The organism is Burkholderia sp. YIM B11467 (assembly GCF_052952715.1).
In genome coordinates, this window is sequence record NZ_JBQVSQ010000008.1 from 1 (window position 1) to 112338 (window position 112338).

A 112338-nucleotide genomic window follows, 5' to 3' on the forward strand; every position below is an offset into this window, starting at 1 on the left:
GCCCCTCGGCCAGATGCTCTTGGACAATTTGTCGTCGAAGCTCATCGCTGTACTTCGTCATGAAAAACACCCCAAAGGTCGGATCAAAATCCAACTTTTGGGGTGCAGTTCAGTTCGGGGCTTTTTTCGCGGAGCGGCAAGCAGCCGCGCCACCCGCGTCAGACCACGGTGATCGCAAGCGCGCTTTCGCGGTAGTGCTTCGCGGCCTTGTCGGTTTCGCCGAGATGCTCGAACAGACGCGCGAGCGCGCGGTGCGCACGCACCTTCAGCGCCTCGTTGTCGGCCAGCTTCAGCGCCGATTCGAGGAACGACTGCGCCTTGCCCCACAATTGCTGCTGCTGGCAGAGGCGGCCGAGCGCGAACAGCAGGTCGGCATCTTCCGGGTGATCCTTCTTCCACCCTTCGGCCTTCTGGATCAGCGGCAGCGCATCGGCGCCGGCCGTGTCCGGGTAACGACGCAGCAGGCGCGCGTCCCAGTTGTGCGCGAGCGCTTCCTCGACGATGCGGCGCGCTTCGTTGCGACGCTCGAGCGGCACCAGCAGGTCGGCCGCAAGATCGGCAAGACGCGGCGACTGGCGCTCGACCGGCGACAGCGACTGCCACACCTCGAGCAGCGCGTCCGGATCGTGCCGGCGTTCGCGCAGCAGGTTTTCCGCGGCCTGCTGGCGCAGCCGCACGGCCGCGGCCGGATGCAGCGCCTCACGTTTCTCCAGCGCCTTCGCGAGCTTCAGCACTTCGGCCCAGTTCTTCAACTGCTGCTGTGCGCGCAGCGCAACCTGCTGCGCATGGATGCGTTTGCCACCCGCCTGCAAGTCAGCCAGCGCGGCGAGCGCGCCGTCGGCATCGCGTGCGTCCGCGCGCATGTCGGCCGCAGCGAGCAGCCGCGCATCCTGCCACTCGGGCGCGTCGACCTTCGACAGCCAGTCGTCGCGGCGCGTGTACTCGTGCATCCGGTGCGCGGCGGTGGCCGCGACGAGGCTCGCCGCGCCCAGATTCGCGTCGACCGACAGCGCCTCACGCGCGGCCTTTTCCGCGCGCGAGAAACGGCCCGCATACAGGTTCGCGATTGCATCGCGCAACGACGCCTGCGCCTTCTCGTTGCGCGAACGCGCGCGATACGCGGCGACCCGCTGCGGCATGCGCCAGATGTTGCGCACGATGCGCAGCAGCGCATACACGACGATGAACAGCACGACGATGGCGATCACGAACAGGTTCAGCGACACGTCGACCCGGTACGGCGGATAGACGAGCAGCACCTGCCCCGCGTCGAAATGCCCGACGGTGGCGAGCGCCGCGGCGATCGCGAACAGGACCGCGAGCCAGACGATTCCTCGAAGCGTCATCGTTACCCCCGGCTCTTGAACTGCTGAACGGCGTTCAGGCTCGTGTTCAGGTTCGGCACCGCGACCGTCAGCGATGCGCCGTCAACCTGCTTGAGCAGATCCTCGACGGTCTGCGTGTCCTTCGATGCCTGATCGAAATACTTCCCGAGCGACGCCTGCGCGGCGTGCAGGTCGGCCTTCATCGCGCTGTCGTTGCGTGCGAGCAGCGACAGCCGCGCGGTGAGCAGGCGCAGCTTCACGTTCTCGCGCACGAAGTAGCCCTGGTCGGGCGACGCGAGCATCGCGTCCGCGTTGTCGATCCGGCGCACCTGCACGAGGCCCTTCAGCTGCTGGCCGAGGCCGGCCGAGAAGTCGTGCCACCACACCTTCCAGCGCGGCTCGCCGGCCACGGCCGACGCCGCGGCGTCGACCGGCGCGGCCTTCGGCGCCTCGTGCGGCACGATCGCCTCGCCGGACAGCGGCAGCGCGTCGATCTTGCCGATCGCATCGTCGAGCTTGATCGCGAGGCCGGTGAGATCAGCCGCCGGCGCGGCCTTCAGCTTCTCGATGTCCAGCGCGAGCGCCTTGCGCACCGTGACGGCCTGCGCGCTCTGCGACGTCGCGAGACGCGCGTCGGCGTTCTGCAGCGCGATCAGCGCGAGTTGCGTGTTGCCGGTCAGCTGAAGCTGCTGGCTCGCGCTCGACAGCATCTGGTCGACTTCCTCGAGCATCCACGCATCGCGGTTGCGCGACAGGTCCTGGTATTGCTGCTGCAGCGCCTGCTGCGCGCTCTGCGCGTCGGCGAGCTTGCCGTCGAGCTGCGCGAGCTGCGTATCGACCTGATGCGTGCTCGCGAGCGCCTGCTCGGTCTTCATGCGCGTTTCGGCCGTCTGCGCGTCGAGCGCCTTCTGGCGCGTGACGAACGAGCCGTCGAGCCGGTCGATCTTGCGGTTCAGCGCATAGCCGCCGACACCCGCCGCGCAGCCGAGCACGACGACGACGAACCACAGCAGCGCGCTGCCGCCGCGGCGCGCGGGCGGTTCGGACGCCATGTACGGGGGTCGAGACGGCGGTGCGGATGCAGCGGCCGGCTGGGAAGCGACGCTTTTGGAATCGTTGGTATCTGTCATGCGTTTAGTCACCGGTGCGGCTGTCGCCGGTTGGACGGCCTCGGCGGCCATCGTTCGAAACGCGCGGACGATGCGCTCATCGCCCGCGCCGGTCAGCGTAATCCTATCAAAACCCAATGTACGCGCGGTCTGCTCGATGCGCGGGTGCGGCGTCACGAGCGGCGCATGCTTCAGCGCATCGATCTCGGCATCGTTCAGGTGCGCCCGCGCGAGTTCGTGCAGGTTGCGCACGCCTTCCGAGCTCGTGACGAGCCACGCATGCGGTGCGCCGTCGAGCAGCGCATGCACGCGCTCCCATGCGCCGACGCGCGGCTCGGGCACGACGCGCCGGTACGCGGCAACGAGCGTGACGTCCGCGCCGGCCTCGCGCAGCCGGTCGGCGAGCCATTCGCGCCCGCCGTCGCCGCGCACGATCAGCACGCGCTTGCCCGCCAGTGCCTCGGCGCCGCCGAATGCGACCTCGATGCACGCGAACAGGCTTTCCGAATCGTAATGGGGCACGCCGCCGTCAGCCGGCGCCTGCGGCGCGATCACGCGATGTGCGGGCGCCGCGATGCCGTGACGCTCAAGCGCCGCGACGCTGCCGGGCCCGACCACGCCGACCGGCAGCGCGTTCGGCCAGATCGCGCCGTACTGCGCGAGCGCGCGGTCGATCGCGTTCGGCGACACGAAAATCACGAGCGCGTAGTCGGCAAGCGCCGCGAACGCGGCGTCGAGCGGCGCCGGATCGTCGACCGGCGCGATGTCGATCAGCGGGAATTCGAGCACGTCGCAACCGGCGTCGGCCAGTTGCCCGGCGAGCGCGTCCGACTGGCCGTCCGGGCGCGTCAGGACGGCGGTGAACGCGCGCGCGCCGCCCGCCATCAGGCGTCGCCCTTGCCGGCCGGCGAGCCGGCGGCGAGCAGTGCGCGGACGATGTCGAGCGCACCTTGCTCCTCGAGATCGTCGGACACGGCGCGGCCGAGCGCGAGCGCATCGGCGACAGTCACGACCGCACCGCACTCCTCGGCCGTCAGCACGCGCTTGCCGTCGGTCGTCGACACACGGCCCGTCAGGTACAGTTCGCCCGCGCGCCACACCGCGTGCGCGGCGAGCGGCACCTCGCAGCTGCCGCCGAGCGCGCGCGACACCATCCGCTCGGCCTCGACCGCGAGCGCGGTCTGCCGGTCGTGCAGCGGCGCGAGCCAGCCGGCGACGTCGTCGCGGTGCGCCGCGATCTCGATGCCGAGCGCGCCTTGGCCGGCCGCGGGCGGGCTCGCCTCGACGTCGAGCAGCGCGCGGATCCGCGCTTCGAGGCCGAGGCGCTTCAGGCCGGCGGCCGCAAGGATGATCGCCGCGTAGTCGCCGCGGTCGAGTTTCGAGAGGCGTGTGTCGAGGTTGCCGCGCAGCGGCAGCACGTCGAGGTGCGGATAGCGCGAGCGCAGCATCGCCTCGCGACGCAGGCTCGACGTGCCGACGACCGCGCCGGCCGGCAGCGCGTCGAGCGACGCGTAGTCGTTCGACACGAACGCGTCGCGCGGATCCTCGCGCTCCATGATCGCGGCAAGCGAGAAGCCGTCGGGCAGCGCCATCGGCACGTCCTTCAGCGAATGCACGGCGAGATCGGCGCGGCCGTCGGCCAGCGCGCTCTCCAGTTCCTTCACGAACAGGCCCTTGCCGCCGACCTTCGACAGCGTGCGATCGAGAATCTGATCGCCCCGGGTCGTCATCCCGAGGATTTTCACGTCACAAGCTGGATATAATTTGCGCAGCGCATCACGCACATGTTCGGCTTGCCACATCGCCAGGCGGCTCTCGCGCGAAGCAATCGTCAACGTCGCGGGCGGCTGTGCCTGTTGCGGCCCGGCCGCAAGGGTCTCGGAATTCATTGCTGGAACATCGAAGGACGGGATTGAAGATCGAACAATGGTAGCACGCACGCCCCGGCCCGCCCGGGCCCGGAGCCTGCGCCCGACCGGCCCCTGCGCGGGTCGCGGCGCCGATGTGCGGATGTGCCGCACGTAGCTGGTTGCTTGACCGCAGTTCCCGCAGTTTTCGCAGTTCCTTTTGACTCGAGCTTTCCCAAGGAAACCCATCGTGAAGTCTTCCGGATCGGCGCGTACGGCGCGCCGCAATGCTGCCCTGTCCTCCTCCGACGCCTCGACGGACACCGTCGCCACCGCCGCGAACGGCCGTGCGAAAACGGCAACGAAACCGAAAGACCCGATACGTCAGACAAAACGCGTGACGAAAACCGCCGGCCCCGCTGCCCGCACGGCCGGCGCGCCGAAGTCCGGCACGCGCACGCGCGAGGACAAGGACGGCCCGCTGTTCGAGGACATCCGCTTCCTCGGCCGCCTGCTCGGCGACGTCGTGCGCGAGCAGGAAGGCGACACCGTGTTCGACGTCGTCGAGACGATCCGCCAGACCGCGGTCAAGTTCCGCCGCGAGGACGACAGCGAAGCCGCGCAGACGCTCGAGAAGAAACTGCGCAAGCTGACGCCGGAGCAGACGGTGAGCGTCGTGCGCGCGTTCAGCTATTTCTCGCATCTCGCGAACATCGCGGAAGACCGCCACCACAACCGCCGCCGCCGCATCCACGCGCTGGCCGGCTCCGCGCCGCAGCCCGGCACGGTCGCATACGCGCTCGAACAGCTGAAGACCACCGGCAACGCGTCGAAGCGCCTGCTGCAGCGCTTCTTCGACGATGCGCTGATCGTGCCGGTGCTGACCGCACACCCGACCGAAGTGCAGCGCAAGAGCATCCTCGACGCGCAGCACGACATCGCGCGCCTGCTCGCCGAACGCGACCAGGAGCTGACCGCGCGCGAGCGCCAGTACAACGAATCGATGCTGCGCGCGCGCGTGACCGCGCTGTGGCAAACACGCATGCTGCGCGACTCACGCCTGACGGTCGGCGACGAGATCGAGAACGCGCTGTCGTACTACCGCGCGACCTTCCTCGACGAGCTGCCGGCGCTGTACGGCGACATCGAGGCCGCGCTCGCCGAGCACGGCCTGTCCGCGCGCGTACCCGCGTTCTTCCAGATGGGCAGCTGGATCGGCGGCGATCGCGACGGCAACCCGAACGTGACCGCGCCAACGCTCGACGAGGCGATCAACCGCCAGGCCGCGGTGATCCTCGAACACTATCTGGAACAGGTGCACAAGCTGGGCGCCGAGCTGTCGGTGTCGAACCTGCTCGTCGGCGCGAACGACGCCGTGAAGGCGCTCGCGGCGGCATCGCCCGACCAGTCGCCGCACCGCGTCGACGAACCGTACCGCCGCGCGCTAATCGGCATCTACACGCGGCTCGCCGCGAGCGCGCGCGTGCGCGTCGGCGAAGGCACGGTGCCCGTGCGCAGCGCGGGCCGCGGCGCGCCGCCCGTGCGCGCGATCCCGTATGCGGATTCCGAAGCGTTCGTCGCCGACCTGAAGGTGCTGACCGCATCGCTCGACGAACACCACGGCACGTCGCTCGCCGCGCCGCGCCTCGCGCCGCTCGTGCGCGCGGCCGAAGTGTTCGGCTTCCATCTCGCGAGCATCGACCTGCGCCAGAGCTCCGACATCCATGAAGCCGTGGTCGCCGAGCTGTTCGCGCGCGCGGGCGTCGAGGCCGACTACGCGGCGCTCGCCGAGGAAGACAAGCTGCGCGTGCTGCTCGCCGCGCTCGCCGATCCGCGCCCGCTGCGCTCGCCGTACATCGAATACTCGGCGCTCGCGCAAAGCGAGCTCGGCGTGTTCGAAAAGGCGCGCGACGTGCGCGCGCAATTCGGCGCACGCGCCGTGCGCAACTACATCATTTCGCATACGGAAACCGTCAGCGACCTCGTCGAGGTGCTGCTGCTGCAGAAGGAGACGGGGCTGCTCGAAGGCACGCTCGGCGTACCCGGCAGCCATGCGAAGAACAGCCTGATGGTGATCCCGCTGTTCGAGACGATCCCCGACCTGCGCGACGCGTCGCGCATCATGCGCGAATACTTCGCGCTGCCGGGCATCGATGCGCTGATCGCGCACCAGGGCGCCGAGCAGGAAGTGATGCTCGGCTACTCGGACAGCAACAAGGACGGCGGTTTCCTCACGTCGAACTGGGAGCTGTACCGTGCGGAACTCGCGCTCGTCGACCTGTTCCGCGACCGCAAGATCACGCTGCGGCTGTTCCACGGCCGCGGCGGCACGGTCGGCCGCGGCGGCGGCCCGACCTACCAGGCGATCCTGTCGCAACCGCCGGGCACCGTGAACGGCCAGATCCGCCTGACCGAACAGGGTGAGGTGATCGCGAGCAAGTTCGCGAACCCCGAGATCGGCCGGCGCAACCTCGAGACGGTCGTCGCCGCGACGCTCGAGGCGTCGCTGCTGCCGCAATCGAACGCCCCCGCGCAACTGCCCGCGTTCGAGGCGGCGATGCAGACGCTGTCCGACTCGGCGATGGCCGCGTACCGCGCGCTCGTCTACGAAACGCCGGGCTTCACCGACTACTTCTTCTCGTCGACGCCGATCACCGAGATCGCCGAGCTGAACATCGGCAGCCGCCCGGCCTCGCGCAAGCTGCAGGATCCGAAGCAGCGCAAGATCGAGGATCTGCGCGCGATTCCGTGGGGCTTCTCGTGGGGCCAGTGCCGGCTGCTGCTGACGGGCTGGTACGGCTTCGGCAGCGCGGTGAGCGCGTATCTCGACGGCGCGCCGGACGACGCCGAGCGCACCAAGCGCGTCGCGCTGCTGAAGAAGATGAACAAGACCTGGCCGTTCTTCGCGAACCTGCTGTCGAACATGGACATGGTGCTCGCGAAGACCGATCTCGCGGTCGCGTCGCGCTACGCGCAACTCGTCGCCGACCGCAAGCTGCGCAAGCACGTGTTCGAGCGGATCGTCGCGGAATGGGAGCGCACGTCGCAGGCCCTGGCGGAAATCACGGGACACGAAGGCCGTCTCGCGACCAACCCGCTGCTCGCGCGCTCGATCACGAACCGCTTCCCGTATCTCGATCCGCTGAATCACCTGCAGGTCGAGCTGATCAAGCGTCACCGCGCGGGCGACACCAACGCGCGGCTGCGCCGCGGGATTCACCTGACGATCAACGGGATCGCGGCCGGCCTGCGCAACACGGGCTGATCCGCATCCGGCGCGGGGCCGCTCCGCGCCGGCCGGCATCGCGAAAGCCGCGATACGCCACCGTGCCCACGGTGCGTATCGCGGCTTTTTTCATCGGGCGGTGAAACGCGCCGGCGAGCCGCGCGGCCCGGTCAGCGCGCGTCGATCAGCAGCGCGTCGTGCTCGAACGAACCGTCGGGCTGCACCGCGTAATAACCGCGCGCCTCGTCGGGCGCATGCGCCCACAGCGCGCGAATGCCGGCGACGCTGTCGGCCGGCGTGCGGATGCGCTCGACCCACGTGTCGAAATCGATCGGCAACCGCCAGCGGCTGTGCACCTGTGCGTCGAAGCCCGCGTCGCGGAACATCGCGAGCCACTCGTCGGCGCGGTAATCGCGCACGTGCGATGCGTCGCGCAGCACTTCCGCAGCCTGCAGGTACGTGTCGAGCAACGGATGATCGTTGCCCGCGATGTCGATCATCAGCACGCGGCCGCCCGGTTTCAGCACGCGGCGCACCTCGGCGAGCGCCGCGCGCATGTCGTGCCAGTGGTGCGCGCTCATCCGGCTCACGACCCAGTCGAACGTCGCGGTGTCGAACGGCAGCCGTTCGGCCGGGCCCTGCTGCGTGCGAATGTTCGCGAGCCCGCGCTCGCGCGCGGCCGCGTCGACGGTCGCGAGCATCGGCGCGGCGAGATCGTACGCGACCACGTCGCGCACGTGCGGCGCGACCGCGAAGCTCGCGTGACCGGCACCGCAGCCGAGGTCGAGCACCGCGGCGTCGGGCGTCGCACGCACTGCGTCGGCGAGCGTCTGCAGATCGGCACCCGTCGCGTGGACCGTGCTCGTCAGATAGGCGGCGGTCGTCGTGCCGAATGCGTCGGCGACCTGGTCGTGGTGTTTCATCGTTCGCTCCTTTGTGCGGTCGACCGGAGTGAGCGCTTCAGCGCCGCTCCAGCCCCATGCACGCGTTTTGTGGGACGCCCGCTGCCTGTCAGCGCGCGAGCCGCTACAATAGGCCTGCGTTTGTACCAGTACAAGTTAAGCAGTTATTCTGGTATTCGATACACCTGTCTGATTTTTGCCGCGTCCTCGCCTCCACTTCGCCGTTTCCGCATGAACCACCCGTCCTCCGCCCCCGTCCCGCCGCTCGACGCCACGCCCGCCCGCGCGCTCGGCGAATTCATCCGCGCCCATCGCGAGCGGCTGTCGCCGCAGGCCGTCGGCCTGCCGCCCGGCCCGCGCCGCCGCACGCCGGGGCTGCGGCGCGAGGAAGTCGCGCAACTGTGCGGCGTCAGCCCGACCTGGTACACGTGGATCGAACAGGGCCGCCCCGTGTCGGCGTCGGCCGACGCGCTCGCGCGGATCGCCGTCGCGCTGCAACTGTCGAAGGCCGAGCGCGCGTACCTGTTCGAGCTGGCCGCGCAGCGCGATCCGGCCGAGCCCGACGTCGCGGGCGGCGATCTGCCGCCGACGCTCGCCGCGACCGTCGCGGCGATCGCGACGCCCGCGTACGTGCTCGACCGGCAATGGAACGCACTCGCGTGGAACGCGCCGGCCGCCGCGTTGTTTTCCGGCTGGCTCGACGGCGAGCACGACCGCAACCTGCTGCGCTTCACGTTCATGTCGCCGGCCGCGCGCACGCTGATCGTCGACTGGGAAACCCGCGCGCGGCGGCTCGCGGCCGAATTCCGCGCCGATTCGATCCGCCACCTGGCCGACGCGCCGACGCGCGCGCTGATCGACGCGCTGACCGCCGGCAGCGACGCGTTCGCGCAGTACTGGGCGTCGCAGGACGTGTTCGAGCGCGAAGGCGGCCTGCGCGAATTCGACCATCCGGCCGACGGCCGCCTCGTGTACCAGCAGATCACGCTGAAGCCCGCGCACCGCGAGGACCTGAAGCTGGTCGTGCTTGTGCGCGACTGAACGGGCCGGGCCACGCCGGGGCAACGGCCGGCGGGCCGCCGCGAACGGCTGCGCGCGTCGGCGGGCAGGCCCGCGAATGTTAGAATCGCGGGATTCCCTCGGCGGCGCACGCCGCCCAACTCCCCTTCGAAGAATCGCCATGACGTCCCAACTGCACAAAAAGGGCGAGGCCTGGTCGGCCCGCTTCTCGGAACCGATGTCGGAGCTGGTCAAGCGCTACACGTCGTCGGTGTTTTTCGACAAGCGCCTTGCGCTCGTCGACATCGCCGGCTCGCTCGCGCACGCGAACATGCTCGCCGCGCAGAAGATCATCAGCGCCGACGACCTGGCGGCGATCGAACGCGGGATGGCGCAGATCAAGGGCGAGATCGAGCGCGGCGAATTCGAATGGCAGCTCGACCTCGAAGACGTCCACCTGAACATCGAGGCGCGCCTGACCGCGCTGATCGGCGATGCCGGCAAGCGCCTGCACACGGGCCGCTCGCGCAACGACCAGGTCGCGACCGACATCCGCCTGTGGCTGCGCGGCGAGATCGACCGCATCGGCGGCCTGCTGAACGACCTGCGCGGCGCGCTGCTCGACCTCGCGGAACAGAATGCCGACACGATCATGCCGGGCTTCACGCACCTGCAGGTCGCGCAGCCCGTCACGTTCGGCCACCACCTGCTCGCGTACGTCGAGATGTTCTCGCGCGACGCCGAGCGCATGCGCGACTGCCGGACCCGCGTGAACCGCCTGCCGCTCGGCGCGGCCGCGCTCGCGGGCACCAGCTACCCGATCGACCGTCACGCGGTCGCGAAGACGCTCGGCTTCGACGGCATCTGCGCGAACTCGCTCGACGCGGTATCCGATCGCGACTTCGCGATCGAATTCACCGCGGCATCCGCGCTCGTGATGACGCACGTGTCGCGCTTCTCCGAAGAGCTCGTGCTGTGGATGAGCCCGCGCGTCGGCTTCATCGACATCGCCGACCGCTTCTGCACCGGCAGCTCGATCATGCCGCAGAAGAAGAACCCGGACGTACCCGAGCTCGCGCGCGGCAAGACGGGCCGCGTGAACGGCCACCTGATGGCGCTCCTCACGCTGATGAAGGGCCAGCCGCTCGCGTACAACAAGGACAACCAGGAAGACAAGGAACCGCTGTTCGACACGGTCGACACGGTCGCCGACACGCTGCGGATCTTCGCCGAAATGGTCGCGGGCATCACCGTGAAGCCGGACGCGATGCGCGCGGCCGCGCTGCAGGGCTTCTCGACCGCCACCGACCTCGCCGACTACCTCGTGAAGCGCGGCCTGCCGTTCCGCGACGCGCACGAAGCCGTCGCGCACGCGGTGAAGATCTGCGACGACCGCGGCATCGACCTGGCCGACCTGACGCTCGACGAGATGAAGCAGGAACTGCCGAACGTCGCGCACCTGATCGGCGACGACGTGTTCGGCTACCTGACGCTCGAGGGTTCGGTCGCCAGCCGCAACCACCCGGGCGGCACCGCACCCGACCAGGTGCGCGCGGCGGTCAAGGCGGCCCGCGCCGCGCTCGGCCAGTAAGCCCGCTGTGCCGGACGGACGCCTTCGGCGTCCGTTTTTCATTCGGGCGGCCGACGTGCCGCCCCTCGCCTTCCCCGCTTCCCGGATGCCGCCGATGACCTTTTCCGCCGCGCTCTTCGACATGGACGGCCTGCTCGTCGATTCCGAGCGGACCATCATGAACACGTGGATCGACGTGTCGAATGCGCACGGTGTCGTGCTGACCGCCGCCGACTACCTGCAGATCGTCGGCCGCTCGTTCGCCGAAGGCCAGGTCATCCTGGCGCGGCTGATCGGCAACCCCGATACGTTCGACGCAGTGCGCACCCGCGTGCGCGAACAGCTCGCGGCGCCCGAACCGCATCCGAAGTTTCCGCTGAAGCCCGGCGCGTTCGCGCTGCTCGACACGCTCGCGCAGGCGGGCATTCCGTGCGCGGTCGCGTCGTCGTCCGCGTGCGACGTGATCCGCACGCGGCTCGACGCGGTCGGCGTGCTGCCGTTCTTTCGCGCGATCGCGGGCGGCGACGAAGTCGCGCGCGGCAAGCCGGACCCGGCCGTCTACCGGCTCGCGGCCGAGCGCCTCGGCGTGCCGGCGCACGCTTGCGTCGCGTTCGAGGACAGCGACTTCGGCGCGCAGTCGGCCGCCGGCGCCGGCGCGTCGGTCGTCACCGTGCCCGACTTGAAAGCACCGACGCCCGAAATCGTCGCGCTGAGCCTGCACGTGCTCGCCTCGCTCGACGATGCGGTCGCGCTCGTGCCGTCGTGGTTCGGCCGGCACGGCACGCAACAGCCTGCGTAGGCCACACGCCGCCAAGCCAAATGCAAACGGGCACCCGAGGGTGCCCGTTTCGTTGTCGCCCACCGACCGGCGTCGCGATGGCGCTTATTTGTTGCCGGCCGTCTCCGACAGCCGCTTCATCGTCGCGATGCGCGCGCCGATCAGGTCGACGCGCCCGTCCTCACCGACGAGCGGTGCGGTCGCATCGCGGAACGCGATCCACGCGCGCTGCGCGCGCACGAGCGTCGCGGCCGAATGCGCGGGCATCTTGCGGCGCAGCTTCTGGTAATAGCGGTTCAGGTCGAACAGCGCGTGTTCGCACGCGGCATCCTGTTCGCACGGCCGCACGCGGCGCACGGCCGGGTCGCGCGGCGCATTCGCCGGCTTGCCGTTCGGCTTGGCCGCACCCTGGGGCGCATCCTGGACCGCGCTCGCGCCGCCCTGCACGCCGCTCGTGGCCGCGACCGGTACGGCGGCGGGCGGCGGCGCATAGCGATCGGCCGCGCCGCGCAGCGCAAGCGCACGGTCGCGCACGGGCTGCAGCTGCAGGTCGGCGCTCGACATCGCGTACGCGGTGCCGCGCGTCGTGTCGTACACCGCCTTCAGCAGATGCACTTCATCCTTGCGCCACGTAAGCCAATGACGCTGGCTGTCCTGCCAGCCGCGCTTCGCGTCGGCCGGCGCATCCTTCAACAGGCGCTGGTAGGCGCCGTCCATCACTGCCTGCCACTGCTGCTGCGCTTCGCCCATGCACTGGATCTGGCCGGCCGTCGACGAACGGTCGCGCCGCGCGAGGCATTGCCGCATCGCGACGTCGATCGGGTCGGCCGCGGCGACTTCCGCATGCGCGACACCCGGCCCAGCCGACCCTGCCGCCCAGACGACGAGCGCGGCCAGCGCCGCGCGCATCGCCCGGAATCGTCCGTGCGTCGCCATCAGTCGCGCACGCAGTCGACGAAGTACTCGACGCGGCCGTTCACCTCTTCCGCGACGAGGCCGTGGATGTCGGTGTGGAAGCCCGGGAAACGCTCGTTGAAGTCGCGCGCGAACCGCAGGTAGTTCACGATCGTCTTGTTGAAGCGCTCGCCCGGAATCAGCAGCGGGATGCCCGGCGGGTACGGCGTCAGCAGGATGCTCGTCACGCGGCCTTCGAGCTCGTCGAGCGGCACGCGGTCGATCTTGCGGTGCGCGAGCTTCGCGAACGCGTCCGACGGCTTCATCGCCGGTTCCATGTCCGACAGGTACATCTCCGTCGTCAGGCGCGCGATGTCGTTCGCGCGGTACACGTCGTGGATCTGCGTGCACAGGTCGCGCAGGCCGACCCGCTCGTAGCGCGGATGCTGCGCGACGAATTCCGGCAGCACGCGCCACAGCGGCTGGTTGTTGTCGTAGTCGTCCTTGAACTGCTGCAGCTCGGTCACCATCGAGTTCCAGCGGCCCTTCGTGATGCCGATCGTGAACATGATGAAGAACGAGTAAAGGCCGGTCTTCTCGACGATGATCCCGTGCTCGGCCAGGTACTTCGTGACGATCGCGGCCGGAATGCCCGTCTCGCCGAATTCGCCGTCGACGTCGAGCCCCGGCGTGATGATCGTCGCCTTGATCGGGTCGAGCATGTTGAAGCCTTCCGCGAGCGGGCCGAAGCCGTGCCAGTGGTCGTTCGGCTTCAGCATCCAGTCTTCGCGCGAACCGATGCCCTCTTCCGACAGGTTGTCCGGGCCCCACACGCTGAAGAACCAGTCGTCGCCGTATTCGGCGTCGACCTTGCGCATCGCGCGACGGAAATCGATCGCCTCGGCGATCGATTCCTCGACGAGCGCGGTGCCGCCCGGCGGCTCCATCATCGCGGCCGCGACGTCGCACGACGCGATGATCGCGTACTGCGGGCTCGTCGACGTGTGCATCAGGTACGCCTCGTTGAAGCGGTGCTTGTCGAACGTGCGGTTCTCCGAATCCTGCACGACGATCTGCGACGCCTGCGAGATACCGGCGAGCAGCTTGTGCGTCGAGTGCGTCGCGAACACGAGCGCGCCCGTGCGCGGACGGCCGTCGCCGATCGCGTGCATGTCGCGGTAGAAGTCGTGGAACGTCGCATGCGGCAGCCACGCTTCGTCGAAGTGCAGCGTATCCAGCAGGTCGCCGAGCAGGTCCTTGATCATCTCGACGTTGTAGACGACGCCGTCGTACGTGCTCTGCGTGATCGTCAGGATCCGCGGCTTCATGTCCGGGTTCTCGCGCAGCGCCTCGCGCGCGAACGGGTTCGCCTCGATCTTCTTGCGGATGTTTTCCGGCTTGAATTCGTCGCGCGGGATCGGCCCGATGATGCCGAAATGGTTGCGCGTCGGCGTGAGGAACACGGGAATCGCGCCCGTCATCGTGATCGCATGCAGGATCGACTTGTGGCAGTTGCGGTCGACCAGCACGATGTCGCCCGGCGCGACTGTCGCGTGCCAGACGATCTTGTTCGACGTCGACGTGCCGTTGGTCACGAAGAACAGGTGGTCGGCGCTGAAGATGCGCGCCGCATTACGCTCGGACGCGGCAACCGGGCCCGTGTGGTCGAGCAGCTGGCCGAGTTCGTCCACCGCGTTGCAGACGTCCGCGCGCAGCATGTTCTCGCCGAAGAACTGGTGGAACATCTGGCCGAGCGGGTTCTTCAGGAACGCGACGCCGCCCGAGTGGCCCGGGCAGTGCCACGAGTACGAGCCTTCGTCCGCGTACTTGACGAGTTCCTTGAAGAACGGCGGCGCGAGCGAGTCGAGATAGACCTTCGCCTCGCGGATGATGTGGCGCGCGACGAACTCCGGCGTGTCCTCGAACATGTGGATGAAGCCGTGCAGTTCGCGCAGGATGTCGTTCGGCAGATGGCGCGACGTGCGCGTCTCGCCGTACAGGAAGATCGGGATGTCCGCGTTGCGGCGGCGCACTTCGGTGACGAACGCGCGCAGCTCGATGATCGCGGTCGCGAGCTCCGGCAGTTCGCCGTCCGGGCCGGTCTCGCCGAGCATGAGTTCGTCGTCGTCGATCGACAGGATGAAGCACGACGCGCGGCTCGACTGCTGCGCGAACGACGTCAGATCGCCGTAGCTCGTGAGGCCGAGGACTTCGACGCCCTCCTTCTCGATCGCTTCGGCCAACGCCCGGATGCCGGAGCCCGAGATGTTCTCGGAGCGGAAATCTTCGTCGATGATGACGACGGGAAAACGAAACTTCATGGGCGATTCTCCAAAAAGAACGACCGCGGCGCGTCACGCGCAGCGGTCACCCGGAAACTGGTGAGACGTTATGCAACCAGATCAGGTTTTCGGCAGCGTGACACCGCGCTGACCCTGATACTTGCCGCCGCGATCGGCATACGACACGTCGCACACTTCGTCGCTCTCGAAGAAGAGCACCTGGGCGACGCCTTCGTTCGCGTAGATCTTCGCGGGCAACGGCGTGGTATTCGAGAATTCCAGCGTGACGTAGCCTTCCCACTCGGGTTCGAACGGCGTCACGTTGACGATGATCCCGCAGCGCGCATAGGTCGACTTGCCGAGACAGACGGTCAGCACGGTGCGCGGGATGCGGAAATATTCGACGGTGCGGGCCAGCGCGAACGAGTTCGGCGGGATGATGCACACGTCGCCCTTGAAATCGACAAACGAACCCTCGTCGAAGTTCTTCGGATCGACGATCGTCGAGTTGATGTTCGTGAAGATCTTGAATTCGTCCGCGCAGCGGATGTCGTAGCCGTAGCTCGACGTGCCGTAGCTGACGATCCGGCGGCCGTCCGCGGACTCGCGAACCTGATCGGGCATGAACGGCTCGATCATCTTGTGCTCTTCGGCCATGCGCCGAATCCATTTGTCGGACTTGATACTCATATCGGGGCGCCAGGAAACGCTGCGTGACGGGAAACGAAGGCCGCCGGTTCAAGCTGGCGGCCGGGAAAGGCGGACATTTTACGCGATCATCGCGCGGCGCACGCGGCAGCCGTCAACGGATCACGCCGCAAGCGAGCGCGGGCCCCGCGCCATGCTGCGGAAACGCAGGATCGCTCGAGTCGCGGTGCACCAGCGCCGCGCGGTTCATCGCCGATCGCACGCCATCGAGGGCCAGATCGGGAGCGACGATGAAGCCGGCCGCGACGCCGTTCGCATCCGCATGGATGTTGCCGAGATCGCCGGCAACGCGGGCGCCCGCGCGCAGGCGGTCGGCGGCCGGCGCGAACACCGGGCCGGCGCTCGAGCCGTCGCCCGCGTTGCAGTCGCCGCGCTCGTGCACCTGCAGCGCGTGATCGCTGTTCGGCGGCAGGCCGACCAGGTTGTAGGTGACCTGGACGCCGTCCGGACGCTCGACGAACGTCACCGCGCCGCGCGCCTGCGAGCCGACCGTCGGCTGCAGTTGTGCGTCGGCCCGTTTTTCGTGCGACGAGGAAAAGGAGGTACAGCCGGCCAGCAGGCCCAGCGCGGCGGCGGCCAGCAGCGCGCGCCGCGCGCGGCCGGCGCGCACGCCGTGATGTCGTTGTTTCATTCGATCCTCATGCCGGCTGACGGCCGTTTGATACGACGGCCGCGCCGGGCGGGTAAAGGGACCCGGGCAAAGTCGCCATGATACCGCGCCTCGCGGCGCCGTAAACAGCCTGAGGCCCCGCCCCGCAAGGGTTTTACGTATTTTGAACAACGATCGTCGGGAACTTCGACGTCATGTCGCGCGCGCGCTCGGCAATCGCCAGCGCGACCCCGCGCGCGATATCGCGGTAACGACGTGCCAGCGCGCCGTCCGGCTCGGCCGCGACCGTCGGCGTGCCGCTGTCGGCCCGCTCGCGGATCGCGATGTCGAGCGGCAGGCTGCCGAGCACGGTCACATCGTAGTCCTTCGCCATCCGCTCGGCTCCGCCGGCGCCGAAGATGTGCTCCTCGTGACCGCAGTTCGAGCAGATGTGGATGCTCATGTTCTCGACGATGCCGAGGATCGGAATCCCGACCTTCTCGAACATCTTCAAGCCCTTCTTCGCGTCGAGCAGCGCGATGTCCTGCGGCGTCGTGACGATCACCGCGCCGGTGACGGGCACGCGCTGCGCGAGCGTGAGCTGGATGTCGCCCGTGCCGGGCGGCATGTCGACGATCAGGTAGTCGAGCTCGTGCCAGTTGGTCTGGCGCAGCAGCTGCTCGAGCGCGGAGGTCGCCATCGGGCCGCGCCACACCATCGGGTTGTCTTCCTCGATCAGGAAGCCGATCGAGTTCGCCTGCAGCCCGTGGCCGACGAGCGGGTTCATCGACTGGTTGTCGGGCGACTCGGGGCGCTGGCCGTGAATGCCGAGCATCGTCGGCAGCGACGGGCCGTAGATGTCGGCGTCGAGGATGCCGACCGACGCGCCTTCCGCGGCGAGCGCGAGCGCGAGGTTCACGGCCGTCGTGCTCTTGCCGACGCCGCCCTTGCCCGACGCGACCGCGACGATGTTCTTCACGTTCGGCAGCAGCTTCACGCCGCGCTGCACCGTGTGCGCGACGATCTCCTGCGACACGGCGACGCGCGCGTCGCGTACGCCGGGCACGGCCTGAAGCGCCGCGACGATGCGCGCGCGCACGTCGTCGTGCTGGCTGCGCGCCGGGTAGCCGAGCACCACGTCGAGCGCCACGACGTCGCCGTCGATCGCGACGTTGCGCACGCCCTTGCTCGCCGCATACGGGCGGCCGGTATTGGGGTCGACGACTGCCGCCAGCGCGGCGTCGACTTGTGCCCGGTCAATGCTCATCGAAACTCCATGAAAACGTTTTTCTCGCGCGCAAACGTCAAAAAATATCAAATTACGCTGCGAAAATCGGGAAAAGTGAAAGAATCTGTTGCACGCCATTGCGCGAACGCGCGACCCGGCGCAATCTTCGCCTGCGGCATGCTATGGGGCCAAATCGGCCACTAACCGCCTATATTGTAGAGGCTGACGCGTCACGCTGTCCGAACAGCCACGCTGACGGACAGGGCAAGCGGCCGCCTCGGCGGCTGCCGCGAGCGCGGGCCGGCCCGCCTTTTCCGGGCGGCCCGCGCGGGGAGCCGTAACTGTTGTTGTCGTTGTCGACTCGTTCAACCAAGAGAGGAATCCAAGATGAACATGAAAATCGCGACTCGCCTGTCCGTCTTCGCTCTGGCCGGTGCAGTGCTGGCCGGCTGCGCATCGCCGCAAGGCACCAACACGGCCGTCGGTACCGGCACGGGTGCGGCGCTGGGCGCAGGCATCGGCGCGCTGGCGGGCGGCGGCAAGGGCGCGGCGATCGGCGCGGGCGTCGGCGCACTGGTCGGCGGCGTGACGGGCTACAACTGGCAAGCGATCAAGAACAAGCTCGCGCCGTCGGCGGCCCAGACGGGCACGCAGGTGACCGAGCAGCCGGACGGCTCGCTGAAGCTGAACGTGCCGAGCGCGGTGACGTTCGCGACGAACCAGTACGCGATCACGCCGGCCTTCACGCCGCTGCTGAACGACCTGGCGACGACGCTGAACCAGAACCCGCAAGTGACGGCATCGATCGTCGGCTACACGGACAGCACGGGCTCGGCACAGCTGAACCAGACGCTGTCGCAGAACCGCGCGCAAAGCGTCGTGAACGCACTCGCGCAGCGCGGCGTCAACGGCGGCCGTCTGTCGGCGCAAGGCATGGGCGCATCGAACCCGATCGCGGACAACGCGACCGAAGCCGGCCGCGCACAGAACCGTCGCGTCGAAATCTACCTGCGCGCAGCGCAGGCGCAGTAAGCGCACGGCGAGGAGAACGCGCGGGCACGCCGCTCGCGCAGCCCCGCCGGACAAGGCGTCCGCCGGGGCCGGTAACAAATCGAAAAAAATTTCGAACTTCCGTCGCAGCCCGTGGTCAGTATTTACGGTACGCGGCTGGTGTTGCCGGCGCGTCACCATTCTCCTCTTGTCGTTGTTGCTCCGGGGCCGTATCCGCCCCGGTTTTTTTTGCCCGCGAAATTTGTGTTGCGCCGCAACATATCACCCTCGGGCAAGCCGTTCAAGCGGCCCCCTCCCTTCCGGCGCCCGGTCGCGGCGCCTGCCGGCCTCGCTGGCCCGCGCCCCTGCTAGAATCGCACTTTCCCGTGGTTTTTCCGCTGTTCCTCTACAGACCCTATGTCCGCATCCGACCTCACTTCCGTGCAGGCTGCGGCGCCGCAAGGCAGCCGCCAGATCCTCGTTACGTCCGCACTGCCCTATGCCAACGGGCAGATCCACATCGGCCACCTGGTCGAGTACATCCAGACCGACATCTGGGTGCGGGCACTGCGAATGCACGGCCATGAGGTCTACTACATCGGCGCCGACGATACGCACGGCACGCCGATCATGCTGCGCGCGGAGAAGGAAGGCCTGACGCCGAAGCAGCTGATCGACCGCGTGTGGACCGAGCACAAGCGCGACTTCGACAGCTTCGGCGTGTCGTTCGACAACTTCTACTCGACCGATTCGGACGAGAACCGCGTGCTGAGCGAGAAGATCTACCTGGCGCTGCAGGAAGCCGGCCTGATCGCCGAACGCGAAATCGAGCAGGCGTACGACCCGGTTAAGGAAATGTTCCTGCCGGATCGCTTCATCAAGGGCGAGTGCCCGAAGTGCCACGCGAAGGACCAGTACGGCGACAACTGCGAAGTGTGCGGCTCGACCTACCTGCCGACCGAACTGCTGAACCCGTATTCGGTCGTGTCGGGCGCGACGCCGGTGCGCAAGAAGTCGAAGCACTACTTCTTCCGCCTGTCCGACCCGCGCTGCGAGTCGTTCCTGCGCGAATGGGTCAGCGGCCTCGCGCAGCCCGAAGCGACCAACAAGATGCGCGAATGGCTCGGCGACGCCGGCGAGGCCAAGCTCGCCGACTGGGACATCTCGCGTGACGCGCCGTATTTCGGCTTCGAGATCCCGGGCGCGCCCGGCAAGTATTTCTACGTGTGGCTCGACGCGCCGGTCGGCTATTACGCGAGCTTCAAGAACCTGTGCGACCGCAACGGCATCGACTTCGATGCATGGATCCGCCCGGGCTCGAAGACCGAGCAGTATCACTTCATCGGCAAGGACATCCTGTACTTCCACACGCTGTTCTGGCCTGCGATGCTCGAGTTCTCGGGCCACCGCACGCCGACCAACGTGTTCGCGCACGGCTTCCTGACGGTCGACGGCGCGAAGATGTCGAAGTCGCGCGGCACGTTCATCACCGCGCAGAGCTACATCGACACGGGCCTGAACCCCGAATGGCTGCGCTACTACTTCGCCGCGAAGCTGAACGCGACGATGGAAGATCTCGACCTGAACCTCGACGACTTCCAGGCGCGCGTGAACAGCGACCTCGTCGGCAAGTACGTAAACATCGCGAGCCGCGCGGCGGGCTTCCTGATCAAGCGCTTCGACGGCCGCGTGCAGGACAGCGCGATGAACCATCCGCTCGTCGCGAAGCTGCGCGATGCCATTCCGCAAATCGCCGCGAACTACGAAGCGCGCGAATACGGCCGCGCGCTGCGCCACACGATGGAGCTCGCGGACGAAGTGAATGCGTACGTCGACGGCGCGAAGCCGTGGGATCTCGCGAAGGATCCGGCCAATGCGGTCGCGCTGCACGAAACCTGCAGCGTGAGCCTCGAGGCGTTCCGCCTGCTGTCGCTCGCGCTGAAGCCGGTGATGCCGCGTGTCGCCGAATCGGTCGAGGCGTTCTTCGGGATCGCGCCGCTCGTGTGGGCCGATGCGGCGAAACCGCTGTCGTCGGAACAGCCGATCAAGGCGTACCAGCACCTGATGACGCGCGTCGACGCGAAGCAGATCGAAGCGCTGCTCGCCGCGAACCGCGATTCGCTGCAGGCCGAGGCAACCGGTGCGGCCGCTGCGAGCGCGAACGCCGCGAAGGACGCGAAAAACGCCAAGGCAAACGCGAAGCCGGCCGTCGTGAACGGCGCCGACGACGCCCCCATCTCGATCGACGATTTCGCGAAGATCGACCTGCGCATCGCGAAGATCGTCGCGTGCCAGGCCGTCGAAGGCTCGGACAAGCTGCTGCAGCTCACGCTCGACGTCGGCGAGGAAAAGACCCGCAACGTGTTCTCGGGCATCAAGTCCGCGTACCAGCCCGAGCAGCTCGTCGGCAAGCTGACGGTGATGGTCGCGAACCTCGCGCCGCGCAAGATGAAGTTCGGCCTGTCGGAAGGGATGGTGCTCGCCGCATCGGCCACCGACGAGAAGGCCGAGCCGGGCCTCTACATCCTCGAGCCGCACAGCGGCGCGAAGCCCGGCATGCGCGTGAAGTAACGCGAGCGCACCGCCGCCTGCGCAAAGCCCCGCACGATACGTGCGGGGCTTTTTTATGCGCGCGGCCTCTCGCACATCGTCACGGCTTCAGGCCCGTGACGAGGCTGTGATCGCCGAAACTCGGCACGGTCTCGATCGACACGAAACCCGCATCCGCGAGCAGCGCTTCGAGTTCGCGCGCCGAGTACTGCTCGCCCTGTGTCCACCCGAGCATCATCAGGCTGTATGCGGGCGCGGCGAGCGGCCCGCTCTTGTCGTCGCGATAGAGCACTTCGTGCAGCACGATGCGCCCGCCCGGCGGCATGGCGTCGAAACTCTTGCGCGCGAGAAACGCATTACGCTCGGCCGGCCAGTCGTGAAAGATGTTCGAATAGAAATTCAGGTCGGCGTCGGGAAACGGATCGCGCCACATGTCGCCCGCATGCAGCGCGACACGCCCCTGCCACTGCGGCCCGCCAACGAACTGCGCGGCCAGTTCGCACCCCGTCGGCAGATCGAACAGCGTCGCGCGCAACGCGGGCCACGCGGCCAGCGCGCCCTTGATGTGCGCGCCGGAACCGCCGCCGATGTCGAGCATGTGCCGATGCGCGCCGAGATCGATACGCGTCGGCCAGACGGGCGCATGCGATGCGCTCAGGCTCTCCATCGCGCGCATGAAGCGCATGCCGAGTTCGGTTTGCTGCTCATGGGAGCGGAAGATGTCCGCGTCGCCATACGCGCGCGGCGCGTCGCGCCGCAACGCGGCCTCGAGCCCCGCCACCGAGAACGTATCAGCGTTGTCGTACATCAGATCCCAGAACGCGCCGAAGTACGTCGGACTCCGTTCGAGCAGCAGGTCCTCGCCCAGCGACGTCAGCGCATAACGATCGGCTTCGCGCCGCACGAAGCCGAGCGCGACCGCGAGATTCGCCAGCGCCTCGGTCGGCCGGCGCGCGAGCCCGAGCGCGTCGCCGAGTGCCGCAACGGTCGCCGGCCCGTCACCGAGACGACGAAAGAGGCCGAGCCGATGCGCGATCAGCATCGCGGGCCCGACGAACAGACCGCGCGCGATATCGTACGCGGCGCGGTCGTCGTGACGCGGCGGCACGGCGCTCATGACATGCTCCGCACGGCCTGCACCGCATCGGGCCTGGCGGCGGCCACATCGATCTGCCGCGCGGCTTCGTACGTCCACGCGGTGAAGGCGCGAAACACGCGATCGACGAGCGCGATGCAGCGCGCGCGGCGGTCGCTGCCCAGCGCGATCGATAAGAGTTCCGCGTGCTCGCCGTTCTGCAGATGGCCCGACTCGAGCGCGAAATGAAACGCACCGAGGTAACGCAGCTCGCGTCCCGTCTGCGCGCGTACCTGCCCGGCCACGCGCGTCGTGAGCGCGAACAGCACGTTGCCGGTCTCCTCGATCGCTTCGACGACGGCAAGACGCTCGACACCGTCCGCGTCGGCGACGATCGCGCACAGCTCGTACATCAGCAGGCGGCTGCGACAGGTTCGTTCGCTCCACAGCATGCGCAGCGCATCGGTCGTCGTCGTCGCGTCGTTCCAGCCGAGCGTCTCGACATCCTCGAGAAACCACGGCCAGTGATGGTCATCCTCGCGCGTATGCGCGTTCACGCGCGCCTGGTGCACATCGGCCGGCGGTTCCACGCGCAGCACGTAGCGATTCAGGTCGCCGAACGCCATCACGAAGAACGCAAAGCCGCGCATGAATTCGAGCCGCACGAGTGGCGGCAGGCGATCGTTTCGCAACCGGTCGAACAACGGAAGATTCTCGTAGTCGCGCCTGTTCCGCCTCACGTGGGCCAGTACCGCTTCCATCGGCGTGCTCCTGCGTGACGCAACGGGCGGGGGCTGCCGCGCCCGCCGATCGTATCGCCCCGTGCCCATCGCGTATCGTTGACGAAATCGAAACGCCGACCCGAATTGCATCGAGAGCCGGCTCCGCGCAGGTCGCGCGAACGAGATCAATCTAGAAGGAATTGATCGAATGTCAAGAAAGCGCGCTCAAACCGCACGCAGCTGAAACAATCGGCGCGGGAACGGCATGGGCGCCGCCCGCGCCCGCCGTCACCGTTGCCCGAACCAGCGGTCGAAGCGCCGCGTGTAGTTCAGGTCGACGCCCTGGAACGTGCCGCCGTACGCGGACACCGACCAGAAACGCGACAGGTTGATCGTCGCCTTGAACGCGTTGCTCGCCGACTGCAGGCCCTGCTCGAAGCCGAGCACGAAACGCTCGTTGATCGCCTTCGACACCAGCACGACCTGCGGATCGGTCAGGCCAACTTCGCTGCGGCCGATCGATACTTCGTCGAGACCAAAGGTCTGCGCGACGCGCTTGCCGGTCACGCTGCCGAGCAGCCCGAGCGCCGCTGTCATCGCACCCTGCTGGCCGACGTTGTTGCCCTGGTCGGTGCCGTGCCCGAACAGCAGCCACGACAGCTTTTCGTTGTCCGTGACGTTCGGCTCCGACACCAGCTTGACCGTCAGCGACTGGATCGTGCCCGTCACCTGCACGCCGGCCTCGACCTCCTGGTTACGCCGCATCGCAAGGATGTTGACGCCCGGGTTCGACACCGGGCCGTTGAACGTGAAGAAGCCGTTCTCGATCGCGAGCTTGCGGCCGAACGACGTGTACGTCGATCCTTCGGTCACGCGCACATTGCCGACCGCGCGCAGCGGCACGCCCGGCGCGCTCATCACGGTGATCGTGCCGCGCAACCCGAGATCCGCGCCATGGCCCTTGAAGCGGAAGTCGTTGCCGAGGCCGATGTCGATGTTCGCGCGCGGCGCGAGCGACGGCGCCGGCTTGTCCGCGGCCGCCTGCGGCTTCGCGACCGCGGTGCCCGTCGGCGTGTCGCCGCGCACCGTGCCGTCCGGCTGCACGATCACGACATCGTCGGACAGGCGCGGCGCAGAGTCCTCCGGCAGGTCGAACAGCGCGCGGTCGACGACGAACTTGCCGTCGATCGACAGCGCGCCGCGCGGCCCGTCGTTCGCGACCGTCGCCTTGCCCGACAGCGACAGCTTGCGATCCGGCGCCGCGAACAGTTCGAGCTTGTCCGCGACGATGCTCGCGGTCAGGTCGGGCGCCTCGCCGTCGAGGCGCACGCGGCCGAGCACGCGCAGCGTGCCGTCGCCGCCGTGGAACTCGACCTGCTGGAATTCGACGAGGTTCTCCGCGAGCTTCACGCGCACGATGCCGTCCTTCAGCTGGACGCCCTGGTCGACGAGCGTCGCGGACAGGTCGTCGCCCGTCAGCATCCCCGACAGGTTCGGCTTCGCCGGCGTGCCGGCGACCGTCAGTTTCAGCGCCGCGCGCCCGCCGAGCAGGTAACTCGGCCCGAACAGGTTGCCGGTCGTCTTCAGCGCCGGGATGTCGGCGTCGATGCGGCCCGCCAGCGGACCATCGTCGACGACGCCGAACACGCCGTCGCGCAGCGCGAACGGCACCGTGACATTGGCATCGAGCGTGCCGATCCGGTTCGCCTTCGCGAGCGCCGTCACGTTGAGCCGGTTGCCGGGCGCGAAGCTCGCGCGCGCGGACAGGTCGGTCAGCCCGAGCGATGCGATGCCGCGCCCGCTCTCGATCGTCACGTCGCCGCCGCGGCGCTTCACCTGCACGTAGCCCGTCGCGTTCGCGCCGAGCGAGAAATCCCAGTCGGCATCGAGCACGACGTCGGTCCGCAGCGGCGGCCGCTGGCCCGTCAGTTCCTGGCGGACCTCGAGGAAACGCGCGACCGACGCGCCGCTCACGGAACCCGCCGAGCGCATCTGGCCGTGATCGAACACGAACGACTTCAGGTCGATCGCCGCGCCTTCGAGCGTGAGCCGCGTCGCGCCGAGCGTCACGCGGCCGGCGCCGGCCGACACGGTAAGCGGCGCCTGCAGCGCGATGGCTGGCGTGCCGCGGTTCGCGAGACGCGTGACGGTGCCGTCCCAGCGCATGCCGTCGCGGTTCTCGACCACGCCGCCGTTTGCCGCGAGCGTCACGTCGATCACGCGCCCGCCGGCCATCCCGAGCGCCGATGCGTCGAGCGTATGTTTCGCACGCGTGCCGTCGAGGTTCGCGCGCAGCGATTTCAGCTTCAGCGAGCCGAGCACGATGTCGGTCGCGTCGGCCGTGAACACGAGCGCGCCGTGCGCACCGTCGCGGATATCCGCGCGGCCCTGCGCGGCGCCGATCCGGTTCGATCCGACGACGACGTGCTCTGCCTTGTAGGTGCCCGTCACGTTCGGATGCGCGAAGCTGCCGGTCAGGTCGCCCTGCGCCTGCACGAGCCCTTCCACGCCGAAGCCGAGCCGGTCGAGCTGCGGCGCGTCGACGACGAAGCGCAGCCGGTCGCCGGGCGCGCCGAAGCTGCCGCGCAGGTCGACGTGGTTGCCCGCGATCGACAGGTTCGCGTTGCTCGGCAGGATCCGCGAGCCGGCGACCTGCACGACGCCGGCGCCGGTCAGCGGCACGCCGTCGTACAGGCTGTCGCCGAGCTTGAAGGTCGCCTTCGTCGACACCTGCGGCGCAAACGCGCCCGATGCCGTCAGCGTGCCCGACACGCGCGTCTCGCCGCGCGTGGCCGGCGCCTTGGCCGTCTTGCCGCCGGCCTTCGGCGCGCTCATCGCGGCGAGCAGCAGCGGATCGAATGCGGTCAGCGTCGCCTTCGCGTCGTAGCTCGAATGCGCGTCGTGGCGGAACACGCCGGTCAGGTCGATACGGCCCTTGCCCGCCGTCACGCGCGCGTCGGTCAGCACGGTCTGCTGCGGCGTCAGCGCGACCTTCGCGCGCGCGCCGAGCGCGAGCTTCGGGTCGTTCAGGTTGAAATCGACGGTCGTCACGTCACCCGCGAGCGTCACGCCGAGCGGGCCGCCCAGGCGCATCGGCCGCAGCTCGGCGACGAATGCGTTCAGGTCGAGGTTCGCGGTCTTCAGGTCGAAGCGGCCCTTGCCGCCCGTCAGCGTGCCGCTGCCGGTCACGCTGCCGTCGCGGATCAGTTTCAGCGCGAGATCGTCGATCCGCTGCGCGTGCGCGTCGAGATGCACGGTCGCGCGCGCGTCGATCACCGGCAGCAGGTGGTCGCCGAGCGTGCCGGGCTTCGCGTTGACGATCGACACCGGGCCCGTCACCGCGAACCCCTTCGCGGGCGCGGTGCCGGCCGGTGCCGTGACGGGCGCGAGTTCCGCGCGCACCGCGAGATCGGCGGCCGGCGCGCCGGGCGCGAGCGCCTGCGGGTTCACGTGATCGAACGCGAGCGACGCGCGCGTGAGCGGCACCGTGCCGAACGGTGCGGCCTCGACGTGCGCGCGCCCGTTCAGCTTCATCCCGCTCGCATCGACGTCGGCGACGAGCGCCTCGAGCGAGCCCGACACGCGGGCGCGCGCATCGACCGGCTCGTCGGACAGCTTGCCCGCGTAGGTCGCTTCGCCGGTCAGCGCGAACGGCTTCACGCCGTCGAGCTTCGCTCGGGCGGTCAGCGCGCCGAACGGCGTATCGACGCCGTCGAGCACGAGTTCATGGTAACGGCCGTCGCTGCGGCCGTTCAGCGCGAGGTGGTCGAGCTGCGTCGTCGAACCGCCGTCGTGAATCGCGAGGTGATCGACACGCAGGTCGTCGATCCGCAGCTGCAGCGGCAGGCTCAGGTCCTGCGGCGTCGTGCTCGGCGTCGACGGCCCCGGCGCGATCCGCACGTCGATCGTGCCGGCACGCAGATAGGCGACCGACAGCCGCCACGGCGCGCGGGTCAGTGCCCAGCGGCCGTCGAGCCGGTCGATGCGGATTTCGATGCCGGTGCCGTCGGGGCTCGTCCACGCGAACCCGCGCAACCGCACGCCGGTCGCAAGCGAGCCGCCTTCGAGCGTGCCCGCGAGCCGCGCACCGAGCACGCGCTCGGCCGCTTGCCACGCGAGCCGCGTGCCGCGCTCGGTCGTCACCGCGGCCAGCACGAGCCCGGCCGCCAGCACGACGAGCAGCACGACCGTCGCGAACGTCCACGCGACGACGCGCACCGCGCGCCCGCGGCGCGGCGCACGCGGCGGCGTGTCGGGCGCGCCGTCGGGCGAGTCCGGATCGTGAGGCGGCGGCGTGTCGTTCGGGTCCTTCGTCATGCGGTTGGTCGTCGATGAAGCGGTACGGTCAGAAAGCGATGCCGAGCGTCAGGTACGGGCGCACGCTATGGTTGCGCAACCCGTATGCGACGTCGACGTTGATCGGGCCGACGGGGCTGCGCCAGCGCGCGCCGATGCCGACACCCGGGTAGAACACCTTCTCGCCCCACGCATCGGTCGCGGTGCCGATGTCGAAGAACGTCGCGGCGCCCCAGTCGCGGTTGAACCAGTGCTGGTATTCGGCGGTGCCCGTCACCAGGTACTTGGTCGGCAGCACGGAGCCGTCGACGCTGTTGCCGATGCTCTGGTAACCGTAGCCGCGCACCGAGTTCGAGCCGCCCGCGCGAAACAGCAGCGACGCCGGCACGCCGGACGAGCTGCCGCTCGTGAACACGCCGCCGAGTTCCGCGCGGAACACGAACAGGTCGCGCTTGCCGATCGGCAGGTATTGCTGGCCGCGCGCGTAACCGCGGATGAAGGTCTGGTCGGTCAACGCGCCCTTGACCGCGAAGCCGGCCTCCGCGTGGATCAGGTTGCCCGAACGCGGAAACAGCGGATCGTCGACGTTGCGGCGCGTCCATGCCCACTGCGGCACGAGCGCGTGGCTCGTGGTCGGCCCCGCGCCGTTCTGGTCGAGCCGGTCCTGATAGAACATCAGCGAATACGAATAGTCGATGAACTGCCCGGTGCGCGTGCGCTGCGCGCCAACCCGCGCGCTGTAGATGCGCGTGTCCGACACATTGGTATTCGTATAGGACGCGAGCACGCTGTTGGTCCAGCCCTTCTCGCCCGGCGGCATCGACAGCTGGACCTGACCGTATTGCTGGATCTGGTCGAGCCGGCCCGACACGGTCAGCGGCCACGCGGCGCCGAACGTGTCGAGATACGTATAGGAGCCCTGCACATGCGGCCCGGTATCGGTTGCGAAGCCGACACCGCCGCGGATGTTGTTGTACGGGAACTCGCTGACCTTCACGTGCACGGGCGTGAGCGCGGGCTTCGCCGTATCGTCGCCGACGTCGATCGCGACGCTCGCGTAGTACGGCGTGTTCTGCAACTGCCGCTGCAGTTCGGTGATTCGCTGCACGTCGTAGATCTCGCCTTCCGACAGCGGATTGACGTTCGTGACGATCTTCTCCGGATAACGGCGCACGCCGTCGACGTCGACCTTGCCGATCGTAAACGTCGGGCCGCTGTCGAACGTGACCGCGAGCGTCGCGCGCCGCGTGCGCGGGTCGATGCGCGCCTCGGACGACGCGATCTTCGCGCCGAGATAACGGCGCGACTGCAGTTGCTTGAGCGCCGCGCCCTTCGCGCCGTCCCAGTCGGACTGCGTGAACGGGTCGCCGGGCTTCATCGAGAACGCGAAACGGGTCGCGGCCTCCTGCTTCGGATCCTCGGTGTCGATGGGCCCCTTGAACGTCAGGTCGACCGTCGACACGACGGTCTGCGGCCCCGGATCGACCGCGATGCGCACGTCTCGCTTGCCGTTGCGCGTGCGCACGTCGGTGCGCACGACCGGCGAGAAATAACCGGCCGTCGCGGTCAGGTCGCGCACCTGTTGCGGCGTGGCGGTCACGAGGAAGTCGAACTGGTCGTCGCTGATGTCGTCGCGCTTCGCGAAGCGCGCGATATCGAGATGCGACTTGAGCAGCTTGCGGACCGAGCGCGGCGCGTCGATGTCGACGTCGTACTTCGCGAGGGCCGGCAGCGCGAAGAACGCGGCGACGCAGCCCGCGAAGGTTACCCGCGCGACGCGGGCCGCGGCGCCGGCGCGGTTGCGTTCCGTGCGCGCGCCGGTGTCATGTGCCGTGTGTGCTTGCTGGTTCGACTGCCCCGCCAAATATGACCTCGCCCTCGGTTGTCACGGTTTCGTGGAAACCCCGTATTTGACCACAGGGCAGCAGCCATGCCCGCACGGGCGCCGCTTTGACGCTTGCGCGCAACGGCGTGCGCACGGCCCGCCCGCCGCACCGCAAGCGCCGGCCCGCGGATTCGACGCGCGATTGGCGCCGGCTGTTCCCCGCGATGCGGTAAAATCCCGCCATTGCGAATCCGGCGCATCGTGCGCCGCCTGAAACGGAAAATCCAACCATGCCGTACCAGTCCGACGTCACGCAGTTCCTGAACCAGCTCAAGCAGCAGAAGCCGACGCTCGAGGAAGAGCAGCGCCAGGGCCGTTCCCTGCTGTGGGACAAGCAGCCGATCGACCTCGAAGAGCGCGCCGACCAGCAGGAATCGGGCGTGAAGCAAACGTCGTACGTCTACTACCAGAACTTCTGACGACGTGAGCGCCGCCGACGAGGCCAGCGCCGCCCGGCAGGACGACGCGGTCGCCGCGCCCACGGGCGCCGATTCGACGCCCGACACGGTCGACGGCGTCGCGGCGTTCGCTCGCCTGTACGGCGAGCCGCTCTTCAAGCTGCCGCAGGATCTCTACATCCCGCCCGATGCGCTCGAGATCTTCCTCGAGACGTTCGAAGGCCCGCTCGACCTGCTGCTCTACCTGATCCGCAAGCAGAACTTCAACGTGCTCGACATCCCGATGGCGCAGGTCACCGCGCAATATCTGGGTTATGTCGACCAGATCCGCACGACGAACCTCGAACTGGCGGCCGAGTACCTGCTGATGGCCGCGATGCTGATCGAGATCAAGTCGCGGATGCTGCTGCCGGTCAAGAAGGCCGACAGCGGCGAGGAAGCCGAGGATCCGCGCGCCGAACTCGTGCGCCGCCTGCTCGAATACGAGCAGATGAAGCTCGCCGCGCAGCGTCTCGACCAGTTGCCGCAGCTCGGCCGCGATTTCCTGCGCGCCGAGGTCTACATCGAGCAGAGCGTCACGCCGCGCTTCCCCGACGTGAATTCGGACGACCTGCGCGGCGCGTGGGCCGATGTGCTCAAGCGCGCGAAGCTCGTCCAGCACCACAAGATCTCCCGCGAGGAGCTGTCGGTGCGCGAACACATGAGCCTGATCCTGCGCCGGCTGCAGAATGCGCGCTTCATGGAGTTCGCCGACCTGTTCGACACGTCGCGCGGCGTGCCGGTCGTCGTCGTGAATTTCATCGCGATGCTCGAACTCGCGCGCGAATCGCTCCTCGAGATCACCCAGGCCGAGCCGTTCGCGCCGATCTACGTGCGCCTCGCGTACCTGCCCGCGTAAGGCCCGCACCCGCCCTTCCCGTTTTCCCGATGCATGCCGCCACCCGCCGCTTCGCCGCGGCGGGTGGCCGTGCGCCCGGTTCCGGCACGCCCGATTAAAAAGTGAACGATCGTACTTTTTTCGGTGCGTTTGGCGGCCAAATCCTCTACAATCCGCCGACGCCCGATGCGCCGCCCGCGCGCCGGCGTTCTCCGCTTCGACCCCGACGCCGCTGCCGCGGCGCCAACGCGCGCATGCGCGAGGAACCCGCTACCCGATCATGAAAGTCATCAGCTCGATCCAGGAACTGCGCGACCAGCTGCGCGGACAGAACCGCACGGCGTTCGTGCCGACGATGGGCAACCTGCACGAAGGTCACCTGTCGCTGATGCGCCTCGCGCGCCAGCACGGCGACCCGGTCGTGGCGAGCATCTTCGTCAACCGGCTGCAATTCGGCCCGAACGAGGATTTCGACAAGTATCCGCGCACGCTCCAGGACGATATCGAGAAGCTGCAGAAGGAAAACGTCTACGTGCTGTTCGCGCCGACCGAGCGCGACATGTACCCGGAACCGCAGGAATACCGCGTGCTGCCGCCTGACGATCTCGGCGGGATCCTCGAAGGTGAATTCCGGCCCGGCTTCTTCACCGGCGTGTGCACGGTCGTGTCGAAACTGATGGCCTGCGTGCAGCCGCGCGTCGCCGTGTTCGGCAAGAAGGACTACCAGCAGCTGATGATCGTGCGCCGCATGTGCCAGCAGCTCGCGCTGCCGGTCGACATCATCGCCGCCGAAACCGTGCGCGACGAGGATGGCCTCGCGCTGTCGTCGCGCAACCGCTACCTGTCGGCCGACGAGCGCCAGGAGGCGCCGGAGCTCGCGAAGACGCTGCAGCGCATGCGCGAAAGCCTGCTCGCCGGCGAGCGCGACCTCGGCAAGCTCGAACAACAGGCACGCACGCACCTGGCCGATCGCGGCTGGGCGCCCGACTACCTGTCGATCCGCCGCCGCGCGAACCTGATCGCGCCAAGCGCCGCCGAACTCGAAGCCGGCGAGCCGCTCGTCGTGGTCGCGGCCGCGAAGCTGGGCGCGACGCGCCTCATCGACAACCTCGAAATCTGACGGGCCGCCCGCCCGCGCCTCTCACGACGCATCACGGAGACACCATGCAGCGCCACATGCTCAAATCGAAGATCCACCGCGCGGCAGTCACGCACTGCGAGCTGCACTACGAAGGCTCGTGCGCGATCGACGAAGACCTGCTCGAAGCATCGAACATCGTCGAAAACGAACGGATCGACATCTGGAACATCAACAACGGCGAGCGCTTCTCGACGTACGCGATCAAGGGCGAGCGCGGCAGCGGGATGATCTCGCTGAACGGCTCGGCCGCGCGCCGCGCGCAGCTCGGCGACCTCGTGATCATCGCGGCGTTCGCGATGGTCGACGAAGCCGAACTGCAGGCCGGCTGGAAGCCGAAGCTCGTGTTCATCGACGACGGCAACAAGATCAAGGGCCACCGCGATCACGTGCCGACGCAGAACTGGACGTAACGCGATGGGCCGCCTGCGTGCCATCGCGCGCAGGCGGGAGCGGCTGCGCCGCTTGCAGTCGAAGGGCCTGATCCCGTGTCGCACAGGATCAGGCCCTTTCTCATTGGGTCGCACCGGCCCGACGGCCGCGCGTTCAGGAAGCCTTGGCGGCCTTGGTAGCCTTCTCGGCCTTCGGCGCGCGGCGTTCTGCCCATTCGACGATCGGCCGCCACTGTTCGAGATCCTTGTCGACGCGGCTCTTTGCGACGTCCCACAGCGTGAGGCCGTGCGCGGCGATCTGCACGTAGTTCTGCGTGTCGCGCACGTAGCCGAGCACCGGCAGGCCGAGCCCTTCGACGAACCGGTGCAGCTGGTCGGACGAGCGCGTGCGCGCATCGACCCGCATCCCGACGATTCCGACCTCGACGCTGCCCTTGCGCACGGCCTTCTCTTCGGCGAGGCGCTCCAGAAACTGCTGGGTCGCGAGAATATCGAACATCGACGGCTGCAGCGGCACGATCACCTTGTCGGCCAGTTGCAGCGCGACGTTGAGCCGGTTGCCGTGCAGGCCGGCCGGCGTATCGATCACCGCATATTCGAGGCCGCGCGGCGGCTTCGACGGCGCGTCCGGATCGAGGTCCCACGCCTCGATCGCCGGCAAGCCGGCCGGCCGCAGGTCGAGCCACGCATGCGCGGACTGCTGCCGGTCCAGATCGGCGAGCGCGACCCACGCGCCCTGCGCCGCGAAATAGCCGGCAAGATTGGTGGACAGCGTGCTCTTCCCCACGCCGCCCTTCGGATTCGCCACCACGATCACCGTCATGAATTCCCCCGAAAAAGCCACGCGGCGCCCGCCGCATGGCAGGCGCCGCTCGATTGCGGATACAGGGAGCGATGATATCGGCAAACAGGGGGTCACCGGAACGGGTTGCGCCGCAGCGCGCCGCTTACGCGCGCCGAGCCGCGGCTTCTTGCGCGCCGATCGCGAACGCGCCGCCGCCCAGCAGCGCCTGCACGGCAAGCGTGACGGCCCAGAACGCCGGATATTCCCAGCCGCCGTGCGGCGACGAAAAGCCCCAGCCGTTCGGCAGATGCGCGGCGGTCGCGCCGAGCATGAACGGCAGCAGCACGAGCGCGGCGACGCGCACGCGGAACCCGGCGAGCAGCGCCAGGCCGCCCGCCAGTTCGACGAAGGTCGTCAGGTACGCGAGCCAGCCCGGCAGGCCGATCGACGCGAAAAACTGCGCGGTGCCGGGCAGCGTGAAGACGAACACCTTCTGCGCGACGTGCGCGAGGTACAGCACGCCGAGCGCGACACGCAGCAGCGTCGCGCCGAAATCGTTCAGGCGATTGGGGTTCATGGCGGATTCCTTCGTGAGTGGATGAGAATGGATCGCACTCTATTCGAATCGATTTCGCCGATAAACACGCCAATCCGCTTTAACTGATTCTCAAATGGAACGAATCAGGCCATAAAAAAGGGCATGACCGATCATGCCCCGATGCGAACCTCAATAACCGCTTTTGCCTTGAGACGAATCAGCACCGGACGGGCTGCCGCCCGCGCCGTACGAATCGCACGCGTGCGCATAGGCCGACGCGCCCAGCAGCGCCGCCAGCAGCACGCTCCACCACCACCGAACCTTCATCGCCGCACTCCTCCGGACGAACCACCGCCCACCTGTGTTGTACGCGATCCGGCGGAAAATGCGAGGCCTGTTCATCCGGCCCCGACTGGCGCGTCAGCGGAATTCCGCGTACAGCGCGTCGAGATCGAGATGTTCGGCGAACGTATCGGCAAGCCGCTCGAGCGACGCCTCGCGCAGCGCCGGGTAGTCGATGCGTTCCGCACCGTCGAGCCCGGCCCACGCGAGCAGCGCCGCGCACGCGTCGGGCGAGTCGAACAGCCCGTGCACGTAGGTCGCGAGGATCTGGCCGTCGGCAGAAACCGCGCCGTCCGGGCGCGTGCCGCCCGGTGCGCCGGCGGTTGCCAGCGCCAGCGCGGGCGCCGCCAGCGCTGGCCCGTGCGTGTCGCCCATGTGGATCTCGTAGCCGCGCACGGCGGCCCCGCCCGGCAGCGCGAGATGCCCCGTCACGTTCTTCAGCGTCTTGTGGGGCTGCAGCGTCGTCTCGAAATCGAACAGCCCGAGCCCCGGCACGCTGCCGGGCGCGCCTTCGAGGCCAAGCGGATCGTCGAGCGTGCGGCCGAGCATCTGCATCCCGCCGCAGATGCCGATCACCTTGCCGCCGTAGCGCAGGTGGCGACGGATCAGCGCGTCCCAGCCCGCGTCGCGCAGCCATGCGAGGTCGCGCTGCACGCTCTTCGACCCGGGCAGGATCAGCAGGTCGGCGTCCGGCACGGGGCCGCTCTTCCAGTACGTGAACTCGACCTGCGGATGCGCGCGCAGCGGATCGAAATCGGTGTGGTTGCTGATGCGCGGCAGCGCGGGCACGACGACGCGCAGCACGCCCGCGTCGCCGCGCGCGGCGGCGCTGCGCGCCTGCGCGGGCAGCATGTCCTCGGCGTCGAGCTGCAACCCGTGCAGGTACGGCAGCACGCCGAACACGGGCTTGCCCGTTTGCGCGCGCAGCCAGTCGAGCCCCGGTTCGAGCAGCTTGAAGTCGCCGCGAAAGCGGTTGATCACGAAGCCGCGCACGCGTGCGCGCTCGCTGTCCGACAGGCACGCGAGCGTGCCGACCAGGTGCGCGAACACGCCGCCGCGGTCGATGTCGGCGACGAGCACGACCGGGCAGTCGACGCGTTCGGCAAAACCCATGTTCGCGATGTCGCCGTCGCGCAGGTTGATCTCGGCCGGGCTGCCGGCGCCTTCGACGATCACCGTGTCGTAACCGGCGCGCAGGCGCGCATACGATTCGAGCACCGCGTCGAACGCGACCGGCTTGTAGTCGTGATACGCACGCGCGTTGAGGTTCACGCGCGCCTTGCCGTGAATGATCACCTGCGCGCCCCGGTCGCTCGTCGGTTTCAGCAGCACGGGGTTGAAATCCGTATGCGGCTCGACGCCGGCGGCCAGTGCCTGCAGCGCCTGCGCGCGGCCGATCTCGCCGCCGTCGGCCGTCACCGCGCTGTTGAGCGCCATGTTCTGCGGCTTGAACGGCGCCACGCGCGCGCCGGCGCGGCGCGCCAGCCGGCACAGGCCCGCGACGAGCGTGCTCTTGCCCGCGTCGGACGTCGTGCCCTGGATCATCAGCGTACCGCGCGGCCGCGGCTCGGGTGCATTCATCGTGTAAAGGTCGTCGCGAAGCAAAGGCCGCATTATCGCCCGCGCCGGTACGCCCGCGCCGTTACAATCACGCGATGATTCCGCACGACCTCACCTTCGTCCTCGGCGGCGCGCGCTCGGGCAAGAGCGCGCATGCCGAGCGGCTCGCGGCCGACAGCGGCCGCCCCGTCACCTACATCGCGACCGCGCTCGCCGCCGACGCCGAATTCGCGCAGCGCATCGCGCACCATCGTGCGCGCCGGCCGGCCGACTGGGGTTTCGCCGAGGCACCCGTCGACCTCGCCGGCACGCTCGCACGGCTCGACGATCCGCGCGCGTGCCTGCTCGTCGACTGCCTGACGCTGTGGCTCACCAACCTGCTGTGCCCGGCCGACGGCGAACCGCTCGACGATGCGCAGTACGCGACGCAGGTCGACCGGCTCGAGCACGCGTTGCGCGGCGCGCGCGCACAGGTGATCGTCGTCAGCAACGAAATCGGGCTCGGCGTCGTGCCGCTCGGGTCGGTCACGCGCCGCTACGTCGACGAACTCGGGCGCCTGAACCAGCGCATCGCCGCGCTCGCAACGCGCGTGACGCTGCTCGTCGCCGGACTGCCGCTCGACCTCAAGACGGGGGCGTCGTCATGCTGATGCTGTCGCTGCCCGTCGTCGCGATGCTCGCGGTCGCGGCCGCGATCGTCGACCGCGCGATCGGCGAACCCGCCGGCTGGCATCCGCTCGTCGCGTTCGGCCGGCTCGCCGCGCGCATCGAAGGCGCGCTGAACACGGGTCGACGCGGCCGTGTGGTCGGTGTCGCCGCGTGGGCCGCGGCCGTGGTGCCGCCGGTGGCCGTCGCGGCATGGCTCGTGACCGCGCTGCCGTGGCCGCTCGCCGCCGCGCTGCACGTCGCGCTGCTGTGGTTCGCGCTCGGCGCGAAGAGCCTCGCCGACCATGTCGCGCCGATCGCGGCAGCCCTCCTGCGGCGCGACCTCGATGCGGCCCGCACGCTGACCGCGCGCATCGTGTCGCGCGATACGAGCGACGCGGACGAAGGCGCGTTGTCGCGCGCGGCCGTCGAATCGGCGCTCGAGAACGGCAACGATGCGATCTTCGGCGCGCTGTTCTGGTTCGTCGTCGCGGGCGGCCCCGGCGCGCTGCTGTTCCGGCTCGCGAACACGCTCGATGCGATGTGGGGCTACCGCACGCCGCGCTTCCTGACCTTCGGCTGGGCCGCCGCGCGCCTCGACGATGCACTGAACTGGATTCCCGCGCGCCTCACGGCCGCGAGCTACGCACTGCTCGGCGATACGGCCACCGCATGGCGCTGCTGGCGCACGCAGGCGCGCCACTGGGACAGCCCGAACGCGGGCCCCGTGATGGCCGCGGGAGCCGGCAGCCTGAACGTGCAGCTCGGCGGCCCGGCCGTCTATCACGGCGAAATCGAGGATCGCCCGGTGCTCGGCACCGGCGCAACGGCAACCGCCATCCACGTCGTCGCCGCGCTGTCGCTCGTCACGCGCACGCTCGCACTGTGGCTCGCGCTGCTGGTCGCGAGCGGCGCACTCGTCATGGCCACCCATCATGTCTGATACACGCATCGTGCACGGCGGCAATCTGCATGAAGCCGCACGCCGCCACTGCATTCCGTACGACGCGTGGCTCGACCTGTCGACCGGTATCAATCCGGTCGGTTATCCGGTGCCGCCCGTCCCGGCCGACGCATGGCGCCGGCTGCCCGACGATGGCGACGGCCTCGCGGCCTGCGCCGCGCGGTATTACCACGCGCCGGATCCCGCGCACGTGTTGCCGGTCGCCGGCAGCCAGGCCGCGATCCGCGCATTGCCTGCGTTGCTGCCGACCGGCGACGCCGGCGTCGCGGCACTCGCGTACGGCGAATACGCCCCTGCATTCGCGCGTCACGGCCATCGCGTCGTCCCGCTCGACATCGACACCGACACGCTGCCCGCGACGCTGCGTCACGTCATCGTCGGGAATCCGAACAATCCAACCGCCGAATTCGTGCCGGCCGAGCGCCTGCTGGGCTGGCATGCGCAGCTGGCGGCGCGCGGCGGCACGCTGATCGTCGACGAGGCGTTCGCCGATACGGGCGCGACGCAATCGCTCGCGCCGCAGGTCGATCGCGCGGGGCTCGTCGTGCTGCGCTCGGTCGGCAAGTTCTTCGGTCTCGCCGGCATCCGCGCGGGTTTCGTGCTCGCGTGTCCCGAACGGATCGTCGCGCTGCGCGACATGCTTGGCGCGTGGACGGTCAGCGGACCCGCGCGCCACGCGGTCGCCGCGGCGTTCGCCGATCGCGCCTGGCAGGCAGCCGCCCGCGAACGGCTCGCGGCCGACGGCGAGCGGCTGGCCGCGCTGCTGCGCGCGCACGGCTTCGCGGTTCGCGCGACGCCGCTCTTCTGCTGGACCGACGACCCGCGCGCCGCGGCGCTGCATGCGGCACTCGCGGCGCGCGGGATCTGGACGCGGCACTTCGCGACTCCGTCGAGCGTGCGCGTCGGCCTGCCGGGCAGCGAAGCCGAATGGCAGCGCCTCGGCGACACGCTTGCGCACTGCGTGCCGACGCTGCAGCAGGAATCCGCATGAACCCGCGCCAGTTCCGCCGGCTGGCGCCGCTCGCGACGCTGGCCGCGCTCGCTCACGCACCGCTCGTCCACGCCGACGTCACGACGCGCGACGACGCCGGCAATACCGTCACGTTGCCCGCGCCCGCGCAGCGCGTGATCAGCCTCGCGCCGCACGCAACCGAGCTGGTCTACGCAGCCGGCGGCGGAGCGAAACTCGTCGGCACCGTCACCTACAGCGACTATCCACCCGCCGCGCAAGCCGTGCCGCGCGTCGGCGACAACAAGGCGCTCGATCTCGAGCGTATCGCCGCGCTGAAGCCCGACCTGATCGTCGTCTGGCGGCACGGCAACGCCGAACGGCAGACCGACGCGCTGCGCGCGCTGCACATCCCGTTGTTCTTCAGTGAACCGAAGCATCTCGACGACGTATCGTCGTCGCTGCACCGGCTCGGCATGCTGCTCGGCACGCAGCCGACAGCCGATGCGGCCGCGGCCGGCTTTGCGCGCGACATCGCCGCGCTGCGCGCACGCTATGCGGCACGAGCGCCCGTCACGATGTTCTTCCAGGTCTGGGACCGGCCGCTGATGACGCTCAACGGCGCGCACCTGATCAACGACGTGATCGCGCTGTGCGGTGGCCGCAACGTGTTCGCGTCGCTCAAGCCGCTCGCGCCAACGGTTACCGACGAGGCCGTGCTCGCGGCGAATCCGGAAGCGATCGTGACGACGAGCGCCGGTGCGACGCGCTCGGACGAACCGCTGCCGAGCCTGGCGCGCTGGCGCGCGTGGCCCGCGCTGACGGCCGTGGCGCGCAACAACCTGTTCGCGATCGACGGCGATCTGCTGACGCGGCCGTCGCCGCGGATCGCGCAGGGTGCGGCCGCGCTGTGCGAGGATCTCGACGCCGCGCGTGCGCGGCGGCCGGCGAACTGATTTCAGGCCATACGTGTGCGGTGTTCCGGCGCACGGGAGACACTAGCGGCCGGATGCCGTTCACATGCCGACCTGGGGACGCCTATTCGTCCCAGTGCACGACTTCCCACGCGCATGCCGCGTCGTCCCTGCGCAGCCAGACGACACCACCCGTCGGCACCGGCTGCGACAGCAGCGTCGCGAGCGGCACACGCAACACATGCGACGCGAATGCGCGGATCACGCCCGCATGCGTGACCGCCCATTGCGGCCCGTCGAGTTGCACAACCGCATCGGCCCGTCGTGCGACACGCGCGGCGAACCGCGCGACGCTTTCGCCGCCATGTGCGCATGCATGCATCAGGTCGGCCGCCCACGCATCGAGCGCCGCGCGGTCGATATCGTCCCAGCGCTGCATTTCCCACGCGCCGAAATCCATTTCCTGCCAACCCGCGTCGCTCGACACCGGCACGTCGAATCGCTGCGCGAGCTGCTCGGCGACCGACACGCATCGCGTCAGCGGGCTCGTCCAGATCCGTTCGGGCGACGGCGCGCCGAGCGCGGACAGATGCGCGAGCACGGCGTGCGCGCCGGCGTCGGCCGGCGCGGCGAGCGGCACGTCGCTGCGGCCGTAGCAGACGCCTGGCTCGACGCCGACGGCCGGATGACGGATCAGGACGACGTCCATCCGAGCACCACCAGATAGATCGCCAGTTCGCTCAGTTGCTGCGCGAAGCCGAGACAGTCGCCCGTATAACCGCCGATCTGCTTCACGAAGTAGCGGGCGGCCCATGCGCGTACGAGCACGAGCGCGACGCCTGCCGCGATGCCGGCACGCCAGTCGGGCCAGAACAGCCAGGGCAACCCGAACACTGCCGCGATGCACGCCGCGCGTACGCCCATCCGTTGCGCGACCGGTTTCGCCTTGCCTTCGGGCCGCACATAGTCGAGCGACATCAGCAGGCTCACGGCCGCCGCGCGGCTCGCCGCATGCGCGGCGATCATCGTCCAGGCGGCACGCAGCGGCGGCATGGCCGCGAGCGCCTGCCATTTCAGGCCGAGCGCGATCACGAGCGCGACCGCGCCGAACGTGCCGATCCGCGAGTCGTGCATGATGCGCAGCACGTCGTCGCGCGTGTAACCCCCACCGAACGCATCGCAACTGTCGGCGAGGCCGTCTTCGTGGAAGGCGCCGGTCGCGAGCAGCGTCGCGGCCATCGACAGCCCGACCGCGATCGACGCGGGCAGCACGCGCAGCGCGGCGAGATAAACGAGCGCGCCCCACGCGCCGACGCACGCGCCGACGAGCGGGAAATAGCGTGCGGCCTGGTCGAGATCGCCCGCCGCATAACCAATCGCGCGCGGCACGGGCACACGCGTGAAATAGCCGAGCGCGACCAAGAAGTAGCGCAGTTCGGCACGCACGCCGCGCGCGCGCTCAGGCGTCACGATTGTCGACGCCGGCGGACTCGAAGCTCGCCATTTCACTGAGGAACGCCGCCGCCGCGCGCACGAGCGGCAGCGCGAGCGCCGCACCCGTGCCCTCACCGAGCCGCAGGTCGAGCGCGAGCAGCGGCTTCGCGCCGAAATGCTCGAGCATGCGCCGGTGCCCGGCCTCGTGCGACGTATGCGAGAACACGCAGTAATCGCGCACGCCGGGCACGATACGCTCGGCGACGAGCAGCGCGGCCGTCGCGATGAAGCCATCGACGAGAATCGTCATCCGCTCGCTCGCGGCCGCGAGATACGCGCCCGTCATCATCGCGATCTCGAAGCCGCCGAACGTCGCGAGCACGTCGAGCGGCGCGATCGCGTGCGAGTGCTTGACGAGCGCGCGGCCCAGCACCGCGCGCTTGTGCGCGAGGCCCTGGTCGTCGAGGCCCGTGCCGCGCCCGACGCATGCGTCGATCGGCACGCTGAGCAGGCGGCTCATCAGGCACGCGGCCGACGATGTGTTGGCGATCCCCATCTCGCCGAAGCCGATCACGTTCGTGCCGAGCGATGCATGCAGGCGCACCCGCGCCGCACCGGCCACGAGCGCCGTCATCGCCTCGTCGTGCGTCATCGCCGGCTCCGCCGCGAAGTTGCGCGTGCCGCGCGCGACCGGCAGCGACACCAGCCGGTCGGACAGCGGCAGCGGCGACGCCACGCCCGCATCGACGATCTCGAGCGTGCTCTGCGCGACGCCCGAAAACGCGTTGATCGCCGCACCGCCGGCCAGGAAGTTCGCGACCATCTGCGCGGTCACCGCTTGCGGATAAGGACTGACGCCCTCGGCCGCGATCCCGTGATCGCCGGCGAACACGATCATCACGGGGCGCTGCACGACCGGCCGCTCGGTGCGCTGGATCAGGCCGATCTGCAGCGCGATCGCCTCGAGCTGGCCAAGGCTGCCGGGCGGCTTGGTCTTGTGATCGATCACATGCTGCAGGCGCTTGCGCAGCGTTTCGTCGAGCGGCGCGATCGCGGGCGGGAAGTGGGTCGAATTCGTCATCGAAGAGCCGTGTCGTGGGTGCGGCCTGCGCCGCGCATCGGGAAAGGAAACGTCATTGTCGCTCGGGCCACGCCGGCAGCAGCGCGTCGCGGCCGTTCTCGCGGATCAGCACGAGCGGATAACCGAACGCGTCGCTCGCGCGTTCGGGCGTCAGCACATCGTGCACGGGGCCGGCCCACGCGTGGCCGCGGCCGTCGAGCAGCAGCGCATGCGTCGCGAAACGCCGCGCGAGATTCAGGTCGTGGCACGAGAACAGCACAGTGCGTGGGCCTGCGTCGAGCCATGCGGCCAGCGCGGTCAGGCAATCGATCTGGTGATGCAGGTCGAGATGCGCAAGCGGCTCGTCGAGCAGCATCAGTGGCGCATCCTGGCACAGCGTCGCGGCCAGCGCGACCCGCTGCCGCTCGCCGCCCGACAGCGACAGCACGTCGCGCGACGCAAGCGCGGTCAGGTCGAACGTCGCGAGCGCCTCGCGCGCGGCCGCGCGGTCGCCGTCGCGCTCCCAGCCCCAGCCGCCGAGATACGGAAAGCGGTTGAGCAGCACCGTGTCGAACACGGTCGCGCTGAACGCGTCGTGCAATTGCTGCGACATCAGCGCGCGGCGCTGCGCGAGTTGCGCGGGCGGCCACGCGGCCAGCGGCCGGCCGTCGATCTCGACATGCCCGCCGGCCGGCGGCTGCAGCCCCGCGAGCGTCGCAAGCAGCGTCGTCTTGCCCGCACCGTTCGGCCCCGCGACGCACCAGATCTCGCCGGGGCGGAACGCCTGCGCGAGTCCGTCGAGCAGCGTGCGCGCGCCGGCCTTCAGCGTCAGGTCGACGGTCGCGCAGGTCAGGTCGCCGCCGCCGGCGTGCAATGCGGCATGCGTCATCGCATCGGTCTCCTCAGCAACATCCACAGGAACACCGGCACGCCGATCAACGCGGTCATCACGCCGACCGGCAGTTGCGCGGGCGCGATCGCGGTGCGCGCGAGCAGGTCGGCCGCCATCACGCCGCCGCCGCCCGCGAGCATCGCGGCCGGCAGCAGCATCCGCTGGTCGTTGCCGAACGCGAGCCGCAGCGCGTGCGGCACGACGAGGCCGACGAAGCCGATCGTGCCGGCCGTCGTCACCGCGGCCGCAGCGGCCAGCGACGCGACAAGATAGATCCGCACGCGCAGACGCGCGACGGGCACGCCGAGCGCAAGCGCGGTCGCGTCGCCGCGCAGCAGCACGTTCAGTTGCGGCGCGGCCGGCAGCGCGACGCATGCGCTCAGCAGCAGCGCGCCCCACGCGAACCACGGCGCCGTCACGCCGTTCAGGTCGCCCGTCAGCCAGAAGATGATGCCGCGCAGCCGCGCATCGGGCGCGAGCGACAGCAGCAACGTGACGAGCGCGCCCCACCCCGCCGCGATCACGACGCCCGTGAGCAGCAGCCGCGGCGACGCGTCGCGCGAATCGCCGCGCCACAGTTCGCGGCGCGCGAGACCGAGCACGAGCGCGACCGACACGAGCGAGCCGGCGAACGCCGATGCATCGACGAGCCACCACGCGCCGCCCGCGATCATCGCGACGAGCGCGAAACCGGCCGCGCCGCCGGACACGCCGAGCACGTACGGTTCCGCAAGCGGATTGCGCAGCAGCACCTGCAGCAGCGCACCGGCAAGCGCGAGCAGCGCGCCGCACGCGAAGCCCGCGAGCGCACGCGGCAGGCGCAGCGTGCGGACGATATCGGCGAACAGCGCATCGCCGCCATGCGGCACGAGCGACGCGAGCGCCTGCCATGGCGACATCGGCACGCTGCCGATCGACAGCGACGCGATGAACAGCAACGCGACCACGGCGGCCAGCGTTGCCCAGATCGCGGCAGCGCGTGCGGCGCTCATGCCGCGTAAGGCCGCGCGCATGACACGCGGCGCATCCGCCGGCGGCTGCCGGCCGGGCATGACAGAAGCGTCGCGCAGACGATTGGGGTCAGCATCGAAGAGAATTCCGTGAAGCGTTGCGCACCCCGCTTCCCCGCGGGCCGCGCGTCACGAAGCCCGTGCGGGCTTCCCGTCTCGGCCGGTATCCGGGCTGGCGGCGTACCGGCTCGCCTTCCCGCGCGATGACGCGCAGTGGCCCGCGCCCGTGCGCGAAACCTTCACGCGGAACGCGCCCGAGCCGGCCTGCGTCACCGGACGCGGCCGCTTACCGTTGCGGGGGCAGCGCAGGTTGGCGGCTTCCTGGCGGAGCCCGCGCCCTGCTTCCCGTTTAACCGCGCGTTCACGCGCGAGCACCGAGGCGGCGCCAGTTTAGGAGCGGGTCGCGCGAGCGTCAAGGAAGCGTCCGGGAATGCAAAAAGACGCACCTATTCGCGGCAAGAAGCAGGGGTGTTACGACTGGAAACGTTACAGATGTCGGATTGCGCGTTATTCCGCGCTAAAATGCTGGGTCTTTAGAGGACGCAGCAAATGCTCAACGAACTCGAAACCTTATCTCAAAATATTGGCCGTCTGATCTCGCTGAACAAGCGCTATCACTCGGAACGGCTCGCGCTCGAGGAGCAGGTCGCGCAATTGCGCGCGGAAGCGGACACGGTCCGCGCGGAACTCGCGCAACTGCGCGACGAACGCAATGCGCTCGCAGCCGAGCGCGACACGTTGTCGGCAAAGATCGACGACGCCCAGGTGAAACTGAACGCGATTCTCGAAAAGCTGCCGCGCTCGAAAAACGCGGAGCAAGCCGACAACCAGCTCGACCTGCTGGATGCGCAGGCGCGTACGGAAGGCGATGACGCGGCCAGCCACGGAGAACATGCATGAGCACCAAGCAGATCGAAGTCTCGATTCTCGGTCAGCCCTATCGGCTCGCCTGTTCGGCCGAGACCGAAGCGGCGCTGCTCGAGGCAGTCGCGCGCGTCGACGCCGAAATGTCGAAAATCCGCTCGAACAGCTCGGTGCGCGGCACCGATCGCATCGCCGTCATGGCCGCGCTGTCGCTCGCATCGGAATTGCTGCGGCTGCAAACGAGCGTGCGGCACGGTGAAGCATTTCCGGCGGAGGAAATCCGTCGTACAATGCACCAGATGAACGAACAGCTCGGCGCGGTGCTTGCACAGCACGAGACGCAGTAAGGTTTGATCGATACGTCGATTCCCCTTGATCTCGGCGATCAACGGTGGTCAAATTGGCGCATCGAAATACAGTTCAGTCAGCTTCCCTGCCTGGTTCGCCAAGGTCATATATTCCTTGAACCAATGCCATGTGCACGGTTGCGGAAATTTGTAGCACGGGCGCGCGCGTCACTCTGTCTGATGTACCCGAAGTGCTGCTAACTGCGACCAATTCTGAACCTCAGGTTCAGGATGCCGGCCTAGCGGCCAAGGCGGGGGCCTATCCAACGGCATCGGGCACGTCCCGGTGCCGTTTCCTTTTGTAGCAGCCTTTTTCTGCGTCGATCACGATCCATGCAATACTGGCTGATGAAGTCCGAACCGGACGAAGCAAGCATCGACGATCTCGCTCACGCACCGCAGCGCTCGCTGCCGTGGACTGGCGTGCGCAACTATCAGGCGCGCAATTTCATGCGCGACACGATGAAGATCGGCGATGGTGTGCTGTTCTATCACTCGAGCTGCCCCGAGCCGGGCATCGCGGGCCTCGCCGAAGTATCGTCGACGCCCTACCCCGATCCCACGCAGTTCGATCCGAAAAGCCCCTATTACGACCCGAAGTCGACGCAGGAAGCACCACGCTGGCTGCTCGTCGACGTGCGCTACGTGAAAAAGTCGGCGCTCGTGCCGCTCGCCGCGCTGCGCGAACACGACGAGCTCGCCGACATGCGCGTGCTCGCCCGCGGCAACCGGCTGTCGATCACGCCCGTCACGCGCGCCGAATGGCGGTTCATCACCGAAAAGCTGATGAAGTAGGCGCACGCAGTAGGCGCGCGCCAAACGTCAAATCTGGTCAGTACACGTCGCCGCAACGGAACTCGCGCTGGTTTCGCGCGGCCTAAGCAACCGCTGTCGGCCGATCGGGCCGGCTGTTGTTTTTTTTGTCGCGCGGTACGCCCGCGTCGCGCACGCGTCATCCGCCTGCGCGCCCTCGCACAAGGAGTCCAACAATGACCAAGAAATCCGCACTCGCGCTGTCGCTCGTCCTCGCCGCCGCCGTTCCCGTCGCGCTGACGCTCGCGTCGCCCGCCGCGCACGCGCAAACGGCGAACCCGCACTTTCCGGAGCCGGCAGGCGTGCTGTCGCTTTCGTCGCAGGCCAGTGCCGACGTGCCGCAGGACATCATCCACATCACGCTGTTCTACGAGCAGCAGGCAAAGGACCCGGGTAGCCTGACGTCCGCGCTGAACCAGCGCGCCGACGCGGCACTGTCGCAGGCGAAGGGCGTATCGGGCGTCACCGCGCACACGGGTGCATTCTCCGTGTATCCGAGCACCGATCGCGACGGGAAGATTTCCGCATGGCGCGGCCGTACCGAGGTCGCGCTCGAATCGCGCGATTTCGCTGCGGCGTCGAAGCTTGCGGGCCAGCTGTCGAACCTGATGCAGGTCGCGAACGTCGAGTTCTCGTTGTCGCCCGAAGCGCAGCGCACGGCCGAGCAGAAGCTCACGACCGAAGCGATCAAGTCGTTCCGCGCCCGCGCGGACGAAGCCGCGAAGGCATTCGGCTACAGCAGCTATACGATTCGCGACGTGAACGTCGGCAGCGGCCGCAACGTGCAGCCGTACCCGCGCATGATGGCGATGGCCGCGGCGCCGATGGACAGCGCGAAGATGAGCGCGCCGATCGCAGTCGAAGGCGGCAAGGCCACCGTGTCGGTCACCGTCAACGGCTCCGTGCAGATGAAGTAACGCGCACCGCGCAGTTGCTGGATACGAAAACGCCGGCCCTCGGGCCGGCGTTTTTCATTGGCATGCGGCATGGTGCCGATGCACGCGCCGCTCGCGCGTGCATCGATACGCATCACGCAGCGGCATGCGCCGCGCGACGGCGATACGCCCAGACCATCAGCGCAACGCCCGCGAGGATCATCGGCAGCGACAGCCACTGCCCCATCGACAGGCCGAGCGCAAGCAGGCCGAGGAAGTCGTCGGGCTCGCGCGCGAACTCGACCGTGAAGCGTGCGAGGCCATAGCCGATCAGGAACAGCGCGGACACGGCGCCCATCGGCCGCGACTTGCGCGAGAAGAAGAACAGCGCGAAGAACAGCACGATGCCTTCGAGCGCGATTTCGTAGAGCTGCGAAGGATGGCGCGGCAGCATCTGGTATTGCATGAACACGTCGGCGAGATGCCACTTCTCGACGAGTGCGGGATGCTTCGGCAGCCATGCCGCATCGTCGCGCATCGCGCCCGGGAACAGCATCGCCCACGGCGCCGTCGGATCGGTCACGCGCCCCCACAGCTCGCCGTTGATGAAGTTGCCGAGCCGCCCGGCCGCGAGCCCCGTCGGCACCATCGGCGCGACGAAATCGGTGACCTGCAGCCAGTGGCGCTTGCGTTGCCACGCGAACAGCACCATCGCGAGCGTCACGCCGAGGAAGCCGCCATGGAACGACATGCCGCCTTCCCACACCTTGAATACGTCGAGCGGATGCGAGAAGTAGAAATCGGCCTTGTAGAACAGCACATAACCGAGCCGGCCGCCGAGCACGGTGCCGAGCACGCCGTAGAACATCATGTCGTCGATGTCCTTCGCGGTCCAGCCCTGCGCCGCGACGTGCGGCAGCTTCAGGCGGACCCGGCCGACGACGATCGCCGCGATGAAGCCGACGAGATACATGAGGCCGTACCAGCGCACGGCCAGCGGCCCGAGATGGATCGCAACGGGGTCGAAATTCGGGTGAATGATCATGGGTTAGCGAAGAAGTTTTCGAATACGGTACGGCTGTCGCGAACGCGCGGCACCGCGCTTTGGACGGCACCGGCGCATCATCGTTCACGTCACGCGGCAAGACCCTGCGCGCGCACGACGTCGATGAAGGCGGCGAGCACGGGACTCACGTCACCGGTGCGCCACACGAGGCCCGTCTCGACGACCGGCGCGAGACCGGCGAGCGGCCGATAGACCACGCCGGTGCGCCGCAGGTTACGCAGCGATTGCGGCACCAGTGCGACGCCCATGCCGGCCGACACGAGGCTGACGATCGTCTGCATCTGGATCGCCTCCTGGCCGATGCGTGGGGTTTCGCCCGCCGCGCCGTAGCAGCCCGTAATGATGTCATAAAAGCCGGGCGCCAAACGACGCGGAAAGATCACGAGCGGCAACGCGGCGACATCGGCGAGATTCACGGGTTCGTCTTCCGGCGCATCGGACGCCGCGGCCGGCATCGCGACCACCAGCGGCTCGCGCACGACGGGCAGGTACGACAGCCCGGCCGCGTGACGCGGCGGCACGGGCGGAATGACGAGCCCCGCGTCGATGCGGCCGGCGACGAGTTCGTCGATCTGCACGTCGCTCGTCGCCTCGGCGAGATGCAGGCGCACCTGCGGATAGCGCGCGCCGAACGCGCGCAGCAGCGACGGCAGCAGCCCGTAATCGGCGGTCGACACGAATGCGAGCGACAGCGAGCCGGCCTCGCCGCGCGCGAGCCGCCGCGCGAGCGGCGGCAGCGCATCGGCCGACGCCAGCAGCCGGCGCACATCGGGCAGTAGCGCCGCGCCGACCGCCGTCAGCGCCACCGACCGCTTGGTGCGGACGAACAGCGCGACGCCGAGCGCGTCCTCGAGCGCCCGGATCGCTTGCGACAGCGGCGGTTGCGTCATCGACAGGCGCTCGGCCGCGCGGCCGAAATGGCGCTCGTCGGCGACGGTCATGAAGTAGCGCCACTGGCGCAGGTCGGGTGTCGGATCGGCCATGCGTGACTCATTCGCGGAACGACTTAATAAGCGACAAATAATATATTGGACATCCCAATCCGGAAACTCCATTCTTGTTTCATCCGAACCGGCACGCCGCTCCCGGGCGTCGCCCAGACAACGATGGAGTCCCCCATGCCGTACAACCGTCGCTCGAAGCACATCACGCAAGGCGTGGCCCGTTCGCCGAACCGCTCGATGTATTACGCACTCGGCTACCAGAAGGACGATTTCGACAAGCCGATGGTCGGCATCGCGAACGGCCACTCGACCATCACGCCATGCAATTCCGGCCTGCAGCGCCTGTCGGACGCGGCCGTCGCGGCCGTGAAGGCGTCCGACGCGAACCCGCAGATCTTCGGCACGCCGACGATTTCGGACGGCATGTCGATGGGCACCGAAGGCATGAAGTACTCGCTCGTGTCGCGCGAGGTGATCGCCGACTGCATCGAGACCTGCGTGCAGGGGCAATGGATGGACGGCGTGGTCGTCGTCGGTGGCTGCGACAAGAACATGCCGGGCGGCATGATCGCGCTCGCGCGCCTGAACGTGCCGGGCATCTACGTGTACGGCGGCACGATCCGCCCCGGCCACTGGAAAGGCCAGGACCTGACGATCGTGTCGTCGTTCGAGGCCGTCGGCGAATTCACCGCGGGCCGGATGTCACAGGAGGATTTCGAAGGCGTCGAGCAGAACGCGTGCCCGACCTCGGGTTCGTGCGGCGGCATGTACACCGCGAACACGATGAGTTCGTCGTTCGAGGCGCTCGGGATGTCGCTGCTGTACTCGTCGACGATGGCGAACCCCGACCAGGAGAAAGTCGACTCGGCCGCCGAATCGGCGCGCGTGCTCGTCGAAGCGGTGAAGCGCGACCTGAAGCCGCGCGACATCATCACGAAGGCGTCGATCGAGAACGCGGTGTCGGTGATCATGGCGACCGGCGGCTCGACCAACGCGGTGCTGCACTATCTCGCGATTGCGCACGCGGCCGAGGTCGACTGGACGATCGACGATTTCGAGCGCATCCGCAAGCGCGTGCCCGTGATCTGCGACCTGAAGCCGTCGGGCCGGTACGTCGCGACCGACCTGCACCAGGCCGGCGGGATTCCGCAGGTGCTGAAGATCCTGCTCGATGCGGGGCTGCTGCACGGCGACTGCATGACGATCACCGGCCGCACGATCGCCGACGAACTGAAGGACGTGCCGAGCGTGCCGCGCGCCGACCAGGACGTGATCTTCCCGATCGACCGCGCGCTGTACAAGGAAGGTCACCTTGCGATCCTGAAAGGCAATCTCGCGGAAGACGGCGCGGTCGCGAAGATCTCCGGCCTGAAGAACCCGGTGATCACGGGCCCGGCACGCGTGTTCGACGACGAGCAGAGCGCGATGGACGCGATCCTCGGCGACCGGATCCGCGCGGGCGACATACTCGTGCTGCGCTACCTCGGCCCGCAAGGCGGCCCCGGTATGCCGGAAATGCTCGCGCCGACGTCCGCGATCATCGGCAAGGGGCTCGGCGAATCGGTCGGCTTCATCACGGACGGCCGCTTCTCGGGCGGCACCTGGGGCATGGTGGTCGGCCACGTCGCGCCCGAGGCATTCGTCGGCGGCACGATCGCGCTCGTACAGGAAGGCGACTCGATCACGATCGATGCGCACCGGCTGCTGCTGCAGGTGAACGTCGACGATGCGGAGCTCGCGCGCCGCCGCGCCGCGTGGCGACAACCGGCGCCACGCTACACGCGCGGCGTGCTCGCGAAATTCGCGGCCCTCGCCCGGCCGGCGAACAAGGGCGCCGTCACGGGTTGACGCGAGTTCGCCGCAACATGCGACCCCAATAAACAGGGCCGCCGGGGGAACGCCCAAAACGTGCGTTCCCTTTGCTTTTATAATGCGCGGACCATGAAGCCGGCCGTCCCCGCCGGCGGAGAACCGCATGAAACAGACGATATTGCGCGCCCTGCTCGTGACGCTGCTGACCGGCAGCGCGGCAGCGGCGCGCGCCGACCAGGCCGACGGGCTCGCGCTGGCACAGCGCAAGAACTGCATGGCTTGCCACGCGGTCGACAAGCCGCTGATGGGCCCGTCGTTCCGCGACATCGCCGGCAAGTATGCGGCGCGCGGCGACGCCGTCGATTACCTGGCCCAATCGATCGTGAAAGGCAGCGTCGGCGTCTGGGGCAGCGTACCGATGCCCGCCAATACACAGCTGACGAACGCGGAAGCCCATACGCTCGCGCAATGGGTGCTGTCGCTGCGCTGAACCGGATGCCCCGAACGGGGATAACCGCCGCCTCGGGCTCCGCGGACGCAAACAGGCGGGCCCGCACCGGCTGACCGGCTCCTCACCGGCAGCCTCGCCGGCACTTGCCGGAACCGCACCCTATTTTTCGTCGGAACGGCCGCGCGTTCAGCCGGAATGACCGGCGCGACGGCGCGCGATCTCTTCATCGACCGCGTCGCGCACCCAGTCCATGACCTCGGTTTCCAGCGCCAGCGCCACCTCGCGCGTGATCTGGCCGACGAGCCAGGCCGAATGCTCATGCAGCGCGTCGCGACAGCGAGCCTCGATGGCGTCGCGCCCTGCGCCGGTCAGATAGTTCGTCAGGCGATTGCGCAGGCGCTCGGCGATATGCTGCGCATCTTCCGGCGTCAGCCCCGCGCCTGCGTGCACGTCCGGCTGCATCGCTACGGCCGGTACGACTGCGTGCGGCATGGCCGTTTCAGGCACCAGCCCGGCCGCTTCGCGCGCAACCGCGGCGAACGCGTGCTGCGGCACCTCGTCGCCGGCCAGCGACGACCGCAGCGGCGCGCTCATCACCGCCGCTTCTTCAGCGACCACATGCTCCGCGGCGCCGGGTTCGGCCGGCGCATCGGTCTCGCCCGCGGCAGCCGCACCCTCGACCACATCACCCGGCAGCTCGACCGTCGGCACGTACAGTGTCGGCACGGGTTCGATCACGACGAATTCGGGGTCGGCTTCAGTTTTCGCTGAATCGGCCGACGCCGCGCCCGCGGTGCCCGGCGCGATCACGTCGGTCAGCATCGGAATCGCCGCGCTGTCGGGCGGTTGCGGCACGTCAGGCGCGGGCGAGCGCGCCGGCACCGGCTTGCCCGGCACCAGCACGTCGGTGAGTGTCGGGATTGAAGATGAATCGGCTTGTGTCACGGGAACACTCCGTCGACGGTTGCGGCTAGCTGCCCTGCTTGTAGTTGTTCAGCGCGTATCCGCGGTCGCGGTAGAACCGGTAGCGGTCGCGGCCCGCGGCGAGCTCGTCCGGCGCGTTGCCGACCACTTCGAGCAGGCGCTCGAAGCGGGCAAACTGCGCGGGCACGGCCGCGCCGAGGTTCAGCAGCACGTGATGATGCGGCGCTTTGTCGAGATCGGCGGCCAGCACGATCGGCGTACCGGCCGCATGCTCGCTGTCGACGCCGCAATGCGGGATGAAATCGAGCGGCGAGAACGTCCAGAGCCGCTCGTCGAGCGCGCGCAGGCGCGCTGGCTCGGCGAGCACGACGACCGGCTGCCCGGCCTGGTAGGCCTTGCGCAGCAGCCGGCACGCGTACGCGAGCGAATCGCCGACGTTCGAGTGGAAATCGATCCGCGTCATTGCCCGCGTACCCGCATCGTCGTTCGCTCAGCCATCACTGGCCGGCGCGGTCGATCAGGAACTGCGCGAGCAGCGGCACCGGACGGCCCGTCGCACCCTTCGCGGCACCACCCTTCCACGCGGTGCCCGCGATGTCGAGGTGAGCCCACGGATAGCTGTCGGTGAAGCGCGACAGGAAGCACGCGGCCGTCACGGCGCCCGCCGGGCGCCCGCCGATGTTCGCGATGTCCGCGAAGTTCGACTTCAGCTGGTCCTGATACTCGTCGTCGAGCGGCATGCGCCACGCCGGGTCGTTCGCCTCGCGCGACGCGTCGAGCAGTTCACCCGCGAGTGCGTCGTCCTTCGAGAACAGGCCGCTGTTGTGGCCGCCGAGCGCGATCACGCATGCGCCCGTCAGCGTCGCGACGTCGATCACGGCGGCCGGCTTGAAGCGCTCGGCATACGTGAGCGCGTCGCACAGGATCAGGCGGCCTTCGGCGTCGGTGTTCAGCACTTCGATCGTCAGGCCCTTCATGCTGGTGACGACGTCGCCCGGCTTCGTCGCGTTGCCGCCCGGCATGTTCTCGCAGGTCGGCACGATCGCGACGACGTTGATCTTCAGGCCCATCTCGGCGACCGCACGGATCGTGCCGAGCACGGAACCGGCGCCGCACATGTCGTACTTCATCTCGTCCATGCCCTCGCCCGGCTTCAGCGAGATGCCGCCCGTATCGAACGTGATGCCCTTGCCGACCAGCACGACCGGCGCGGCCTTCGCGGCGGCGCCCTGGTAGTGCAGCACGATGAACTGCGGCGGCTCGACCGACGCGCGCGCGACCGACAGGAACGAGCCCATCTTCAGCGCCTGGATCTGCTTGAGGCCGAGGACTTCCGCCTTCAGGCCCCAATCCTTCGCGATCTTCTTCGCGGTGTTGCCGAGATAGGTCGGCGTGCAGACGTTGCCGGGCAGGTTGCCGAGGTCGCGGGTGAGATCCATCCCGTTCGCGAGCGCGACGGCCTGCTTGACCGCGACCTTCGCGGCCTTTTCGTCGGACGGATCGACGCTGAACACGACGCGCTTGAGCGTGTGCGACACCGGCTCCGGCTTGCTCTTCATCTGCGTGAAGCGATAGGTCTCGTTACGCAGCGCCAGAATCGCCGCGCGCACGCCCCAGTCGGAGCTGCGCTCGTCGACCGGCAGTTGCGCGAGCGTGAACGTGACCTGGACGACCTTGGTCGCCAGCAGCGCGCGCCAGGCGGCCGTGACCGCGTCGTTATAGGCTTTCTGGTTGAACGCATCCTGCTTGCCGAGACCAACGAGCAGCACGCGCGACGCGCCGATGCCCGATACTTCGTGCAGGAACAGCGTCTTGCCGCGCTTGCCGTCCATGTCGCCGGCTTTCACCACGCGCGAGATCAGCCCCTTGGTGGCCGTGTCGATGTCGAGCGCCGCGCCGGAAAGCGTTTGCGCCTCGAAGATGCCGAGCACGATGCAGTCGGATTTCCCGGTCAGGAACCCCTTGGCCTCGCCTTTGCTCCAATCACAGCCTTTTATGCTAAAGTCCATCGCGCTTGTCCTCGGATAAAATCTGGGCTAAGGATGAAAGCCGCAATTATCCGCTATTTTTCCCGTGGCGGCGCGAGCGCTCCACCACGCGTGCGCAGCCTCCCGCCCTCTTCTCATCAAGAATGATCTTCGAACGCTCCCTCCAGCGCGAGCTTGCGTATACGGCTGGCGCCGTGTTCATGGTGCTGCTCACGATCATGCTCACGACGATGATGATCCGCATCGTCGGCTATGCCGCGTCCGGTGAAATCGATCCGCGGGACGTGCTCGTGCTGATCGGCCTGACCGTGATCGGCTACCTCGCCGTGATGCTCGTCGTCACGTTGTTCGTGTCGATCCTGTTCGTGCTGACCCGGTGGTACCGGGACTCCGAAATGGTGGTGTGGCTCGCGTCGGGCGTGAGCCTCACGCGCCTCATCAAGCCGATCGGCGTGTTCGCCACGCCGATCATCCTGCTGATCGCCTTCTTCGCATTCGTCGGCTGGCCGTGGTCGAACCAGCAGAGCAAGATGATCAAGGCACGCTTCCAGCAGCGCGACGAGATCTCGCTGCTCGCGCCGGGCCAGTTCCGCGAGTCGGCCACGAACCACCGCGTGTTCTTCATCGAGAAGATGACGCCCGACCAGAGCAAGGTGCAGAACGTGTTCGTCACGTCGACCGAGAACGGCAAGGTCAACGTCGTCGTGTCGCAGACGGGTCACACGGAAACGCGTGACGGCAACCGTTTCGTCGTCCTGGAAAACGGCCGCCGTTACGACGGCACGCCCGGCCAGCCGAACTTCAAGATCATGGAGTTCGAGCGCTACGGCGTGAAGATCACCAGCACGCCCGTCGTCAACGTACCGACCACCAACAGCACGCCGACGCTCGACCTGCTGCGCAACCCGACACGCGACAACCTCGCGGAATTCGCGTGGCGCGCGGGGCTGCCGCTGATCGCGCTCAACCTGCTGGTGCTCGGCATCCCGCTCGCATACCAGAACCCGCGCCGCAGCCGCACGATCAACCTCGTGATGGCCGTGCTGATCTACCTCACGTACTCGAACCTGCTGAACGTCGTGCAGGCGCAGATCGAGCAGGGCAAGATGTCGTTCGGCGTCGGCCTGATCGGCCTGCACGCGCTCGTCGCGGTGCTCGTCGCCGTCATCTTCTGGTTGCGCGTGCGCAATCGTCCGCTGTTTACACGCGCGCTGTTCGGCCGCTCGGGAGCATGATCGATGCGGCTCTATGAAAAATACTTCGCGCGACAGATCTACGTCACGTTCGTCTTCATCCTGTTCGCGTTCTCGGGCCTGTTCTTCTTCTTCGACCTGATCAGCGAACTGAACTCGGTCGGGCACGGCAACTACAAGTTCGGTTACGCGGTGCTGCGCGTCGCGCTGCAGACCCCGTCGCGCTTCTACGAGATCATCCCGGTCGCCGCGCTGATCAGCGCGATCTACGTGTTCGCGCAAATGGCCGCGAACTCGGAATTCACGATCTTCCGCGTGTCGGGCCTCGCGACCAACCAGGCGTTGCGCTCGCTGCTGAAGATCGGCATACCGCTCGTGATCATCACCTACCTGATCGGCGAATTCGTCGGCCCGTACGCCGACCAGCTGTCCGAACGCGTGCGGCTGCAGGCGCTCGGCGCGTCGGTGTCGTCGAACTTCCAGTCGGGCGTGTGGGTGAAGGACACGCTCGCGGCCCGCGAAAACGGTGAGCAGGTCACGCGCTTCGTCAACGTCGGCAGCCTGTCGCCCGATTCGACGATCAGCAATGTGCGCATCTACGAGTTCGATTCGAAATTCCAGCTGCAGAACGTGCGGATCGCGAAGACGGGCCGCTACGAGCCGCCCGGCCACTGGCTGCTGACGGGCGTCACCGAGACCGAACTGACGCCGATCAAGCCGATCAGCGGCCAGCCGCCCGACGCACTGAACCCCGTCTACCGGTCGCAGCAGGTTTCGCTGCCCGAATACCGGCTGCGTTCGGACCTGACGCCGCAGATCCTGTCGGTGCTGCTCGTGTCGCCGGAGCGCATGTCGATCATCAACCTGTTCCGCTACATCCAGCACTTGCGTGAAAACCAGCAGGACACGCAGCGCTACGACATCGCGTTGTGGCGCAAGCTGCTGTATCCGTTCGCGGTGTTCGTGATGCTCGTGCTGTCGCTGCCGTTCGCGTACCTGCACACGCGTGCGGGCGTGGTCGGCGTGAAGGTGTTCGGCGGCATCATGCTCGGCATGAGCTTCCAGCTGCTCAATACGCTGTTCTCGCACATCGGCACGCTGAACACGTGGCCCGCGCCGCTGACGGCCGCGACACCGGGCCTCATCTATCTCGCGCTCGGCCTGTTCGCGCTCAAGTGGGTCGACCGGCACTGAGTGCCGCGTCATGACGGAGGCTTCGACATGAGTTCGCACGGCATCGTCCTGTTCGGCCACGGCGCCCGCGACCCGCGCTGGGCCGAGCCGTTCGAGCGGCTCGCCGCGCGGCTGCGCGCGGCCGGCTCCCCTGCCGCGCATGTGTCGCTCGCGTTTCTCGAACTGATGACGCCGTCGCTCAGCGAGGCCGTCGCCGCGCAGGTCGCGGCCGGCTGCACGCACATCACCGTGGTGCCCGTGTTCTTCGGCCAGGGCGGCCATGTCCGCCGCGACCTGCCGCAGCTCGTCGATGCATGCCGCGCCGCGCATCCGGGCGTCGAGATCCGCTGTGCAACGGCCGTCGGCGAAGACGACGGTGTGCTCGACGCGATCGCACGTTATTGCGTCGACCAGATCGGCGGCGACGCGTAAGCAACGCGTTCAACGCACACAAAGAAAAAGCGCTGGCTTCCGCCAGCGCTTTTTTCATTTCGGACTGCGGCGGAATCCCGCTCAGGCAGCATCCCGCAACGGATCGCCCGTGTTCGCCTGCCGTGCGCGCTCGGCGAACGCGTCGCCGATCATCAGCAGGCTCGGTTCCGCGGGATCGAGCCACGCCTGCGCGTCGCCGGCCGCCATCTGCGCGAGCGTCAGCGTCAGCGAGCGCTCGCGCGCGGTGCTGCACGCCTCGACGATCGCCACGGGCGTGGCCGGCGCACGGCCGGCGTCGATCAGTTCCTGCGCGATGCCGGGCGCGCTGTCGCGGCCCATGTAGTAGACGATCGAATCGGCACGCGCGGCTTCGCGGATCTCGTCGCTGCCCGGCGCACGGCTGTGGGTCGCGAACGCGACGCTGCGCGACACGCCGCGCAACGTCAGCGAGCGCTTCAGTGTCGCCGCGCCAGCCAGCGCCGCGGTGATGCCCGGCACGACCTCGTAGTCGATGCCGGCCGCCTCGAGCGCGCGCATTTCCTCTTCCGCGCGGCCGAACAGCATCGGGTCGCCGCCCTTCAGGCGCACGACGCACGCGTGCTCGCGCGCCGCGTCGACGATCTGCTTGTTGATGAAGTGCTGCGCGGTCGAACGCTGCCCGCAGCGCTTGCCGACCGCGATCCGGCGCGCGTTCGGCGCGTAGTCGAGCATCGCGGGCTCGACGAGCGCGTCATGCAGCACGACATCGGCCTGCGCGAGCAGCCGCGCGCCGCGCACCGTGATGAGGTCGGCCGCGCCCGGCCCTGCTCCGATCAGATACACCTTGCCCATGATTGTCACTTCGCTTGTCCTGCGAACGGCGGCGGCCAGCCCGCGCCGCCGTGGGGCGGCGCGGTGCGCCGCGCGGTTTGCCGATTACGCCGAAAACGCCCGGATCATGCCGGCGGCGACCGTGTGGTGCGTCGCCTCGTCGATCAGCACGAACGCGCCCGTGCCCGGATGCGCATCGTACGTATCGCAGACGATCGGCTTCTGCAGCGTCAGCGCGACGCGGCCGATGTCGTTCATCTTCAGCTCGTGACGGTCGGTCGCATGCGACAGCGTATGCACGTCGAGCACCTGCTTGACCGCGCCGATCTTCGCGAACACCGTGCTGGTGGTCTGCTTCAGCAGGTACTTGCGCTGCGGCGACAGCGGCGTTTCGTCGAACCAGCACAGGTCGGCCTCGAGCTTCTTGGCCGGCTCGACGGGTTCGGCGGTCGTGACGAACATGTCGCCGCGCGACACGTCGACATCTTCCTCGAGACGGATCGTCACCGTCTGGCCCGCGAACGCGTGCGCGACGGACGCGGTGCCGCCCGGCACCGGCGCGACGATCTCGGCGACCGTTGCGGTGCGGTTCGACGGCAGCACGATGATCTCGTCGCCGACCTTCACTTCGCCCGACTCGATACGGCCCATGTAGCCGCGGAAATCGTCGGCCGAGCTGCCGTCCTGGCGCGCGACCCACTGCACCGGGAAGCGCAGCGCGTCATGCGCCTGCGTCTCGACCGGCAGCGACTCGAGCACGTCGAGGAGCGGCTCGCCCGCGTACCACGGCATGCGCTCGCTCGCGCCGACGATGTTGTCGCCCTTCAGCGCCGACACCGGCACGAAGCGCACGTCGGTGAGGTTGAGCTGCTTCGCGAGCGCGACGTACGCGTCGCGGATCTCGTTGAAGCGCGCTTCGCTGTAGTCGACGAGGTCCATCTTGTTGATCGCGACGATCACGTGCTGCAGGCCGAGCAGCTTCACGATCGCGCTGTGGCGCTTGGTTTGCGGCAGCAGTTGCACGACGCCGTTCTCGACCGTGATGCGCGTCGCATCGATCAGGACGATCGCCGCGTGCGCGGTCGACGCGCCCGTCACCATGTTGCGCGTGTACTGCTCGTGGCCCGGCGTGTCGGCGATGATGAACTTGCGTTTCGCGGTCGCGAAGTAGCGGTACGCGACGTCGATCGTGATGCCCTGCTCGCGCTCGGCCTCGAGGCCGTCGGTCAGCAGCGCAAGGTCGAGCTCGTCGCCGACCGTGCGCTTGTTCTTCGCGCGCGACAGCGCGGACAGCTGGTCGGACAGCACGGCCTTGCTGTCGTACAGCAGGCGGCCGATCAGCGTGCTCTTGCCGTCGTCGACGCTGCCCGCGGTGATGAAGCGCAACACGCCGAGGTCTTCGGTATTTTCGATGATGCTCATGATGTGAATGTCCTCGTGTGCTTCAGAAATAACCTTGCTTCTTGCGCGTTTCCATCGCGGCTTCCGACGCCTGGTCGTCCATCCGGGTCGCGCCGCGCTCGGTGATCTCGGTCACCGCCGTCTCGGCGATGATCTTCTCGAGGTCATCCGCGTCGCTCTCGACCGGGCACGTGCAGCTGATGTCGCCGACCGTGCGGAAGCGCACCTGCGCAAGCTCGCTCGTCTCGCCCTCGCGCATCGGCGTGAGCGGCGTGACGGGCACCAGCAGCCCGTTGCGGCGCACGATCTCGCGCTCGTGTGCGTAATAGATCGACGGCAGTTCGAGGTTCTCGCGCGCGATGTACTGCCACACGTCGAGTTCCGTCCAGTTCGAGATCGGGAACACGCGCAGGTGCTCGCCCTTGTGCAGGCGTGCGTTGTACAGGCTCCACAGCTCCGGGCGCTGCGCCTTCGGGTCCCACTGGCCGAATTCGTCACGGAACGAGAAGATGCGTTCCTTGGCACGCGCCTTCTCTTCGTCGCGGCGTGCGCCGCCGATCATCGCGGTGTAGCCGTATTGCTCGATCGTCTCGAGCAGCGTGACGGCCTGCGCGGCGTTGCGCGAATCGGTCTCGCGGCGCAGCACGACGGTGCCGCGCTTGATCGAATCCTCGACGTGGCCGACCACCAGCTCGGCGCCGAGCTCTTGCGCGCGGCGGTCGCGGAAGTCGATCACTTCGTCGTAGTTGTGACCCGTGTCGATGTGCACGAGCGGGAACGGCAGCGTCGTCTTGCGGTTCGCGCCGAGGCCGAATGCCTTCAGTGCGAGGTGCAGCACGACGACCGAATCCTTGCCGCCCGAGAACAACAGCGCCGGCTTGCTGCATTCGGCGACCAGTTCGCGCAGGATGTGGATCGACTCGGCTTCGAGCCAGTCGAGGTGGCCCATGCGGCTGTCGGCACCGGTGGGCGGGGCAAAGGCGGATTGCTCGAGCGTCGTGCTCATGATTTCAGTCCTTCTCTTCTGGGTTCGTGCCGCCCGCTGTCGCGGGCGGCCCAAGATTCAGCTTTTTGTAAGGTATTCAGTGCGCGGCGCCGGCTTCGGCGGTCGCGGGAATCGGCGTGATCGTGATGTGCAGGCCGCATTCCTTCGTGTCGCGCGATTCCCACCACCAGCGGCCCGCGCGGCTGTCCTCGCCGGGGCGGATCGCGCGTGTACACGGCTCGCAGCCGATGCTCGGGTAGCCGCGCGCATGCAGCGGGTTCACCGGCACGTCAAACGCGCCAAGGTACGCCCAGACGTCGGCTTCGGTCCAGTCGGCGAGCGGATTGTACTTCGCGATCCCGCGCGCTTCGTCCTGCTCTTCCTCGTGCAGTTCCGCACGCGTGACCGACTGCTCGCGACGCTGGCCCGTGACCCACGCGTCGACCTCGGCCAGCGCACGGTTCAGCGGCTCGACCTTGCGGATGTGGCAGCACGACTTGCGCAGCTCGACGCTCTCGTAGAACGCGTTCAGGCCGTGCTCGGCGACGTACTGATCGACCGCATCCTGCTGCGGATGGAATTGCTCGATCTCGTAGCCGTAGCGTTCGCGCACGCGGTCGATCATGCCCAGCGTTTCCGCGTGCAGCCGGCCCGTGTTCAGCGAGAAGATGCCGATCGACACGCCCTTCGACAGGATCGCGTGCGTGAGCAGCATGTCTTCCGCCGCGAGGCTGCTCGCGAACTTCACCTTCTCGTGACGTGCGCCGATCTGCGCGAGCAGCGCGTCGAGGCGCTCGACCTTCGCGGCGAGTTCCGGCGTCAGCGCGGTGGCGGTCGCGGTGCTCATGCGCCCACCTTGGCGTCGGCCGCGGCGGCGCGGCGGCGGAACAGCGGCACCGGCTCGTCGAACGCACCCTGGTAACGCTGCGTGAATTCCGTGAATGCATTCAGCGCGTCGTGGATATCCTTGTCGGCGCGCACCGCGAACGCGTCGAAACCGCAACGCGACATGTACAGCAGCTGGTCGCGCAGCACGTCGCCGATCGAACGCAGCTCGCCCTTCCAGCCGTAGCGCTCGCGCAGCAGGCGGCCGATGCTGTAGCCGCGGCCGTCCGCGAAGCGCGGGAAATCGACGGCGATCAGCGAAATCGCACCGAAATCGGCCACGAGATCGGCCGGCTCGCTGTCCGGCGCGAGCCACACGCCGAGTTCGTCCTGCGCCTTCGCGGCGACGAGCGCCGCGCGCTCGGCCTGCCACAACGCGAACGGCACCAGCACCTTGCCGGCCGGCAATGCGTCGACCGCGGGCAGCGCACCGTCTTCCGCCGCGCGCACGACCTGCCATGCATCGTCGATCACTGCGCGGTTCTTGATAATCGAAGCCATCTGCAAATTCCTTCTACCCGGTTGGTTAGGCGTTCACTGCCTGGCGCGCCGCATACACGCGCTCCTTGAACGGTGCGATGCCGATGCGGTCGTACGTGTCGACGAAGCGCTCGCCGTCGATGCGCGCATCGACGAACGTGTCGATCAGCTTCGCGATCACGTCCGGCACTTCTTCCGCCGAGAACGACGGCCCGATCACGCGGCCGAGGCGCGCGCCGTTGCGGCCCGTGCCCTGCTCGCCGCCGAGCGACACCTGGTACCACTCGGCGCCGTCCTTGTCGACGCCGAGGATGCCGATGTTGCCGACGTGATGGTGACCGCACGAGTTCATGCAACCGGAAATATTCAGCGACAGGTCGCCGAGGTCGTACACATAGTCGAGATCGTCGAAACGCTGCTGGATCGCCAGCGCGATCGGGATCGACTTCGCGTTCGCGAGCGAGCAGAAATCGCCGCCCGGGCACGCGATGATGTCGGTCAGCAGGCCGATGTTCGGCGTCGCGAAACTGGCCGCCTTCGCCTTTTCCCACACCGCGAACAGGTCGCGCTTCTTCACGTTCGCGAGAATCAGGTTCTGCTCGTGCGACACGCGCAGTTCGCCGAACGAATAAGCGTCGGCCCAGTCGGCGACCAGCTCCATCTGCTGGTCGGTCGCGTCGCCCGGCGCCACGCGGTGATCCTTCAGCGACAGCGTGACGGCTGCATAGCCGGGCACCTTGTGCGGCGCGACGTTGCGCTCGACCCAGCGCGCGAACGCCTTGCTCTCGAGCAGGTGCTGTTCGAACGATGCGTCGGTGTCGGCCAGCTTCTCGTAGACGGGCGGCTTGAAATACTGCGACACGCGGTCGACTTCCGCCTGCGTGAGCGTCGACGGGCCGTCCTTCAGGTGCTGCCACTCTTCCTCGACCTGCTGCGCGAACTTCGCGGGCGACAGCGCCTTCACGAGGATCTTGATGCGCGCCTTATACAGGTTGTCGCGGCGGCCGAAGCGGTTGTACACGCGCAGCACGGCTTCGCAGTAGGTGAGCAGGTGCTGCCACGGCAGGTCTTCCTTGATCACCGCGCCGACGATCGGCGTACGGCCGAGGCCGCCGCCCGCGAGGATGCTCGCGACCACTTCGCCCTGCGCGTTCTTCTTCAGGTACACGCCGAGGTCGTGGATCTGCACGGCCGCGCGGTCGTCCTTCGAGCCCGACACCGCGATCTTGAACTTGCGCGGCAGCCATGCGAATTCGGGATGGAACGTCGACCACTGGCGCAGGATTTCCGACCACGGACGCGGATCGATCTCCTCGTCCTGCGCAACGCCGGCGAACTGGTCGGCCGTGATGTTGCGGATGCAGTTGCCCGAGGTCTGGATGCCGTGCATCTGCACCGACGCGAGCTTCGCGAGGATCTCCGGCGTGTCTTCGAGTTCGATCCAGTTGAACTGGATGTTCGAGCGGGTCGAGAAGTGGCCGTAGCCGCGGTCGTGTTCGCGGGCGATGCGCGCCAGCATCCGGAGCTGGTCGCTGCGCAGGTTGCCGTACGGAATCGCGATGCGGTGCATGTACGCGTGGCGCTGCATGTACAGGCCGTTCTGCAGACGCAGCGGACGGAACTCGTCTTCGCTCAGCTCGCCCGACAGGCGGCGGCGCACCTGATCGCGGTACTGCGCGACACGCTCGTCGACGATCGTCTGGTCGTATTGGTCGTACTGATACATTCGGGGACCCCAGGGGTTTTCGTGGTGACCGCGCGACGTCCTAGCCACGTCGCGCCCGAATCTCCGTTCTGCCGTCACCGCCCCCATCCGCTGTCGGGTGGATTGCTAATGACGAAAACAGATATCCATATTTGAAAAACTCCGGTGAATCGTAATAAACTCGCCTTATATTTCAAACGACTAAAAAATTCTGTTGATATGCGGAAGGGTTATAAATGAACCTGCACCAATTTCGCTTCGTGCGCGAGGCCGTCCGGCAGAATTTCAACCTCACCGAGGCCGCCAAGGCGCTCTACACGTCGCAACCGGGGGTTTCGAAGGCGATCATCGAGCTCGAGGACGAGCTGGGCGTGGAGATCTTCACGCGGCACGGCAAGCGCGTGCGCTCGCTCACCGAGCCGGGCAGGATCATCCTCGCGTCGGTCGAGCGGATCCTGCAGGAGGTTGAAAGCCTTAAAAGGGTCGGGAAGGATTATGCCGCGCAGGACCAGGGCAACCTGACCATCGCGGCCACCCACACGCAGGCCCGCTACTCGCTGCCGGCCGCGATCGCCGAATTCAAGAAGCGCTTCCCGAAGGTGCACCTGTCGATCCTGCAGGGCAGCCCGACGCAGGTGGCCGAGATGGTGATCCACGACCAGGCCGATCTCGCGATCGCGACCGAGGCGATTTCCGACTACAAGGAGCTCGTGTCGCTGCCCTGCTTCCAGTGGCATCACGCGGCCGTCGTACCGGCCGATCATCCGCTGCTCGAACGCAAGCCGCCGTCGCTCGACGATCTCGCGCAGTACCCGCTGATCACGTACGACGACGCGTTCGCGGGCCGCAAGAAGATCAACCAGGCGTTCGCGCTGCGCGGGCTGTCGCCGGACATCGTTCTCGAGGCGATCGACGCCGACGTGATCAAGACCTATGTCGAGCTTGGCCTCGGCGTCGGGATCATGGCCGACATCGCGTTCAACCCCGAGCGCGACCGCAACCTGCGGCTGATCCCGGTCGGCCACCTGTTCGGCAGCAACGTAACGCGCGTCGCGCTCAAGCAGGGCGCCTACCTGCGCAGCTATGTGTATACGCTCGTCGAATTGCTGTCGCCGACGCTGAACCGCAAGCTGATCGAGCAGGCGCTCAAGGGCGAATCCGAATCGTACGAGCTGTAAGCGACGTGTATAAACACCGGGGGCGCATATCGCGCCCCTTTTTGCTGCCTGACGGAGGTTCCCGCATGACGCTTCCCGCCCTGCTGCGCCGCGCCGCCGGCACCGCCCTCGTGCTCGCCTGCGCGGCCGCGCATGCCGACCTGAAGGTCGGCGTCGACCTGTCGTCGACCGGCCCGGCCGCCGTGATCGGCATCACGAGCAAGAACGCGATCCTGATGTGGCCGAAGACGATCGCGGGGCAGCCCGTGCAGGTAACGGTGCTCGACGATGCGTCCGACCCGGGCACGGCCGTGCGCAACATCCGCAAGCTGGTCGACGAGGATCACGTCGACGTCGTGGTCGGGCCGAACATCACGCCGGCCGCGCTCGCGGCGCTCGACGCGGTGGCCGCCGGGCAGACGCCGATGATCACGCTGGTCGGCTCCGGCGCGATCGTCGAGCCGCAGGAAGGCGCGCGGACCTGGGCGTTCAAGATGGCGCAGAGCGACAGCGCGATGGCCGACGTGATGACGCGCACCATGTCGAATCGCGGCGTGAAGACGGTCGGCTTCATCGGCTTCGCGGACAGCTACGGCGACAGCTGGCTGAACGAGTTCACGCGCTTCGCGGACCTGCGCAAGATCCGCGTCGTCGCGACCGAGCGTTTCAACCGTACCGACGCGAGCGTCACGGGCCAGGCGCTGAAGCTGATCGCGGCCAAACCCGACGCGATCCTGATCGCGGGCTCGGGCACGCCGGCCGTGCTGCCGCAACGCACGCTGATCGAACGCGGCTACAAGGGCCCGATCTACCAGACGCACGGGATCGCGACGCCGGAATTCATCAAGCTGGGCGGCAAGGACGTCGACGGGACGCTGTTCCCGACCCAGCCAGTCGTCGTCGCGCGCACGCTGCCTGCCGATCATCCGGCCCGCAAGGCCGCGCTCGCGTTCGTCGACGCGTACGAGGCGAAGTACGGGGCCGGCACGGTCACGCAGTTCGCGGGTGATGCGGCGGGCGTCTACCCGCGCCTCGCCGACGCGGTCGGCCGCGCGCTGAAGACCGCACAGCCCGGCACGCCCGCGTTCCGCGCAGCGCTGCGGCGCGAGCTCGAACGCGCGCACGAACTCGTCGTGCCGAACGGCGTCGTCAACACGAGCGACAAGGATCATGTGGGGCTCGACCAACGCGCAAGCGTGATGGGGATCGTGAAACAGGGCCGGTTCGTCTACCTGAGCCAGTGACCGGCAAGCCCGGCAAGCGGGTGGCTTGCCCGGTGCCGGGATTTCAGCCATAATCCGCGTTTCGCCGCGCACGAACACCTGCGCGGTCACGAACAAGCCCAGGTGGTGAAATTGGTAGACGCAGGGGACTCAAAATCCCCCGCCGCAAGGCGTGCCGGTTCGATTCCGGCCCTGGGCACCAGTATTTCGCAGCGTCATGCGCTGCCCGCTCGAAACCCGCGCAAGCTCATCGCTTCGCGGGTTTTTTGTTTTTCGCCGCGCCCGCCGCAACACGTGTCCCGCCAGCCGGTCCAAGCATCAGGGATGCCGAGCACGGAGGCCGCCCATGTCCATGCGCGCGATTTCACGCCCGATCTGCCGCGGCGTGCTTGCCGCGGTTCTGTTGCTGATGCTGGGCGGATGCGACGTACTGAGTGCGCCGCCGGTGCCCGACTGGCCGGGGCCGCATGCGCCCTATCCGTTCCCGGACAACGTTCCCCATCGCACCGAATGACCCGACGGCCACCCGGCCGCCTTTCGCGGTGCGGACTTAGGCCATCAGTTCGCGGACGAAGTCGAGAAACACCCGCACCTTCGCGGACACGAGGTTCGACGCGTGGTGATACGCATAGAGCGGGAACGTCTCGTCCGCCCATTCCGGCAGCAACTGCACCAGCCGCCCGTCGGCGAGGATGTCCCGCGCGTAGAGTTCCAGCAGCTGCGCGACGCCCGCGCCGCCGAGGCACGCGCCGAGCAGCGCGCCCGTGTCGTTGACCATCAGCCGGCCGCCGGCCTCGAACGGCACCACCTCGTTGCCGCGCTGGAACACCCATTCGAACGGCCGCCCCGTGACCGGATCGCGGATCAGCACGCAACGGTGCCCGTCCGCGAGATCCTGCGGATGCCGCGGTTCGCCGTGACGCGCGACATAGGCCGCCGACGCGCAGGTGAGCACGCGCGTCTCGAGCAGCAGACGCGCACGGTATGACGACGGCTCCGGAATGCCGAAGCGCACCGCCACGTCGAAGCCGTCGGCGACGAGATCGCCCATCCGGTCGCGCACGCTGATTTCGACGGACAGTTCCGGGAAGCGGTCGAGAAATTCCGCCATCCGCGGGGCCAGCACGGCGTGGCCGAAAGTGCCGTCCACGTTGACCCGCAGCCGCCCCCTGACGCGCGCGCTGGAACGGCCGGCGTCGACCGCCGCCTCCTCGATGCCGGCCAGCAGCGGCGCGACCGCCTCGTAAAAGCGCCGCCCTTCATCGGTCAACGTGATCGCGCGCGCCGTCCGGTTGAAGATCCGGATGCCGACGCGCTCTTCCAGCCGCGCGACGGCGCGGCTCACGGCCGGCTGCGTCAACCCCATCGCCTCGCCCGCGCGCGCGAAGGTGCCGGCCTCGATCACCGCCGAGAGCACGCCGATACCGCTCAGGAGTCTGCTGTCGAATGCCATAAGACATACTTTCAGTCATTCTTGATCTGATCATTATTCATTATTTTTATCGATCGAGGGCGCCTACATTAGTCCTGTCGCCGGCTCGCACGGCACTCACGAATCAAGGAGCAGGACATGAGCACATCGGAACAGGTCGCCCTCGTCACCGGGTCGTCGCGCGGTATCGGCGCGGAAATCGCCCGCCGTCTCGCGCGGGACGGTTTCAGGGTCGTCGTCAACTATGCCGGCAGCGCCGGCCCCGCTCAGGAAGTGGTCGACGCGATCGTCGCCGCCGGCGGCGAAGCCATCGCGGTGCAGGCGGACGTCGCCGACACGGCGGCGACCGCCGCGCTGTTCGACGCGGCCGAGCGCGCGTTCGGTCGCGTCGACGTGGTCGTCAACAGTGCGGGCGTCATGAAGCTCGCCGCGATCGCGGACGTCGACGACGCGTCCTTCGACCAGACCGTCGCAATCAACCTGAAGGGCACGTTCAACGTCAGCCGCGAGGCGGCGAAGCGCCTGCGCGACGGCGGCCGCATCGTCAACCTGTCGTCGAGCGTGATCGGCATGCGCCTGCCGACCTACGGCGTGTACATCGCGACCAAGGCGGCCGTCGAGGGCCTGACGCAGGTCCTCGCCCAGGAGATGCGCGGCCGCGGCATCAGCGTGAATGCCGTCGCACCGGGGCCGGTCGCGACCGAACTGTTCCTGCACGGCAAGAGCCCGGAACTCGTCGACCGGATGGCGAACATGAATCCGCTGGAGCGGCTCGGCCAGCCCGCGGACATCGCCGGCGTCGTCGCCTTCCTCGCCGGCCCCGACGGCGCGTGGGTCAACGGCCAGATCCTGCGCGCCAACGGCGGCATGTGCTGACGGACCGCGCGAAGGGGCCGCCAGCCGCGGCCCGTCCCCCTGTTACCGGAGATCGATCGTGAAGGAAGTCATTCTCGTCACGGGCGCGTCCAGCGGCTTCGGCCTGCTGACGGCCCAAGCACTCGCCCGCGCCGGCCACACGGTCTACGCGTCGATGCGCGAAAGCGCCGGCCGCAACGCGCCGCGCGCCGCCGCGATCGCGGCCTATGCGCAGGAACACGGCGTCGACCTGCGCACCGTCGAGCTCGACGTCGGCGACGACGCGTCCGTCGATGCCGCGATCGACCGCGTGATCGCGGACAACGGCCGCGTCGACACCATCGTCCACAACGCCGGCCACATGGTGTTCGGCCCGGCCGAAGCGTTCACGCCCGAACAACTGGCGCAGCTGTACGACATCAACGTCGTGTCGACCCAGCGCGTGAACCGCGCGGCGCTGCCGCACCTGCGCCGCCAGGGCCGCGGCCTGCTCGTCTGGGTATCGTCCTCGTCGGCGCGCGGCGGCACCCCGCCGTTCCTCGCACCCTACTTCGCCGCGAAGGCCGCGATGGATTCGCTCGCGGTGTCCTATGCGGCCGAACTCGCCCGCTGGGGCATCGAAACGTCGATCGTCGTGCCGGGCGCATTCACCCGGGGCACGAACCACTTCGTGCATGCGGGCAAGCCGGCCGATGCCGCCGTGCAGGCGGCCTACGACAGCGGGCCGTACGCGGGCGTCGCCGATCAAGCGCTGCAAGGCCTCGCCGCGCTCGAACCCGCCGACGCCGACGCCGGCACGGTCGCGACAGCGATTGCCGATCTCGTCGCCGCGCCGCCCGGCAAGCGCCCGTACCGCGTGTTCGTCGATCCGTCGCAGGACGGCGCGGAGGAGGTGTTCCGCGTCGGCGACCGGATCCGCCGAGAGATGTTCCGGAACATCGGCCTCGACGACCTGCTCGCGCCCCGCGTCGGCGGTTGAGCCGCCCGCCGCACGCCGGGCCCGCCGGCGAGCGCGTCAGCCGCGCTCGCAGAACCCGAGGATCGCGTCCGCGACCGCCGCCGACGCCTCGTACTGCGGAAAATGCCCGACGCCGTCCAGCACCTGCCGCGCGTAGCGCCCCGCAAAGTACCGTTCGCGCCCGGCCGAGCTGTCCGGGTGGTTGACGGCATCCGCGCCGCCGTGCAGCACGAGCGTCGGCACCGACAGCACGGGCGACGGATTCAGCCGTGCGTCGTCGTCGGCATAGGCCGGCGCACCCGGCGCGAAACCCCAGCGATGCCGGTACGAATGCAGCACGACGTCGATCCAGTCGGGCCCGTCGAACGCGGCGGCAGCCGCATCGAAATCGCTGTCGCGATACCAGCCGGGCGGCGACCACGTGTCCCACATCAGGCGGGCGAACGCGCGGCGATCGTCGCGCAGCGCCTGTTCGCCGCGCGGCGTGGCCATGAACCAGTGATACCAGTAGTTGCGCGCCTGCTGCAGCGACAGCGGTTGACCGGGATCGTTGGTACCGTACCCGACCGACAGCATCACGAGATGCGATGCGACACCCTCGCGCAGCCCACAGGCGTTCGCAACCGCGCGGGCGCCCCAGTCGTGCCCGACCAGCACGGGCCGCTCGACGCCGAGCACCTCGACGAATTCGAGCAGGTCGCGCCCGAGCGCCGCGAGCTGGCCGCTGCGAGGCGTCGATGCGTCGCGAAAGCGCGTCGGCGCAAAGCCGCGCAGCGCGGGCGCGAGCACGCGGTAGCCGCGTTCGGCAAGCGCCGCGGCCACGCGCTCCCAGCCGACCGGGCTGTCCGGCCAGCCGTGCAGCAGCACGGCCACGCGTGTGCCGCGCGGGTTCCATTCGAGATAGGCGATATCGAGCGACGCGGTCGTCGCATGCGCATAGGTAGGCATCGTGCTCTCCGTGGGGTCAACCTGTTGCACGATGGTAGGTCGGCCTTTCATCACGATTCACGGAGTATCATGATTCATTCTTCAAATATTGCGTTGAATTGACCGATGGAACCGCTGACCGATCCCGCGTCGACCTCGCTCGACATCGCGCTGCTGCGCACCTTCCTCGAAGTCGTCGACAGCCGCGGGTTCGCGCCGGCCGCGGAGCGCCTCGCGCTGACGCCGTCCGCCGTCAGCGGCCACATCAAACGCCTCGAACAGGCGGCCGGCACCGTGCTGCTCGCGCGCACGACGCGCCGTATCGCGCTCACGCCGGCCGGCGACACGCTGTACGTGTACGCGCGCAACATCGTCGACATGGAGCGCGAAGTGCGCGCGAGGCTGCGCGGCGCGCCGGCGCACGGGCGGCTGCGCGTCGGCGCATCGGAGGATTTCGCCGGGGCTTGGCTGCCGCAGGTGCTGCGCACGTTCCGTGACCGCTACCCGCGTACGGCGATCGAGCTGAAGGTCGGGATCACCGCCGCGCTGCTGCGCGAGCAGACGCTCGGCCGGCTCGATGTCGTATTCGGCAAGCAGTGCCGGCAGGTCGACGCGCCGGGCGAACTGCTGTGGGAAGAACCGCTCGTGTGGGCGTTCGCCGCGGATCGCCCGCTCGACGCCGGCGGCGAGGTGCCGCTCGCGCTGTTTCCGGAACCTTGCGTCTATCGGGAGGCCGCCGTCGCGGCGCTCGCCGCTGCGCTGCGGCCGTTCCGCGTGCTGTTCGAGAGCAGCAGCATGGCAGGCTGTGTGTCGGCCGCGCTCGCGGGCTTCGCGGTCACCGCGCTGGCGCGCAGCCAGCTGCGCGACGGGCTGCGTGTGTGCGGATCGCAGGACGGGCTGCCCGCGCTGCCGGCCGCGCGCTTCTACGCGTTCGCGGCGAAACCGGACGGCGCCGGCGCAGCGTTGATCGATGCAGTGCGGGAAACGGGGCGCGGCCGGCAATTCGCGGCGCTGCCCGACTGAAACAAGCACGGCGACGCATCACGCAGACCGGCCGGCCCGGTCAGTCGCCCTCCGCGCCCGCCCCTGCTCCGGCCCCCGCCAACGCGTCTGCCATCAGCTCCCCGAACCATTCGATGAATGCATTGAGCCGGCGCGACCGGTGGCGCCGGTGCGGATACACGGCCGACACGTCCATCGGCGCGGCGCGGTAGCCGGGCATCACGTCGACGAGCGCGCCGCTGTCCAGCAGATGCGCGACGTCGAAGCGCGGAATCTGGATCAGCCCCATTCCGGCGATGCAGCCGGCGATATAGGTTTCGGCGTTGTTGACGATCACGCGGCTCGGCAGCGTCAGCGTGTGCTGCCCGCCGTCCGCACAGTATTCCCACCCGAGTTCGCGCCCCGTCGTCGGCGACGCATAGCCGATCGCCCAGTGCCCATGCGCGAGCGCCTCCGGATGCTCGGGCACGCCGTATTCGCGCAGGTAGTCGGGGCTCGCGCAGTTGATCAGCGTGAACTGCCCGAGCGGCCGCACGACGAGGCTGCTGTCCGCCAGCCGCCCGACGCGGATCGCGCAGTCGACGCCCTCCTGGACCAGGTCGATCGAGCGGTCCGTCGAGCCGAGCGACAGTTGCAGCTTCGGGTGGCGGCGAAACAGCGACGGCAGCGCGGGCGCGATCACGCGGCGCGCGATCCGGCTCGGCACGTCGACGTTCAACCGCCCGATCACGTCGCGGTCGCGGCGGCGGAACAGGCGGTCGAGCTCGTCGGCCTCCGCGAGCAGGCGCCGGCCGCGTTCGAGCAGCAGCGCGCCGTCGGCGGTCAGCTGCACCTGGCGCGTCGTGCGGTGCAGGAGGCGCGTGCCGAGCCCCGTCTCGAGCTGCTGGACAGCCGCCGACACGGTCGCGCGCGGCACGTCGAGCGCATGTGCGGCCTTGATGAAGCTGCCCATCTCGGCAACCTGCAGGAAGATTCTGACCTGATCCAGCTTGTCCATCGGCGGGGAACATGGGTTCGGACGACCGGCGCCGGCGCCCGTCGCGCATCGCGGCGGGCACCGGCGGCACAGAGAAAACGGGCGCGCGGCCTCACGGCTGCGCGCCCGTCCATTGTCCACGCAAACGAGCCATTGCGGTGCGCCACGCGCCCGCGACGGCCGCCTGCGTGGGCGCTTACTTGGTCGTATAACCGCCGTTGATCAGGATCGTCTGGCCGGTGATCCACCAGCCGTCGGTCACGAGATGGCGGATGAACGGCACGACGTCCTCGATGTCGGTCAGGCCCGTCTTGCTGAACGGCGACAGCGCGGCCGCCGTCTTGTGATACGCGACCGCATCGGCGCCTTCGGCCGGATAGAAGAACGGCGTGTCCATCGGGCCCGGCCCGACAGCCGTCACCGAAATCCCGCGTGCTCCGTATTCCTTCGACGCCGCGCGCGTGAAATGCTCGACCGGCGCCTTCGACCCTTCATACGCCGCATAGAACGGCGTGAACGCGCCGAGCAGCGACGTCACGAGCGTGACGAGCTTGCCGTGATCCTCGAGGTGCCGCCCCGCTTCCTTGATGAAGAAGAACGCCGACTTGCTGTTGACCGCGAACATCTCGTCGTATTCGGCCTCGCTGATCTCGGTGAACGGTTTCTTCAGCACCTTGCCGACCGTGTTGATCGCGACGTCGATCTTGCCGAAGCGCTGCTTCGCGTCGTCGAACAGCTTCTCGACCGCGGCGGCCGTCGTCAGGTCGGCCTGGAACGTCGCGGCGTCGGCGCCGGCCGCACGCACCGCGGCGGCCGTCTCCTCGGCCTGCACCTGCGACGCCGCGCTGTTGTAGTGAATCGCCACCGCCTTCGCGCCGTGGCTCGCCAGGTCCCGCGCGATCAGGCCGCCAAGATTCTTTGCGCCGCCTGCGATCAGGACGACCTTGTCTGCGAGCGTGTGAGTTGCCACGGTTGACTCCTTTTTTCGTTGAACGAAGCTAAGAGTGTAGGCACGCGCGACGCGCCGGTCAGCCGGTCGCGGCTGGATGGATTGTCCAGAAAAACGATCCAATCGAAACGGCGCAATGTGGGTTGCCGCACCGACAACGGCACCGGAATTCGCTTCGGATGGTGTGGCCGCCGGCGCGGTTCAGCGCGCGTACAGCGCCGCATCGATCTTGCCGAGCAGCCACTGCATGCCGGCCAGATGCTGCTGGTCGTGGCTGCACAGGTAATGGACGAGCCCGCGTACGGTCAACGATCCGTAGCCGTCGAACTCGCCGGTGCGCGCGAACTGTTCGGGCGTGAGGCGCGACAGGAGGTCCAGCGTTTCGCGTCGCGCTTCGCGGATCGCCGCGAGCACGTCGGATGCATACGCGTCGTTGTAGCGGCGCTCGATCGCGAGCGCGTCGCCATCGATCGACACGAGCAGCGGCCGATCCTCATCGAGCATCCGCCGCAGCCGCACGTGATAACCGTCGATCTCGATGTCGCGCACGTGGCAGAGCTGCCCGAGCGGCGAGAAGTGCTCGCTCGGAATCCCGGCCCAGTCGTCGGGCGTCCATCGCGCGTAACCGTCGGGCACGGCGGCGAAATGGGCTTCGAGCAGACGGGGAAAATCGGCGAGTGCGTCGAGCGTCGTCGGATTCATGCGGGAAACTCCCTGTCGGATAAGGGCGACGACAGTCCTGGCACGGGCCTGCCGCCGCCGTTGCGTTACTTCACGCTGAAGCCATACGCGCCCTGCGTGCGGTGTCCGTCGGTGGCGACGGCCACCCATTTCACCGTATAGGCGCCCGTGCCGACCGCCGTGAGCGGCACCGTCATCCGCTTGCGGTTCGACGCGTCGATGCGTGTCTTGCCGTCCGACACCGTCTTGCCGTCGCCGTCGACGACGACGATCGAGCTGAACGCCGGCTCCAGCGGCTCGGTGAAGTCGATCGTGACGGCGGCCGGTGCGGCAGCCACCGCCGCGCCCGCCGCCGGATCGCTCTTCGCAAGATGCGCGTGCGCGAACGCGGCCGACGAAACGGTCGCGGCAAGGACGACGGCGGCAGCCTTGCGGCCGAACGGGAACAAATCGAAAGGCATGGACTTTCCGTGAAGAATGAAGGGGCGCCGCACCCCGCGCGGCGTTCCGGCAGCTTACCAGCGCAGGCGCGTTCATGCCGGTCGCGCGCGGCTTGATAGAATGCGCGCGCTATGGATCTCGAAAGCATTCTCTACACCCAGGGCTTCGGCTCGCGCCGCCAGTGCCGCGGCCTGATCGAAGCGGGCCGCGTCGCCGTCGCGGGCGCCAGCGCGACCGACCCCGACGCCCCATTCGATACCGACGGCCTCGTGTTCTCGGTCGACGATACGGCATGGCCGTTCCACACGCACGCGTATCTCGCGCTCAACAAGCCGGCCGGTTACGAGTGTTCGCGCGATCCGCAGCACCACTCAAGCGTGTTCAGCCTGCTGCCCGCGCCGCTCGTCGCGCGCGGCGTGCAGTGCGTCGGGCGTCTCGACCAGGACACGACGGGCCTGCTGCTGCTGTCCGACGACGGCCAGTTCGTGCACGCGTATACGTCGCCGAAACGCAAGGTGCCGAAGACCTACGTGGCGACCGTACGCCACCCGCTCGACGACGCGCAGCTGCACGCGCTGCGCACCGGCGTGCAGCTCCACGGCGAGCCGAAGCCGATCGCGGCGGTCGCCGCCGACGCACGCGACACCCACGCGCTCGCGCTGACCGTCCTCGAGGGCAAATATCACCAAGTGAAACGCATGGTTGCGGCGGCGAGCAACCGCGTCGAGCTGCTGCACCGCGAAAGCATCGGCGGCTTCGCGCTGCCGGACGACCTCGAACCGGGCGCATGGCGCTGGCTCGATGACACTGACCTTTCAGCGCTGCGCAATCCCGTCAAAACCCTGTAAGGGAAAATCCGCACGACCGTTCGGAGTCCGGCCGCATCTCCGCCGCACGATCCCCCGCTATACTCGAATCACAAGCTGTACGAGCAGCGATGCAGGGGAGACATCATGAACATCAACCATACTTTCGAACTGTCATACGTGACGATCGCGTTCGCGATCGTCGGTGTCATCGTGATCGGCGGCCTGCTGGCCGCGATGCACATGAAGCACAAATATCATCCGAACCTGATTGGCGCGCTGATCGGCGCGCTGCTGTGCTTCCTGCTGATCGAGGCGTTACCGGCGCTGACCTGACGCGCTGCCCGGCGCGAGCGTTTGAAGGAAATCGTCTACGGTCGGATATCGCAACGTCACGCACAATTCGGCCTTGAGCCGTGCGTTGGACAAGCGCCGCGACTCGCGCATGAATGACAGCAGCGTCGGTTCGAGCTGGCGTTCGGCGTCCGCGCGGCTGACGCGCGGCGGCTTCGGCAGGCCGAGCGCCTGCGCGACCCGGTCGAAATACTCCCCCATCCGCAGTTCGCTGTCGTCCGACGCATGCACGGCGCGCGCCGGCCTGCCGCGCTCGGCCGCGCGGCGCAGGATCGCCGCGAGATCGTCCGCGTGGATGTGGTTCGTGTAGACGTCGTCGGCCACGTCGAGCGCCGGCGTGCCGCGCTCGAGCCGCGCGACCGGCAGACGGTTCGCCGCATAGATGCCGGGAATGCGCACGATGCGTGCGGACAGCACGCCGCGCGTGGTCGCCGCACGCAGTTGCCGCTCGGCCGACACGCGCCGGAACGCGCGCGGATTCGCAGGGCGCAGCGGGTGCGTTTCGTCGATGCGCGCGCCGCCGCAGTCGCCGTATACGCCCGTCGTGCTGGCGTAGACGAGCCTCGGCGCGCGAAGGCCGTCGGGTACAATACGCGCTGCCCGAACGGGCGCGCCGGCCTGTCGGGTAGCGGCGCGCAGCGTTCGGAGCCGGCCGACCGCCGGTGCCGGCGGTACCGCTGGCCGTCGAGCAGGCAGGGTCGTTGCGGCAATCAGCGCACGCGTGCGCCGGTCGTCGCGGCCATCGGACTGCGGCGGCGCGAGATGCAGGATCGTGCTGGCAAGGCCCGCGAGACGGCCGAGCGTCGCCGGGCGGTCGAGATCGCCGACGATCGGCGTCGCGCCCGCGGCGCGCAGTTCGTCGCGGCGGGCCGGGTGGCTCGTCAGCGCGAAGATCCGCAGGTTGCGGCGCGTGTCGCGCCATTGCGCGACGCAGCGCATGCCGACGTCGCCGCAGCCGACGATCAGTGCGCGCGGCCGGCGCAGGATTCGTGTCGCGATCATGTTGGTTGCGAAATCAGTAGCCACCGTTGCGCGACGCGCAACGGGTTTGCATTGTAGCTGCCGTGCTCGACATGCACGGTCCCCACATTTTGTTCTAGTTTGGTTCTATGGCATTCAACGTCACTCTCAAGCAAAGCGGCCGGCAATTCCAGGTCGAGTCGGACGAAACCGTGCTGGCGGCCGCGCTGCGCCAGAACGTCCATCTGCCGTACGGCTGCAAGAACGGCGCATGCGGCTCCTGCAAAGGCCAGATCGTGTCGGGCCAGATCGAACAGGGCCCGCACGCCGCGTCGGCGCTGTCCAACGACGAGCGCACGCGCGGCCTCGCGCTGCTGTGCTGCTCGAAGGCGCAATGCGATCTCGAGATCGACGTGCGCGAGATCGCCGGCGTCGACGGCGTGCAGGTCAAGAAGCTGCCGTGCCGGATCGCCGCACTCGAACGCAAGGCCGACGACGTGATGGTCGTGAAGCTGCAGTTGCCGGCCAACGAACGCCTGCAGTATCTCGCGGGCCAGTACGTCGAGTTCATCCTGAAGGACGGCTCGCGCCGCAGCTACTCGATGGCAAACGCGCCGCACGAGGAAGGCCCGATCGAGCTGCACATCCGCCACATGCCGGGCGGCAAGTTCACCGATCACGTGTTCGGCCCGATGAAGGAACGCGACATCCTGCGCTTCGAAGGCCCGCTCGGCACGTTCTTCCTGCGCGAGGATTCCGACAAGCCGATCGTACTGCTCGCGTCGGGCACCGGCTTCGCGCCGATCAAGGCGATCATCGAGCACGTGAAGCACACGGGCATCACGCGCCCGATGACGCTCTACTGGGGTGCCCGCCGCAAGAAGGACATCTACCTCGGCGAACTCGCCGAGCAGTGGGCGCGCGAGATCCCGAACTTCAAGTACGTGCCGGTGCTCTCCGAGCCGGACAGCGGCGACCAGTGGACCGGCCGCACGGGCTTCGTCCATCGCGCCGTGATCGAGGACCTGCCCGATCTGTCGGGCCACCAGGTGTACGCCTGCGGCGCACCGGTGATGGTCGAATCCGCGCAGCGCGACTTCACGCAGCACCACGCGCTGCCGACCGACGAGTTCTTCGCGGACTCGTTCACGAGCGCCGCCGATCTCGCCCATCCGGTCTGAGTACCGCGCGCGCGTCCCGCGCCGCGCGCTGCGATGTCACATCCGTGGCATCGCAGCAGTTTACAGTGAGGCGCGGGATGCCTTATGCTTGCGCACATGAACCGCTTCCTGTCCGCTCTTCGACGTCGCCGCTCGCCGCTCCGCCCGGATGCCGCAGGCTCGTCACGGACTCGCGCGTAACACCACTCCGCTTCACCGGTTACGCACAAGCTGTTCGACCCACCAGCCACGGCCTTCCGTGGCTTTTTTATTGCCTGTTTCCCTTTCAACGTCCGCTGGAGTCTGCTGCCATGCCCCTGAACGATTATCCGATCGACTCGCTGATGTACATCACGAACCGCCCCGACATCGTGTTTACGCACGGCAAGGGTTCGTGGCTCTACGATCACACGGGCAAGCGCTATCTGGACTTCATCCAGGGCTGGGCCGTCAACAGCCTCGGCCACTGCAACGACGGCGTCGTCGAAGCGCTGAAGAAGCAGGCGGAAACACTGCTGAACCCGTCGCCGGCGTTCTACAACGAACCGATGGCGAAGCTCGCGGGCCTGCTCACGCAGCACAGCGTGTTCGACAAGGTGTTCTTCACGAACAGCGGCGCCGAGGCGAACGAAGGCGCGATCAAGCTCGCGCGCAAGTGGGGCCGCAAGTTCCGCAACGGCGCGTACGAGATCATCACGTTCGACCACAGCTTCCACGGCCGTACGCTCGCGACGATGTCGGCCAGCGGCAAGCCGGGCTGGGACACGATCTACGCGCCGCAGGTGCCGGGTTTCCCGAAGGCCGAGCTGAACAACATCAACTCGGTCGAGAAGCTGATCACCGACAAGACCGTCGCCGTGATGCTCGAACCGATCCAGGGCGAAGGCGGCGTGATTCCGGCGACGCCCGAATTCATGCGCGAGCTGCGCGCGCTGACGAAGCAGCACAACCTGCTGCTGATCGTCGACGAAGTGCAGAGCGGCTGCGGCCGCGCGGGCACGCTGTTCGCGTACGAACTCGCCGACATCGAGCCGGACGTCATGACGCTCGGCAAGGGCATCGGCAGCGGCGTGCCGCTCGCGGCGCTGCTGTCGAAGGCCGAAGTCGCGGTGTTCGAAGCCGGCGACCAGGGCGGCACGTACAACGGCAACCCGCTGATGACGGCGGCCGGTTATTCGGTGATCTCGCAGCTCGTCGCACCCGGCTTCCTCGAAGGCGTGCGCGCCCGCGGCGAATACCTGAAGCGCAGGCTGCTCGAGCTGTCGGAGGAACGCGGCTTCGAGGGCGAACGCGGTGAAGGCCTGCTGCGCGCGCTGCTGCTCGGCAAGGACATCGGCCCGCAGATCGTCGAGAAGGCGCGCGACATGCAGCCCGACGGCCTGCTGCTGAACGCCGCGCGGCCGAACCTGCTGCGCTTCATGCCCGCGCTGAACGTGACGACCGACGAGATCGACCAGATGATGGCGATGCTGCGGTCGATCCTCGACACGCTCTAAGGAGACCGCCACGATGGATGCCGCCGCCGATGCTGTCGCTATCCGCCCGTTCGAACGCGCCGACACCGATGCCGTGCTCACGGTATGGCGCGACGCGTTCCCGCAGTACGAAGAAGCCGACGCACCGCCGCATCGCGATCCGGTGCGATCGATCGAGCTGAAGCTCGCGACGCAGCCCGAGCTGTTCTTCGTCGCGACCAGCGGCGCGCGCGTCGTCGGCACGCTGATGGCGGGTTTCGACGGCCATCGCGGCTGGCTCTATTCGTTCGGCGTCGCGAACGACGCGCGGCGGCTCGGCGTCGGCCGTGCGCTGATCGCGCACGCGGAAAGCGCGCTCGCCGCGCGCGGCTGCCTGAAGATCAACCTGCAGGTGCTGCCCGGTAACGACGATGCGTGCCGCTTCTATGCGGCACTCGGTTATCGCGTCGAGGAGCGCATCTCGTTCGGCAAGACGCTGCCGGCCGCGTAATGCAGCCGCCGGCGGCCCGTATCAGCGCGTGATCGGCCCCGCGCCCGGCAGCGGATTGCCGAGCGCGTCGGTCGGCACGGCCTGCTGTTCGAACGCCGCGAAATACGCGGCCCACTGCGTATCGCTCACGCGCACGATCAGCGCGCCGTCCTGCCATACGTCGTTGTGGTCGTTATGATCGTCGCCCGCGCGATGCAGGTAGTTCGGGCCCGTCGAGCCCTGGTTCATGTGGGTGTCGTGGATCCCGTTGCCTTCCGCATAGGTGCGGCCGAACACGACGACGTCGAGGCCCTGCGACTGCGCGGTGCTCACGAGCCGCAGCAACGACGGGATCGGCTCCGGGTTCTCGGTGCCGTCCATCACCGCACTCGCGCGCCACGCGCCCGTCTCGTTCAGGATATCGCTGCGCAGGTAGTCGAGCGCGGGCAGCGCGGTCTGCCCCGTGAGGTCGGTGTAGCCTTCGGCCGCGGCCGCGAGCGTCTGCGTGACGGGATGGTGGAAATCGTAGACGAGCTTGTAGTTCAACAGGTCGTCCGCATCGCTGGTGCCGACGTTGATCGCGACATCCCAGTCGCCGGCCGGCAGCGCCAGCGTCAGGTGGATGTGATATTGAATCTCGCTGCCGTGCGGCGAGCCCTTCAACTGCGCCACCGACGTCACCTTCGCCTTCACGAAACCGTAATCCAGACTCATGCGTGTGTTCTCCGTGTGCCGATGGGCCGTCGATGGTAGGCGGCCCGCGTGTCGATTTGAGGGCGACCGGCATCGGGCACCGGCATCGTACGACCGCCCCCATCGTTTCCCGCGCCGCATGCACGGCGCAACTGTCGAATGGAGTCGCCGCCACGCGCACAGTTCGACCCGAATCGCCGAACACGAAAAAAAGGCTGTCACGGCATTCCGTGACAGCCTTTCGAAAGCCCTGGTGCGACGCGCGCGGCACCTGCCGCTACACGTCACCGGGCCCGCTCATTCACTCGCTCATTCGCCCAGATACGCGGCACGCACCTTCGGATCGTCGAGCATCTGCTTCGCATCGCCTTCCATCGTGACCATGCCCGAATCCATCACGTAGCCGCGGTCGGCCGCCTGCAGTGCGAGGCGTGCGTTCTGTTCGACGAGCAGCACCGTGATGCCCTCCTTCGAGATCTCGCGCACCACTTCGAAGATCTTCTCGACCATGATCGGCGACAGCCCCATCGACGGCTCGTCGAGCAGCAGCAGCTTCGGCTTCGACAGGATCGCGCGCGACATCGCCAGCATCTGCTGCTCGCCGCCCGACAGCGTGCCCGCGAGCTGCGTCGCCCGTTCCTTCAGGCGCGGGAAGAAGCCGAACATGCGATCGACGTCCTTCTTGATCTGGTCGTTGTCGTTGCGCAGGTACGCGCCCATCTGCATGTTCTCGATGATCGACATCCGCGCGAAGATCCCGCGGCCTTCCGGCACCATCGCGAGGCCGCGCTTGAGCAGTTCGTGCGACGGCACGCCCTTGATCGACTTGCCGTCGTACTCGATGTCGCCCGCCGAATACGGCTTGAGACCCGTGATCGCCTTCATCGTCGTGGTCTTGCCTGCACCGTTCGCGCCGATCAGCGTCACGAGCTCGCCCTGACGGACTTCCATGTCAACGCCCTTGACGGCCTGGATGCCGCCGTAGTTGACCTGCAAGCCCTTGATTTTCAACATTGCCGCTGCCATCAGTGCACCCCTGCGCCGAGATATGCCTCAATCACCTTCGGATTCTTCTGCACGTCCTGCGGCAGACCCTCGGCGATCACCTTGCCGTAATCGAGCACCGTCATCCGGTTGCACAAGTGCATCACGAGCTTCACGTCGTGCTCGATCAGCAGAATCGTGCGGCCGTCCGAACGGATCTTGTCGAGCAGGCGCGTGAGTTCGACCTTCTCGGTCGCGTTCATCCCGGCCGCCGGCTCGTCGAGCGCGAGCAGCTTCGGGTCGGTCGCCAGTGCGCGCGCGATCTCGAGACGGCGCTGGTGGCCGTACGACAGGTTGCGCGACGTGTAGTCGGCGTACTGCAGCACGCCGACGTACTCGAGCAGCTCGATCGCGCGTTCCTTGATCTCGCGCTCCTCCTGGCGTTCGGCCGGCGTCTGGAACACCGCGCCGAGCAGACCGTGCTTGGTGCGCACGTGGCGGCCCACCATCACGTTCTCGAGGGCCGTCATCCCGCCGAACAAGCGGATGTTCTGGAAGGTGCGCGCAATGCCGGCCTTCGCCACCTGGTGCACCGCCGTCGGCGTGTAGTTCTGGCCGTCGAGCTTGAAATCGCCGGAATCCGGCGTGTACAGGCCCGTGATCACGTTGAAGAACGTCGTCTTGCCGGCGCCGTTCGGGCCGATCAGGCCGTAGATCTCGCCTTCCTTGATCTGCAGGCCGACGTCGGAAAGTGCCTGCAGGCCGCCGAAGCGCTTGTTCACGCCCTGCACGGACAGTCGGATTTGCTTGTCGCTCATGTGTATATCCCCTGTGTCCGTAGGTTAGGCGCGCACCGGCTTCTTGCTGGCGCGCTTCGCCAGTTTCGCGATCTTGTCCTCATGCTTCGGCGCGGGCCACAGGCCTTCCGAGCGATACAGCATGATGATCACCATCGCGAGGCCGTACAGCGCCTGACGGATCACCTCCGTATCGACGATGTCATGACCGAACAGCGCATGCTGCAGCGGGCTCATCGTCGAGCGCAGGAACTCCGGGAAGATCGCGAGCAGCACCGCACCCAGGATCACGCCCGGGATATGGCCCATGCCGCCGAGCACCACGCAGGCGAGCACGACGATCGATTCCCAGAACGTGAACGACTCGGGCGACACGAAGCCCTGGAACGAACCGAACATCGCGCCCGACAGGCCGCCGAACGACGCGCCCATCGCGAACGCGAGCAGCTTCACGTTACGGGTGTTGATGCCCATCGCCTTGGCCGCGATCTCGTCCTCGCGGATCGCCGCCCATGCGCGGCCGATGCGCGAGTGCTGCAGACGCGTACACGTCCAGATCACCAGCAGCGAGCACAGCACGAACAGGTAGTAGTACATGTACACCGACGGCAGCTGGAGGCCGAACAGCGAGTGCGTCTGCGACAGGTTGAAGCCGCCGACATGCACCGGATCGATGCCCGTGATCCCCTTCGGGCCGTTGGTGATGTTCACCGGACGGTCGAGGTTGTTCATGAAGATCCGGACGATTTCGCCGAAGCCGAGCGTGACGATCGCCAGGTAGTCGCCGCGCAGACGCAGCGTCGGCGCGCCGAGCAGGATCCCGAAGGTCGCCGCGAGCGCCATCGCGATCGGCACGATGATCAGGAACGGGATGTGCAATCCGCCGGGTGCCAGGTTCGCGATCCACTCGAACTGCGACGTCAGGTGCGGCGAGCTCAGCAATGCCGCCGTGTACGCGCCCACCGCGTAGAACGCGATGTAGCCCAGGTCGAGCAGGCCGGCGAAGCCGACCACCACGTTCAGGCCGAGCGCGAGCATCACGTACAGCATCGCGAAGTCGAGCACGCGGACCCAGTAGTTGCCGCCGGCCGAGCCGATGATGATCGGCGCGGCGATCACGAACGCAGCGGTCAGGATGCCGATGATGACGGTCTTGGTGGTGTTGCGCTCCTCGACGAGCGACGTCGAGGATTCGATCGGTTGAATGGATGTCATGTTGTTTGCTCCCTTCCGTTACGCGCGATCCGCGACACGTTCGCCCAGCAGGCCCGACGGACGAAACACCAGCACGATGATCAGCACGATGAAGGCGAACACGTCCTGGTAGTTACTGCCGAATACGCCGCCCGTGAGGTTGCCGATGTAGCCGGCACCGAGCTGCTCGATCAGGCCGAGCAGCACGCCGCCGACCATTGCGCCACCGAGGTTGCCGATCCCGCCCAGCACCGCGGCGGTGAACGCCTTCATGCCGGGAATGAAGCCCATGTAGAAGTGCACGTTGCCGTATTCGGACGCGATCATCACGCCGGCCAGCGCGGCGAGCGCGGAGCCGATCATGAACGTCGCGGAAATCACGAAGTTCGGGTTCACGCCCATCAGGCTCGCGGTGTTCGGGCTTTCGGCGATCGCGCGCATCGCGCGGCCGAGCTTGGTCTTGTGCACGAGCAGCAGCAGGCCGCCCATCACGATGAACGCCACCGCGATGATCACGATTTCAGTCACCGAGATCACGGCGCCGGGCGTCGTGTCGGTGGCCTTGATCACGTTGATCGGATCGGTCGGCAGCAATTGCGGGAACGGCAGCGGGTTGCGCGACCAGATGATCATCGCGGCGGTCTGCAGCAGGATCGACACGCCGATCGCGGTGATCAGCGGCGCGAGGCGCGGCGCGCGGCGCAGCGGCCGGTAGGCGACCCGCTCGATCGTGAAGCCGACGAACGCACAGACGATGGCGGCAATACCCAGGCCGATCGCCAGCGTCGCGACGTTGCCGAGTCCGGGGAAATGGTTCTGCAGCACGGTAATGGCTGACAGGGCGACCATCGCGCCAATCATCAGCACGTCGCCGTGCGCGAAGTTGATGATGCCGAGAATGCCGTACACCATCGTGTAACCCAACGCGATGATGGCGTACACACTGCCGAGCACCAGTCCGTTGAGAACCTGCTGGACGAAAATATCCATTTAAAGCTCCTTGGCCCGTGCTGCCGGAGGACGTTGCGCCCCGCGGGTAAGCGAGGAATCGCGCCTTCTCGGCGACACTGCGAGTACTAGTCGATACCGGTAAGGGTGGATCGTCCCGGCGCGCGCCGCCCGGCCTGTACGGCCGGACCTGCCGCCGGAGCGGATACAAAAACGGCACCGCACTGTCCCGGTGCCGTCATGAGTCCCGTCGCTAAATCGTCACGACATCGAGGACGGTGTTCGTGGCCTCCTTGAAGTCGTACGACGGCATGCTGAAACGGCCGGCGTCCGGTTGCCCGGCGCCCGTGCCTTTTTCCATCCCGAGCGATGCAGGCATCGCACCCGGGCAAATCAGGTTCCGCGCCGCGTCGCCCGGCAAGGCGTCGCGAAGGTTGCGCCCGACTTTCGTCGGAGCTGCAGCGGAATCCGTCACACGAACCAGATCGCGCGCCGCGACACGGTCGGTCGCTGCGGCATGCTGTTTCGTCGATTCGAAATGAAGGGGGGCCGGCGACATCCGCACGTTGCCGGCATCGCCGTGACCGGCGGCCTGCCGCGACGCAACCTGCATGCCCGCTGCCGGACCGGCCGTCAGGCCAAGCGCGTTGATTTCGTCGATCGTCAAACGTGCCCCGTTTTCCTTGTCCTTGCCCAATTGCGCGATACGGCATGCCGATGGCAACGCACGACCGGTTCCGGCGACGCGCACGCCGCTGACCGGCGGTGACGCGAGCACCGCTGCCTCCCTACCCGCCTCGTCGTCGCTCTTTTTGCTGCGACCGGCAATCATTGCAACCGGTGCGGCGACGGACACGGCGTAAGCCAACTTCACATGCATTGAATGGTCTCCCGCGCCTTGCCAAAAACCGATTTCAAAGCCATTCAGACCTGAAAACGGGCGCATTGTAACTCCATTTATAGGCCGCCAATAATCCTGATTCGATGGGGTTTTCCTGCATTGCAACCAATTTTGAGAGACGGTCCGGAACGGCAAGAGCAACCGGGTTGCACCGCGATTATGAATTACGGTTGCAATTACAATTTCTATACGCAAAAAAAAGCGCGCCCGGAGGCGCGCTTTGGTGTTCCGCGGGTGCGATGCGGCAATCAGGCGGCGGGCGGCAGGTTCAACCCGCGCGGCAGCGGAAACGACACGTTTTCCTCGATACCGTCGAGCGCGCGGACATTGCGCACGCCGAGTTCGCGCAGCCGCGCGATCACGGCCTGGGCGAGCACTTCGGGCGCCGACGCGCCGGCCGTCACGCCGATCCGACGCTTGCCGGCGACCCATGCCGGATCGATCTGGTCCGGCGCATCGACCATGTATGCGTCCACGCCGCGCTTCTCGGCCACTTCGCGCAAACGGCTCGAATTCGAGCTGTTCGGACTCCCGACGACGATCACGACATCGCACTGCGGCGCCATGAACTTCACCGCGTCCTGACGGTTCTGCGTCGCGTAGCAGATGTCCTGCTTCTTCGGCTCGCGGATCTTCGGATATTTCGCCTTCAGCGCCGCGATGATCTCGGCCGCATCGTCGACGGACAGCGTCGTCTGCGTGACGAGCGCGATGCGCTCGGGATCGGCGAGCTCGAGCTTCTGCACGTCTTCGACGCTCTCGACGAGATGCATGCCGCGCTCGACCTGCCCCATCGTGCCTTCGACCTCAGGATGGCCCTTGTGCCCGATCATGACGATGTCGACGCCGTCCTGGCGCATCTTCGCCACCTCGACGTGCACCTTCGTGACGAGCGGGCAGGTTGCGTCGTAAATGCGCAGCCCGCGCACGTCGGCCTCGTCGCGCACGGCCTTCGACACGCCGTGCGCGCTGAAGATCACGGTGTTGCCGGCCGGCACTTCCTCGAGTTCCTCGACGAAGATCGCGCCTTTCTTCTTCAGATCCTCGACCACGTACTTGTTGTGGACGATCTCGTGGCGGACATAGATCGGCGCACCGTGCATCGCGATCGCGCGCTCGACGATCTCGATCGCGCGGTCGACGCCTGCGCAGAAACCGCGCGGCTGGGCCAGCAGGATTTCGGCATCGGCGGCAACGGTCTGCCCGGACAGCGTGTCGGTGGTACTCATGATTACAGGATTCCGATGATTTTCACTTCGAACGTGAGCGCCTGGCCCGCGAGCGGATGATTGAAGTCGAACAGCGCGGAGGTCTCGCTGACTTCCTTCAGCACCCCCGCGTACCGGCCACCGTCCGGCGCATTGAACTCGATCAGCTCGCCCGGCGTGAAATCGTCGCCGACCATCCCGTTCTCGCGCAGCGTCGACAGCGTCACGCGCTGGAGCATGTCGGGATTACGGGGACCGAACGCCTGTTCGGGCGTTAGCTGAAAAGTCGAGTGGTCGCCGACCCTGAGCCCCATCAAAATCTGTTCCAGCGAGGGCGCCAGTTGCCCCGCGCCCAGCAACAGCGTGGCCGGCTTGTCGGAGAAGGTGTTGACGATGTCGGCACCGTCGGCCAGTGCCAGCCGGTAATGCAACGTGACGTGGGAACCGGGCTTCACTTCGGATAGATCGATGAGGCTCATGAATTACTCGTTCAGTCGGCGCCCGAAACGGCCGAAAGGCCCGGCGCAAAGCCAATATTGTAAGTCACCTGAGCGCGCAAGGCGGAAAGTGCGACGACGTTGCGCACACCGTCCGCCGCCAATGGAGTTTCGACCATGCTGTCACCGTGCCCCACCCTGCCGCCGGCCGAATGCCGCGACACCGCCGATGCGCCGGCCGATCCGGCCCGCCGCAACCGTGCTGGCGGGCCGCGTAAGCGCCGCCCGCCGAACTGGCAGCCGCATCTGCCGCGCGAACGGCTGCTGGAGCGCGGGCCGGCTGCGTTGACGGACGCCGAATTGATCGCGCTGGTGCTCGGCACGGGCGGCGGCGGGCACGACGTGTTCGTCAGCGCCCGCGCGCTGCTCGAACGGTTCGGCGACTCGCTGCGCCGGATGCTCGATGCCGATCCCGACGAATTCGAAACGCATCCCGGCATCGGCGTTGCGCGATCGGCGCGGCTGATCGCGGTGACCGAACTCGTGCGGCGCGCGCTTGCCGAAAAGGCGCCCGAACGGATGCAGATCGGCTCCCCGGGCGCGGTCGAGGATTTTTTGCGGCTCATGATCGGCACGCGCCCGTATGAAGTGTTCGTCACGTTGTATCTCGATGCCCGTCACGGCCTCATCGATACCGAAGAAAGCGCACGCGGCTCGCTGACGCGCATGGCCGTCTACCCGCGCGAGATCGTGCGCCGCGCGCTGAAGCAGAACGCCGCGGCGCTGATCGTCGCGCACAACCACCCGTCGGGCGCGGTGCAGCCGAGCGCGGAAGACCGCCGCCTGACCCGCTCGCTGCACGACGCGCTGCAGCTCGTCGACGTGCAGTTGCTCGATCACGTCGTCGTCGGCACCAGCGACACTTTTTCGTTCGCGCGTGCCGGTTGGCTGTAGACTGTGGCGCGGCGGCCCGCCCCAGGGCGCCGCAACGACGATTCGAAATTAGGTTTGATTTTCCTGAACTTTTTCTGCTAGAATCGCCGTCTGTATTTTTTCCAACCAGTTCTAGCCATCGAAGGGCCTTGTCTGTAAGGGCTACGGCGTTCTGAGTGCAGCCATGGATCACGTGGCGGTGCGATGGAACCTTCACCGGCGATCGAACCCCGAATTTAGCGTATTAGGAGTGCTCTCATGGCACGCGTATGCCAAGTAACTGGGAAAGCGCCGATGAGCGGCAACAACGTTTCCCACGCCAACAACAAGACCAAGCGTCGCTTCCTGCCGAACCTGCAAAACCGCCGGTTCTGGGTGGAGAGCGAAAACCGCTGGGTGCGCCTGCGCGTCTCGAACGCCGGCCTGCGCCTGATCGACAAGAACGGCATCGATTCCGTGCTCGCTGACCTGCGCGCACGCGGCGAAGCCTAAGCCCAAGGAGCACAATCATGGCAAAAGGCGCACGCGACAAGATCAAGCTCGAGTCGACCGCTGGCACGGGTCACTTCTACACGACCACGAAGAACAAGCGCAACATGCCGGAAAAGATGGCGATCAAGAAGTTCGATCCCGTCGTCCGCAAGCATGTGGAATACAAAGAAACCAAGATCAAGTAATCTCCGGTTTCTGCCAGCCTGACGGCGAAAGAAAAGCCCCGCACATGCGGGGCTTTTTGTTTTGCGCGCACGCTCGGGCCCGACGCGGTATGCTCTCCCCTTTCCGCGGCCACGGCCGCCGGAACGCACAAGATCAAAAGCGTAATGATGGAGATGCAGCATGAAATTCGACGTGGCGATCGTCGGCAGCGGCCTGGCAGGGCTGTCGGTCGCACTCAATCTGGCCAGCACGCGACGCGTCGCGCTGATCGCGAAACGTTCGATGATGGAGGGCGCAAGCGATAACGCGCAGGGCGGCATCGCGGCCGTCCTCGATTCGGCGGACAGCATCGAGAACCACGTCGACGACACGCTGGTCGCCGGCGGCGGCCTGTGCGACGAAGGCGCGACGCGCTACATCGTCGAACACGGCCGCGAAGCGATCGAATGGCTGATCTCGCAAGGTGTGCCGTTCACGAAGGACGACGCGGCCGAACTTGGTTTCCATCTGACGCGCGAAGGCGGCCACAGTCACCGCCGGATCATCCACGCGGCCGACGCGACCGGCCATGCGGTGCTCGCGACGCTGTCGGAGCGCGCGCGCCAGCATCCGAACATCACGTTCTTCGAAAACCATCACGCGATCGACCTGATCACGTCGGACCGGCTGGGCCTGCCCGGCCGCCGCTGTCACGGCCTGTATGCACTCGACGTCGACAACGACCGCACGATCACGATCGAGGCGCCGCATACGGTGCTCGCGACAGGCGGCGCCGGCAAGGTCTACCTGTACACGACGAACCCCGACACGGCGACCGGCGACGGCATCGCGATGGCGTGGCGCGCGGGCTGCCGCGTGTCGAACATGGAATTCATCCAGTTCCACCCGACCTGCCTGTTCCATCCGTATGCGAAATCGTTCCTGATTTCCGAGGCCGTGCGCGGCGAAGGCGGCCTGCTGAAGCTGCCGGACGGTACGCGCTTCATGCCCGCGCACGATGCACGCGTCGAGCTTGCGCCGCGCGACATCGTCGCGCGCGCGATCGACTTCGAGATCAAGAAGCGCGGGATCGATTGCGTGTATCTCGACATCAGCCATCAGCCGGAAGCGTTCCTGCGCGAACACTTCCCGACGATCCACGCGCGCTGCCTCGAATTCGGCATCGACATCGCGAAGCAGCCAATCCCCGTCGTGCCGGCCGCGCACTACACGTGCGGCGGCGTCGTGACCGATCTCGCCGGGCGCACCGATCTCGCGGGCCTGTATGCGGTCGGCGAAACGTCGTACACGGGGCTGCACGGCGCGAACCGGCTCGCGAGCAACTCGCTGCTCGAATGTCTCGTGATCGGCCGCGCGGCGGCCGAGGCGATCGAGGCGGCCGGCTTCGATACCGAAACGCCGGCCACGCTGCCCGCGTGGGACGAAAGCCGTGTGTCGGATGCGGACGAGGAAGTCGTCGTCGCGCACAACTGGGACGAGCTGCGCCGCCTGATGTGGAACTACGTCGGCATCGTGCGTACCGACAAGCGCCTCGAACGCGCCAAGCACCGGCTGTCGCTGCTGCGCGACGAGATCCACGAGTACTACGCGAACTTCCGCGTGACGCGCGACCTGCTCGAACTGCGCAATCTCGTCGACGTCGCGACGCTGATCGTGAAGAGCGCGCACTCGCGCCGCGAAAGCCGCGGATTGCACTACAGCCGCGACTGGCCGCACACGCTGCCGAAGGCGCTGCCGAGCGTGCTCACGCCGCGCGCGCGTCGCTGAGCGGCACGCCCTTCCCGGCTGTGGCCGCACAAGAAAAAAGCCGTTGGCGTTTGCGCGCCAACGGCTTTTTTGTCTGATCGTTTAACGCTCGGTCAGTCGACGATCCGCATCGAATAGTCCGTCGCGCGCACGTCCTTCGTCAGCGCGCCGATCGAGATGCGATCGACGCCCGTCTCCGCGAACGCGCGCACCGTATCGAAATTGACGCCGCCGGACACTTCGAGCACGGCCTTGCCATCCGTCACGCGCACGGCTTCACGCATCATGTCGAGCGTGAAGTTGTCGAGCAGCACCGACTGCGCGCGATGCGCAAGCGCCGTGTCGAGTTGCGCAAGCGTCTCGACCTCGACCTGCACGGGCACGCCCGACTGCAGCGCGAACGCCGCGTCGAGCGCCTCGCCGACACCGCCCGCCGCTGCGATGTGGTTCTCCTTGATCAGGATCCCGTCGTACAGCGCGAGACGCTGGTTTTCGCCGCCACCGACGCGCACCGCGTACTTCTGCGCGAGCCGCAGGCCCGGCAGCGTCTTGCGCGTATCGAGGATCTTCGCGCGCGTGCCTTCGACGCGATCGACGTAACGGCGCGTCGCGGTCGCGACGCCCGACAGCAGCTGCAGGAAGTTCAGCCCGTTGCGCTCGGCCGTCAGCAGCGCGCGCGCCGGCCCCTCGAGTTCGCAGACGGTCGAATCGGGCATCATCCGGTCGCCTTCCCGATAGCGCCATTGCACGACGATCGCCGGATCGATCCGGCCGATCACGGCCTCGAACCACGGCACGCCGCACAGCACGGCTTCCTCGCGCACGATGATGCGCGCGCGGCGACGCCCGCCGGCCGGCACGAGCCGCCCGGTCTGGTCGCCGGTACCGACGTCTTCCGCGATCGCATCGGCTACATTGCGCGCGATCGCGTCCTCGAATGCCGCGCCGTATTGGTCGCGGACGATGTCGAACAGCGGGGATACCGCGCTCGTCGTGCCGCCCTCAAGGACGGCAGCCGTCCCCTCGGCGGACAGTGAACGAATGTGAGCGTGCGGGCCGTCCATTACGCCGCCCCCACGTTCGCGAACAGTTGCTGGTCGCGCTGCAGATCGCCGCTCGCCTGCACGCGCTTTTTCTGCGCGGCCGCGAAATCGAGCATTCGGTCGATCGGCAGACGCGCGCGCTCGCCGATCGCGGGGTCGACGAAGATCTCGTTGTGACCGCGTTCGAGCACATCGGCAAGGTTCGCAAGACCGTTCATCGCCATCCACGGGCAGTGCGCGCAGCTCTTGCAGGTCGCGCTGTTGCCGGCCGTCGGCGCTGCAATGAACGTCTTGCCGGGCGCTGCGAGCTGCATCTTGTGCAGGATGCCGAGATCGGTCGCGACGATGAAACGCGTCGCGTCGAACTTGACGGCCGCGTCGATCAGTTGCGTGGTCGAGCCGACGACATCGGCCTGTGCGACGACGTTTTCCGGCGATTCGGGATGGACGAGCACCTTCGCGTCCGGATATTCGGCGCGCAGCAGATCGAGCTCGATACCCTTGAACTCGTCGTGCACGAGGCACGAGCCCTGCCACAGCAGCATGTCCGCGCCGGTTTTCTTCTGAATATAACTGCCGAGATGGCGATCGGGTGCCCAGATGATCTTCTCGCCGCGCGCGTGCAGGTCGGCAACGATCTCGAGGCCGATCGACGACGTGACCATCCAGTCCGCGCGCGCCTTCACGGCTGCGCTGGTGTTCGCGTAGACCACCACGGTGCGGTCGGGATGCGCATCGCAAAACGCCGAGAATTCGTCGACCGGACAGCCGAGGTCGAGCGAACAGGTCGCGTCGAGATCGGGCATCAGGATCCGCTTGTTTGGACTCAGGATCTTCGCGGTTTCGCCCATGAAGCGCACGCCGGCGACGACCAGCGTCTGCGCGTCGTGATCGCGGCCGAAACGGGCCATTTCGAGCGAATCGGCAACGCAGCCGCCCGTTTCGTCGGCCAGCTCCTGCAATTCGGCATCCACGTAGTAGTGCGCGACCAGCACGGCCTTTTCACGCACGAGCAACGCCTTGATGCGCGCCTTCAGCGCGGCGCGCTCCTCGGGGGACGGCGTATCGGGTACTTTTGCCCATGCCTGTCCGACACCGCAGACCGCGCCTGCCGCGATCGGACGGTCGTACTCGACGGGTTTGATCGTCGATTGCATCTCCATATCTCCTGTCGGCGGGAGTGGGTGCTCCAGCACTTGCTCCCCCGCCCAATGCTTCGCGGTCGACCGACGTGAGCGCTTCAGCACTGACTCCGGATCCATGCAAAGCTCAACCCTGCCGACGGCCACCTCGAAAACCGCCGGCTCAAATGAAAAAACCCCGCCAACGCGGGGTTTGTGACGTCCTTAGATTCTAATCGATTTCGAATCAGGCGTAGCGACGCAGGCGTGTCGCGAATTCCTGCAGCGCCTTGATGCCGCTTTGTTCTGCGCGATGACACCAATCCTGCAATTGCGCGAGAAGCTGTTCGCGCGACGCGGTCGAGCGATCCCAGATTGCGGCGAGATCCTGGCGCAACTGGAAGTACGTGTGCAGCTTCTGGCTGTTCGCGAAGATCTCCGGCAGCAACTTCTTCTGCGGCTCGTCGAGGCCGTCGGCGTCCTTGTGGAACCACTTGCGCGCGCCGCGCATCAGCTGGTACTTCTCGCTCGAACCAAGCTCCTTCAGGTGCGCGAGCTCCTGGGCGTACGCACGCTTGACTGCCTTGCCGTAGCGCGCCATCACTTCGTAGCGATTCGACAGCACGGCCTGCAGCGTTTCCTGGTCGAGCACCGTCTTCGGCTTGTTCAGGCGCGGCGTCGGTGCGACCTTCTTCACCTTCGCGAGACCGAATGCCGACATGATGCGGATATACATCCAGCCGATGTCGAACTCATACCACTTGTTCGACAGCTTCGCCGACGTCGCGAACGTGTGGTGGTTGTTGTGCAGCTCTTCGCCGCCGATCACGATGCCCCACGGGAACAGGTTCGTGCTCGCGTCGGCCGAGTTGAAGTTGCGATAACCCCAGAAGTGACCGAAGCCGTTGACGACGCCAGCCGCCCAGAACGGAATCCAGACCATCTGCACGGCCCACACGGTCAGACCGAGCACGCCGAACAGCGCGACGTCGATCACCATCATGATGCTGATGCCGAGGATCGGGTACTTCGAGTAGAGATTGCGTTCGATCCAGTCGCTCGGCGTGCCGTGGCCGAACTTGCGCATCGTCTCTTCGTTCTTCGCTTCCGCGCGATACAGCTCGGCGCCTTCGAGGAACACCTTCCAGATGCCGCGCGTCTGCGGGCTGTGCGGATCTTCCTCGGTCTCGCACTTCGCATGGTGCTTGCGGTGAATCGCGGCCCACTGGCCCGTCAGCATGCCGGTCGTCATCCACAGCCAGAGGCGGAAGAAGTGGCTCGCGATCGGATGCAGCTCCAGCGCGCGGTGCGCCTGGCAGCGGTGCAGGTAGACCGTCACGCCGATGATCGTGACGTGCGTGACGGCAAGCGCGAACAGCGCGACCTGCCACCACGAGAAATGCAGGAGCCCGTGGGAAAGAAAATCGAGCAGGGAATTCAACAAGGCAGTTACCTGTGATGAGATGAGTGCGACGCCGGCTCGCGCAGGCGTCAGAAAAATGAAAGCATACCGCGTATAGACCTGAATTTTACTTCAACCGTTCCAAGTCTTTGTAAAAAATGAATATTTTCTTGCCCTGACGCAACAAAGGCAGTCCAGAGGCGGACTTGGAAAGGCCCGCGATCCGGTTCCGACCGCGGGGTCGGTACGATTGCGCGCCTACGCGGCCGGCGCGCGCCCATCCGCCACGCCGTTGCCGGCCGACGGAGCGCCGGCCGCCGGGTCGTGCGGGGCCGCGGCACCCGCCGCGGGAAAGCCGTCGGGCAACCCGACGACGCGCACTTCGCGCTGCGGAAACGGAATCGAGATCCCGTGCTCGCTGAACAGCCGCCAGATGTTGCGGTTCACGGTCGAACGCACGCCCGACGTGCCTTTCGCCGAATCCTCGATCCAGAAGCCAAGCTCCAGGTCGATCCCGTCCGCGCCGAAGCTCACCAGATACGGGGTCGGCGCGGGCTCGGCCAGCACGCGCGGCACGCCCTTCGCGGCATCGGCGAGCAACGCGAGCGCATGCTCGACATCGCTCGTGTACGCGACCTGCACCGCGACCTTCGCATAACCGCGCGTCAGGTACGACGACTGGTTCTGCACGACGTCGGTGATCAGCTTCTCGTTCGGGATCAGCGTCTCGTTGCCGTCGAGGCCACGCACGACCGTGTAGCGCGTGCGGATCTGCGTGACGACGCCCTGCAGCCCGCCGACGCTGATCGCATCGCCGAGCCGCAGCGAGCGGTCGAGCAGGATGATGAAACCCGACACGTAGTTGCTCGCGATCTTCTGCAGCCCGAAGCCGAGGCCGACGCCCACCGCGCCGCCGAACACGCCGAGCACCGTCACGTCGATGCCGACGAGCGACAGCCCGATCAGGATCGCCGCGAACACGAGCAGCGCGCGGCCGACCCGCGACAGCACGACCTTCAGGTTCGCATCGAGCGTGCTCGCACGCGTGAGGCGATCCTCGAGCACCGAGCCGAGCCACATCGCGACCATCAGCGTCACGCAGACCCACAGCGCGCCGGAGATCAGCGACAGCAGCGTGAGGTGCGCATTGGCGACGCGGAACTGCACGCTGTCGAGCCAGCCGAGCACGTCGCGCTGGATGCCGAGCACGGTCAGCACCATCGCGGCCCACACGACGGTCGACACGATCTTCTCGACGATCGACAGCCACGCATGCGTGTGGCCATCGCGCGCGAACACGCGCCGTGCAAAGAAGAACAGCACGTAGATCAGCCCGATGCCGAACAGCGGCACCAGGGCGAGCGACAGCAGCGACGTCGACATGAACGGGTCGAACGCGAGTTGCGCGACGCCCGCGAAGACGCCCCCGAACAACGGGAACAACGCGCGCTTCAGGCTTTGCGCGCCCGCGCCGGGCGCACGTCCGGCCGCCCGGCGGCGCGCATCGATCCGGCCGTGCACGAAGCGTGCGGCCACCCACGCGAAACACAGCGCGCCGACGAGGATCGCCGCCTGCCAGATCATCACCGGCTGGTGGAAATCGCGAATCACCGACGCCAGCCGGTGCGACAGCAGGCGGCTTTGCAGATTCTCCATCGTCCGTCCGGCCTGTCGTTACTGCGCGCGGCGTTCGAGCACCGCGGCGAAGAAGCCGTCGGTCGCGTGACGATGCGGCCACAGCGACAGGTAGTCGCCGGTCTCGAGCTCGATGCGCTGGTCGGCCAGCACCTTCTGCGCCGGCACCAGCACGAACTCGGGATGGTCTGCCAGGAACTGTTCGACGATGCGCTCGTTCTCGGCGTCGAGCACGCTGCAGGTCGCGTAGACGAGCCGGCCGCCCTTCTTCACGAGACGCGCGGCACTCGCGAGGATCGACGCCTGCTTCGGCGTCAGCTCGTCGATCGCGGTGCGCGACTGGCGCCACTTCAGGTCCGGATTGCGACGCAGCGTGCCGAGGCCGCTGCACGGCGCGTCGACCAGCACGCGATCGATCTTGCCGGCGAGCCGCTTGATCTTCGCGTCATGCTCGCTGTCGATCAGCACCGGGTTCACGTTCGACAGCCCGCTGCGCGCGAGGCGCGGCTTCAGCTTCGCGAGGCGCTTTTCCGACACGTCGAACGCGTAGAGGCGCCCGGTCGAGCGCATCATCGCGCCCAGCGCGAGCGTCTTGCCGCCGGCGCCCGCGCAGAAATCGACGACCATCTCGCCACGGCGCGGCGCGACGAGTGAGCACAGCAACTGGCTGCCTTCGTCCTGCACCTCGATCTGGCCTTCCTCGAACAGCTTCAGGCGCGTCAGTGCCGGCTTGCCGACGACGCGCACGCCGAACGGCGCGAACGGCATCGCGCCCGCATCGATACCGTTCGCACGCAGCGCGTCGATCACCTGGTCGCGGGTCGCCTTCTGTGCGTTGGCACGCAGGTCGAGCGGCGCCGGGTAGTTCAGCGCGGCGGCGAGCTGCGCGAGTTCCTCGGCGTCGAATCGGGCCGACAGCGCCTGGTGGATCCAGTCGGGCAGGTTCGTGCGCACGCGCACCGGCAGGCTCGCCGGATCGATCTTCGACACGTGCTCGAGCCACGCGGACTCGGTGTCGGACAGAAACGGCCTCAGCGCGTTACGGCCGGCCGTCTGCATCAGGCCGAGCAGCGTGAGACGCCGCGCGGGCGTGCCCGTGCCGCTCTCGGCCAGGTGCGAAAACTCCATCTTGCGGCGCAGCACCGCGAAGACCGCCTCGGCGATCACGCCGCGCTCGGCATGCCCGAGCTTCGGGTGCGCGCGGAAGAACCGGCTCGTCGTCGCGTCGGCGGGGCCGGCGAACTTCAGCACCTCGGCCAGCAAGGTCTCGGTCTGGCCAATCAGGAATCCGTGCAGCTTCATACACCCTCACTCGTTTCGGTATGCGGTTGATCCGCGAAAATCCAGCGTGCTTCTTCCGGCGCCACGACGGCACGGCCGTTCTCGAGGCGCAAGCGCCCCTCGACGAACCAGCGCACCGCGCGCGGATACAACACGTGCTCGACCGTCAGCACGCGCTGCGCCAGCGCGGCCGCGTCGTCGCCCGCGCGCACGGGCACCGCGCCCTGCGCGACGATCGCGCCGCTGTCGAGTTCGGGAATCACGAAGTGAACGGTCACGCCGTGCAGCGCGACGCCCGCGTCGAGCGCCTGCTGGTGCGTGTGAATGCCCTTGAAGCTCGGCAGCAGCGACGGGTGGACATTCAGCAGCCGGCCTTCATATCGTCTGACGAATGCCGGCGTGAGGATGCGCATGAAGCCTGCGAGGACGACGAGATCGGGCGCGAAACGGTCGATCTCCGCGGCAAGCGCCGCGTCGAAGCTGTCGCGGCTATCGAACGAACGGTGGTCGACCACCGCGGTCGCCACCCCGTGCGACGCGGCAAAAGCCAGGCCGGCCGCATCGGGCCGGTTGGCGATCACGGCGGCAACCTCGGCCGGCCAGCGTTCCTGCGCGCACGCGCGGACAATGGCCTCCATGTTGCTGCCGCGACCGGAAATCAGGATCACGAGTTTTTTCATCCGCGAATTTTACCATTCGCCCCCGCGTTTCCCGCCTTCTCGGCCGCCGGCCCGCCCGAACGTTTATAATCTTCTGCTTTGCGGCATCCCACCGCCCATTCCCCGACGCTGCATCCGCTATCGTGAAAGTCTTCCGCGGCCTGCCCAACGCCGAGAGCCGCGCCCCGTGCGCGCTGACGATCGGCAACTTCGACGGTGTCCATCGCGGCCACCAGGCCCTGCTCGCGCGCGTGCGCGCGGCAGCGGACGCGCGCGGCCTGCCCGTGTGCGTGATGACTTTCGAGCCGCACCCGCGCGAATTCTTCAACCCGGCCGGCGCGCCGCCGCGCATCGCGATGCTGCGCGACAAGCTCGAGGCGCTGCGCGAACACGGTGTCGACCGCGTCGTCGTCGAGCACTTCAATCACACGTTCGCCAGCCAGTCGCCCGAAGCGTTCGTCGAGCGCACGCTCGTCGGCGGGCTGCACACGCGCTGGATGATGGTCGGCGACGATTTCTGCTACGGCGCGAAGCGCGCGGGCACCTTCGACACGCTGAAGGCGGCCGGCGAGCAGCACGGTTTCGAGGTCGAGCAGATGGGCACGGTGGCCGGCAGCGACGGCACGCGCATCTCGAGCTCGGGTGTGCGCACCGCGCTCGCGGCGGGCGATCTCGACGGCGCCGCGCAGGCACTCGGCCACGGGTATGCGATCAGCGGGCACGTCGCGCACGGGCTCAAGCTCGGCCGCGACCTCGGCTTCCCGACGCTGAACCTGCCGATCGCGCACAAGCGGCCGGCACTCGCGGGCATCTTCGTCGTGCAGGTGCACGGCCTCGGTCCCGACCCGCTGCCGGGCGTCGCGAGCCTCGGCCTGCGCCCGACCGTCGACGATTCGGGCCGCGTACTGCTCGAAGTCCACCTGCTCGACTGGCACGGCGATGCGTACGGCAAGCTCATCCGCGTCGAATTCCTGAAGAAGCTGCGCGACGAGGCGAAGTTCGACGATCTCGAGGCGCTGTCGCGCGCGATCGCCCTGGACGTCGCGAATGCGCGCGCGTATTTCGTCGAGCGCGACCGTGCGCCGGGCAGCCGCGCGACGGGCTTCGCGACGTCGGCAACCGATCGAATTAGCTGATCCGGACGGCGGCGCCCCGCGCGCCGCACCCTCGCGCCGCTCACTCGCGCGCATCCCCGATTCACGACGCTCGCGCGTCTCCCGATTTGATAGCGATCCCATCATGAGCAACAAGAAAGCCGATTCGAAACCGCAGGCCAAGTATCCGGTCAACCTGCTCGACACGCCGTTCCCGATGCGCGGCGACCTGCCCAAGCGCGAGCCGCAGTGGGTCAAGGAATGGGAAGAGCGCGGCCTCTACGACAAGATCCGCGCGGCCAGCAAGGGCCGGCCGAAGTTCATCCTGCACGACGGCCCCCCGTATGCGAACGGCGACATCCACCTCGGCCACGCCGTCAACAAGATCCTGAAGGACATCGTCGTCAAGTCGCGCAACATGGCCGGCTTCGACGCGCCGTACGTGCCGGGCTGGGACTGCCACGGGATGCCGATCGAGATCCAGATCGAGAAGCAGTTCGGCAAGTCGCTGCCGGCGGCCGAAGTGATGAGCAAGGCGCGCGCGTACGCGACCGAGCAGATCGAGAAACAGAAGGTCGGCTTCAAGCGCCTCGGCGTGCTCGGCGACTGGGCCAACCCGTACAAGACGATGAACTTCGTCAACGAGGCGGAAGAGCTCCGCGCGCTCGGCAAGATCATCGAGAAGGGTTATGTGTATCGCGGGCTGAAGCCGGTGAACTGGTGCTTCGACTGCGGCTCGGCGCTCGCGGAAGCGGAAGTCGAGTACAAGGACCGCACCGACCCGACGATCGACGTGATGTTCGCGTTCGCGGAACCGGAAAAGACCGCGCAGGCGTTCGGCCTGCCGGCGCTGCCGCGCGCCGAAGGCGGCATCGTGATCTGGACCACCACGCCGTGGACGATCCCGGCGAACCAGGCGCTGAACCTTCATCCGGAAATCGTCTACGCGCTGGTCGACACCGAGCGCGGGCTGCTGATCATCGCGGAAGAGCGCGTCGCCGCGTGCATGGAAGAGTTCAAGCTGACGGGCCGCGTCGTCGCGACCGCGCCGGGCGTGAAGCTCGCGAACCTGCGTTTCCACCACCCGCTCGCATCGGCCCACCCCGGCTACAAGCGCACCGCGCCCGTCTACCTCGGCGACTACGTGACGACCGACACCGGTACCGGCGTCGTGCACTCGTCGCCCGCGTACGGCATCGAGGACTTCATGTCCTGCAAGGCGCACGGGATGACCGATTCCGACTTCATCAACCCGGTGATGGGCGACGGTCGTTATATCGAATCGCTGCCGCTGTTCGGCGGCCTGTCGATCTGGGATGCGAACCCGAAGATCGTGGAAGCGCTGAACGCGGCCGGCTCGCTGCTGCGCAGCGAGAAGTACACGCACAGCTACATGCACTGCTGGCGCCACAAGACGCCGATCATCTACCGCGCGACGTCGCAGTGGTTCGCCGGCATGGACGTGACGCCGCGCGACGGCAGCAAGACGCTGCGCGAAACCGCGCTCGAGGGCATCGACGCGACCGCGTTCTACCCGTCGTGGGGCAAGCAGCGCCTGTTCAGCATGATCGCGAACCGTCCCGACTGGACGCTGTCGCGCCAGCGCCAGTGGGGCGTGCCGATGGCGTTCTTCGTGCACAAGGAAACCGGCGAGCTGCATCCGCGCACGCTCGAACTGCTCGAGGAAGTCGCGAAGCGCGTCGAGCAGTCGGGCATCGAGGCATGGCAGACGCTCGATCCGCGCGAGCTGCTCGGCGACGACGCGAACCTGTACGAAAAGAACCGCGACACGCTCGACGTGTGGTTCGACTCGGGCACGACGCACTGGCACGTGCTGCGCGGCTCGCACAAGGATCAGCTGCAGTTCCCGGCGGACTTGTACCTCGAAGGCTCGGACCAGCATCGCGGCTGGTTCCACTCGTCGCTGCTGACCGCATCGATGATCGACGGCCGCGCGCCGTACAAGGGCCTGCTCACGCACGGCTTCACGGTCGACGGCGAAGGCCGCAAGATGAGCAAGTCGCTCGGCAACGGCATCGACCCGCATGAAGTCGCGAACCGCCTCGGTGCGGAAATCATCCGCCTGTGGATCGCGTCGACCGACTATTCGGGCGAGCTCGCGATCTCCGAGGAAATCCTGAAGCGCGTGACCGAAGGCTATCGCCGCATCCGCAACACGCTGCGCTTCCTGCTCGCGAACCTGTCGGATTTCGATTTCGCGCAGCACGCGGTGCCCGTCGACGAATGGCTCGAGATCGACCGTTATGCGGTCGCGTTCTCGGCGCAACTGCAGACGGAACTGCTCGGCCACTACGAGAAGTACGAATTCCACCCGGTCGTCGCGAAACTGCAGACGTACTGCTCGGAAGATCTCGGCGGCTTCTACCTCGACGTGCTGAAGGACCGCCTGTACACGAGCGCAGCCGATTCGCGCGCACGCCGCTCCGCGCAGACGGCGCTGTACCACCTGACGCACGGCCTGCTGCGCGTGCTCGCGCCGTTCCTGTCGTTCACGGCGGAAGAAGCATGGAAGGTGTTCCAGCCGGCCGGCGAAACGATCTTCACGGAAACGTATTACGCGTACCCGGAAGTCGCCGGCTCGGCCGCGCTGATCGAGAAGTGGGCGCTGCTGCGTGACGTGCGCGGCAACGTGACGAAGGCGCTCGAGGAAGCACGCACCGCGAACCGCATCGGTTCGTCGCTGCAGGCCGAAGTGGCCGTGCACGCGAGCGGCGCGCGCTACGACGCGCTCACGAGCCTCGGTGAAGACCTGAAGTTCGTGCTGATCACGTCGGCCGCAACCGTCGTCAAGGTCGACGACGAAGCGCAGGAAAGCGTCGACGTGGCCGCATCGAAGTACCAGAAGTGCGAACGCTGCTGGCACTACCGCGAGGATGTCGGCGCGCACGCCGATCATCCGACGCTGTGCGGCCGCTGCTTCTCGAACCTGTTTGAAAACGGCGAAATCCGGAGCGCTGCTTAACCATGGCGAAAACCCTGTCGAAACCGGCCAGCGGCGCGCTTGCGCCCTGGCTCGGCATTTCGCTGATCGTGATCCTGTTCGATCAGTTGTCGAAGATCGCAATCCTGAAGACGTTCGCGTATGGCGCGCAGCATGCGCTGACGTCGTTCTTCAACCTCGTGCTGGTGTACAACCGCGGCGCCGCGTTCGGCTTCCTGTCGACCGCGAGCGGCTGGCAGCGCTGGGCGTTCACCGCGCTCGGGATCGGCGCGACGCTCGTGATCTGCTTCCTGCTGAAGCGCCACGGCCACCAGCGGCTGTTCAGCGTGTCGCTCGCACTGATCCTCGGCGGTGCGCTCGGCAACGTGATCGACCGGCTCGTCTACGGTCACGTGATCGACTTCCTCGATTTCCACCTCGGCGCCTGGCATTTCCCGGCGTTCAACCTCGCCGATTCCGCGATCACGATCGGCGCGGTGCTGCTGATCTACGACGAACTGCGTCGCGTGCGCGGCTCGCGCTAAGCGCGCATACTCGGCGTCGACGGCCGGCCTCGCGCCGGCCGTCCCGTTTGAACCTTGGAGGCCTGAGTTGGCACACGCAGAACTCGCAGGAAAACACCTCGTTCTCGGCCTGACGGGCGGCATCGCCTGCTACAAGATCGCCGAGCTCACGCGGCTGCTGACCAAAGCCGGCGCGACCGTGCAGGTCGTGATGACGGAAGCCGCCACCCAGTTCATCACGCCCGTCACGATGCAGGCGCTGTCGGGCCGGCCCGTCTTCACGAGCCAGTGGGACGCGCGCATCGACAACAACATGGCGCACATCGACCTGTCGCGCGAAGCCGACGCGATCGTGATCGCACCCGCGTCGACGGACTTCCTCGCGAAGCTCGCGCACGGGTTCGCGGACGACCTGCTGTCGACGCTGTGCGTCGCGCGCGACTGTCCGTTGCTCGTCGTCCCCGCGATGAACCGCCAGATGTGGCAAAACCCGGCTACCCAGCGCAACGCCGCGCAACTGCGCGCGGATGGCGTGTCGGTGCTCGGCCCGGATTCGGGCGCGCAGGCGTGCGGCGAAGTCGGCGACGGCCGCATGCTCGAGCCCGAGGCGATCTATGAAGCGATCGTCGCGCACTTCGCGCCGAAGGTGCTCGCGCACCGGCGCGTGCTGATCACGGCCGGCCCGACCTTCGAACCGCTCGACCCCGTGCGCGGCCTCACGAACCGCTCGAGCGGCAAGATGGGCTTCGCGCTCGCGCGCGCCGCGCAGCAAGCCGGCGCCGACGTGCATCTGGTCGCGGGGCCGGTCGGGCTCGACACGCCGTGGGGCGTCTACCGCCAGGATGTGCAGACCGCGCAGCAGATGTACGACGCGGTGATGCATGCCGTCGCCGATGCCGACATCTTCATCGCGGTGGCCGCGGTCGCCGACTGGCGCGTCGACCAGCCGGCCGAGCACAAGATGAAGAAGACGGCCGACCGCAAGATGCCGACGCTCGCGTTCGTCGAGAACCCCGACATCCTCGCGTCGGTCGCGGCGCTGCCCGATCCGCCGTTCTGCGTCGGGTTCGCGGCCGAAAGCGGCGACCTCGACGTGCACGGCGACGAAAAGCGCAAGCGCAAGAACGTGCCGCTGCTCGTCGGCAACCTCGGCCCGCTGACGTTCGGCCGCGACGACAACGAAGTCGTGCTGTTCGAAGCCGCCGGCCTCACGCGCCTGCCGCGTGCGCCGAAAGACGAACTCGCGCATGTGCTCGTCGCGGAAATCGCGAAACGCCTGCCCGACAACCGCCTGATCTGATCTCCCGCGCGGCGGCCAGCGCCGCCGCGCCCTTCCCGACCGATTCGACGACCGCATGAAACTCGATCTGAAGATTCTCGACGCGCGCATGCGCGACTACCTGCCCGCCTACGCAACCACCGGCAGCGCGGGCCTCGACCTGCGCGCCTGCCTCGACGCGCCGGTGACGCTGCAACCGGGCGAAACGACGCTCGTGCCGACGGGCCTCGCGATCCACCTCGCCGATCCCGGTTATGCGGCGCTGATCCTGCCGCGCTCGGGCCTCGGCCACAAGCACGGCATCGTGCTCGGCAACCTCGTTGGCCTGATCGACTCCGACTACCAGGGCCAGTTGATGATCTCGACGTGGAACCGCGGCCAGACCGAGTTCGTGCTGAACCCGTTCGAGCGGCTCGCGCAGCTCGTGATCGTGCCGGTCGTGCAGGCGCAGTTCAACATCGTCGACGACTTCGCGGAAAGCGATCGCGGCGCAGGCGGCTTCGGCAGCACCGGCCGCCACTGAGCGACACAGCAAAAAAAGGGGCCTCGCGGCCCCTTTTTCCTGTTCCATTCGCCGTCATTCGCTGACCGGCTGCGCGATCCGCGCCGGTGCCAGCTCGCGTCGCCGTGCCTGCGCGATGCTTGCATAGATCACCAGCGCGACCAGCACGCCGAGCAGCACGGCCGACGAGCCGACCGTACCGAGCGCGAGGCCGCCCTTGGCAACTGGCTTCGTCAGCAGGTCGCCGACCGTCGCGCCGAACGGGCGCGTGAGCACGAACGCAGCCCAGAACAGCAGCACGCCGGAGATTCGCGTGAAGTAGTGCGCGAGCACGATCACCGCGAGCAGCCCGCCGATCAGCAGCGCGCCGCCGCCGAAACCGAGCCCCGAGCTGTCCGCGAGGAAGTCGCCGAGCGCGGTGCCGAGCGTGTTCGAGAACAGGATCGCGATCCAGTACAGCAACTCGACCTTGCGTGTGCGAATCAGGTCGACCGACAGCGATTCGCCGCTGAGTCGCCAGACCGCGAAGATCGCCAGCAGGATCGCGACGAGGATCGACGAGCCGGCCGCATAACCGAGGCCGAGCGTGCGGTCCATGAAGTCGGACATCGTCGTGCCGGCCGTGCTGGTCGCGACGATCACGGCCCAGTAGATCGCCGGGCGATAGCGCGTCGTCTTGAGCTGGGCGCCCAGCGTCACGAGGAAGAAGCCGAACAGCAGGATCGAGCTCACCGCGTAACCGACGTTCAGCGTCATCGACAGCAGGTCGCCGCCGGTTTCGCCGAGCGTCGTCGCGCAGATCTTCATGATCCAGAACGCAAGCGTGATTTCGGGAAGTTTGTTCATTCGAACCCCTTTTGCAGGATGGCGGCGGGACGACGCGTGCCGGCCCGCCTTGCAGACAGGATCGAATGTTAGTCGCCGCCGGCTTAACGGAACCTTAGCGAATATGAGGAATGGGGTAGCCGGCAGGCGCGGCCGTGGGCGGCCGCGCTGGCGCTGTCAACGAGCGTGTTCGTGCCGGTAGTGCAGCGCATACGCGAGCGTCAGCAGCACGACGAACACGACGCCGACCACCATCGTCATCCGGAATTCGCGCGTGAACGCGGTCGTGAACAGGATCGCCGCGACGAGCCCCGCACCGAGCAGGCTGCCGAACGGGTGCCCCCACATCCGGAACGCGAGCGCGGGGCCGCGGTACCGAGCGCGGAAGCGCAGGTGCGTGACGAAGATCATCAGCCACGTGAACAGCGCGCCGAACATCGCGATCGCCATCATCACGGTGAACGCCGTGTCGGGCGCCAGCGCGACCAGCACGGCCGCCACCGCGACGCCGCTCGTCGAGATCCACAGCGCCGCACGCGGCACGCCGTTCGTGCCGAGCCGGCCGAACGCCGCGGGCGCGAGCCGCGCGCGCGACAGGCTGAACATCATCCGCGTCGTCACGTAGAGCTGGCTGTTCATCGCCGACAGCGCCGCGATCAGCAGCACGAAGTTGATCACGCCGGCCGCGTACGGCACGTGCGTCGCGGCCATCACCTTCACGAACGGGCTTTCGTCGGTGCCGGCCTGCGTCCACGGCACGATCGCGAGCATCAGCGACAGCGTCATCAGGTAGAACAGCACGAGCCGGAACACCGTCGAGCGGAACGCGCGCGTGACCGCGTGCTGCGGATCGCGCGCCTCGCCGGCCGCGATCGCGACGGCCTCGATGCTCATGTAGCTGAAGATCGCGACGATCACCGCGACCCAGGTGCCCCACGGCCCCTTCGGCATGAAGCCGCCGTGCGCGGTGTAGTTCGCGAAACCGACGCCCGACGCGACCGGCGCCGACCACACGAGGTAGGCGCCGAGCACGATGAACACGACGATCGCGGCGATCTTCAGCAGCGAGAACGCATATTCGACCGAACCGTACAGCGTGACGCTCGCGAGGTTCACGGCGATCAGCAGCGCGGAGAAGCCGATCACCCAGTACCAGCCGGGCACGGCCGGAAACCAGTACTTCATGAACACGGCGATCGCGCTGATCTCGGTGCCGATCGCGAACACCACCGCGAACCAGTACGCATAGCGCACGAGAAAACCCGCGAGCGGGCCGACGTAGTGCTCGGCATACGCGCCGAACGAGCCGGCCGTCGGATGCGCGACGGTCATTTCCGCGAGCGCGCCCATCAGCAGCAGCGCGATCAGCGCGCCGATCGCATACGAGACCAGCACGCTCGGGCCGGCGAGCCCGATCGCGAACCCGCTGCCGAGGAACAACCCCGTGCCGATCGCGCCGCCGATCGCGATCATCGCCATCTGCCCCGACGTCAGCGCGTGGCGCAACCCTTGTTCTCGCGCGACGATGCTGTCGAACGATCGTTGTTGTTGTGTCACTGCGTTACCACTCCCCTGCACCACCATTGCGCCGCCGGCGCCGGATAAAACGAAACGGCGCGGAGAACTTCCCGCGCCGTTCGCATGAACAACGAATTATCGCTTACTCGACTTCGACCGTCTCTTCGTTCGGCTTGTGCGGCGGATTCGCCAGCTTGTCGAACGACAACTGCACCTTGTCGTTTTCGTCGACGTCGACCGTCACGTGACCACCGTTGACGAGCTTGCCGAACAGCAGTTCGTCGGCCAGCGCGCGACGGATCGTGTCCTGGATCAGCCGCTGCATCGGCCGCGCGCCCATCAGCGGGTCGAAGCCGTGCTTTGCGAGATGCTTGCGCAACGCGTCGGTGAAGAGCGCGTCGACCTTCTTCTCGTGCAGCTGTTCCTCGAGCTGGATCAGGAACTTGTCGACCACGCGCATGATGATTTCCTCATCGAGCGAGCGGAAGCTGATGATCGAATCCAGGCGGTTGCGGAACTCCGGCGTGAACAGGCGCTTGATGTCGGTCATCTCGTCGCCCGTTTCGCGACGCGTCGTGAAGCCGATCGTCGCCTTCTGCATCGACTCGGCGCCCGCGTTCGTCGTCATGATGATGATGACGTTGCGGAAATCCGCCTTGCGGCCGTTGTTGTCCGTCAGCGTGCCGTGGTCCATCACCTGCAGCAGCACGTTGTAGATGTCCGGATGCGCCTTCTCGATTTCGTCGAGCAGCAGCACGCAATGCGGCTTCTTCGTGACGGCTTCGGTCAGCAGCCCGCCCTGGTCGAACCCGACGTAGCCCGGCGGCGCGCCGATCAGGCGGCTCACCGCGTGACGCTCCATGTACTCCGACATGTCGAAGCGGATCAGTTCGATGCCGAGCGTGAACGCGAGCTGGCGCGCCACTTCGGTCTTGCCGACGCCCGTCGGGCCGGAGAACAGGAACGCGCCGATCGGCTTGTCCATCTTGCCGAGGCCCGCGCGCGCCATCTTGATCGATGCCGCCAGCGCGTCGATCGCCGGATCCTGGCCGAACACGACGCTCTTCAGGTCGCGATCGAGCGTCTGCAGCTTGCTGCGATCGTCCTGCGACACGCTCTGCGGCGGCACACGCGCGATCTTCGAGATGATTTCCTCGATCTCGCTCTTGCCGATCGTCTTCTTCTGCTTCGACTTCGGCAGGATGCGCTGCGCGGCGCCGGCTTCGTCGATCACGTCGATCGCCTTGTCCGGCAGGTGACGGTCGGTGATGAAGCGCGCCGACAGTTCAGCCGCGGCCGACAGCGCGCCCGACGAATACTTGACCCCGTGGTGTTCCTCGAAGCGCGACTTCAGGCCGCGCAGGATCGCGACCGTCTGCTCGACGGTCGGCTCGCTCACGTCGACCTTCTGGAAGCGCCGCGACAGCGCCGCATCCTTCTCGAAGATGCCGCGATACTCGGTGAACGTGGTCGCGCCGATGCACTTGAGCGTGCCCGACGACAGCGCCGGCTTCAGCAGGTTCGACGCATCGAGCGTGCCGCCCGACGCGGCGCCCGCGCCGATCAGCGTGTGGATCTCGTCGATGAACAGGATCGCGTGCGGACGCTCCTTGAGCTCCTTCAGCACCGTCTTCAGGCGCTGCTCGAAATCGCCGCGATACTTGGTGCCGGCGAGCAGCGCGCCCATGTCGAGCGAGTAGACCTGCGCATTCGCGAGGATGTCGGGCACTTCGCCGCGCGTGATGCGATAGGCGAGCCCTTCCGCGATCGCGGTCTTGCCGACGCCGGCCTCGCCGACGAGCAGCGGATTGTTCTTGCGGCGGCGGCACAGCACCTGCACGACGCGCTCGACCTCGGGCTCGCGACCGATCAGCGGATCGATGCGGCCGTCCTTCGCCATCTGGTTCAGGTTCTGCGTGAACTGCGCGAGCGGCGTTTCCTTCTGCGCATTCGCGTCTTCGCTTTCCGCGTTCGCGTCGGTCGACTTCGCGGCTTCGCCGCTGTTCGTCTTCGCGATGCCGTGCGAAATGAAGTTCACGACGTCGAGGCGCGTGACGCCCTGCTGCTGCAGGTAGTACACCGCGTGCGAATCCTTCTCGCCGAAGATCGCGACCAGCACGTTCGCGCCGGTGACTTCCTTCTTGCCGTTCGACGTCGACTGGACGTGCATGATCGCGCGCTGGATCACGCGCTGGAAACCGAGCGTCGGCTGGGTATCGACATCGTCGGTGCCCGGGACGGTAGGTGTGTTGTCGTGGATGAAATTGCGCAGGTTCTGACGCAGGTCCTCGATGTTCGCCGCGCACGCGCGCAACACCTCGGCTGCCGTCGGATTATCCAGCAGGGCCAGCAGCAGATGCTCGACCGTAATGAACTCATGGCGCGCCTGGCGTGCTTCCATGAACGCCATGTGCAGGCTGACTTCCAATTCCTGGGCAATCATGCTTCCTCCATCACGCACTGCAGCGGATGCCCGGCCTGCCGCGCATGGGTAACGACTTGCTCAACCTTGGTCGACGCGATGTCCCGCGTATAGACCCCACAAACTCCTCGCCCTTCGCGATGGACCTTCAGCATGATCTGCGTGGCCGTCTCGCGATCCTTCTTGAAATACTCCTGGACCACCATCACGACGAACTCCATCGGCGTGAAGTCGTCGTTCAGCAGCACCACCTTGTACATCGAAGGCGGCTTGAGCTTCTGCTGCTTGCGTTCCAGGACGGTACTGTCCTGCTTGTCCGGGATAATCGCCATACACCCATTCTAAACAACTCGGACAGGCCCGCAATCCTGCCATTACCCGACCGACCGGCCGGCGCCCTCCCCGGCATCCCGGAACACGCGATCGTCTTTGCGCCATACGAAAGCCGGCTGCGGTGCCGGCTTTCACGCGTGGCGCGGAACACGAACCGTCAGGGGGAATCGCACCGGAACGTCGTATCCGCATCCAGTATCCCACAAGCCGGGACGACTCGAACGCGTGTCACTCGAGCCTGGTATATGAGCCGATTATGCGGCTTTTCAAGTCCTCGCGCTTGGCCGCATGCTGCAAAGCAAAGCCGGAAAAACCCTGAAAATGGGTTCTTTACAACGGCCCTCTATACGTCTAAAAATTCCTCTTGACACTCCAATAAAGAGCGCCAACAATCAAGCTGGCACTTTTTTCAAATTGCCAGTTGGCGAAATGAAAGAGGCCGAGGTGAGCTTGTGAGGGGGGAACGGCTGCATTTTCCGGTCGTTTAGCTTTTCGAGCGTGCTCGTGGTAAGTAGCAGCGACTGTGTGACAGGGGAAGTAGGTATGGCAACTGGTATCGTTAAGTGGTTCAACGACGCGAAGGGCTTCGGTTTCATCACTCCCGACGAGGGCGGTGAGGATCTGTTTGCGCACTTCTCGGCTATCACCATGAATGGCTTCAAGACGTTGAAGGAAGGCCAGAAGGTGAGCTTTGACGTCGTTCAAGGACCGAAGGGCAAGCAAGCGTCGAACATCCAGGCCGCATAAAGGCATCGGATATCGGACGAAGAAACCCGGCGCATTGCGCCGGGTTTCTTTTTTTCAGGCCGGCCAATCGATAATCGATTGGCCGGCCTGAAAAAAAGAAACCCGGCGCATTGCGCCGGGTTTCTTTTTTTCAGGCCGGCCAATCGATAATCGATTGGCCGGCCTTTTCGTTCAATCCCGATAATCGAACGCGCATTGTCTTGTCACGCACGCAGATCGGATAGCAGTCCGGCTCGTGAAACACTTTCACCATTTCGTTACACGACCTTCAGCGTGCCCATCATGCCGAGATCCTCGTGTTCGAGAATATGGCAATGAAACATGCGCTCGCCGGGCATGTCTTGCGTGACGAGAATCGACACGGTTTCGCCGCTGCGCACGTTCACGGTATCGCGCCATGCGCGGAACGGTTCGCTCGTGCGCGAGCCGCCCGACGCACGCTCGATCACCTGGAACTGCGTGCCGTGCAGGTGGAACGGGTGATCCATGTCGGTGGCATTGCGGATCTCCCAGCGCTCGACGTCGCCACGGCGGCTCGTCAGCGTCGCGCGGTGCGGTACGTAGGTCTCGCCGTTGATCGTGAAGCGCATGCCCGCCGGACGGCCGTGCGCCGCGCTTTTCATCATCGCGTCCATGTCCATCTCTTCGCCGAACGCGACCTCCTTGTGCGCGACCGGTTCGCCCAGCGGCGGTACCGCGCGCAGCGTCGCCGGCAGCGCGCGCGCGGCGGCCGGCGCGAACGCGACATCGGCCAGGGCCAGCACCGGATCGGGCGGCAGGCTGCCGTGACCGTCGTCATGCGACATCGCCATCTTGCGGCGATCGTATTCGGCCGCCTGCAGCACCGCGCGCGACGCGCGATCGCCGGCGCGCACCAGCAGCTCCGCACGTTCGCCCGGTGCGATCAGCAGCCACGTGACGCGGCGCGGCGCGTCGAACAGCCCGCCGTCGGTGCCCGCGTGCTCGAACGGGCGGCCGTCGTCGAACGCGACGCGCAGGTAGCGCGCGCTGCATGCGTTCCACACGCGCCAACGTTCGTCGCCCGCGACGTCGATCCGCGGCCGGCGCGCGCCGTTGACCAGCACGAACTGGCCTTCGCGGCCATTCATCCAGTCCATCATGTCGTTCGGCGCGATCGTGCCGTCACGCACGAGCTTCAGGTCCGACACGAACAGGTTGCGCTCGGGCCAGCCCGCGAGCGGATCGTCGGCGGCACGCACGATGAACGGTCCGGCCAGCCCGCGAAAGACCTGCTCGGCCGTCATCATGTGCGGATGCGGGTGGTACCAGTAGGTGCCGGCGCTCCCCTTCGGCAGCGTGAAACGGTACACATGCGACGCGCCGGGCGCGACGGGATCGGACGGGTTGCCGTCCTGGTCGGGCGGCACCGGCAGGCCGTGCCAGTGGATCGTCGACGGCTGCGACAGCTTGTTCACGAACCGGATCTCGACCGTGTCGCCCTCGCGCACATCGATCAGCGGACCGACGACGGGCCCCTGCGTGCCCGCGCCGAACTGCCAGAACGTGGTCGGCCGCGCACCGCGCAGCAGCGGGCGCGCCACGGGCTGCGCCACCAGCGTGGCCCGGAACGTGCCGGGCTCGCGACTTTCGTTCGCGAGCGTGCGCAACGTCGCGAGCGGCGCACCGGCCGGCAGCGCGTCGGCGGCCGCGAGCGCGGCCGGCGCGGGCTTGCCGTGCTGCCCGTGACCCGACATCCCTGACATGCCCGACATCCCGGGCATGTCGTCCATCTGGTCCATGCCGGCCATGCCCGCATGACCGGCGTGCTGCGCCGACGCGGCGCGCGCGAACAGCGATGCGGCCGCGACACCGATCGCGCGCGACAGGAAGGTTCTCCGTATCATCAATCGTTCCTCGTTATTCATGCTGCGTCGCGCGACCGCCGCGACCGCCGCGACGCCCGCGCCGGCCGGCTGGCACGCCGATGCGCGACGCAAAACCTGATGCCCGCGTCATCATAACCGCAGGCCCATGCCGGAAAGCGCCGTCGGCCGGGCGGCGATACGCCGCAGGGCGCGGCGCTGCCGACCGGATCCGACACGTATCGACCGCCATCTCCAAGTAGCGATGCCTTGCCCTTCTCCGGCCGGTTCAACCCTGACTTATCCATTCCCTTTGCGGCATCCCGCCGATCGCCCAGCGCCTGCCGTCCGGCCCCGCATCGACGTCCGGCACGTCATTGATCCGCGAACCCTCCAATATTTCACAATGTGGAACAAGTCTCTGCGTTGTAAAAATTCGTGGTGCAGGGCACAAATTTCCTGTTTCGCGATGCCAAAAATCGTTCCGCAATACAAAACGACAAAAATAAGATCATGTTTTTAAACACGATTTTTTGTTTCGAGAAGCCGCTCTACGCGCACCATCCGATCGGGTCGCGGACGTAGACTTTGTTCCATGCACTGACGCTTCGCCACGACGTTCGATACGGAACCCGGCGCAAGCAGCCAGTCGGGCCACAGCCGGCCGAGCCGGCGGGCGGCACAACAGAATCGCTTGTGATCAGAAAGGGAGAACGGAAATGAAGGGATTTCGCTTTGGTTCAGCGCTCGGGTCGTTCTACATCCTGCCGGGTAACGGCGGCTGGGAAGCGACGTTCGGCAACGCCCTGCTCGGCGCGTTCTCGTGCCCCGAAGTGGCGGCCGACCACATCTCCCGCGGCGACTGCGAGCAACTGTCCGAACTGGACACGGCGACGCTCGAAGTGCCGCACGAAATCGCCGAGTGGGAAATCGTCCACGTCTGAATGGCAAGCCAGCAACGAAAAACGCCCCGGGCGTCCGGGGCGTTTTTCTTTTGTACCGGGCGGCGGACGGCAAAACCCGCCGCGCCGACACACGCATTGGCCCGCGCGCTTGCGCGGCCCGCGTCAGGCGACCGCGTCGACGATGCCGTTCAGCGTCGCGCTCGGGCGCATCGCCTGGCTCGTCAGGTCGACGTTCGGACGATAGTAGCCGCCGATCGCCTGCGCCTTGCCTTGCGCGGACGCCAGTTCCTCGAGGATGCGCGCTTCGCTGTCGGACAACGCCTTCGCCACGCCTTCGAACTGCGCCTTCAGCGCGGCGTCCTCGGTCTGCTCGGCGAGCGCCTGCGCCCAGTACAGGCACAGGTAGAAGTGGCTGCCGCGGTTGTCGAGGCCGCCGACCTTGCGCGCCGGCGACTTGTTCTCGTCCAGGAACTTGCCGGTCGCCTGGTCGAGCGTCTTCGCGAGCACGACCGCCTTCGGGTTCTGGTAAGCGTGGCCGAGGTGTTCGAGCGACGCGGCCAGCGCGAGGAATTCACCGAGCGAATCCCAGCGCAGGAAACCTTCCTCGACGAACTGCTGCACGTGCTTCGGCGCGGAGCCGCCCGCCCCCGTTTCGAACATCCCGCCACCGGCCATCAGCGGCACGATCGACAGCATCTTCGCGCTGGTGCCGAGTTCCATGATCGGGAACAGGTCGGTCAGGTAGTCGCGCAGCACGTTGCCGGTGACCGAGATCGTGTCCTTGCCCGCACGGATGCGCTCGAGCGAGAAACGCGTCGCGTCGACCGGCGTCAGCACGCGGATGTCGAGGCCGTTGGTGTCGTGATCCTTCAGGTAGCGTTCGACCTTAGCGATGATCTGCGCATCGTGTGCGCGCGCCGGATCGAGCCAGAACACGGCCGGTGCGCCGGTCGCGCGCGCGCGGTTCACCGCGAGCTTGACCCAGTCCTGCACCGGTGCGTCCTTCGTCTGGCACATGCGCCAGATGTCGCCCGACTCGACTGCGTGCTCGAGCAGCACGTTGCCGGCTTCGTCGGTGACGCGCACGACGCCGTCCGCCGGGATCTGGAACGTCTTGTCGTGCGAACCGTATTCTTCGGCCGCCTGCGCCATCAGGCCGACGTTCGGCACGCTACCCATCGTGACCGGATCGAATGCGCCGTGCTGCTTGCAGTCTTCGATCACGGCCTGGTACACGCCCGCGTAGCAGCGGTCCGGAATCACGGCCTTCGCGTCGTACAGTGCGCCGTCCGGGCCCCACATGCCGCCCGAATCGCGGATCATCGCCGGCATCGACGCGTCGACGATCACGTCGCTCGGCACGTGCAGGTTCGTGATGCCCTTGTCCGAGTTGACCATCGCGAGGCGCGGGCGCACGGCGTATTCGGCCTTGATGTCGGCTTCGATCGCTTCGCGCGTGTCGGCCGGCAGGTCCTTCAGGCGCGCGTACAGGTCGCCGATCCCGTTGTTCGGGTTGAAACCGGCCTGCGCCAGCACGTCCGCGTGCTTCGCGAGCGCGTCGCGGTAGAACACCGACACGAAATGGCCGAACAGGATCGGATCGGAGACCTTCATCATGGTCGCCTTCAGGTGCACCGAGAACAGCACGTCCTGCGCCTTCGCGTCGGCGATCTGCGCTTCGATGAAGCTGCGCAGCGCGTTGCGGCTCATCACCGATGCATCGATGATTTCACCGGCCTTCACGGCCGTCTTTTCCTTCAGGACCTTCTTCACGCCGTCGGCCGTCGTGAGTTCGATCTTCACGCTGCCGGCATCGGCGATCAGCGCCGACTTCTCGCTGCCGTAGAAATCGCCTTCGCTCATGTGCGCGACGTGCGCCTTCGAGGTCGCCTTCCAGGCGCCCATCTTGTGCGGATGCTTGCGTGCGTAGTTCTTGACCGA

107 protein-coding genes, 1 tRNA gene, 1 other RNA gene and 1 riboswitch (1 of these 110 only partly in view) are annotated in these 112338 nt (G+C 67.5%); of the genes, 48 read left to right on the top strand and 61 right to left on the bottom strand.

Annotated features, from left to right (window positions below; genetic code table 11):
- Positions 1-158: 158 nt before the first annotated feature.
- Genes ACTRWB_RS25425 through hemC form a run of 3 tightly spaced genes read right to left on the bottom strand, consistent with a single transcriptional unit; the run spans position 159 to position 4323 of the window.
- Entirely contained in the window at positions 159-1346 is a 1188-nt protein-coding gene (locus tag ACTRWB_RS25425; RefSeq protein WP_129512713.1) for a heme biosynthesis protein HemY, read from the bottom strand.
- 2 nt (positions 1347-1348) lie between these two features.
- The gene (hemDX, locus tag ACTRWB_RS25430) at positions 1349-3319 is read right to left on the bottom strand and encodes a fused uroporphyrinogen-III synthase HemD/membrane protein HemX (protein ID WP_446903494.1); all 1971 of its coding nucleotides are present in this window, start codon (positions 3317-3319) and stop codon (positions 1349-1351) included.
- Positions 3319-4323, bottom strand: a complete 1005-nt coding sequence (gene hemC, locus ACTRWB_RS25435; protein ID WP_343493632.1) for a hydroxymethylbilane synthase — start codon at positions 4321-4323, stop codon at positions 3319-3321. Before hemC ends, hemDX begins: the two co-directional genes overlap by 1 nt.
- Positions 4324-4531: 208 nt before the next feature.
- On the opposite strand from hemC, the gene ppc reads away from it, so the two are divergent.
- Positions 4532-7546, top strand: a complete 3015-nt coding sequence (gene ppc, locus ACTRWB_RS25440; RefSeq protein WP_446903495.1) for a phosphoenolpyruvate carboxylase — start codon at positions 4532-4534, stop codon at positions 7544-7546.
- 131 nt (positions 7547-7677) lie between these two features.
- Here the strand turns inward: ppc and ACTRWB_RS25445 are convergent, their stop codons facing one another.
- On the bottom strand, positions 7678-8430 hold the full coding sequence (locus ACTRWB_RS25445; protein WP_446903496.1) for a class I SAM-dependent methyltransferase: 753 nt from the start codon (positions 8428-8430) through the stop codon (positions 7678-7680).
- 210 nt (positions 8431-8640) lie between these two features.
- On the opposite strand from ACTRWB_RS25445, the gene ACTRWB_RS25450 reads away from it, so the two are divergent.
- The 3 genes from ACTRWB_RS25450 to ACTRWB_RS25460 all read left to right on the top strand — a co-directional run bounded on the left by ACTRWB_RS25450 (position 8641) and on the right by ACTRWB_RS25460 (position 11777).
- Positions 8641-9450: a helix-turn-helix transcriptional regulator gene (locus ACTRWB_RS25450; protein WP_129512718.1), complete on the top strand. Its 810-nt coding sequence runs from the start codon at positions 8641-8643 to the stop codon at positions 9448-9450.
- Between the two features lie 139 nt (positions 9451-9589).
- Positions 9590-10999, top strand: a complete 1410-nt coding sequence (gene argH / locus ACTRWB_RS25455) for an argininosuccinate lyase (protein WP_047898756.1) — start codon at positions 9590-9592, stop codon at positions 10997-10999.
- A gap of 94 nt (positions 11000-11093) precedes the next feature.
- Positions 11094-11777 carry an HAD family hydrolase gene (locus ACTRWB_RS25460; RefSeq protein WP_446903497.1) on the top strand — a complete coding sequence of 228 codons (684 nt, stop codon included), beginning with the start codon at positions 11094-11096 and terminating at the stop codon, positions 11775-11777.
- 84 nt (positions 11778-11861) lie between these two features.
- On the opposite strand, the gene ACTRWB_RS25465 is transcribed toward ACTRWB_RS25460, so the two are convergent.
- From ACTRWB_RS25465 to apbC, 5 genes are all read right to left on the bottom strand, one after another.
- On the bottom strand, positions 11862-12692 hold the full coding sequence (locus ACTRWB_RS25465) for a lysozyme inhibitor LprI family protein (RefSeq protein WP_412023209.1): 831 nt from the start codon (positions 12690-12692) through the stop codon (positions 11862-11864).
- The gene (locus ACTRWB_RS25470; RefSeq protein ID WP_006497175.1) at positions 12692-14971 is read right to left on the bottom strand and encodes an arginine/lysine/ornithine decarboxylase; all 2280 of its coding nucleotides are present in this window, start codon (positions 14969-14971) and stop codon (positions 12692-12694) included. The genes ACTRWB_RS25465 and ACTRWB_RS25470 overlap by 1 nt, the downstream gene beginning before the upstream one ends.
- A gap of 81 nt (positions 14972-15052) precedes the next feature.
- Positions 15053-15622, bottom strand: a complete 570-nt coding sequence (gene dcd, locus ACTRWB_RS25475; protein WP_047898759.1) for a dCTP deaminase — start codon at positions 15620-15622, stop codon at positions 15053-15055.
- A 112-nt stretch (positions 15623-15734) separates the two neighbouring features.
- The gene (sodC, locus tag ACTRWB_RS25480) at positions 15735-16271 is read right to left on the bottom strand and encodes a superoxide dismutase [Cu-Zn] (RefSeq protein WP_129512721.1); all 537 of its coding nucleotides are present in this window, start codon (positions 16269-16271) and stop codon (positions 15735-15737) included.
- Between the two features lie 133 nt (positions 16272-16404).
- The gene (gene apbC / locus ACTRWB_RS25485) at positions 16405-17496 is read right to left on the bottom strand and encodes an iron-sulfur cluster carrier protein ApbC (RefSeq protein WP_419684868.1); all 1092 of its coding nucleotides are present in this window, start codon (positions 17494-17496) and stop codon (positions 16405-16407) included.
- 9 nt (positions 17497-17505) lie between these two features.
- Here apbC and ACTRWB_RS25490 point away from each other — a divergent pair, with 9 nt between their 5' ends.
- From ACTRWB_RS25490 to metG, 3 genes are all read left to right on the top strand, one after another.
- Positions 17506-17661, top strand: coding sequence for a hypothetical protein (locus tag ACTRWB_RS25490; protein ID WP_164991964.1), 156 nt, complete (start codon positions 17506-17508; stop codon positions 17659-17661).
- 183 nt (positions 17662-17844) lie between these two features.
- Entirely contained in the window at positions 17845-18489 is a 645-nt protein-coding gene (locus tag ACTRWB_RS25495) for an OmpA family protein (protein WP_129512723.1), read from the top strand.
- 375 nt (positions 18490-18864) lie between these two features.
- Positions 18865-21018 (top strand): methionine--tRNA ligase, encoded by a 2154-nt coding sequence (metG, locus tag ACTRWB_RS25500; RefSeq protein ID WP_129512724.1) that lies wholly within the window; start codon positions 18865-18867, stop codon positions 21016-21018.
- 79 nt (positions 21019-21097) lie between these two features.
- Here the strand turns inward: metG and ACTRWB_RS25505 are convergent, their stop codons facing one another.
- From ACTRWB_RS25505 to ACTRWB_RS25520, 4 genes are all read right to left on the bottom strand, one after another.
- A complete protein-coding gene (locus ACTRWB_RS25505) occupies positions 21098-22114 on the bottom strand; it encodes a methyltransferase (protein ID WP_446903498.1) in 1017 nt (338 codons plus the stop codon).
- A complete protein-coding gene (locus ACTRWB_RS25510) occupies positions 22111-22833 on the bottom strand; it encodes a hypothetical protein (protein WP_446903499.1) in 723 nt (240 codons plus the stop codon). The genes ACTRWB_RS25505 and ACTRWB_RS25510 overlap by 4 nt, the downstream gene beginning before the upstream one ends.
- Before the next feature lie 249 nt (positions 22834-23082).
- Positions 23083-27111, bottom strand: a complete 4029-nt coding sequence (locus ACTRWB_RS25515) for a translocation/assembly module TamB domain-containing protein (RefSeq protein ID WP_446903500.1) — start codon at positions 27109-27111, stop codon at positions 23083-23085.
- A gap of 28 nt (positions 27112-27139) precedes the next feature.
- On the bottom strand, positions 27140-28954 hold the full coding sequence (locus tag ACTRWB_RS25520) for an autotransporter assembly complex protein TamA (RefSeq protein WP_446903501.1): 1815 nt from the start codon (positions 28952-28954) through the stop codon (positions 27140-27142).
- A 251-nt stretch (positions 28955-29205) separates the two neighbouring features.
- Here ACTRWB_RS25520 and ACTRWB_RS25525 point away from each other — a divergent pair, with 251 nt between their 5' ends.
- The 4 genes from ACTRWB_RS25525 to panD all read left to right on the top strand — a co-directional run bounded on the left by ACTRWB_RS25525 (position 29206) and on the right by panD (position 31801).
- On the top strand, positions 29206-29394 hold the full coding sequence (locus ACTRWB_RS25525; RefSeq protein WP_129512729.1) for a DUF3460 family protein: 189 nt from the start codon (positions 29206-29208) through the stop codon (positions 29392-29394).
- 4 nt (positions 29395-29398) lie between these two features.
- Positions 29399-30271, top strand: coding sequence for a segregation and condensation protein A (locus ACTRWB_RS25530; protein WP_129512730.1), 873 nt, complete (start codon positions 29399-29401; stop codon positions 30269-30271).
- A 259-nt stretch (positions 30272-30530) separates the two neighbouring features.
- The gene (panC, locus tag ACTRWB_RS25535; protein WP_412023204.1) at positions 30531-31370 is read left to right on the top strand and encodes a pantoate--beta-alanine ligase; all 840 of its coding nucleotides are present in this window, start codon (positions 30531-30533) and stop codon (positions 31368-31370) included.
- Positions 31371-31414: 44 nt separating this feature from the next.
- The gene (panD, locus tag ACTRWB_RS25540; RefSeq protein ID WP_031398432.1) at positions 31415-31801 is read left to right on the top strand and encodes an aspartate 1-decarboxylase; all 387 of its coding nucleotides are present in this window, start codon (positions 31415-31417) and stop codon (positions 31799-31801) included.
- A gap of 133 nt (positions 31802-31934) precedes the next feature.
- Here panD and ACTRWB_RS25545 read toward each other — a convergent pair whose 3' ends face one another.
- From ACTRWB_RS25545 to ACTRWB_RS25560, 4 genes are all read right to left on the bottom strand, one after another.
- Complete coding sequence (locus ACTRWB_RS25545; protein ID WP_419684886.1) at positions 31935-32603, bottom strand: ParA family protein; 669 nt, start codon at positions 32601-32603, stop codon at positions 31935-31937.
- A gap of 124 nt (positions 32604-32727) precedes the next feature.
- Positions 32728-33141, bottom strand: coding sequence for a DoxX family protein (locus tag ACTRWB_RS25550; RefSeq protein ID WP_129512733.1), 414 nt, complete (start codon positions 33139-33141; stop codon positions 32728-32730).
- Between the two features lie 150 nt (positions 33142-33291).
- The gene (locus ACTRWB_RS25555) at positions 33292-33429 is read right to left on the bottom strand and encodes a hypothetical protein (protein WP_166961138.1); all 138 of its coding nucleotides are present in this window, start codon (positions 33427-33429) and stop codon (positions 33292-33294) included.
- 93 nt (positions 33430-33522) lie between these two features.
- Positions 33523-35025: a cobyric acid synthase gene (locus ACTRWB_RS25560; RefSeq protein ID WP_446903502.1), complete on the bottom strand. Its 1503-nt coding sequence runs from the start codon at positions 35023-35025 to the stop codon at positions 33523-33525.
- 74 nt (positions 35026-35099) lie between these two features.
- On the opposite strand from ACTRWB_RS25560, the gene cobU reads away from it, so the two are divergent.
- The 4 genes from cobU to ACTRWB_RS25580 are packed head-to-tail and all read left to right on the top strand — an operon-like array spanning position 35100 to position 38518.
- The gene (gene cobU, locus ACTRWB_RS25565) at positions 35100-35654 is read left to right on the top strand and encodes a bifunctional adenosylcobinamide kinase/adenosylcobinamide-phosphate guanylyltransferase (RefSeq protein WP_446903503.1); all 555 of its coding nucleotides are present in this window, start codon (positions 35100-35102) and stop codon (positions 35652-35654) included.
- On the top strand, positions 35648-36592 hold the full coding sequence (cbiB, locus tag ACTRWB_RS25570; protein ID WP_446903504.1) for an adenosylcobinamide-phosphate synthase CbiB: 945 nt from the start codon (positions 35648-35650) through the stop codon (positions 36590-36592). The genes cobU and cbiB overlap by 7 nt, the downstream gene beginning before the upstream one ends.
- Complete coding sequence (cobD, locus tag ACTRWB_RS25575) at positions 36585-37604, top strand: threonine-phosphate decarboxylase CobD (RefSeq protein WP_446903505.1); 1020 nt, start codon at positions 36585-36587, stop codon at positions 37602-37604. Before cbiB ends, cobD begins: the two co-directional genes overlap by 8 nt.
- On the top strand, positions 37601-38518 hold the full coding sequence (locus ACTRWB_RS25580) for a cobalamin-binding protein (RefSeq protein ID WP_446903506.1): 918 nt from the start codon (positions 37601-37603) through the stop codon (positions 38516-38518). The genes cobD and ACTRWB_RS25580 overlap by 4 nt, the downstream gene beginning before the upstream one ends.
- A gap of 82 nt (positions 38519-38600) precedes the next feature.
- On the opposite strand, the gene cobC is transcribed toward ACTRWB_RS25580, so the two are convergent.
- The 5 genes from cobC to ACTRWB_RS25605 are packed head-to-tail and all read right to left on the bottom strand — an operon-like array spanning position 38601 to position 42854.
- Positions 38601-39185 (bottom strand): alpha-ribazole phosphatase, encoded by a 585-nt coding sequence (gene cobC, locus ACTRWB_RS25585; RefSeq protein WP_446903507.1) that lies wholly within the window; start codon positions 39183-39185, stop codon positions 38601-38603.
- The gene (locus tag ACTRWB_RS25590; protein ID WP_446903508.1) at positions 39170-39946 is read right to left on the bottom strand and encodes an adenosylcobinamide-GDP ribazoletransferase; all 777 of its coding nucleotides are present in this window, start codon (positions 39944-39946) and stop codon (positions 39170-39172) included. Before ACTRWB_RS25590 ends, cobC begins: the two co-directional genes overlap by 16 nt.
- Complete coding sequence (gene cobT, locus ACTRWB_RS25595) at positions 39936-40991, bottom strand: nicotinate-nucleotide--dimethylbenzimidazole phosphoribosyltransferase (RefSeq protein ID WP_446903509.1); 1056 nt, start codon at positions 40989-40991, stop codon at positions 39936-39938. Before cobT ends, ACTRWB_RS25590 begins: the two co-directional genes overlap by 11 nt.
- Before the next feature lie 52 nt (positions 40992-41043).
- Positions 41044-41859, bottom strand: coding sequence for an ABC transporter ATP-binding protein (locus ACTRWB_RS25600; RefSeq protein WP_446903510.1), 816 nt, complete (start codon positions 41857-41859; stop codon positions 41044-41046).
- Positions 41856-42854, bottom strand: coding sequence for a FecCD family ABC transporter permease (locus ACTRWB_RS25605; RefSeq protein ID WP_048250382.1), 999 nt, complete (start codon positions 42852-42854; stop codon positions 41856-41858). Before ACTRWB_RS25605 ends, ACTRWB_RS25600 begins: the two co-directional genes overlap by 4 nt.
- Before the next feature lie 159 nt (positions 42855-43013).
- Positions 43014-43266, bottom strand: a riboswitch (cobalamin riboswitch).
- Between the two features lie 155 nt (positions 43267-43421).
- Between ACTRWB_RS25605 and ACTRWB_RS25610 the strand changes: the two genes are divergently transcribed.
- The 5 genes from ACTRWB_RS25610 (at position 43422) to ACTRWB_RS25630 (ending at position 45813) form a co-directional block, all read left to right on the top strand.
- Positions 43422-43772: an ATPase gene (locus ACTRWB_RS25610; RefSeq protein WP_129512744.1), complete on the top strand. Its 351-nt coding sequence runs from the start codon at positions 43422-43424 to the stop codon at positions 43770-43772.
- Positions 43769-44083: a cell division protein ZapA gene (locus ACTRWB_RS25615; RefSeq protein ID WP_006478091.1), complete on the top strand. Its 315-nt coding sequence runs from the start codon at positions 43769-43771 to the stop codon at positions 44081-44083. The genes ACTRWB_RS25610 and ACTRWB_RS25615 overlap by 4 nt, the downstream gene beginning before the upstream one ends.
- An 80-nt stretch (positions 44084-44163) precedes the next feature.
- A non-coding RNA gene (gene ssrS, locus ACTRWB_RS25620) (6S RNA) lies at positions 44164-44345 on the top strand.
- Positions 44346-44416: 71 nt separating this feature from the next.
- Complete coding sequence (locus tag ACTRWB_RS25625) at positions 44417-44878, top strand: EVE domain-containing protein (RefSeq protein ID WP_129512745.1); 462 nt, start codon at positions 44417-44419, stop codon at positions 44876-44878.
- Positions 44879-45072: 194 nt separating this feature from the next.
- Positions 45073-45813, top strand: a complete 741-nt coding sequence (locus ACTRWB_RS25630; RefSeq protein WP_129512746.1) for an SIMPL domain-containing protein — start codon at positions 45073-45075, stop codon at positions 45811-45813.
- A gap of 112 nt (positions 45814-45925) precedes the next feature.
- Here the strand turns inward: ACTRWB_RS25630 and lgt are convergent, their stop codons facing one another.
- The gene (gene lgt, locus ACTRWB_RS25635; protein WP_048250347.1) at positions 45926-46816 is read right to left on the bottom strand and encodes a prolipoprotein diacylglyceryl transferase; all 891 of its coding nucleotides are present in this window, start codon (positions 46814-46816) and stop codon (positions 45926-45928) included.
- Positions 46817-46905: 89 nt separating this feature from the next.
- Entirely contained in the window at positions 46906-47820 is a 915-nt protein-coding gene (locus ACTRWB_RS25640) for a LysR substrate-binding domain-containing protein (protein WP_446903511.1), read from the bottom strand.
- Positions 47821-47955: 135 nt separating this feature from the next.
- Between ACTRWB_RS25640 and ilvD the strand changes: the two genes are divergently transcribed.
- Together ilvD and ACTRWB_RS25650 are read left to right on the top strand one after the other, a co-directional pair.
- Complete coding sequence (ilvD, locus tag ACTRWB_RS25645; protein ID WP_129512749.1) at positions 47956-49629, top strand: dihydroxy-acid dehydratase; 1674 nt, start codon at positions 47956-47958, stop codon at positions 49627-49629.
- A gap of 127 nt (positions 49630-49756) precedes the next feature.
- Positions 49757-50083: a c-type cytochrome gene (locus ACTRWB_RS25650; RefSeq protein ID WP_343493610.1), complete on the top strand. Its 327-nt coding sequence runs from the start codon at positions 49757-49759 to the stop codon at positions 50081-50083.
- Positions 50084-50230: 147 nt separating this feature from the next.
- Here the strand turns inward: ACTRWB_RS25650 and ACTRWB_RS25655 are convergent, their stop codons facing one another.
- The 3 genes from ACTRWB_RS25655 to ACTRWB_RS25665 are packed head-to-tail and all read right to left on the bottom strand — an operon-like array spanning position 50231 to position 52977.
- The gene (locus tag ACTRWB_RS25655) at positions 50231-50989 is read right to left on the bottom strand and encodes a DUF2486 family protein (RefSeq protein ID WP_446903512.1); all 759 of its coding nucleotides are present in this window, start codon (positions 50987-50989) and stop codon (positions 50231-50233) included.
- A 25-nt stretch (positions 50990-51014) separates the two neighbouring features.
- On the bottom strand, positions 51015-51431 hold the full coding sequence (locus tag ACTRWB_RS25660) for a DNA polymerase III subunit chi (RefSeq protein WP_048250341.1): 417 nt from the start codon (positions 51429-51431) through the stop codon (positions 51015-51017).
- A gap of 34 nt (positions 51432-51465) precedes the next feature.
- Positions 51466-52977, bottom strand: a complete 1512-nt coding sequence (locus ACTRWB_RS25665) for a leucyl aminopeptidase (RefSeq protein WP_129512753.1) — start codon at positions 52975-52977, stop codon at positions 51466-51468.
- A 122-nt stretch (positions 52978-53099) separates the two neighbouring features.
- Between ACTRWB_RS25665 and lptF the strand changes: the two genes are divergently transcribed.
- Genes lptF through ACTRWB_RS25680 form a run of 3 tightly spaced genes read left to right on the top strand, consistent with a single transcriptional unit; the run spans position 53100 to position 55754 of the window.
- Positions 53100-54191, top strand: a complete 1092-nt coding sequence (gene lptF / locus ACTRWB_RS25670; protein WP_446903513.1) for an LPS export ABC transporter permease LptF — start codon at positions 53100-53102, stop codon at positions 54189-54191.
- Positions 54192-54194: 3 nt separating this feature from the next.
- On the top strand, positions 54195-55343 hold the full coding sequence (gene lptG, locus ACTRWB_RS25675; RefSeq protein ID WP_129512755.1) for an LPS export ABC transporter permease LptG: 1149 nt from the start codon (positions 54195-54197) through the stop codon (positions 55341-55343).
- Between the two features lie 27 nt (positions 55344-55370).
- Positions 55371-55754, top strand: coding sequence for a sirohydrochlorin chelatase (locus tag ACTRWB_RS25680; RefSeq protein WP_446903514.1), 384 nt, complete (start codon positions 55371-55373; stop codon positions 55752-55754).
- 81 nt (positions 55755-55835) lie between these two features.
- Here the strand turns inward: ACTRWB_RS25680 and cobA are convergent, their stop codons facing one another.
- From cobA to ACTRWB_RS25710, 6 genes are all read right to left on the bottom strand, one after another.
- A complete protein-coding gene (cobA, locus tag ACTRWB_RS25685; RefSeq protein WP_193098871.1) occupies positions 55836-56585 on the bottom strand; it encodes a uroporphyrinogen-III C-methyltransferase in 750 nt (249 codons plus the stop codon).
- A gap of 84 nt (positions 56586-56669) precedes the next feature.
- The gene (locus tag ACTRWB_RS25690; RefSeq protein WP_129512758.1) at positions 56670-57986 is read right to left on the bottom strand and encodes a sulfate adenylyltransferase subunit 1; all 1317 of its coding nucleotides are present in this window, start codon (positions 57984-57986) and stop codon (positions 56670-56672) included.
- Between the two features lie 22 nt (positions 57987-58008).
- Positions 58009-58971 (bottom strand): sulfate adenylyltransferase subunit CysD, encoded by a 963-nt coding sequence (cysD, locus tag ACTRWB_RS25695; protein ID WP_048250334.1) that lies wholly within the window; start codon positions 58969-58971, stop codon positions 58009-58011.
- Positions 58972-59047: 76 nt separating this feature from the next.
- Positions 59048-59797 carry a phosphoadenylyl-sulfate reductase gene (locus ACTRWB_RS25700; protein ID WP_446903515.1) on the bottom strand — a complete coding sequence of 250 codons (750 nt, stop codon included), beginning with the start codon at positions 59795-59797 and terminating at the stop codon, positions 59048-59050.
- On the bottom strand, positions 59794-60336 hold the full coding sequence (locus tag ACTRWB_RS25705) for a DUF934 domain-containing protein (protein ID WP_446903516.1): 543 nt from the start codon (positions 60334-60336) through the stop codon (positions 59794-59796). The genes ACTRWB_RS25700 and ACTRWB_RS25705 overlap by 4 nt, the downstream gene beginning before the upstream one ends.
- Positions 60337-60361: 25 nt before the next feature.
- Entirely contained in the window at positions 60362-62041 is a 1680-nt protein-coding gene (locus ACTRWB_RS25710; protein ID WP_419684929.1) for a nitrite/sulfite reductase, read from the bottom strand.
- Positions 62042-62256: 215 nt separating this feature from the next.
- Between ACTRWB_RS25710 and ACTRWB_RS25715 the strand changes: the two genes are divergently transcribed.
- From ACTRWB_RS25715 to ACTRWB_RS25730, 4 genes are all read left to right on the top strand, one after another.
- Positions 62257-63198, top strand: a complete 942-nt coding sequence (locus ACTRWB_RS25715) for a CysB family HTH-type transcriptional regulator (protein WP_034178788.1) — start codon at positions 62257-62259, stop codon at positions 63196-63198.
- A gap of 65 nt (positions 63199-63263) precedes the next feature.
- A complete protein-coding gene (locus tag ACTRWB_RS25720; RefSeq protein WP_446903517.1) occupies positions 63264-64421 on the top strand; it encodes an ABC transporter substrate-binding protein in 1158 nt (385 codons plus the stop codon).
- A 96-nt stretch (positions 64422-64517) separates the two neighbouring features.
- Positions 64518-64602: transfer RNA gene (locus ACTRWB_RS25725), tRNA-Leu, on the top strand.
- Between the two features lie 144 nt (positions 64603-64746).
- Positions 64747-64914, top strand: a complete 168-nt coding sequence (locus tag ACTRWB_RS25730; RefSeq protein ID WP_446903518.1) for a hypothetical protein — start codon at positions 64747-64749, stop codon at positions 64912-64914.
- A gap of 36 nt (positions 64915-64950) precedes the next feature.
- Here ACTRWB_RS25730 and ACTRWB_RS25735 read toward each other — a convergent pair whose 3' ends face one another.
- Positions 64951-65853: a LysR family transcriptional regulator gene (locus ACTRWB_RS25735; protein WP_446903519.1), complete on the bottom strand. Its 903-nt coding sequence runs from the start codon at positions 65851-65853 to the stop codon at positions 64951-64953.
- A 117-nt stretch (positions 65854-65970) separates the two neighbouring features.
- Between ACTRWB_RS25735 and ACTRWB_RS25740 the strand changes: the two genes are divergently transcribed.
- Complete coding sequence (locus ACTRWB_RS25740; protein ID WP_446903520.1) at positions 65971-66708, top strand: SDR family oxidoreductase; 738 nt, start codon at positions 65971-65973, stop codon at positions 66706-66708.
- Between the two features lie 58 nt (positions 66709-66766).
- The gene (locus ACTRWB_RS25745) at positions 66767-67666 is read left to right on the top strand and encodes an SDR family oxidoreductase (RefSeq protein WP_446903521.1); all 900 of its coding nucleotides are present in this window, start codon (positions 66767-66769) and stop codon (positions 67664-67666) included.
- A 36-nt stretch (positions 67667-67702) separates the two neighbouring features.
- Here ACTRWB_RS25745 and ACTRWB_RS25750 read toward each other — a convergent pair whose 3' ends face one another.
- Positions 67703-68593: an alpha/beta fold hydrolase gene (locus ACTRWB_RS25750; RefSeq protein ID WP_446903522.1), complete on the bottom strand. Its 891-nt coding sequence runs from the start codon at positions 68591-68593 to the stop codon at positions 67703-67705.
- Positions 68594-68698: 105 nt separating this feature from the next.
- On the opposite strand from ACTRWB_RS25750, the gene ACTRWB_RS25755 reads away from it, so the two are divergent.
- The gene (locus tag ACTRWB_RS25755) at positions 68699-69595 is read left to right on the top strand and encodes a LysR substrate-binding domain-containing protein (protein WP_193098880.1); all 897 of its coding nucleotides are present in this window, start codon (positions 68699-68701) and stop codon (positions 69593-69595) included.
- A 40-nt stretch (positions 69596-69635) separates the two neighbouring features.
- Here the strand turns inward: ACTRWB_RS25755 and ACTRWB_RS25760 are convergent, their stop codons facing one another.
- From ACTRWB_RS25760 to copC, 4 genes are all read right to left on the bottom strand, one after another.
- Positions 69636-70571 carry a LysR family transcriptional regulator gene (locus ACTRWB_RS25760; protein ID WP_412023179.1) on the bottom strand — a complete coding sequence of 312 codons (936 nt, stop codon included), beginning with the start codon at positions 70569-70571 and terminating at the stop codon, positions 69636-69638.
- Between the two features lie 175 nt (positions 70572-70746).
- Entirely contained in the window at positions 70747-71520 is a 774-nt protein-coding gene (locus tag ACTRWB_RS25765) for an SDR family oxidoreductase (protein WP_446903523.1), read from the bottom strand.
- A 180-nt stretch (positions 71521-71700) separates the two neighbouring features.
- A complete protein-coding gene (locus tag ACTRWB_RS25770) occupies positions 71701-72201 on the bottom strand; it encodes a DinB family protein (protein WP_129512771.1) in 501 nt (166 codons plus the stop codon).
- 65 nt (positions 72202-72266) lie between these two features.
- Positions 72267-72641: a copper homeostasis periplasmic binding protein CopC gene (gene copC / locus ACTRWB_RS25775; protein ID WP_446903524.1), complete on the bottom strand. Its 375-nt coding sequence runs from the start codon at positions 72639-72641 to the stop codon at positions 72267-72269.
- A 111-nt stretch (positions 72642-72752) separates the two neighbouring features.
- On the opposite strand from copC, the gene ACTRWB_RS25780 reads away from it, so the two are divergent.
- Both ACTRWB_RS25780 and ACTRWB_RS25785 read left to right on the top strand, forming a co-directional pair.
- On the top strand, positions 72753-73469 hold the full coding sequence (locus tag ACTRWB_RS25780) for a pseudouridine synthase (protein ID WP_446903525.1): 717 nt from the start codon (positions 72753-72755) through the stop codon (positions 73467-73469).
- Between the two features lie 105 nt (positions 73470-73574).
- Complete coding sequence (locus ACTRWB_RS25785; protein ID WP_446903526.1) at positions 73575-73763, top strand: hypothetical protein; 189 nt, start codon at positions 73575-73577, stop codon at positions 73761-73763.
- Here ACTRWB_RS25785 and ACTRWB_RS25790 read toward each other — a convergent pair.
- Positions 73746-74783, bottom strand: coding sequence for an NAD-dependent epimerase/dehydratase family protein (locus ACTRWB_RS25790; RefSeq protein ID WP_446903527.1), 1038 nt, complete (start codon positions 74781-74783; stop codon positions 73746-73748). The genes ACTRWB_RS25785 and ACTRWB_RS25790 overlap by 18 nt on opposite strands.
- A 107-nt stretch (positions 74784-74890) precedes the next feature.
- Here ACTRWB_RS25790 and ACTRWB_RS25795 point away from each other — a divergent pair, with 107 nt between their 5' ends.
- The 3 genes from ACTRWB_RS25795 (at position 74891) to ACTRWB_RS25805 (ending at position 77866) form a co-directional block, all read left to right on the top strand.
- The gene (locus ACTRWB_RS25795) at positions 74891-75922 is read left to right on the top strand and encodes a CDP-6-deoxy-delta-3,4-glucoseen reductase (protein WP_419684952.1); all 1032 of its coding nucleotides are present in this window, start codon (positions 74891-74893) and stop codon (positions 75920-75922) included.
- Positions 75923-76212: 290 nt separating this feature from the next.
- Positions 76213-77397 carry an acetylornithine transaminase gene (locus tag ACTRWB_RS25800; RefSeq protein ID WP_446903528.1) on the top strand — a complete coding sequence of 395 codons (1185 nt, stop codon included), beginning with the start codon at positions 76213-76215 and terminating at the stop codon, positions 77395-77397.
- A gap of 13 nt (positions 77398-77410) precedes the next feature.
- Complete coding sequence (locus tag ACTRWB_RS25805; RefSeq protein ID WP_446903529.1) at positions 77411-77866, top strand: GNAT family acetyltransferase; 456 nt, start codon at positions 77411-77413, stop codon at positions 77864-77866.
- A gap of 21 nt (positions 77867-77887) precedes the next feature.
- On the opposite strand, the gene ACTRWB_RS25810 is transcribed toward ACTRWB_RS25805, so the two are convergent.
- From ACTRWB_RS25810 to ACTRWB_RS25850, 9 genes are all read right to left on the bottom strand, one after another.
- Positions 77888-78559, bottom strand: coding sequence for a DUF2278 family protein (locus ACTRWB_RS25810; protein WP_129514692.1), 672 nt, complete (start codon positions 78557-78559; stop codon positions 77888-77890).
- 288 nt (positions 78560-78847) lie between these two features.
- Positions 78848-79564 carry an ABC transporter ATP-binding protein gene (locus tag ACTRWB_RS25815; protein WP_048250310.1) on the bottom strand — a complete coding sequence of 239 codons (717 nt, stop codon included), beginning with the start codon at positions 79562-79564 and terminating at the stop codon, positions 78848-78850.
- Positions 79564-80340, bottom strand: coding sequence for an ABC transporter ATP-binding protein (locus tag ACTRWB_RS25820; protein ID WP_048250308.1), 777 nt, complete (start codon positions 80338-80340; stop codon positions 79564-79566). The genes ACTRWB_RS25815 and ACTRWB_RS25820 overlap by 1 nt, the downstream gene beginning before the upstream one ends.
- Positions 80341-80364: 24 nt before the next feature.
- Complete coding sequence (locus tag ACTRWB_RS25825) at positions 80365-81534, bottom strand: ABC transporter permease subunit (protein ID WP_193098890.1); 1170 nt, start codon at positions 81532-81534, stop codon at positions 80365-80367.
- Between the two features lie 18 nt (positions 81535-81552).
- The gene (locus ACTRWB_RS25830) at positions 81553-82503 is read right to left on the bottom strand and encodes a branched-chain amino acid ABC transporter permease (RefSeq protein WP_129512779.1); all 951 of its coding nucleotides are present in this window, start codon (positions 82501-82503) and stop codon (positions 81553-81555) included.
- A gap of 211 nt (positions 82504-82714) precedes the next feature.
- A complete protein-coding gene (locus ACTRWB_RS25835) occupies positions 82715-83407 on the bottom strand; it encodes an amino acid-binding protein (RefSeq protein ID WP_446903530.1) in 693 nt (230 codons plus the stop codon).
- A 203-nt stretch (positions 83408-83610) separates the two neighbouring features.
- A complete protein-coding gene (gene ispH / locus ACTRWB_RS25840) occupies positions 83611-84591 on the bottom strand; it encodes a 4-hydroxy-3-methylbut-2-enyl diphosphate reductase (RefSeq protein ID WP_034178810.1) in 981 nt (326 codons plus the stop codon).
- 2 nt (positions 84592-84593) lie between these two features.
- Positions 84594-85049: an FKBP-type peptidyl-prolyl cis-trans isomerase gene (locus ACTRWB_RS25845; protein ID WP_048250304.1), complete on the bottom strand. Its 456-nt coding sequence runs from the start codon at positions 85047-85049 to the stop codon at positions 84594-84596.
- 11 nt (positions 85050-85060) lie between these two features.
- Positions 85061-85186, bottom strand: a complete 126-nt coding sequence (locus ACTRWB_RS25850; RefSeq protein ID WP_276321846.1) for a hypothetical protein — start codon at positions 85184-85186, stop codon at positions 85061-85063.
- On the opposite strand from ACTRWB_RS25850, the gene radC reads away from it, so the two are divergent.
- The 4 genes from radC (at position 85185) to nadB (ending at position 88364) form a co-directional block, all read left to right on the top strand.
- A complete protein-coding gene (radC, locus tag ACTRWB_RS25855) occupies positions 85185-85961 on the top strand; it encodes a RadC family protein (RefSeq protein WP_412023171.1) in 777 nt (258 codons plus the stop codon). The genes ACTRWB_RS25850 and radC overlap by 2 nt on opposite strands.
- 237 nt (positions 85962-86198) lie before the next feature.
- Entirely contained in the window at positions 86199-86432 is a 234-nt protein-coding gene (rpmB, locus tag ACTRWB_RS25860; protein WP_004186391.1) for a 50S ribosomal protein L28, read from the top strand.
- A gap of 17 nt (positions 86433-86449) precedes the next feature.
- Entirely contained in the window at positions 86450-86617 is a 168-nt protein-coding gene (rpmG, locus tag ACTRWB_RS25865) for a 50S ribosomal protein L33 (protein WP_006478046.1), read from the top strand.
- 160 nt (positions 86618-86777) lie between these two features.
- Positions 86778-88364, top strand: a complete 1587-nt coding sequence (nadB, locus tag ACTRWB_RS25870; protein WP_446903531.1) for an L-aspartate oxidase — start codon at positions 86778-86780, stop codon at positions 88362-88364.
- Positions 88365-88456: 92 nt separating this feature from the next.
- Here nadB and nadC read toward each other — a convergent pair whose 3' ends face one another.
- From nadC to purN, 6 genes are all read right to left on the bottom strand, one after another.
- The gene (gene nadC / locus ACTRWB_RS25875; protein ID WP_446903532.1) at positions 88457-89407 is read right to left on the bottom strand and encodes a carboxylating nicotinate-nucleotide diphosphorylase; all 951 of its coding nucleotides are present in this window, start codon (positions 89405-89407) and stop codon (positions 88457-88459) included.
- Positions 89407-90543: a quinolinate synthase NadA gene (nadA, locus tag ACTRWB_RS25880; protein ID WP_048250380.1), complete on the bottom strand. Its 1137-nt coding sequence runs from the start codon at positions 90541-90543 to the stop codon at positions 89407-89409. The genes nadC and nadA overlap by 1 nt, the downstream gene beginning before the upstream one ends.
- A 211-nt stretch (positions 90544-90754) precedes the next feature.
- The gene (locus ACTRWB_RS25885) at positions 90755-91951 is read right to left on the bottom strand and encodes a DesA family fatty acid desaturase (protein WP_048250301.1); all 1197 of its coding nucleotides are present in this window, start codon (positions 91949-91951) and stop codon (positions 90755-90757) included.
- 216 nt (positions 91952-92167) lie between these two features.
- Positions 92168-93565 (bottom strand): mechanosensitive ion channel family protein, encoded by a 1398-nt coding sequence (locus ACTRWB_RS25890; RefSeq protein ID WP_446903533.1) that lies wholly within the window; start codon positions 93563-93565, stop codon positions 92168-92170.
- 18 nt (positions 93566-93583) lie between these two features.
- On the bottom strand, positions 93584-94846 hold the full coding sequence (locus tag ACTRWB_RS25895) for an RsmB/NOP family class I SAM-dependent RNA methyltransferase (RefSeq protein ID WP_343493587.1): 1263 nt from the start codon (positions 94844-94846) through the stop codon (positions 93584-93586).
- On the bottom strand, positions 94843-95505 hold the full coding sequence (purN, locus tag ACTRWB_RS25900; RefSeq protein ID WP_446903534.1) for a phosphoribosylglycinamide formyltransferase: 663 nt from the start codon (positions 95503-95505) through the stop codon (positions 94843-94845). Before purN ends, ACTRWB_RS25895 begins: the two co-directional genes overlap by 4 nt.
- A gap of 122 nt (positions 95506-95627) precedes the next feature.
- Here purN and ACTRWB_RS25905 point away from each other — a divergent pair, with 122 nt between their 5' ends.
- The 5 genes from ACTRWB_RS25905 to dut all read left to right on the top strand — a co-directional run bounded on the left by ACTRWB_RS25905 (position 95628) and on the right by dut (position 101845).
- A complete protein-coding gene (locus ACTRWB_RS25905) occupies positions 95628-96620 on the top strand; it encodes a bifunctional riboflavin kinase/FAD synthetase (RefSeq protein WP_129512786.1) in 993 nt (330 codons plus the stop codon).
- Between the two features lie 103 nt (positions 96621-96723).
- A complete protein-coding gene (gene ileS / locus ACTRWB_RS25910) occupies positions 96724-99561 on the top strand; it encodes an isoleucine--tRNA ligase (RefSeq protein WP_129512787.1) in 2838 nt (945 codons plus the stop codon).
- 2 nt (positions 99562-99563) lie between these two features.
- A complete protein-coding gene (lspA, locus tag ACTRWB_RS25915) occupies positions 99564-100064 on the top strand; it encodes a signal peptidase II (RefSeq protein ID WP_193098897.1) in 501 nt (166 codons plus the stop codon).
- Positions 100065-100131: 67 nt separating this feature from the next.
- Positions 100132-101343, top strand: coding sequence for a bifunctional phosphopantothenoylcysteine decarboxylase/phosphopantothenate--cysteine ligase CoaBC (coaBC, locus tag ACTRWB_RS25920; RefSeq protein WP_446903535.1), 1212 nt, complete (start codon positions 100132-100134; stop codon positions 101341-101343).
- Between the two features lie 55 nt (positions 101344-101398).
- Positions 101399-101845 carry a dUTP diphosphatase gene (gene dut / locus ACTRWB_RS25925; RefSeq protein ID WP_034178823.1) on the top strand — a complete coding sequence of 149 codons (447 nt, stop codon included), beginning with the start codon at positions 101399-101401 and terminating at the stop codon, positions 101843-101845.
- A 54-nt stretch (positions 101846-101899) separates the two neighbouring features.
- On the opposite strand, the gene ACTRWB_RS25930 is transcribed toward dut, so the two are convergent.
- From ACTRWB_RS25930 to clpS, 4 genes are all read right to left on the bottom strand, one after another.
- Positions 101900-102670, bottom strand: coding sequence for a COG4705 family protein (locus ACTRWB_RS25930; RefSeq protein ID WP_412023165.1), 771 nt, complete (start codon positions 102668-102670; stop codon positions 101900-101902).
- A gap of 156 nt (positions 102671-102826) precedes the next feature.
- Positions 102827-104206, bottom strand: a complete 1380-nt coding sequence (locus ACTRWB_RS25935; RefSeq protein WP_446903536.1) for an amino acid permease — start codon at positions 104204-104206, stop codon at positions 102827-102829.
- 103 nt (positions 104207-104309) lie between these two features.
- Complete coding sequence (gene clpA / locus ACTRWB_RS25940; RefSeq protein WP_034178825.1) at positions 104310-106610, bottom strand: ATP-dependent Clp protease ATP-binding subunit ClpA; 2301 nt, start codon at positions 106608-106610, stop codon at positions 104310-104312.
- On the bottom strand, positions 106607-106921 hold the full coding sequence (gene clpS / locus ACTRWB_RS25945) for an ATP-dependent Clp protease adapter ClpS (protein ID WP_006398529.1): 315 nt from the start codon (positions 106919-106921) through the stop codon (positions 106607-106609). The genes clpA and clpS overlap by 4 nt, the downstream gene beginning before the upstream one ends.
- 544 nt (positions 106922-107465) lie before the next feature.
- Between clpS and ACTRWB_RS25950 the strand changes: the two genes are divergently transcribed.
- Positions 107466-107669 carry a cold-shock protein gene (locus tag ACTRWB_RS25950; protein ID WP_006478030.1) on the top strand — a complete coding sequence of 68 codons (204 nt, stop codon included), beginning with the start codon at positions 107466-107468 and terminating at the stop codon, positions 107667-107669.
- A gap of 257 nt (positions 107670-107926) precedes the next feature.
- Here the strand turns inward: ACTRWB_RS25950 and ACTRWB_RS25955 are convergent, their stop codons facing one another.
- Positions 107927-109534, bottom strand: coding sequence for a multicopper oxidase family protein (locus ACTRWB_RS25955; RefSeq protein WP_446903537.1), 1608 nt, complete (start codon positions 109532-109534; stop codon positions 107927-107929).
- 677 nt (positions 109535-110211) lie between these two features.
- On the opposite strand from ACTRWB_RS25955, the gene ACTRWB_RS25960 reads away from it, so the two are divergent.
- On the top strand, positions 110212-110436 hold the full coding sequence (locus tag ACTRWB_RS25960) for a hypothetical protein (RefSeq protein WP_006490888.1): 225 nt from the start codon (positions 110212-110214) through the stop codon (positions 110434-110436).
- Positions 110437-110559: 123 nt separating this feature from the next.
- Here ACTRWB_RS25960 and ACTRWB_RS25965 read toward each other — a convergent pair whose 3' ends face one another.
- A protein-coding gene (locus tag ACTRWB_RS25965; protein WP_193098902.1) for an NADP-dependent isocitrate dehydrogenase crosses the window boundary here: on the bottom strand, positions 110560-112338 show its 3' portion. The gene runs 450 nt beyond the window's last position; only the last 1779 of its 2229 coding nucleotides appear in the window; its start codon lies beyond the right edge, outside the window; its stop codon occupies positions 110560-110562.

Bases quoted from the DNA above. Each gene is read 5' to 3' on its own strand.
- ACTRWB_RS25425 (WP_129512713.1), bottom strand. From the start codon at position 1,346: ATGACGCTTCGAGGAATCGTCTGGCTCGCGGTCCTGTTCGCGATCGCC.
- hemDX (WP_446903494.1), bottom strand. From the start codon at position 3,319: ATGGCGGGCGGCGCGCGCGCGTTCACCGCCGTCCTGACGCGCCCGGAC.
- hemC (WP_343493632.1), bottom strand. From the start codon at position 4,323: ATGAATTCCGAGACCCTTGCGGCCGGGCCGCAACAGGCACAGCCGCCC.
- ACTRWB_RS25445 (WP_446903496.1), bottom strand. From the start codon at position 8,430: ATGAAACACCACGACCAGGTCGCCGACGCATTCGGCACGACGACCGCC.
- ACTRWB_RS25450 (WP_129512718.1), top strand. From the start codon at position 8,641: ATGAACCACCCGTCCTCCGCCCCCGTCCCGCCGCTCGACGCCACGCCC.
- argH (WP_047898756.1), top strand. From the start codon at position 9,590: ATGACGTCCCAACTGCACAAAAAGGGCGAGGCCTGGTCGGCCCGCTTC.
- ACTRWB_RS25460 (WP_446903497.1), top strand. From the start codon at position 11,094: ATGACCTTTTCCGCCGCGCTCTTCGACATGGACGGCCTGCTCGTCGAT.
- ACTRWB_RS25465 (WP_412023209.1), bottom strand. From the start codon at position 12,692: ATGGCGACGCACGGACGATTCCGGGCGATGCGCGCGGCGCTGGCCGCG.
- ACTRWB_RS25470 (WP_006497175.1), bottom strand. From the start codon at position 14,971: ATGAAGTTTCGTTTTCCCGTCGTCATCATCGACGAAGATTTCCGCTCC.
- dcd (WP_047898759.1), bottom strand. From the start codon at position 15,622: ATGAGTATCAAGTCCGACAAATGGATTCGGCGCATGGCCGAAGAGCAC.
- sodC (WP_129512721.1), bottom strand. From the start codon at position 16,271: ATGAAACAACGACATCACGGCGTGCGCGCCGGCCGCGCGCGGCGCGCG.
- apbC (WP_419684868.1), bottom strand. From the start codon at position 17,496: ATGAGCATTGACCGGGCACAAGTCGACGCCGCGCTGGCGGCAGTCGTC.
- ACTRWB_RS25490 (WP_164991964.1), top strand. From the start codon at position 17,506: ATGAAAACGTTTTTCTCGCGCGCAAACGTCAAAAAATATCAAATTACG.
- ACTRWB_RS25495 (WP_129512723.1), top strand. From the start codon at position 17,845: ATGAACATGAAAATCGCGACTCGCCTGTCCGTCTTCGCTCTGGCCGGT.
- metG (WP_129512724.1), top strand. From the start codon at position 18,865: ATGTCCGCATCCGACCTCACTTCCGTGCAGGCTGCGGCGCCGCAAGGC.
- ACTRWB_RS25505 (WP_446903498.1), bottom strand. From the start codon at position 22,114: ATGAGCGCCGTGCCGCCGCGTCACGACGACCGCGCCGCGTACGATATC.
- ACTRWB_RS25510 (WP_446903499.1), bottom strand. From the start codon at position 22,833: ATGGAAGCGGTACTGGCCCACGTGAGGCGGAACAGGCGCGACTACGAG.
- ACTRWB_RS25515 (WP_446903500.1), bottom strand. From the start codon at position 27,111: ATGACGAAGGACCCGAACGACACGCCGCCGCCTCACGATCCGGACTCG.
- ACTRWB_RS25525 (WP_129512729.1), top strand. From the start codon at position 29,206: ATGCCGTACCAGTCCGACGTCACGCAGTTCCTGAACCAGCTCAAGCAG.
- panC (WP_412023204.1), top strand. From the start codon at position 30,531: ATGAAAGTCATCAGCTCGATCCAGGAACTGCGCGACCAGCTGCGCGGA.
- panD (WP_031398432.1), top strand. From the start codon at position 31,415: ATGCAGCGCCACATGCTCAAATCGAAGATCCACCGCGCGGCAGTCACG.
- ACTRWB_RS25545 (WP_419684886.1), bottom strand. From the start codon at position 32,603: ATGACGGTGATCGTGGTGGCGAATCCGAAGGGCGGCGTGGGGAAGAGC.
- ACTRWB_RS25550 (WP_129512733.1), bottom strand. From the start codon at position 33,141: ATGAACCCCAATCGCCTGAACGATTTCGGCGCGACGCTGCTGCGTGTC.
- ACTRWB_RS25555 (WP_166961138.1), bottom strand. From the start codon at position 33,429: ATGAAGGTTCGGTGGTGGTGGAGCGTGCTGCTGGCGGCGCTGCTGGGC.
- ACTRWB_RS25560 (WP_446903502.1), bottom strand. From the start codon at position 35,025: ATGAATGCACCCGAGCCGCGGCCGCGCGGTACGCTGATGATCCAGGGC.
- cobU (WP_446903503.1), top strand. From the start codon at position 35,100: ATGATTCCGCACGACCTCACCTTCGTCCTCGGCGGCGCGCGCTCGGGC.
- cbiB (WP_446903504.1), top strand. From the start codon at position 35,648: ATGCTGATGCTGTCGCTGCCCGTCGTCGCGATGCTCGCGGTCGCGGCC.
- cobD (WP_446903505.1), top strand. From the start codon at position 36,585: ATGTCTGATACACGCATCGTGCACGGCGGCAATCTGCATGAAGCCGCA.
- ACTRWB_RS25580 (WP_446903506.1), top strand. From the start codon at position 37,601: ATGAACCCGCGCCAGTTCCGCCGGCTGGCGCCGCTCGCGACGCTGGCC.
- cobC (WP_446903507.1), bottom strand. From the start codon at position 39,185: ATGGACGTCGTCCTGATCCGTCATCCGGCCGTCGGCGTCGAGCCAGGC.
- cobT (WP_446903509.1), bottom strand. From the start codon at position 40,991: ATGACGAATTCGACCCACTTCCCGCCCGCGATCGCGCCGCTCGACGAA.
- ACTRWB_RS25600 (WP_446903510.1), bottom strand. From the start codon at position 41,859: ATGACGCATGCCGCATTGCACGCCGGCGGCGGCGACCTGACCTGCGCG.
- ACTRWB_RS25605 (WP_048250382.1), bottom strand. From the start codon at position 42,854: ATGAGCGCCGCACGCGCTGCCGCGATCTGGGCAACGCTGGCCGCCGTG.
- ACTRWB_RS25610 (WP_129512744.1), top strand. From the start codon at position 43,422: ATGCTCAACGAACTCGAAACCTTATCTCAAAATATTGGCCGTCTGATC.
- ACTRWB_RS25615 (WP_006478091.1), top strand. From the start codon at position 43,769: ATGAGCACCAAGCAGATCGAAGTCTCGATTCTCGGTCAGCCCTATCGG.
- ACTRWB_RS25625 (WP_129512745.1), top strand. From the start codon at position 44,417: ATGCAATACTGGCTGATGAAGTCCGAACCGGACGAAGCAAGCATCGAC.
- ACTRWB_RS25630 (WP_129512746.1), top strand. From the start codon at position 45,073: ATGACCAAGAAATCCGCACTCGCGCTGTCGCTCGTCCTCGCCGCCGCC.
- lgt (WP_048250347.1), bottom strand. From the start codon at position 46,816: ATGATCATTCACCCGAATTTCGACCCCGTTGCGATCCATCTCGGGCCG.
- ACTRWB_RS25640 (WP_446903511.1), bottom strand. From the start codon at position 47,820: ATGGCCGATCCGACACCCGACCTGCGCCAGTGGCGCTACTTCATGACC.
- ilvD (WP_129512749.1), top strand. From the start codon at position 47,956: ATGCCGTACAACCGTCGCTCGAAGCACATCACGCAAGGCGTGGCCCGT.
- ACTRWB_RS25650 (WP_343493610.1), top strand. From the start codon at position 49,757: ATGAAACAGACGATATTGCGCGCCCTGCTCGTGACGCTGCTGACCGGC.
- ACTRWB_RS25660 (WP_048250341.1), bottom strand. From the start codon at position 51,431: ATGACGCGGATCGATTTCCACTCGAACGTCGGCGATTCGCTCGCGTAC.
- ACTRWB_RS25665 (WP_129512753.1), bottom strand. From the start codon at position 52,977: ATGGACTTTAGCATAAAAGGCTGTGATTGGAGCAAAGGCGAGGCCAAG.
- lptF (WP_446903513.1), top strand. From the start codon at position 53,100: ATGATCTTCGAACGCTCCCTCCAGCGCGAGCTTGCGTATACGGCTGGC.
- lptG (WP_129512755.1), top strand. From the start codon at position 54,195: ATGCGGCTCTATGAAAAATACTTCGCGCGACAGATCTACGTCACGTTC.
- ACTRWB_RS25680 (WP_446903514.1), top strand. From the start codon at position 55,371: ATGAGTTCGCACGGCATCGTCCTGTTCGGCCACGGCGCCCGCGACCCG.
- cobA (WP_193098871.1), bottom strand. From the start codon at position 56,585: ATGGGCAAGGTGTATCTGATCGGAGCAGGGCCGGGCGCGGCCGACCTC.
- ACTRWB_RS25690 (WP_129512758.1), bottom strand. From the start codon at position 57,986: ATGAGCATCATCGAAAATACCGAAGACCTCGGCGTGTTGCGCTTCATC.
- cysD (WP_048250334.1), bottom strand. From the start codon at position 58,971: ATGAGCACGACGCTCGAGCAATCCGCCTTTGCCCCGCCCACCGGTGCC.
- ACTRWB_RS25700 (WP_446903515.1), bottom strand. From the start codon at position 59,797: ATGAGCACCGCGACCGCCACCGCGCTGACGCCGGAACTCGCCGCGAAG.
- ACTRWB_RS25705 (WP_446903516.1), bottom strand. From the start codon at position 60,336: ATGGCTTCGATTATCAAGAACCGCGCAGTGATCGACGATGCATGGCAG.
- ACTRWB_RS25710 (WP_419684929.1), bottom strand. From the start codon at position 62,041: ATGTATCAGTACGACCAATACGACCAGACGATCGTCGACGAGCGTGTC.
- ACTRWB_RS25715 (WP_034178788.1), top strand. From the start codon at position 62,257: ATGAACCTGCACCAATTTCGCTTCGTGCGCGAGGCCGTCCGGCAGAAT.
- ACTRWB_RS25720 (WP_446903517.1), top strand. From the start codon at position 63,264: ATGACGCTTCCCGCCCTGCTGCGCCGCGCCGCCGGCACCGCCCTCGTG.
- ACTRWB_RS25730 (WP_446903518.1), top strand. From the start codon at position 64,747: ATGTCCATGCGCGCGATTTCACGCCCGATCTGCCGCGGCGTGCTTGCC.
- ACTRWB_RS25735 (WP_446903519.1), bottom strand. From the start codon at position 65,853: ATGGCATTCGACAGCAGACTCCTGAGCGGTATCGGCGTGCTCTCGGCG.
- ACTRWB_RS25740 (WP_446903520.1), top strand. From the start codon at position 65,971: ATGAGCACATCGGAACAGGTCGCCCTCGTCACCGGGTCGTCGCGCGGT.
- ACTRWB_RS25750 (WP_446903522.1), bottom strand. From the start codon at position 68,593: ATGCCTACCTATGCGCATGCGACGACCGCGTCGCTCGATATCGCCTAT.
- ACTRWB_RS25755 (WP_193098880.1), top strand. From the start codon at position 68,699: ATGGAACCGCTGACCGATCCCGCGTCGACCTCGCTCGACATCGCGCTG.
- ACTRWB_RS25760 (WP_412023179.1), bottom strand. From the start codon at position 70,571: ATGGACAAGCTGGATCAGGTCAGAATCTTCCTGCAGGTTGCCGAGATG.
- ACTRWB_RS25770 (WP_129512771.1), bottom strand. From the start codon at position 72,201: ATGAATCCGACGACGCTCGACGCACTCGCCGATTTTCCCCGTCTGCTC.
- copC (WP_446903524.1), bottom strand. From the start codon at position 72,641: ATGCCTTTCGATTTGTTCCCGTTCGGCCGCAAGGCTGCCGCCGTCGTC.
- ACTRWB_RS25780 (WP_446903525.1), top strand. From the start codon at position 72,753: ATGGATCTCGAAAGCATTCTCTACACCCAGGGCTTCGGCTCGCGCCGC.
- ACTRWB_RS25785 (WP_446903526.1), top strand. From the start codon at position 73,575: ATGAACATCAACCATACTTTCGAACTGTCATACGTGACGATCGCGTTC.
- ACTRWB_RS25790 (WP_446903527.1), bottom strand. From the start codon at position 74,783: ATGATCGCGACACGAATCCTGCGCCGGCCGCGCGCACTGATCGTCGGC.
- ACTRWB_RS25795 (WP_419684952.1), top strand. From the start codon at position 74,891: ATGGCATTCAACGTCACTCTCAAGCAAAGCGGCCGGCAATTCCAGGTC.
- ACTRWB_RS25800 (WP_446903528.1), top strand. From the start codon at position 76,213: ATGCCCCTGAACGATTATCCGATCGACTCGCTGATGTACATCACGAAC.
- ACTRWB_RS25805 (WP_446903529.1), top strand. From the start codon at position 77,411: ATGGATGCCGCCGCCGATGCTGTCGCTATCCGCCCGTTCGAACGCGCC.
- ACTRWB_RS25810 (WP_129514692.1), bottom strand. From the start codon at position 78,559: ATGAGTCTGGATTACGGTTTCGTGAAGGCGAAGGTGACGTCGGTGGCG.
- ACTRWB_RS25815 (WP_048250310.1), bottom strand. From the start codon at position 79,564: ATGGCAGCGGCAATGTTGAAAATCAAGGGCTTGCAGGTCAACTACGGC.
- ACTRWB_RS25820 (WP_048250308.1), bottom strand. From the start codon at position 80,340: ATGAGCGACAAGCAAATCCGACTGTCCGTGCAGGGCGTGAACAAGCGC.
- ACTRWB_RS25825 (WP_193098890.1), bottom strand. From the start codon at position 81,534: ATGACATCCATTCAACCGATCGAATCCTCGACGTCGCTCGTCGAGGAG.
- ACTRWB_RS25830 (WP_129512779.1), bottom strand. From the start codon at position 82,503: ATGGATATTTTCGTCCAGCAGGTTCTCAACGGACTGGTGCTCGGCAGT.
- ACTRWB_RS25835 (WP_446903530.1), bottom strand. From the start codon at position 83,407: ATGCGCCCGTTTTCAGGTCTGAATGGCTTTGAAATCGGTTTTTGGCAA.
- ispH (WP_034178810.1), bottom strand. From the start codon at position 84,591: ATGAGTACCACCGACACGCTGTCCGGGCAGACCGTTGCCGCCGATGCC.
- ACTRWB_RS25845 (WP_048250304.1), bottom strand. From the start codon at position 85,049: ATGAGCCTCATCGATCTATCCGAAGTGAAGCCCGGTTCCCACGTCACG.
- radC (WP_412023171.1), top strand. From the start codon at position 85,185: ATGCTGTCACCGTGCCCCACCCTGCCGCCGGCCGAATGCCGCGACACC.
- ACTRWB_RS25850 (WP_276321846.1), bottom strand. From the start codon at position 85,186: ATGGTCGAAACTCCATTGGCGGCGGACGGTGTGCGCAACGTCGTCGCA.
- rpmB (WP_004186391.1), top strand. From the start codon at position 86,199: ATGGCACGCGTATGCCAAGTAACTGGGAAAGCGCCGATGAGCGGCAAC.
- rpmG (WP_006478046.1), top strand. From the start codon at position 86,450: ATGGCAAAAGGCGCACGCGACAAGATCAAGCTCGAGTCGACCGCTGGC.
- nadB (WP_446903531.1), top strand. From the start codon at position 86,778: ATGAAATTCGACGTGGCGATCGTCGGCAGCGGCCTGGCAGGGCTGTCG.
- nadC (WP_446903532.1), bottom strand. From the start codon at position 89,407: ATGGACGGCCCGCACGCTCACATTCGTTCACTGTCCGCCGAGGGGACG.
- nadA (WP_048250380.1), bottom strand. From the start codon at position 90,543: ATGCAATCGACGATCAAACCCGTCGAGTACGACCGTCCGATCGCGGCA.
- ACTRWB_RS25890 (WP_446903533.1), bottom strand. From the start codon at position 93,565: ATGGAGAATCTGCAAAGCCGCCTGCTGTCGCACCGGCTGGCGTCGGTG.
- ACTRWB_RS25895 (WP_343493587.1), bottom strand. From the start codon at position 94,846: ATGAAGCTGCACGGATTCCTGATTGGCCAGACCGAGACCTTGCTGGCC.
- purN (WP_446903534.1), bottom strand. From the start codon at position 95,505: ATGAAAAAACTCGTGATCCTGATTTCCGGTCGCGGCAGCAACATGGAG.
- ileS (WP_129512787.1), top strand. From the start codon at position 96,724: ATGAGCAACAAGAAAGCCGATTCGAAACCGCAGGCCAAGTATCCGGTC.
- lspA (WP_193098897.1), top strand. From the start codon at position 99,564: ATGGCGAAAACCCTGTCGAAACCGGCCAGCGGCGCGCTTGCGCCCTGG.
- dut (WP_034178823.1), top strand. From the start codon at position 101,399: ATGAAACTCGATCTGAAGATTCTCGACGCGCGCATGCGCGACTACCTG.
- ACTRWB_RS25930 (WP_412023165.1), bottom strand. From the start codon at position 102,670: ATGAACAAACTTCCCGAAATCACGCTTGCGTTCTGGATCATGAAGATC.
- clpA (WP_034178825.1), bottom strand. From the start codon at position 106,610: ATGATTGCCCAGGAATTGGAAGTCAGCCTGCACATGGCGTTCATGGAA.
- clpS (WP_006398529.1), bottom strand. From the start codon at position 106,921: ATGGCGATTATCCCGGACAAGCAGGACAGTACCGTCCTGGAACGCAAG.
- ACTRWB_RS25950 (WP_006478030.1), top strand. From the start codon at position 107,466: ATGGCAACTGGTATCGTTAAGTGGTTCAACGACGCGAAGGGCTTCGGT.
- ACTRWB_RS25955 (WP_446903537.1), bottom strand. From the start codon at position 109,534: ATGATACGGAGAACCTTCCTGTCGCGCGCGATCGGTGTCGCGGCCGCA.
- ACTRWB_RS25960 (WP_006490888.1), top strand. From the start codon at position 110,212: ATGAAGGGATTTCGCTTTGGTTCAGCGCTCGGGTCGTTCTACATCCTG.